Annotated in this window: 86 protein-coding genes, 2 tRNA genes and 1 other RNA gene (1 of these 89 running past the window's edge); 45 read left to right on the forward strand and 44 right to left on the reverse strand. The window is 69.6% G+C overall.

What is annotated here, in order from left to right; translation table 11 throughout:
- From J2X36_RS14105 to J2X36_RS14115, 3 genes are all read right to left on the reverse strand, one after another.
- Positions 1-1,805 carry the 5' portion of a TonB-dependent receptor family protein gene (locus J2X36_RS14105; RefSeq protein WP_405029791.1) on the reverse strand. The gene continues 256 nt to the left of window position 1, outside the view, so 1,805 of the gene's 2,061 nt are visible here — the first part of the coding sequence; it begins with the start codon at positions 1,803-1,805; the stop codon falls past the left edge of the window.
- Positions 1,806-2,023: 218 nt separating this feature from the next.
- Positions 2,024-3,004, reverse strand: a complete 981-nt coding sequence (locus J2X36_RS14110) for a DUF1775 domain-containing protein (RefSeq protein ID WP_310350678.1) — start codon at positions 3,002-3,004, stop codon at positions 2,024-2,026.
- Between the two features lie 42 nt (positions 3,005-3,046).
- Entirely contained in the window at positions 3,047-3,370 is a 324-nt protein-coding gene (locus J2X36_RS14115; RefSeq protein WP_310350682.1) for a hypothetical protein, read from the reverse strand.
- A gap of 294 nt (positions 3,371-3,664) precedes the next feature.
- Between J2X36_RS14115 and J2X36_RS14120 the strand changes: the two genes are divergently transcribed.
- Positions 3,665-4,966, forward strand: coding sequence for a murein L,D-transpeptidase (locus tag J2X36_RS14120; protein WP_132249419.1), 1,302 nt, complete (start codon positions 3,665-3,667; stop codon positions 4,964-4,966).
- A gap of 119 nt (positions 4,967-5,085) precedes the next feature.
- Here J2X36_RS14120 and J2X36_RS14125 read toward each other — a convergent pair whose 3' ends face one another.
- Both J2X36_RS14125 and J2X36_RS14130 read right to left on the reverse strand, forming a co-directional pair.
- Positions 5,086-5,535, reverse strand: a complete 450-nt coding sequence (locus J2X36_RS14125; RefSeq protein WP_310350685.1) for a hypothetical protein — start codon at positions 5,533-5,535, stop codon at positions 5,086-5,088.
- Positions 5,536-5,564: 29 nt separating this feature from the next.
- Entirely contained in the window at positions 5,565-6,218 is a 654-nt protein-coding gene (locus tag J2X36_RS14130) for a hypothetical protein (RefSeq protein WP_310350688.1), read from the reverse strand.
- A 250-nt stretch (positions 6,219-6,468) separates the two neighbouring features.
- Here J2X36_RS14130 and glyA point away from each other — a divergent pair, with 250 nt between their 5' ends.
- From glyA to thiL, 7 genes are all read left to right on the forward strand, one after another.
- Positions 6,469-7,773 (forward strand): serine hydroxymethyltransferase, encoded by a 1,305-nt coding sequence (glyA, locus tag J2X36_RS14135; protein WP_132249425.1) that lies wholly within the window; start codon positions 6,469-6,471, stop codon positions 7,771-7,773.
- A 116-nt stretch (positions 7,774-7,889) separates the two neighbouring features.
- Positions 7,890-8,402, forward strand: a complete 513-nt coding sequence (nrdR, locus tag J2X36_RS14140; protein WP_132249427.1) for a transcriptional regulator NrdR — start codon at positions 7,890-7,892, stop codon at positions 8,400-8,402.
- The gene (ribD, locus tag J2X36_RS14145) at positions 8,399-9,553 is read left to right on the forward strand and encodes a bifunctional diaminohydroxyphosphoribosylaminopyrimidine deaminase/5-amino-6-(5-phosphoribosylamino)uracil reductase RibD (protein WP_310350696.1); all 1,155 of its coding nucleotides are present in this window, start codon (positions 8,399-8,401) and stop codon (positions 9,551-9,553) included. Before nrdR ends, ribD begins: the two co-directional genes overlap by 4 nt.
- Positions 9,514-10,155 (forward strand): riboflavin synthase, encoded by a 642-nt coding sequence (locus tag J2X36_RS14150; protein WP_310350698.1) that lies wholly within the window; start codon positions 9,514-9,516, stop codon positions 10,153-10,155. The genes ribD and J2X36_RS14150 overlap by 40 nt, the downstream gene beginning before the upstream one ends.
- A 135-nt stretch (positions 10,156-10,290) precedes the next feature.
- Positions 10,291-10,812 carry a 6,7-dimethyl-8-ribityllumazine synthase gene (ribH, locus tag J2X36_RS14155; protein ID WP_132249431.1) on the forward strand — a complete coding sequence of 174 codons (522 nt, stop codon included), beginning with the start codon at positions 10,291-10,293 and terminating at the stop codon, positions 10,810-10,812.
- Positions 10,809-11,294 carry a transcription antitermination factor NusB gene (gene nusB, locus J2X36_RS14160; RefSeq protein ID WP_132249433.1) on the forward strand — a complete coding sequence of 162 codons (486 nt, stop codon included), beginning with the start codon at positions 10,809-10,811 and terminating at the stop codon, positions 11,292-11,294. The genes ribH and nusB overlap by 4 nt, the downstream gene beginning before the upstream one ends.
- On the forward strand, positions 11,291-12,292 hold the full coding sequence (gene thiL / locus J2X36_RS14165; RefSeq protein WP_310350704.1) for a thiamine-phosphate kinase: 1,002 nt from the start codon (positions 11,291-11,293) through the stop codon (positions 12,290-12,292). The genes nusB and thiL overlap by 4 nt, the downstream gene beginning before the upstream one ends.
- Before the next feature lie 28 nt (positions 12,293-12,320).
- Here thiL and J2X36_RS14170 read toward each other — a convergent pair whose 3' ends face one another.
- Entirely contained in the window at positions 12,321-12,623 is a 303-nt protein-coding gene (locus J2X36_RS14170) for a hypothetical protein (RefSeq protein ID WP_310350707.1), read from the reverse strand.
- Between the two features lie 350 nt (positions 12,624-12,973).
- On the opposite strand from J2X36_RS14170, the gene J2X36_RS14175 reads away from it, so the two are divergent.
- The 5 genes from J2X36_RS14175 (at position 12,974) to J2X36_RS14195 (ending at position 20,664) form a co-directional block, all read left to right on the forward strand.
- Positions 12,974-15,121: a sodium-translocating pyrophosphatase gene (locus J2X36_RS14175; RefSeq protein ID WP_132249439.1), complete on the forward strand. Its 2,148-nt coding sequence runs from the start codon at positions 12,974-12,976 to the stop codon at positions 15,119-15,121.
- 312 nt (positions 15,122-15,433) lie between these two features.
- Positions 15,434-16,492 (forward strand): PAS domain-containing protein, encoded by a 1,059-nt coding sequence (locus J2X36_RS14180; protein ID WP_310350710.1) that lies wholly within the window; start codon positions 15,434-15,436, stop codon positions 16,490-16,492.
- 185 nt (positions 16,493-16,677) lie between these two features.
- Positions 16,678-17,769, forward strand: a complete 1,092-nt coding sequence (locus J2X36_RS14185) for an alkene reductase (protein WP_310350713.1) — start codon at positions 16,678-16,680, stop codon at positions 17,767-17,769.
- 289 nt (positions 17,770-18,058) lie between these two features.
- A complete protein-coding gene (locus tag J2X36_RS14190) occupies positions 18,059-19,957 on the forward strand; it encodes a PAS domain S-box protein (protein WP_310350714.1) in 1,899 nt (632 codons plus the stop codon).
- Between the two features lie 41 nt (positions 19,958-19,998).
- On the forward strand, positions 19,999-20,664 hold the full coding sequence (locus J2X36_RS14195) for an HAD hydrolase-like protein (protein WP_310350864.1): 666 nt from the start codon (positions 19,999-20,001) through the stop codon (positions 20,662-20,664).
- A gap of 39 nt (positions 20,665-20,703) precedes the next feature.
- Here J2X36_RS14195 and J2X36_RS14200 read toward each other — a convergent pair whose 3' ends face one another.
- On the reverse strand, positions 20,704-21,195 hold the full coding sequence (locus J2X36_RS14200) for an outer membrane protein assembly factor BamE (RefSeq protein ID WP_310350716.1): 492 nt from the start codon (positions 21,193-21,195) through the stop codon (positions 20,704-20,706).
- Between the two features lie 169 nt (positions 21,196-21,364).
- Here J2X36_RS14200 and J2X36_RS14205 point away from each other — a divergent pair, with 169 nt between their 5' ends.
- The 6 genes from J2X36_RS14205 to J2X36_RS14230 all read left to right on the forward strand — a co-directional run bounded on the left by J2X36_RS14205 (position 21,365) and on the right by J2X36_RS14230 (position 25,652).
- On the forward strand, positions 21,365-21,910 hold the full coding sequence (locus tag J2X36_RS14205) for a ubiquinol-cytochrome C chaperone family protein (RefSeq protein ID WP_310350718.1): 546 nt from the start codon (positions 21,365-21,367) through the stop codon (positions 21,908-21,910).
- Positions 21,907-22,437 carry a DUF177 domain-containing protein gene (locus tag J2X36_RS14210; protein ID WP_245516380.1) on the forward strand — a complete coding sequence of 177 codons (531 nt, stop codon included), beginning with the start codon at positions 21,907-21,909 and terminating at the stop codon, positions 22,435-22,437. The genes J2X36_RS14205 and J2X36_RS14210 overlap by 4 nt, the downstream gene beginning before the upstream one ends.
- 141 nt (positions 22,438-22,578) lie before the next feature.
- On the forward strand, positions 22,579-23,613 hold the full coding sequence (gene plsX / locus J2X36_RS14215; RefSeq protein ID WP_132249453.1) for a phosphate acyltransferase PlsX: 1,035 nt from the start codon (positions 22,579-22,581) through the stop codon (positions 23,611-23,613).
- Between the two features lie 22 nt (positions 23,614-23,635).
- Positions 23,636-24,613 (forward strand): beta-ketoacyl-ACP synthase III, encoded by a 978-nt coding sequence (locus J2X36_RS14220; RefSeq protein WP_132249455.1) that lies wholly within the window; start codon positions 23,636-23,638, stop codon positions 24,611-24,613.
- Positions 24,614-24,760: 147 nt separating this feature from the next.
- On the forward strand, positions 24,761-25,084 hold the full coding sequence (locus J2X36_RS14225; RefSeq protein ID WP_132249457.1) for an integration host factor subunit alpha: 324 nt from the start codon (positions 24,761-24,763) through the stop codon (positions 25,082-25,084).
- 73 nt (positions 25,085-25,157) lie between these two features.
- On the forward strand, positions 25,158-25,652 hold the full coding sequence (locus J2X36_RS14230) for a MerR family transcriptional regulator (protein ID WP_132249459.1): 495 nt from the start codon (positions 25,158-25,160) through the stop codon (positions 25,650-25,652).
- Between the two features lie 214 nt (positions 25,653-25,866).
- On the opposite strand, the gene J2X36_RS14235 is transcribed toward J2X36_RS14230, so the two are convergent.
- The 6 genes from J2X36_RS14235 to J2X36_RS14260 all read right to left on the reverse strand — a co-directional run bounded on the left by J2X36_RS14235 (position 25,867) and on the right by J2X36_RS14260 (position 34,338).
- Positions 25,867-26,733, reverse strand: a complete 867-nt coding sequence (locus tag J2X36_RS14235; protein ID WP_310350734.1) for an MBL fold metallo-hydrolase — start codon at positions 26,731-26,733, stop codon at positions 25,867-25,869.
- Between the two features lie 67 nt (positions 26,734-26,800).
- Entirely contained in the window at positions 26,801-27,811 is a 1,011-nt protein-coding gene (locus J2X36_RS14240; protein WP_310350737.1) for an SDR family oxidoreductase, read from the reverse strand.
- 128 nt (positions 27,812-27,939) lie between these two features.
- Positions 27,940-31,152: a multidrug efflux RND transporter permease subunit gene (locus J2X36_RS14245; protein WP_310350741.1), complete on the reverse strand. Its 3,213-nt coding sequence runs from the start codon at positions 31,150-31,152 to the stop codon at positions 27,940-27,942.
- Positions 31,153-31,282: 130 nt separating this feature from the next.
- Positions 31,283-32,437, reverse strand: coding sequence for an efflux RND transporter periplasmic adaptor subunit (locus tag J2X36_RS14250; protein ID WP_132249467.1), 1,155 nt, complete (start codon positions 32,435-32,437; stop codon positions 31,283-31,285).
- 117 nt (positions 32,438-32,554) lie between these two features.
- The gene (locus tag J2X36_RS14255) at positions 32,555-32,875 is read right to left on the reverse strand and encodes a rhodanese-like domain-containing protein (RefSeq protein WP_132249469.1); all 321 of its coding nucleotides are present in this window, start codon (positions 32,873-32,875) and stop codon (positions 32,555-32,557) included.
- A gap of 173 nt (positions 32,876-33,048) precedes the next feature.
- The gene (locus tag J2X36_RS14260) at positions 33,049-34,338 is read right to left on the reverse strand and encodes a glycosyltransferase family 1 protein (RefSeq protein ID WP_310350748.1); all 1,290 of its coding nucleotides are present in this window, start codon (positions 34,336-34,338) and stop codon (positions 33,049-33,051) included.
- A gap of 144 nt (positions 34,339-34,482) precedes the next feature.
- Between J2X36_RS14260 and J2X36_RS14265 the strand changes: the two genes are divergently transcribed.
- Both J2X36_RS14265 and J2X36_RS14270 read left to right on the forward strand, forming a co-directional pair.
- Positions 34,483-34,560 (forward strand) — tRNA-Pro (locus J2X36_RS14265).
- Between the two features lie 152 nt (positions 34,561-34,712).
- Positions 34,713-35,399, forward strand: a complete 687-nt coding sequence (locus J2X36_RS14270; RefSeq protein WP_310350750.1) for a TIGR02391 family protein — start codon at positions 34,713-34,715, stop codon at positions 35,397-35,399.
- Here J2X36_RS14270 and J2X36_RS14275 read toward each other — a convergent pair.
- The 4 genes from J2X36_RS14275 to J2X36_RS14290 all read right to left on the reverse strand — a co-directional run bounded on the left by J2X36_RS14275 (position 35,390) and on the right by J2X36_RS14290 (position 37,748).
- The gene (locus J2X36_RS14275) at positions 35,390-35,863 is read right to left on the reverse strand and encodes a MerR family transcriptional regulator (RefSeq protein ID WP_310350866.1); all 474 of its coding nucleotides are present in this window, start codon (positions 35,861-35,863) and stop codon (positions 35,390-35,392) included. The two genes, J2X36_RS14270 and J2X36_RS14275, sit on opposite strands and share 10 nt — an antisense overlap.
- Positions 35,864-36,128: 265 nt before the next feature.
- The gene (locus J2X36_RS14280) at positions 36,129-36,563 is read right to left on the reverse strand and encodes a VOC family protein (RefSeq protein WP_310350753.1); all 435 of its coding nucleotides are present in this window, start codon (positions 36,561-36,563) and stop codon (positions 36,129-36,131) included.
- A gap of 233 nt (positions 36,564-36,796) precedes the next feature.
- Positions 36,797-37,423 (reverse strand): outer membrane beta-barrel protein, encoded by a 627-nt coding sequence (locus tag J2X36_RS14285; protein WP_310350759.1) that lies wholly within the window; start codon positions 37,421-37,423, stop codon positions 36,797-36,799.
- A 142-nt stretch (positions 37,424-37,565) separates the two neighbouring features.
- Complete coding sequence (locus tag J2X36_RS14290; protein ID WP_245516381.1) at positions 37,566-37,748, reverse strand: hypothetical protein; 183 nt, start codon at positions 37,746-37,748, stop codon at positions 37,566-37,568.
- 239 nt (positions 37,749-37,987) lie between these two features.
- On the opposite strand from J2X36_RS14290, the gene J2X36_RS14295 reads away from it, so the two are divergent.
- Complete coding sequence (locus J2X36_RS14295; RefSeq protein ID WP_310350761.1) at positions 37,988-38,353, forward strand: hypothetical protein; 366 nt, start codon at positions 37,988-37,990, stop codon at positions 38,351-38,353.
- 10 nt (positions 38,354-38,363) lie between these two features.
- Here J2X36_RS14295 and J2X36_RS14300 read toward each other — a convergent pair whose 3' ends face one another.
- The 6 genes from J2X36_RS14300 to J2X36_RS14325 all read right to left on the reverse strand — a co-directional run bounded on the left by J2X36_RS14300 (position 38,364) and on the right by J2X36_RS14325 (position 45,458).
- Positions 38,364-39,938, reverse strand: coding sequence for a SpoVR family protein (locus J2X36_RS14300; RefSeq protein WP_132249479.1), 1,575 nt, complete (start codon positions 39,936-39,938; stop codon positions 38,364-38,366).
- Positions 39,939-39,981: 43 nt separating this feature from the next.
- Positions 39,982-41,286, reverse strand: a complete 1,305-nt coding sequence (locus J2X36_RS14305) for a YeaH/YhbH family protein (protein ID WP_310350763.1) — start codon at positions 41,284-41,286, stop codon at positions 39,982-39,984.
- Between the two features lie 113 nt (positions 41,287-41,399).
- A complete protein-coding gene (locus J2X36_RS14310) occupies positions 41,400-43,352 on the reverse strand; it encodes a PrkA family serine protein kinase (RefSeq protein WP_310350766.1) in 1,953 nt (650 codons plus the stop codon).
- Between the two features lie 231 nt (positions 43,353-43,583).
- Positions 43,584-44,039: a 4-aminobutyrate aminotransferase gene (locus J2X36_RS14315; RefSeq protein ID WP_310350768.1), complete on the reverse strand. Its 456-nt coding sequence runs from the start codon at positions 44,037-44,039 to the stop codon at positions 43,584-43,586.
- A gap of 127 nt (positions 44,040-44,166) precedes the next feature.
- Positions 44,167-44,586, reverse strand: coding sequence for a hypothetical protein (locus J2X36_RS14320; protein ID WP_132249487.1), 420 nt, complete (start codon positions 44,584-44,586; stop codon positions 44,167-44,169).
- Positions 44,587-44,750: 164 nt separating this feature from the next.
- Complete coding sequence (locus J2X36_RS14325; RefSeq protein WP_310350773.1) at positions 44,751-45,458, reverse strand: glutathione binding-like protein; 708 nt, start codon at positions 45,456-45,458, stop codon at positions 44,751-44,753.
- Between the two features lie 151 nt (positions 45,459-45,609).
- Between J2X36_RS14325 and J2X36_RS14330 the strand changes: the two genes are divergently transcribed.
- From J2X36_RS14330 to J2X36_RS14340, 3 genes are all read left to right on the forward strand, one after another.
- The gene (locus tag J2X36_RS14330) at positions 45,610-46,557 is read left to right on the forward strand and encodes an alpha/beta hydrolase (RefSeq protein WP_310350775.1); all 948 of its coding nucleotides are present in this window, start codon (positions 45,610-45,612) and stop codon (positions 46,555-46,557) included.
- Positions 46,548-46,624 (forward strand) — tRNA-Pro (locus J2X36_RS14335). The genes J2X36_RS14330 and J2X36_RS14335 overlap by 10 nt, the downstream gene beginning before the upstream one ends.
- Before the next feature lie 25 nt (positions 46,625-46,649).
- Positions 46,650-46,961: an ETC complex I subunit gene (locus tag J2X36_RS14340; RefSeq protein WP_132249493.1), complete on the forward strand. Its 312-nt coding sequence runs from the start codon at positions 46,650-46,652 to the stop codon at positions 46,959-46,961.
- A gap of 7 nt (positions 46,962-46,968) precedes the next feature.
- Here the strand turns inward: J2X36_RS14340 and J2X36_RS14345 are convergent, their stop codons facing one another.
- Genes J2X36_RS14345 through J2X36_RS14355 form a run of 3 tightly spaced genes read right to left on the reverse strand, consistent with a single transcriptional unit; the run spans position 46,969 to position 49,324 of the window.
- Positions 46,969-47,430 carry a nucleoside deaminase gene (locus J2X36_RS14345; protein ID WP_310350779.1) on the reverse strand — a complete coding sequence of 154 codons (462 nt, stop codon included), beginning with the start codon at positions 47,428-47,430 and terminating at the stop codon, positions 46,969-46,971.
- Positions 47,431-47,482: 52 nt separating this feature from the next.
- Entirely contained in the window at positions 47,483-48,550 is a 1,068-nt protein-coding gene (locus J2X36_RS14350) for a spore photoproduct lyase family protein (protein ID WP_310350781.1), read from the reverse strand.
- Between the two features lie 54 nt (positions 48,551-48,604).
- Positions 48,605-49,324, reverse strand: a complete 720-nt coding sequence (locus tag J2X36_RS14355; RefSeq protein WP_310350784.1) for an SHOCT domain-containing protein — start codon at positions 49,322-49,324, stop codon at positions 48,605-48,607.
- Between the two features lie 409 nt (positions 49,325-49,733).
- Here J2X36_RS14355 and glgX point away from each other — a divergent pair, with 409 nt between their 5' ends.
- The 3 genes from glgX to J2X36_RS14370 all read left to right on the forward strand — a co-directional run bounded on the left by glgX (position 49,734) and on the right by J2X36_RS14370 (position 54,555).
- The gene (gene glgX / locus J2X36_RS14360) at positions 49,734-52,013 is read left to right on the forward strand and encodes a glycogen debranching protein GlgX (RefSeq protein WP_132249501.1); all 2,280 of its coding nucleotides are present in this window, start codon (positions 49,734-49,736) and stop codon (positions 52,011-52,013) included.
- Positions 52,014-52,125: 112 nt separating this feature from the next.
- The gene (locus J2X36_RS14365; protein ID WP_132249503.1) at positions 52,126-52,509 is read left to right on the forward strand and encodes a response regulator; all 384 of its coding nucleotides are present in this window, start codon (positions 52,126-52,128) and stop codon (positions 52,507-52,509) included.
- Between the two features lie 72 nt (positions 52,510-52,581).
- Entirely contained in the window at positions 52,582-54,555 is a 1,974-nt protein-coding gene (locus J2X36_RS14370; RefSeq protein ID WP_310350786.1) for an AI-2E family transporter, read from the forward strand.
- A 12-nt stretch (positions 54,556-54,567) separates the two neighbouring features.
- On the opposite strand, the gene J2X36_RS14375 is transcribed toward J2X36_RS14370, so the two are convergent.
- Positions 54,568-54,801, reverse strand: coding sequence for a hypothetical protein (locus J2X36_RS14375; protein WP_132249507.1), 234 nt, complete (start codon positions 54,799-54,801; stop codon positions 54,568-54,570).
- Positions 54,802-55,136: 335 nt separating this feature from the next.
- Here J2X36_RS14375 and J2X36_RS14380 point away from each other — a divergent pair, with 335 nt between their 5' ends.
- Both J2X36_RS14380 and J2X36_RS14385 read left to right on the forward strand, forming a co-directional pair.
- On the forward strand, positions 55,137-56,759 hold the full coding sequence (locus tag J2X36_RS14380; protein ID WP_310350789.1) for a hybrid sensor histidine kinase/response regulator: 1,623 nt from the start codon (positions 55,137-55,139) through the stop codon (positions 56,757-56,759).
- Between the two features lie 34 nt (positions 56,760-56,793).
- Complete coding sequence (locus J2X36_RS14385) at positions 56,794-57,111, forward strand: plasmid stabilization protein (protein WP_310350791.1); 318 nt, start codon at positions 56,794-56,796, stop codon at positions 57,109-57,111.
- A 99-nt stretch (positions 57,112-57,210) separates the two neighbouring features.
- Here J2X36_RS14385 and J2X36_RS14390 read toward each other — a convergent pair whose 3' ends face one another.
- The 6 genes from J2X36_RS14390 to gap form a co-directional block, all read right to left on the reverse strand.
- Entirely contained in the window at positions 57,211-58,251 is a 1,041-nt protein-coding gene (locus J2X36_RS14390) for a tetratricopeptide repeat protein (protein WP_310350796.1), read from the reverse strand.
- Positions 58,248-58,907: a thiamine phosphate synthase gene (locus J2X36_RS14395; protein ID WP_310350798.1), complete on the reverse strand. Its 660-nt coding sequence runs from the start codon at positions 58,905-58,907 to the stop codon at positions 58,248-58,250. The genes J2X36_RS14390 and J2X36_RS14395 overlap by 4 nt, the downstream gene beginning before the upstream one ends.
- A gap of 20 nt (positions 58,908-58,927) precedes the next feature.
- Entirely contained in the window at positions 58,928-60,001 is a 1,074-nt protein-coding gene (fba, locus tag J2X36_RS14400) for a class II fructose-bisphosphate aldolase (protein WP_132249517.1), read from the reverse strand.
- Positions 60,002-60,115: 114 nt separating this feature from the next.
- Positions 60,116-61,315 carry a phosphoglycerate kinase gene (locus tag J2X36_RS14405; RefSeq protein WP_310350804.1) on the reverse strand — a complete coding sequence of 400 codons (1,200 nt, stop codon included), beginning with the start codon at positions 61,313-61,315 and terminating at the stop codon, positions 60,116-60,118.
- 25 nt (positions 61,316-61,340) lie between these two features.
- Positions 61,341-61,835, reverse strand: coding sequence for a hypothetical protein (locus tag J2X36_RS14410; RefSeq protein ID WP_132249521.1), 495 nt, complete (start codon positions 61,833-61,835; stop codon positions 61,341-61,343).
- 165 nt (positions 61,836-62,000) lie between these two features.
- Entirely contained in the window at positions 62,001-63,008 is a 1,008-nt protein-coding gene (gap, locus tag J2X36_RS14415; RefSeq protein WP_132249523.1) for a type I glyceraldehyde-3-phosphate dehydrogenase, read from the reverse strand.
- Positions 63,009-63,404: 396 nt separating this feature from the next.
- Here gap and J2X36_RS14420 point away from each other — a divergent pair, with 396 nt between their 5' ends.
- From J2X36_RS14420 to J2X36_RS14455, 8 genes are all read left to right on the forward strand, one after another.
- Positions 63,405-63,698 carry a DUF4164 family protein gene (locus J2X36_RS14420; protein WP_310350808.1) on the forward strand — a complete coding sequence of 98 codons (294 nt, stop codon included), beginning with the start codon at positions 63,405-63,407 and terminating at the stop codon, positions 63,696-63,698.
- Between the two features lie 149 nt (positions 63,699-63,847).
- A complete protein-coding gene (locus J2X36_RS14425) occupies positions 63,848-64,210 on the forward strand; it encodes a cell division protein ZapA (protein ID WP_310350810.1) in 363 nt (120 codons plus the stop codon).
- Positions 64,211-64,264: 54 nt separating this feature from the next.
- Positions 64,265-64,422: non-coding RNA, 6S RNA (gene ssrS, locus J2X36_RS14430), on the forward strand.
- Positions 64,412-65,032 (forward strand): 5-formyltetrahydrofolate cyclo-ligase, encoded by a 621-nt coding sequence (locus tag J2X36_RS14435; RefSeq protein WP_132249529.1) that lies wholly within the window; start codon positions 64,412-64,414, stop codon positions 65,030-65,032. Before ssrS ends, J2X36_RS14435 begins: the two co-directional genes overlap by 11 nt.
- Complete coding sequence (locus tag J2X36_RS14440; protein WP_132249531.1) at positions 65,010-65,828, forward strand: TIGR00282 family metallophosphoesterase; 819 nt, start codon at positions 65,010-65,012, stop codon at positions 65,826-65,828. Before J2X36_RS14435 ends, J2X36_RS14440 begins: the two co-directional genes overlap by 23 nt.
- A gap of 137 nt (positions 65,829-65,965) precedes the next feature.
- On the forward strand, positions 65,966-66,940 hold the full coding sequence (locus J2X36_RS14445) for a MotA/TolQ/ExbB proton channel family protein (protein ID WP_310350817.1): 975 nt from the start codon (positions 65,966-65,968) through the stop codon (positions 66,938-66,940).
- A 3-nt stretch (positions 66,941-66,943) separates the two neighbouring features.
- Positions 66,944-67,957 (forward strand): peptidoglycan -binding protein, encoded by a 1,014-nt coding sequence (locus tag J2X36_RS14450; RefSeq protein WP_310350819.1) that lies wholly within the window; start codon positions 66,944-66,946, stop codon positions 67,955-67,957.
- A 206-nt stretch (positions 67,958-68,163) separates the two neighbouring features.
- Positions 68,164-68,517, forward strand: coding sequence for a DUF559 domain-containing protein (locus tag J2X36_RS14455; RefSeq protein ID WP_310350822.1), 354 nt, complete (start codon positions 68,164-68,166; stop codon positions 68,515-68,517).
- A gap of 37 nt (positions 68,518-68,554) precedes the next feature.
- Here the strand turns inward: J2X36_RS14455 and J2X36_RS14460 are convergent, their stop codons facing one another.
- Both J2X36_RS14460 and J2X36_RS14465 read right to left on the reverse strand, forming a co-directional pair.
- Positions 68,555-69,574 (reverse strand): D-cysteine desulfhydrase family protein, encoded by a 1,020-nt coding sequence (locus J2X36_RS14460; RefSeq protein WP_310350824.1) that lies wholly within the window; start codon positions 69,572-69,574, stop codon positions 68,555-68,557.
- A 7-nt stretch (positions 69,575-69,581) separates the two neighbouring features.
- Positions 69,582-71,426, reverse strand: a complete 1,845-nt coding sequence (locus tag J2X36_RS14465) for an ABC transporter transmembrane domain-containing protein (protein WP_132255985.1) — start codon at positions 71,424-71,426, stop codon at positions 69,582-69,584.
- Between the two features lie 165 nt (positions 71,427-71,591).
- On the opposite strand from J2X36_RS14465, the gene rpmE reads away from it, so the two are divergent.
- The gene (rpmE, locus tag J2X36_RS14470; protein WP_132255986.1) at positions 71,592-71,846 is read left to right on the forward strand and encodes a 50S ribosomal protein L31; all 255 of its coding nucleotides are present in this window, start codon (positions 71,592-71,594) and stop codon (positions 71,844-71,846) included.
- Positions 71,847-71,924: 78 nt separating this feature from the next.
- Here the strand turns inward: rpmE and J2X36_RS14475 are convergent, their stop codons facing one another.
- The 6 genes from J2X36_RS14475 to J2X36_RS14500 form a co-directional block, all read right to left on the reverse strand.
- Positions 71,925-72,452, reverse strand: coding sequence for a DUF1465 family protein (locus J2X36_RS14475; RefSeq protein ID WP_132255987.1), 528 nt, complete (start codon positions 72,450-72,452; stop codon positions 71,925-71,927).
- Positions 72,453-72,786: 334 nt separating this feature from the next.
- A complete protein-coding gene (gene purQ, locus J2X36_RS14480; RefSeq protein ID WP_310350829.1) occupies positions 72,787-73,467 on the reverse strand; it encodes a phosphoribosylformylglycinamidine synthase subunit PurQ in 681 nt (226 codons plus the stop codon).
- Positions 73,467-73,706, reverse strand: a complete 240-nt coding sequence (gene purS, locus J2X36_RS14485; RefSeq protein WP_132255989.1) for a phosphoribosylformylglycinamidine synthase subunit PurS — start codon at positions 73,704-73,706, stop codon at positions 73,467-73,469. Before purS ends, purQ begins: the two co-directional genes overlap by 1 nt.
- A gap of 164 nt (positions 73,707-73,870) precedes the next feature.
- Positions 73,871-74,104: a hypothetical protein gene (locus J2X36_RS14490; protein WP_132255990.1), complete on the reverse strand. Its 234-nt coding sequence runs from the start codon at positions 74,102-74,104 to the stop codon at positions 73,871-73,873.
- Between the two features lie 140 nt (positions 74,105-74,244).
- Complete coding sequence (locus J2X36_RS14495) at positions 74,245-74,847, reverse strand: ActR/PrrA/RegA family redox response regulator transcription factor (protein WP_132255991.1); 603 nt, start codon at positions 74,845-74,847, stop codon at positions 74,245-74,247.
- 36 nt (positions 74,848-74,883) lie between these two features.
- Positions 74,884-76,266: an ActS/PrrB/RegB family redox-sensitive histidine kinase gene (locus tag J2X36_RS14500; RefSeq protein ID WP_132255992.1), complete on the reverse strand. Its 1,383-nt coding sequence runs from the start codon at positions 76,264-76,266 to the stop codon at positions 74,884-74,886.
- Positions 76,267-76,460: 194 nt separating this feature from the next.
- Here J2X36_RS14500 and J2X36_RS14505 point away from each other — a divergent pair, with 194 nt between their 5' ends.
- Positions 76,461-77,735: a polyhydroxyalkanoate depolymerase gene (locus J2X36_RS14505; RefSeq protein ID WP_310350834.1), complete on the forward strand. Its 1,275-nt coding sequence runs from the start codon at positions 76,461-76,463 to the stop codon at positions 77,733-77,735.
- Positions 77,736-77,866: 131 nt separating this feature from the next.
- Positions 77,867-78,601, forward strand: a complete 735-nt coding sequence (locus J2X36_RS14510) for a SprT family zinc-dependent metalloprotease (RefSeq protein ID WP_310350836.1) — start codon at positions 77,867-77,869, stop codon at positions 78,599-78,601.
- A 19-nt stretch (positions 78,602-78,620) separates the two neighbouring features.
- Here J2X36_RS14510 and J2X36_RS14515 read toward each other — a convergent pair whose 3' ends face one another.
- A complete protein-coding gene (locus J2X36_RS14515) occupies positions 78,621-78,998 on the reverse strand; it encodes a hypothetical protein (protein ID WP_207919271.1) in 378 nt (125 codons plus the stop codon).
- 181 nt (positions 78,999-79,179) lie between these two features.
- On the opposite strand from J2X36_RS14515, the gene J2X36_RS14520 reads away from it, so the two are divergent.
- Genes J2X36_RS14520 through J2X36_RS14530 form a run of 3 tightly spaced genes read left to right on the forward strand, consistent with a single transcriptional unit; the run spans position 79,180 to position 82,445 of the window.
- Positions 79,180-79,719, forward strand: coding sequence for an invasion associated locus B family protein (locus J2X36_RS14520; protein ID WP_310350840.1), 540 nt, complete (start codon positions 79,180-79,182; stop codon positions 79,717-79,719).
- A 48-nt stretch (positions 79,720-79,767) separates the two neighbouring features.
- Positions 79,768-80,397 carry a hypothetical protein gene (locus J2X36_RS14525; protein ID WP_310350845.1) on the forward strand — a complete coding sequence of 210 codons (630 nt, stop codon included), beginning with the start codon at positions 79,768-79,770 and terminating at the stop codon, positions 80,395-80,397.
- A gap of 35 nt (positions 80,398-80,432) precedes the next feature.
- Positions 80,433-82,445: a glycosyltransferase gene (locus J2X36_RS14530; protein ID WP_310350848.1), complete on the forward strand. Its 2,013-nt coding sequence runs from the start codon at positions 80,433-80,435 to the stop codon at positions 82,443-82,445.
- A 78-nt stretch (positions 82,446-82,523) separates the two neighbouring features.
- Here J2X36_RS14530 and purC read toward each other — a convergent pair whose 3' ends face one another.
- Positions 82,524-83,318: a phosphoribosylaminoimidazolesuccinocarboxamide synthase gene (gene purC / locus J2X36_RS14535; protein ID WP_109891388.1), complete on the reverse strand. Its 795-nt coding sequence runs from the start codon at positions 83,316-83,318 to the stop codon at positions 82,524-82,526.
- A 214-nt stretch (positions 83,319-83,532) separates the two neighbouring features.
- On the reverse strand, positions 83,533-84,261 hold the full coding sequence (gene nth, locus J2X36_RS14540) for an endonuclease III (protein WP_310350856.1): 729 nt from the start codon (positions 84,259-84,261) through the stop codon (positions 83,533-83,535).
- A 20-nt stretch (positions 84,262-84,281) separates the two neighbouring features.
- Here nth and J2X36_RS14545 point away from each other — a divergent pair, with 20 nt between their 5' ends.
- Positions 84,282-84,803: a DUF2244 domain-containing protein gene (locus tag J2X36_RS14545; protein WP_310350858.1), complete on the forward strand. Its 522-nt coding sequence runs from the start codon at positions 84,282-84,284 to the stop codon at positions 84,801-84,803.
- Positions 84,804-84,928 lie beyond the last annotated feature (125 nt).

Here is an 84,928-nt window from a genome sequence, read left to right on the forward strand (position 1 = left end):
TCGAGGGAGGGGGAGACGTAGAACCCACTCGGATGGGCATAGGTCGCCACCGTCCGCAGCACGTCCCGTGGCACCCCGGCGATCTGGTTGTTGCCGTAGATCCGGTTGCCCACGAAGCGGAAATCGTTGTGCGTCCAGATCTGCCCGAGGGTGAGCCGGTCGCCGGCGGCGCCGAGATCCCGAGCCACGTCGAGGAAGGCGGCGGCCTCGACGCCCTGGTGGCGCGTCCGGGGCGCGTTGAAGGTCGCGGCCGGCACCCCGATCGCCGCTCCGCCCGCCGTGTTGAAGTTGATCAATTCATCCCGGATCTCCGAGCGGTAGACGGTGACGTCCCACCCGAGCGGGCCGATCCGGCCCCGGCTGCCCGCCTCGTAGGTCCAGGCGCGCTGAGCCTCCAGCGGCACGAAGACGGTGCGCAGGGTGTTCTGCTGCACGAGGTCCGAGAAGTCGGGCACGTCCCGCGAGCGGGTGACGTCGCCGAAGACCTGGATGTCCGGCAGCGGCTGCCAGAGGAGCCCGATCTTCGGGTTCACCCCCTCGTAGGTGCGGCTCGCGAATTGCGGCACCGGGCTCGCCGCCAAGCCCCCGAAATTCCGGTAGGTGCGGTCGGAGGAGAACACTTTCGCGCCGATCATCAGCGCCACGTCGGGCAGGAACCAGAACCGGTTCTCGCCATAGGCCTCGACATTCGAGGCGCGCTGCTCCGAGTTCAGGGTCTGCGCGCCGCGCTGGCCATTGATGTTCACGAATTGCAGGGCGGAGTTCACGCCGGCATAGGCGCGCAAGCCCAGGATCGTGTCGTTGCGGAAGCCCGCGACGTCGTAGGTGCCGGCCCAGCGCGGCGCGAGGCCGTAGGTCCAGCCATCCTGGTCGATGACCTGGAAGATCGGGTGGAACAGCGCCTTGTGGATCGCCCAGGTGTCGATATCGAGCTTGCCCACGTCGAGCAGGAACGAGGTCCGGTTGGCGATCCGCTCGGTCTCGACCTTGCGCGACTGGTTGCCGGCGATCGCCGCGGGGTTCGCGATGCGCGGATTCTCGAGCGCGTTGAACAGGCTCAGCGTTCCGGGCAGCTTCTGGTCGGTGAGGTAGGCGCCGACATAGAAGCGGGTCTCGGCGCCTGGGGCGAGCTGGTAGCCGATATTCGCGTTGACGTTCTGCGTCCGCTGCACCTCGTGAAACCGGTAGCTGTCCGAATTCGTGAAGGTGGCGTTGATGAGGGCATCGACGGGACCGGAGATGCGGGAGACCTGGACGTTCTCGCGGATCGTGTTGAAGGCGCCCCCGTCGATGCGCAGGATGTTCGGCGCGAAGGCCGTGTAGGCGGTCGGCGTCACGAAATTGACCGCGCCGCCGAGGGTCGTCGCGCCGAAGGCCAGGGCATTGCCGCCCTTGAAGACCTCGACCGAGCGGAGGGCGAGCGGGTCGATCTGGTAGAAATCGCCGCTGCCATCCGCGAGGTTGAAGGGGATGCCGTCCTGCAGCACCTCGATGCCGCGCAGGTGGAAGCCGCGGCTGAGGCCGGAGCCGCGTATCGACAGGCGCAGTTCCTGCCCGTAGCGCTCCTGCACGTAGATGCCGGGGACGTCCTTGAGCACGTCCCGCAGGGTGTTGGCGTAGCGGTTCTGGAAGTCCTGCGCGTCGACGAAGGCGACGGAGCCCACGGTGCCGTTCAGGGCGCGCCGCTGATCCGCGACGCTTGGCACGGTGAGCGAGCCGGCGGTTCCGGCGCCGCTCACCGAGAGCTCGGGCAGCGCCGCGCTGGCGCTGTCCTGAGCCCGGCTCGCGAGCGGCGAGGCCGCCATCACCGCGAGGGCGAGGACGCCTGTTCGGGTGGGGGAGGGCATGGAGGGATCTCCGGACGCGTCCCGGCTCGTGCGGCGGGCACGCGCGTCTGACAGAGGGAGAGGGCGCGCGGAGCTCGCGCGCGAGATGGTTCGGGACCGGCCGCCCCCTTCGGTCTGTCCGAGAGGGGCGCGGGTCGGGCACGCATCACGTCCGGCGGATCGCCGGGCGGGGCGCCTCAGTGGTGCTGATGCCCGCCGCCGGCAGCGGCCGGCGCCTGCGCGCCGATCGGGGCCACGGCGAAGGTCACGGGGACGGCGCCGGCCTTCTCGAAGGTCAGGCTGCCCTTCACGGGCTCGCCGACCTTCGGCGCCCCCGTGAGGTCGAGGAACATCAGGTGCAGGCCGCCGGGCTTCAGCTCCACGGTCTCGCCGGGCTTGATGGAGAGGCCGCCCTCGACCGGCGCCATCTTCATGACGCCGCCATCCATCGACATCGAGTGGATCTCGCCGCGCCCGGCGAGGGCCATGCTGGCCCCGGTCAGGCGATCGGGCTGCGAGCCGGTGTTGGTGATGCGGACATAGCCGCCCGCCACCTTCGCGCCGCCGGGCGTCGCCCGGAGCCAGGGCGTTTCGATGGCGAGGTCGCCCGCACGCGCCGCCGGGGCGGGGGAGGGCGACCGCTCGGCGGCCGCGGCCGCGGCGACGACGCGCACCGCCGGCGCCGGCGTTCTGAGGTCGGCCGCCTTCCCGCCCTCCGCGGGGATCTCGCTCCAGCGGTAGCCGCCCTTGGCGCAATCCTGCTCGACGGGGAAGTAGATCGCGGCGCCGGGGCTGAACGCGTCCGAGATGCGGGCGAAGAAGGTGAACTCGTCGACCTGATCGTCGGGCAGCTCGCCCCCGCTCCAGGTGATCGTCTTCACCCCCTCGCTGACGGTGCCGTGGAAGGAGGGATAGGGCTTGTCGTAGGCGCCGCGCGCGGTGGCGATCTGCCAGCCGGCCTTCGGCATCGGCTTCGCGCCGGTCACGCCCTCGGGGATCGTGACGCTGACCCGGGTCGTCGGCTGGCCGTCGCAGCCGTGCATGATCTGGACGACGCCGCGATAGGCGGCGTTCGGGCTCGCCTCCTTCCGTTCGAGCACGGCGTGGGCGAGGGCGGCGGAGGTCGAGGCGGTGAGGAGAAGGGCGGCGCAGAGCTCGACCCGGGGAATGCGGTTCATGATCGTGGTCCGTCGTCTGAAGGAATCGGGATGCGAGAGCCTTCAGGCGGCGGGGGGACCTCTCGGATGGGGAATCTGCCCGGGGGGCGCGCGCGGCAGCGTCTCGGTCGCGGGGACCCAGGAAATCCGGCTCGCGGCGCCGGGCATCCAGGCCGCCGTGCTGAGCGTGGCGCGGGGGGGCTCGGCCGTCCCGAGGAGCGGGGCCGCCGTGCAGCAATCGGCGTGGTGATGGACGGGCGCCGGCTTGCCTTGCGCCGAGGCAATGTCGGATTCGTGAAGGCAGAGGATGCCGTCGGGACCGGAGGCCGCGATCGGGATGATCCCTGCGATCATGATCTGGAGCACGAAGGCGTAGAGCGCGATCACGGCCGTCGCCGCACGCCATCCGCCCCGTCTCGTGCTCCCGGCCCTCATCGCGGCACCCCTTAAGCGATCGCGCCACAGCGCGCCATTCCTGCCACAGTCCGGGCGACGGCGCTGTTGCCGCAGGGCCGCACCGCGAAGGCGTGTGCGCTTGAGCACCGCCGTGCCACATTCTGGCCCGGAGAGCATGGGTTCTTAACCGTACCTCGACACCCTGAGGGCACGCAGTTTCCGGCGCGTCGGCGTCCCTCGGCCCGAAACCGCCGTGCTCCATTCATGGACCAGAGCTTCCGACCGATGCTGACCCAGGCACACACCACCCGCACGCTCGGCTTCGCGCTCCTCGCCGCCGTGGCGATCGCGCAGCCGGCCGCCGCCCGCGACGCCGGCGGCTTCGCCCAGGCCGAGTGGGCGCAGGACTACGCCTCGCCCGCCGCCATGCAGGTGCAGCGCTCGCTCACCCCGATCCTGTCGCCCCAGACGGTGACGGCGACCGAGCAGATGGTCGAGCGCTATCGGGACATCGTCGCCCGCGGCGGCTGGCGTCCGGTCTCGGGCGCGGACCGCCTGCGCATCGGCGGCCGCGGCCCCGCCGTCGCCGCCATCCGCCAGCGCCTGATCGTCACCGGCGACCTCGACCCGGTGGCCGGCACCTCGGGCGTCTACGATTCCTACGTCGCCGCCGCCGTGAAGCGCTTCCAGGCCCGCCACGGCCTCAGCCAGACCGGCCAGATGAGCACGGCGACGCAGCAGGCGATGAACGTCCCCGCCGACGTGCGCCTGCGCCAGCTCGAGATCAACGTGGTGCGCCTGCGCTCCTACGCGGGCAATCTCGGCAACCGCTTCGTGATCACGAACATCCCGGCGGCCCTCGTCCAGACGGTCGAGAACGGGCAGGTCGTGACCCTGCACGCCGCGGGCGTCGGCAAGATCGACCGGCAGTCGCCGATCATGAACACCAAGGCGACCGAGATCAATTTCAACCCGACCTGGACGGTCCCCGCTTCCATCGTGAAGAAGGACCTGATCCCGAAGATGCAGAAGGATCCGAACTACCTGACGGACAACAAGATCCGCATCCTGTCGGGCGCTGGCGAGGTCTCGCCGAAATCCGTGAACTGGTTCTCCGACGAGGGCACCCGCTACACCTACCGCCAGGATTCGGGCGCCGACTTCAACTCGATGGGCATCGTGCGCATCAACATCCCGAACCCGCACGGCGTGTTCATGCACGACACCAACACGAAGGGCGTGTTCGGCGACGATTTCCGCTTCATCTCCTCGGGCTGCGTGCGCGTGCAGAACGTGCGCGAGTACATCACGTGGCTCCTCAAGGACACGCCCGGCTGGGGCCGCAACGAGGTCGAGCAGGCGATCGAGAGCGGCAAGCGCGTCGATGCCCGCCTGACCCAGCCCGTGCCGGTCTACTGGACCTACATCACGGCCTGGTCGACCCCGGACGGCCTCGTCCAGTTCCGGGACGACATCTACAAGCGCGACGGCGTGAACGTGCCCTCGACGATCTCGGCACCGACGCCGGTGGCGAGCGCCGAGCAAACCGTGCCCGAGACCTTCGAGCCGGGCGACGAGGAGAACTGAGCCTCATCCCGAGCGGTGCGGCCGAGACCGCACCGCTCGAAGCGCCTACGCGCGGACGCCTTGATCCGCCACAGGATCGCGGGCGGCGCTTAGCCGCGTCGTCCCTTCCGTGTCGTCGTTCAGCGCCGCCGCTGCGCTGCGAGCATCGCCTCGATGGACGGCAGCGAATCGATCGCCGACTGCGCGTGGCGAACCGCCGCGTCGGGCGACAGGAGGACGCTCTCCTGAGGATCGAAGGCGAAGCCGCCCACGGCTTTCGCGTAAGCGGCCGCGCACACCCAGGCTCCCACGAAACCCGGCAGCGTGTTCCAGTAAAGGGCAAAGGCATGCTGCCACGGCCCTCCGAGATCCAAGTCGTCGTACGTTCTGAGCACGTCTTCGCAGTCGATCGGCCCGAATTCGAAGCCGACCTCGCGATCTTGCCAGATGGCTGGAAGATGTCCCTTCGATGTGCGGAGGTCCCGATCGGAATCGATGCGGACTTCGAAGCCTAAGTCATCGATGTGGCGCTGCCAGTCGGTTATCGATCTGATCACGCGATCGCAGAATATGTATGCTTCGTATGACATGTCTTGCGTCTCATTTTAAGTGCGTAAATTCATGGATTGTTTAGGAGTGCGCGTCTTCTGTTTTGATAAAGAGTTGAGATGATTTGCTTCACATTGATGCCGCGAAGGATGTGAATTTCGATGATTGGCACATCTTTGCCGACCCCCGTGGCTGCTCGAATCTCGGCAGCACGAGCTTCTGTGAGGCGCGCATTACCTGTTTTGAAGTCCCAGATTGCTAGAACACGCCCGTTGGTTCCTTCTGCATCACGCAAAATAACATCTGTTCGAATGCTTCCATTGAGCCCGTACCTGACGAGGTCTCCAGCACCGAAACTCTGCTCAACACCGTCTTTACCAATTCCAGGCAGGTTGAGATCGCGGATTCGTTGCGCTGAATTCGTATGTATATATACACCGTACAAAGGACCGCTTCCGGCACCCACTTCTTCGACGACTTCTTTTACAATATCGATCAGCAAATCAGTTTTAGCATCGATTTTTGGGTCGCCAGTTCGATCTTTTCTGATGACCTCTACATGACTTGGTCCCTGAATGCACCAACGTCCGCACGCGTCGCGCGGCTGATCAGGATTGAAGTTCGCCTTCTTGTTAAGTAAAATTTCGATTTTTAAGATGTTGAGCTGAATTTCGAGGAATGCGAACTCCGATCTAATCTCTAGATCCGTCGGATGAATAGGCATTCTTGGCGACCTCCTCAAGGAAAGCAGGTCGATTGTTGCAAATTTTCCTAAAAATGTCAATTATTCCTGACGGCCTGTTGAGGCTCGAATGGCGGGCCCCAATGCTCAATTTTTTTTGAAGGGGGCGGCAAATTCGCCTGTGCTTGGCCTGGCATTCCAGCCCGTGTAGAACTCCCTGCTTGAACGCCCGCCCGTGCACGCCGACGGGTCAACCGGGTCGTCACCCGAGCATAAGACAAGAGGCCATCTCATGAGCGCCGGTACCGCTGCCGACAAGCATTTCACGAACACGTTCTTCGCCGCCTCTCTCGCCGAGGCCGATCCGGAGATCGCCAAGGCCGTCGAGCAGGAACTCGGCCGTCAGCAGGACGAGATCGAGCTGATCGCCTCGGAGAACATCGTCTCCCGCGCGGTGCTCGAAGCGCAGGGCTCGGTGCTCACGAACAAGTACGCGGAGGGCTATCCGGGCCGCCGCTACTATGGCGGCTGCCAGTTCGTCGACATCGCCGAGGAGCTCGCGATCGAGCGCGCCAAGCGCCTGTTCAATTGCGGCTTCGCCAACGTGCAGCCGAATTCGGGCTCGCAGGCGAACCAGGGCGTGTTCATGGCCCTGATGCAGCCCGGCGACACCTTCATGGGGCTCGACCTCGCGGCCGGCGGCCACCTGACGCACGGCGCGCCCCCGAACGTCTCGGGCAAGTGGTTCAAGCCCGTCTCCTACACCGTGCGCCGCGACGACCAGCGCATCGACATGGAGCAGGTCGAGCGCCTCGCCCACGAGCACAAGCCCAAGGTCATCATCGCGGGCGGCTCGGGCTATCCGCGCCACTGGGACTTCGCGAAGTTCCGTGAAATCGCCGACGCGGTCGGCGCCTACTTCTTCGTCGACATGGCGCATTTCGCGGGCCTCGTCGCGGCCGGCGTCCACCCGTCGCCGTTCCCGCACGCCCACGTTGCCACCACGACGACCCACAAGACGCTCCGCGGCCCGCGCGGCGGCATGATCCTCACGAACGACGAGGCGCTCGCCAAGAAGTTCAACTCGGCCATCTTCCCCGGCCTGCAGGGCGGCCCGCTCATGCACGTCATCGCCGGCAAGGCGGTCGCCTTCGGCGAGGCCCTGAAGCCCGAGTTCAAGATCTACGCCAAGCAGGTCATCGAGAACGCCAAGGCGCTCGCCGACACCATCATCTCGGGCGGCTACGCCATCACCTCCGGCGGCACCGACAACCACCTGATGCTGGTCGACCTGCAGCCGAAGGGCCTCACCGGCAAGGCGGCCGAGGCCGCGCTGTCCCGCGCCCACATCACCTGCAACAAGAACGGCGTGCCGTTCGACCCGCAGAAGCCGACCATCACCTCGGGCATCCGCCTGGGCACCCCGGCCGGCACCTCGCGCGGCTTCGGCGTGGCGGAGTTCAAGCAGATCGGCGGCCTGATCGTCGAGGTGCTCGACGGCGTGGCGGCCAAGGGCGAGGCCGGCGACCCCGAGGTCGAGGCCCGCGTCAAGGGGAAGGTGCACGAGCTGACCCGCCGCTTCCCGATCTACGGCTGAGGCGATCGGACCGGCCGGAAGACGCTTCCGGCCGTGCCTGCACCACGGTAAGGAACGGCCGCGGGCTCTGCGCTCCGCGGCCGTTTCCGTTCGATCACGCGAGGTTTGAGCGCCCGATGCGCTGTCCCTATTGCGGCGGCTCCGACACGCAGGTGAAGGATTCGCGCCCGAGCGAGGACGGCGCCGCGATCCGCCGCCGCCGCGTCTGCCCCGATTGCGCCGGCCGCTTCACCACCTTCGAGCGTGTGCAGCTGCGCGAGCTCGTGGTGCTCAAGCGCTCGGGCAAGCGCGTGCCCTTCGACCGCGACAAGCTCCAGCGCTCGATCGACGTGGCTCTGCGCAAGCGGCCCGTCGATCCGGAGCGGATCGAGCGACTGGTGAGCGGCATCACCCGCCAGCTCGAGAGCGGCGGCGAGGCGGAGATCGCCAGCGAGGCCATCGGCGAATTGGTGATGGAGGGGCTGAAGGGCCTCGACGACGTGGCCTATGTGCGCTTCGCCTCCGTCTACAAGAACTTCCGCGAGGCCAAGGATTTCGAGGCGCTGCTCGACACGCTCGGCGAGGCCTCGGAGGCGCCGGCCGGCGCCGCGCCTGCGCGTCCTCGACGAGGGGCGCGGGCGCGCCCGTGAGCGAGACCGACCGCCGCTTCATGCGCCTTGCCCTCGCCCTCGGGCAGCGCAACCTCGGGCGCACCTGGCCGAACCCCTCGGTCGGCGCCGTCGTCGTGGCCGGGCCGCCCGGCGCGGAGCGAATCGTCGGTGAGGGCGTGACGGCGCCGGGCGGGCGCCCGCATGCCGAGCCGCTCGCGCTCGCCATGGCCGGCGATGCGGCGCGCGGCGCGACGCTCTATGTCACCCTCGAACCCTGCTCCCATCACGGCCGGACGCCGCCCTGCACCGAGGCGATCGTGGCCTCCGGGATTACCCGGGTCGTCACCGCGATCGAGGATCCTGATCCGCGCGTGGCGGGACGCGGCCACGCGCTCCTCGAAGCGGCCGGGATCGCGCTGACCACGGGAATCCTGCGGGACCGGGCCTTCGGCGATCACATCGGGCATGTCACGCGGGTGACCGAGGGGCGGCCCGCCGTCAGTCTCAAGCTCGCCCGCACCCGGGACGGTTTCGCGGCCGCCTCGGGAAACGAGCGCCTGCGCATCACCGGCGCGGTCGCCGACGGGGCCGTGCACCTGTGGCGCGCCCACGCGGACGCAATCATGATCGGCATCGGCACGGCACGGGCCGACGATCCCTCCCTGACGGTACGCCTGCCCGGCCTCGCCGGGCGTTCCCCGCTGCGGGTGATCCTCGATTCGCATCTGCGCCTGCAGCCGTCGAGCGGGCTGGTTCGCAGCGCCCGGGACGTGCCGACCCTCGTCGTCACGACGCGCAGCGCCCCCGCCCATGCCAAGCGCACCCTCCAGACCTTCGGCGTCGAGGTCGTCTGCGTCCGCGCCGAGGCGGGGGGGCGCGTCGATCTGCGCGCGGCCCTGGAGGCCCTGGCGCAGCGGGGCATCACCCGCATCTGCAGCGAGGGCGGCCCGCTCCTTGCGGACACGCTCGCGGGGCACGACCTCATCGACGTCTGCACCCTGATCACCGGGCCGGTCGAGCTCGGCCCCCGCGGCGGCCTGCGGGCCGTCGGCCCCCGTCTCGGCGCGCTCCTCGCGAGCGGCCGCCTCCCAAGGGTCGAGGAGCGGCAATTCGGCCTCGACCGCGCCGTCATCTACGAGCGGAGCCCGCCATGTTCACCGGCCTCGTCACCGACATCGGCACGGTCCTGAAGGTCTCGGGCGACGAGCGCCTGCGCCGGCTGGAGATCCGCTCGGCCTACGATCCCGCCGGCATCGCGATCGGCGCGTCGATCGCCTGCTCGGGTCCCTGCCTGACGGCCGTGACGGTCGAGGCCGTGGACGGGGGGGCCGTCTTCGCCGTCGACGCGGCGGCCGAGACCCTGGCCCGCACCACCGTCGGTCTCTGGCGGGAGGGCACCCGGATCAACCTGGAGCGCTCCCTGAAGATCGGCGACGAGCTCGGCGGCCACCTCGTCACCGGCCACGTCGACGGGCTCGCCGAGATCGTCGCCCGCGACCCCGTCACGGGCGGGGAGGGGGATTGGGGCGCGAGCGAGCGCTTCACCCTGCGGGCACCCCATCACCTCGCCCGCTTCATCGCGCAGAAGGGATCGGTCTGCCTCGACGGGACCTCGCTCACCGTGAACGCCGTCGAGGGCGACCTCTTCTCGGTCCTCCTCATCCCGCACACGCTGGCCGTCACCACCTGGGGCGAGCGGCGCGAGGGCGACCGGCTCAACCTCGAGGTCGACCTCATCGCCCGCTACGCGGCGCGGCTCGCCGAGAGCCGGGCCGAGGCCGCGGCCCGCTGAGCCCCGCATTCCGCGCACGGCCGCCGCCGCTTGTGGAGGGGCGGCCTTCGGTCTATCGCTCGCCACCCGCCGCCGACCCGTCCCTCCCGACCGGGAGCCGGGCGTGGGGTCACTGCCTCATCGACGAAGGCTGAGATGGTTTCGACGACGAACACACCGCGTCCCGAGGTCGGACCCGCGCCGTCGCTGCGCGACGCGCGCATCCTCGTGGTCGAGGCCCGGTTCTACGATCACCTCGCCGACGAGCTTCTCGCGGGAGCCCTCGCCGCGATCGAGGCGGCGGGCGCCCGCGCGGTCACGGTGACGGTGCCGGGAGCCCTGGAGATCCCGGGAACGGTCGCGATCCTCGTCGAGGCCGCCGAGCGCTCGGGCGAGCCCTATGACGGGGTCGTCGCCCTCGGCTGCGTGATCCGCGGCGAGACGGGCCATTACGACATCGTGGCGGGCGAGAGCGCGCGCGCGCTCATGGACCTCTCGGTCGCGCTGCGGCTGCCCCTCGGGAACGGCATCCTGACGGTGGAGAACGAGGCGCAGGCGCTGGCGCGGGCCCGCGTCGGAGAGATGAACAAGGGTGGCGGCGCGGCCGAGGCGGCGCTCGCCGTCCTCGCCCTGAAGCGTGCGGCCGAGGCCGGCTCTGTGGGAGGGGCCGAGCGATGACGAACGAACGAGACATCAAGCTCGCTGAGCGCAGCGGGGCGCGGCTCGCCGTGGTGCAGGCCCTCTACGACATGGAGATCTCCGGCAAGGGCGTCCTGGAGGCGCTCGCCGAATTCGAGGTGTTCTGGATCGGCCAGGAGGTGGACGGCGTCGCCCATCCGCCCGCCGAGCCCGCCTTCTTCCGCGACCTGCTGCGCGGCGTCGTCGAGGAGCAGCGGGCGATCGACCCGCAGATCGACCGCGCGCTCACGCAGGGCTGGCCGCTGAAGCGGATCGAGGCGGTGCTGCGCGCGATCCTGCGCGCCGGGACCTACGAGCTGATGTTCCGGCGCGACGTGCCGGCCCGCGCCGCGATCTCGGAATATGTGGACGTCGCGCACAGCTTCTACGCCGGCGACGAGCCGGGCCTCGTGAACGCCGTGCTCGACAAGGTGGCGCGCGGCACGCGGGGCGACGAGCTCGCCGACGCGAAGCGCGGGTGAGCGGGGAGCGGCCCGGCGAGGACGCGCTCATCGCGCGCTACTTCGCGCCGCTCGCGGGCGAGGGCGCCGACGGGCTGCGCGACGACGCCGCGAGCCTGACGCCGCGCCCGGGCCACGACCTCGTCCTCACCGCCGACGCCCTCGTGGCCGGCATCCACTACTTCCCCGAGGATCCGCCGGCCTCGATCGCCCGCAAGGCGCTCGGCGTGAACCTGTCGGATCTCGCCGCCAAGGGCGCGGAGCCCCGGGCCTATCTCCTCCAGCTCGGCCTGCCGGACGACTGGACCGAGGCCTGGCTCGCGGGCTTCAGCGCGGGCCTCGCGGAAGCCGCGGCCGCATTCGGCTGCGCACTGCTCGGCGGCGACACGGTCCGCTCCCCGGGGGCGGCCTTCATCGGGGTCACCGCGCTCGGCGAGGTGCCGGCCGGCCGCATGGTGCGCCGGCAGGCGGCCCGCATCGGAGACCGGGTCTGCGTCAGCGGGACGATCGGCGACGCGGCGCTCGGCCTCGCGCTGCGCCTGCGGCCGGAGGCAGCCTGGGCGGCCGGGCTCGATGCGGATGAGCGCGGGCACCTCCTCGACCGCTACCTGCATCCGCGCCCGCGCCTGCCCCTCGCGCCCCTGCTGCGCCGCTACGCCAGCGCCGCGATGGACGTCTCGGACGGGCTCGCGGGCGATCTCGCCAAGATGATGGGCGGGGGGGAGGGCAGGCGGGCCGAGATCGCCGTCCCGTCCGTCCCGCTCTCCGCCGCCGCGCGCGCGGCCATCGCGGGCGACGCCGCGCTCCTCGACACGGCGCTGACCGGCGGGGACGATTACGAGATCCTCTGCACGGTGCCCCCGGAGGCGACCGAGGCCTTCCGCGCCGAAGCCGTGGCCGCTGGCGTGGCCGTCGCCGTGATCGGCGAGGTCGTGGCGGGGGAGGGATCGCCGCGCTTCACGACCGCCGAGGGTGCCTCGCGCAGCTTCGCCGCCGGCTCGTTCAGCCACTTCCGCTGAGGGCGGGCCGCGCGAGGCCTGCCCGATCTCACCTGTCCCGAACGGGCGCCTTCGGCAGGCCCTGGGGCGCGAGGCCGAGCTGCGCCCGGACATCGTCCATCAGCTCGGCGGCCACCGCCGGCATCCAGAGGGCGAGGTCGCCCTGCGAGACCCGGCTGGCCGGCGAGGCCGAGCGCGGTGCGGGCGCCGAGAACGAGCGTTGCAGGAGCGTGATCAGGTGCTCTCGGACATCCTCGGGCTGGTCGCTGACCCGTTCCGCGAGCAGGAACTGGACGGCCTTCGTCAACGTCTCGATCGTGGCGGCGAGCCGCGCGACCTGATCGGCACTCATCCCGTGTCCCCTGCCTCTGTGCCCTGACGCCTTTGCAACCTCTGATTAACATCGCCGAGTTGCCCGGCAATCGGAATTCGTGAGGTCGGGCGCGGCGGCTCCGGAGCGCCGCGAGGGGGCGGGGCGCACGGCTATAATGCAGGTGGCACGGATACTGAATAATTTTGCAGCGCAACAATATCGGCTGTTCGAAACGGTACGCGCTGTTTGCGCTCCGCCGCGAAGTTTGGCAATCAGAGCACGCACTTCCGGGGAGGAAGGGCACGACCCGAGCGCCACGTCCCATGGCCGTCCCGGCCGAGCTCGGCGAAACAAGCCAACGCCTGGCATCATAATTCAAGGACGGATGAATGACCGCATTGCTGCTGATCATCCTGGGCGGGCTCTGCGCCGTCGCCTACGGAATCGTCACGATCAACGACGTGATGAAACGAGACGCCGGGACGCAGCGCATGCAGGAGATCGCGGGGGCGATCGCCGAGGGCGCGCAGGCCTATCTCCGCCGCCAGTACATGACCATCGGCATCGTCGGCGTCATCCTGTTCGTGGCGCTCGCCTTCTTCCTGGGGATCAAGGTGGCGATCGGCTTCCTCATCGGGGCCGTGCTGTCGGGCGTCGCGGGCTTCATCGGCATGAACGTGTCGGTACGCGCCAATGTCCGCACCGCGCAGGCCGCCTCGACCTCGCTCGGCGGCGGGCTAGAGGTCGCCTTCAAGTCCGGTGCGGTCACGGGCATGCTGGTGGCCGGCCTCGCGCTCCTCGGGGTCGCGCTCTACTACACCTACCTGACGCGCTTCGCCGGCCTCGCGCCCGCGAGCCGCGAGGTGATCGACGCGCTGGTCGCGCTCGGCTTCGGCGCCTCCTTGATCTCCATCTTCGCCCGCCTCGGCGGCGGCATCTTCACGAAGGGCGCGGATGTCGGCGGCGATCTCGTCGGCAAGGTCGAGGCCGGTATTCCGGAGGATGACCCGCGCAACCCCGCCACGATCGCGGACAATGTCGGCGACAATGTCGGCGATTGTGCCGGTATGGCGGCCGACCTGTTCGAGACCTACGCCGTCACCGTGGTCGCCACGATGGTGCTCGCGGCGATCTTCTTCGCGGGCCAGACCGATGTGGGCGGGCGCAACGTCCTCGAGGCGATGATGCTCTACCCACTGGCCATCGGCTCGGCCTGCATCCTCACCTCGATCGCCGGCACCTACGCGGTGCGCCTCGGCGCGAACCAGTCGATCATGGGGGCGCTGTACAAGGGGCTGATCGCCGCCGGCGTGCTCTCGATCGGGGCCATCGCCGCGGTCAACGTCTCCCTGTTCGGCGGCCTCGGCGCCGAGTTCAAGACGAGCACCGGACAGACCTTCACCTCCGGCGGCCTGCTCGGCTGCGCGGTGATCGGCCTCGTCATCACGGCACTCATCGTCGTGATCACCGAATACTACACCGGCACGAACTTCCGGCCCGTCAAATCCATCGCCGATTCGTCGGTGACCGGGCACGGAACCAACGTGATCCAGGGCCTCGCCATCTCCCTCGAATCGACGGCCCTGCCGGCCCTCGTCATCGTCGCCGGCATCATCGCCACCTACGCGCTGGCGGGGCTGTTCGGCATCGCCATCGCGGTCACCGCGATGCTGGCGCTCGCCGGCTTCATCGTCGCCCTCGACGCGTTCGGCCCGGTCACCGACAACGCGGGCGGCATCGCCGAGATGGCGGGGCTGCCGGCCGAGGTCCGCAAGTCGACGGACGCCCTCGACGCCGTCGGCAACACCACCAAGGCGGTCACCAAGGGCTACGCGATCGGCTCGGCCGGTCTCGGCGCCCTGGTGCTGTTCGCCGCCTACACGTCGGACCTCAACTACTTCATCGCCAATGCGAGCCCCACCCAGTACCGCTTCTTCCAGGGTCTCACGGTCGATTTCTCGCTCTCGAACCCCTACGTCGTCGTCGGCCTGCTGCTCGGCGGCCTCATCCCCTACCTGTTCGGCGGCATCGCCATGACCGCGGTGGGCCGCGCGGCGGGCGCGGTCGTCGAGGAGGTGCGCCGCCAGTTCCGCGAGAAGCCCGGCATCATGGAGGGGCGCGACAGGCCCGATTACGGCCGCGCCGTCGACATGCTGACGCGGGCGGCCATCAAGGAGATGATCGTCCCCTCGCTCCTGCCCGTGCTCTCGCCGATCGTCCTGTTCTTCGTCATCCAGGCCATCGCGGGCAAGGCGCAGGCCTTCGCCACGGTCGGCGCGATGCTCCTCGGCGTCATCATCACGGGCCTCTACGTCGCCATCTCGATGACCTCGGGCGGCGGCGCCTGGGACAATGCCAAGAAGTACATCGAGGATGGCCACCACGGCGGCAAGGGCTCCGAGGCCCACAAGGCGGCGGTGACGGGCGACACGGTCGGCGACCCCTACAAGGACACGGCCGGTCCCGCCGTGAACCCGGCGATCAAGATCACCAACATCATCGCCCTGCTCCTGCTCGCCGTCCTCGCGCACAGCTGAGCACGGGCGAGCCCGGTCGACGCCGGAGATCCGCCCTGACGATCCGCGTCCGCTCCGGGAGCGGGCGCGGATTTTTTACGTCAACTCATCGTGACCAGAGCGCAACCCGTTCGCCGGGTTGCGTTTTCGCGCATTTGCGGACTCGTTTTAACATAGATTACGTGTAGGGGGCCGCTCGGGCGGCGCGCTGCGCCTGCGTGAAAGCCGCAGCCGCGGTCCCGGCGTCAGGCATGTCGCGTCGTCTTCGAGCCGCCGAACCGCGCGACGACGCTCGCGGCAGCGTCGGAATTCGTTCGCGGAACTGATGGCCCCATGAAGGATCGGGACGATGACTGGAACGGCGGGCTTCTTCTCTCGGCCGCCCGCCTCGCCCATTCCTCGCGGGAGATGCTGCGCCGGGTCGAGAGCTTCGGGCTGACGGGGAACTGGGGCTGGACCTTCGCGACCGGCGAGCAGGTCTGGTCCCTCGGCCTGTACGGGCTCCTCGGCCTGGAGCCCGGGATCGTGCGTCCCGGGATCGAGACCTTCCTCGCCTGCGTCCATCCGGCGGACCGGGCCTCCGTCGCGCTCGCCTGGAACGAGATGCGCTACGGCGTCCTCGGCGACCGCCGCTTCCGCATCATCCGCCCCAACGGCGCGCAGCGCACGATGCTCGGGCACAGCGAGATCCATCACGCCGCGGACGGCCGCCCGATCGGCGCGGCCGGGCTCCTCGTCGACGTGACGGAGCGCGAGCGGCTCGACCAAGCCCGCGCGGTCGACGCGGGGCGCCGCCGGAGCCTGTTCCGGGAGACCGGATCCTACTTCTCGCACATCCCGATGAGCCCGTTCGATCCCTATCCGCCCGAGCTTCTCGCCCTCACCGGCAAGCGTCGGGAGGATTTCAACGAGAACTGGCTCTGCGCGATCCCGCGCGAGGAGCACGGCTTCTGGCGGGGAGAGCTGATGCAATCCTGGGCGGGGACGAAGCCCTTCACCTACCTCTACACGCAGATCCGCGCCGACGGCGAGCGCGTCCGCTATCGCGGCACCTTCGCGCCGATCCTCGACGCAAGCGGGGGGACCGAGGCGTGGTCGGCCTTCACCGGCCCGGAGCGCATGGCGGTGGGGCCGGCGACCGGCGGCCTCGCCAGGGCGCTCGAATTGTCCGTCGCCGGCTGGCACCTGCGCGCGGCCCGCGCCCTGCTCGACTGGTCCATGACGGATCTCGCGAAAGCGAGCGGCCTGTCCTTCTCCAGCATCCGGCGGCTGGAGGAGAACGCGGACACGTCCTCCGCCCGCACCCGGCACGTCGCGATCGCGGCGCTGCGCCGGGCCGGCATCCGCTTCGCGCTCACGCAGGGCAACACGATCGCGGTCGCGAGGCTTTGACCCGGCGGGCGCCGCACCGCGCCCTCGCTCGTAGCCCCATGTGCGCGAGCGCACCGTCGGTGCCGGCACAACTCTGGTGCAGTGCAGCGAAGTGCCCACGTATCCCGCACCCGGTGACCTGTGCGGTCCCGGTTGACCGAGCCGCGGCGTATGTGCGCGGCCGAACAGCTTCCTTGAGAGACGCTATGCCTTCCTTGTTCGATCCGATCCGACTCGGCGCCATCGATGCGCCGAACCGCATCCTGATGGCCCCGCTCACCCGCGGCCGCGCCACGCGCACCCACGTGCCGACGCCGATCATGGCCGAGTATTACGCCCAGCGCGCCGGCGCCGGCCTCATCATCTCGGAGGCGACCGGCATCAGCCAGGAGGGGCTCGGCTGGCCCTACGCGCCCGGCCTCTGGTCGGACGAGCAGGTCGAGGCCTGGAAGCCGGTGGTCGCGGCGGTGCACGGGGCAGGCGGTCGCATCGTCGCCCAGCTCTGGCATATGGGCCGCATCGTCCATCCCGATTTCCTCGGCGGCGAGAAGCCGGTCTCGGCCTCGGCGACGACGGCGCCGGACGCGGCGCACACCTATTCCGGCAAGAAGCCCTATGCGGAGGCCCGGCCGCTCGACCTCGACGAGATCCCGCGGCTTCTCGCCGACTACGAGCGCGCGACCCGCAACGCGCTCGCCGCCGGGTTCGACGGCGTGCAGATCCACGCCGCGAACGGCTACCTGCTCGACCAGTTCCTGCGCGACGGCTCGAACTTCCGGGACGATGCGTATGGCGGCCCGGTCGAGAACCGGATCCGGCTGCTCACCGAGGTGACGCGGGCAGTCGTCGGCGTCGCCGGCAAGGAGCGCACGGGCGTGCGCCTCTCCCCGAACGGCGACAGCCAGGGCGTCGACGATTCGAACCCGGAGGCCCTGTTCGGCGCCGCCGCCGAGGCCCTGGGGCGCATCGGTATCGCCTTCCTGGAACTGCGCGAGCCCGGCCCCAACGGTACCTTCGGCAAGGCCAATCGTCCCCCCGTCGCGCCGACGATCAAGCGCGCCTTCGGCGGTCCCCTGATCCTCAACTCGGATTACGACGGCCGGTCCGCTCAGGCCGCCCTCGACGAGGGCGTCGCCGACGCGGTCGCCTTCGGGCGAACCTTCATCGCCAACCCCGACCTGCCGCGCCGGATCGCCGAGGACGCTCCCCTGAACAAGGACGTCGCGAAGACGTGGTACTCGCAGGGGCCGGAAGGCTACATCGACTATCCGACGCTCGCGGATTCGAAGGCCGCCTGAGGATCGGCAGGCACCAGCCTGCGCCGAGGACGCGTAACCCTGCCCCGGCGCCGGCTCCCATGCCGGCGCCGATTCGGCTCGGGCGCCCTGACTCAACTGTGTATTTTTAGACAGAACCTGATCTGGCCGCGGAATGTCGCGGCCTTGACTTGCAAGGTTGCTGCGATCCGGGATCTCCCGCCGCGGCAGCCGTACTTTTTTGCGGCTTTCGACCGGATCGGTGGTTTTTGTCCTGTTCCCGGGCGGGCACGCTGACTATCTCTCGGCGTGTGGAGAAGGATCAGCTCAATTGACGTCCGAATTGCCGGGCGAGGTGGCCCAGCCGGCCTGGTCCGAGGCCGAGCGGCTCGCGGACCTGCGCGCCCTGCACGTCCTCGACACCCCGCAGGACGCCGCCTACGACGACCTGATCCGGATCGCGGCCCTCGTCTGCGAGGCGCCCTCGGCCCTCGTGAGCTTCGTGGACGAGGAGCGGCAATGGTTCAAGGCCGAGATCGGGTTCGGCTGCGCCGAGACCCCCCTCGACCGGTCGATCTGCGCGCACGCGATCCGCGAGGAGGCCCTCCTCGTCGTGCCGGATCTCACCGCGGACCGGCGGACCCGCGAGAACCCGCTCGTGACGGGCGAGCCCTTCCTGCGGTTCTACGCGGGTGCCGTCATCCGCGGGCCCTCCGGCCTGCCGCTTGGCAGCCTGTGCGTCCTCGACCATGAGCCGCGGCCTCAGGGCCTCTCGCCTGCGCAGAGCGAGACCATGTGCGCGCTCGCTCGGCAGATCACGGCGCTCCTCGCTCACCGGCAGAATCTCGCGACGATCACCGCCCGCGAGGCGGAGCTCGAAGCGAGCGAGCGGCGGTTCCGCGTGATGACCGCGGCGATGCCGCAGATGGTCTGGACCACGCTGCCCGACGGGTTCCACGATTATTACAACGACCGCTGGTACGAGTTCACCGGGGTGCCCTCCGGCTCGACAGATGGCGAGGGCTGGAACGGCATGTTCCACCCGGACGATCAGGACCGGGCCTGGTCGCGCTGGCGTCACTCGCTTGCCACCGGCGAGCCCTACGAGATCGAGTACCGGCTGCGCCACCATACGGGCGCATATCGCTGGACGCTCGGCCGGGCGATGCCCATCCGCGACGCGAGCGGCCGGATCGAGCGCTGGTTCGGCACCTGCACCGATATCGAGGACCTGAAGCGCGCGGAGACCGAGGCGCGCAAGCTCGCCGCCGTCGTCGAGACGTCCAAGGATTTCATCGGCGTCGCCGATGCGGAGGGGCGGATCGTTCACCTCAACGAGGCGGCGCTCCGCCTCGTCGGGCTCGGCGACCTCGCCGCCGCCCGGGAGACCCGGATCGCGGATTATTTCATGCCGGCGTGCCAGCGCATCCTCGACGAGGTGGTGCTGCCGACCGTGCGCCGCGACGGCTGGTGGGAGGGGGAACTCGCCTTCCGCCATTTCGGCACGGGCGAGGGGATCGCCGTGCTCTACAACATCTTCCCCGTGCGCGACGCGGCCGGCCGGGAGGTCGGCTACGCGACGGTGACCCGCGACCTCCGGGAGCGCAAGCGCGCCGAGGAGGCCCGCGACCTCCTGATCCGGGAATTGTCGCACCGCATCAAGAACATCTTCGCGGTGGTGGGGGGCATCGCGGCCCTGACCGCGCGCAGCGACCCCGAGGCGCGCCCCTTCGTCGAGGCCTTCCGCGAGCGGCTGACGGCCCTCGCGCAGGCCCATGAATACGTGCGGCCCCACTCGCCGGAGAGCGCCCCCACCGTCGAGGGCGAGACGCTGCTCGGCCTGATGCGGCTCATCATGGCGGCCTACATGCAGGCCGGCCGCGCGCGCGTGGCGATCGGCGGGGACGACGCGCCGGTGGGCGAGCGGGCGGCCACCGCGCTCGCGCTGATCATGCACGAGCAGGCGACGAACGCGGTGAAGTACGGCGGCCTCTCGACGGAGAACGGCACCGTCTCGCTGACCGGCCGCATCGAGGGCGACAGCTATCATCTGACCTGGGCGGAGGCGGGCGGCCCCGTGATCGCCCACGCGCCGTCCCGCCGCGGCTTCGGCACGGTGCTTGCCGAGCGGAGCGTCGCGGGCCAGCTCGACGGCAGCCTGGAGCACGAATGGGCGCCGGGCGGGCTGGTGATGCGCCTGCGTGTCCCGGTGGCGAATCTGCGCTATTGAGGCGGCCTCTCCGCTCGCCCCTCTGCCTTGCCCGCCCCGCCATGACCCGTGAGCGCCCGCCCGCGCCCTGCCGCCTCGTCGTCCTCGATTTCGACGGGACGCTCGCCGACAGCTTTCCCTGGTTCTGCTCCGTCATCAACGGCGTGGCGGACCGCTACCGCTTTCGCCGCATCGCCGAGGACGAGGTCGAGGCCCTGCGGGCGCTCGGCGCCCGCGAGATCGTGGCGCATCTCGGCGTGCCGCTCTGGAAGCTGCCGGCCATCGCGCGCCACATGCACGGGCTCGCGGCCCGCGACATCGACGGGCTGCGCCTGTTCCCGGGCGTGCCGGACGCGCTGACGGCGCTGGCGGGACGCGGGCTGCGCCTCGCCATCCTCAGTTCGAACACGGAGGCGAACGTGCGCCGCGTGCTCGGGTCGGACCTCGCCGGCCTCGTCGAAGCCTATGCCTGCGGCGCCTCGCTCTTCGGCAAGGCGCGGCGCCTCTCCGCGCTGATCCGCCGCTGCGGCGTCGCGCCTAAGGAGGTTCTCAGCGTGGGCGACGAGATCCGCGATGCGGAGGCCGCCCGCGCGGCCGGATGCGCCTTCGGTGCCGTGGCCTGGGGTTACACAAGGGCCGACGCGCTCGCCGCCACCGGTCCCGACCATCTCTTCGAGGAGCCGGGCCAGATCGCCCGGCTGCTCGCCGGGACGCCCGTTCTCGCCTGAGGAGCCCGCGCGGCGCGGCGGGCTCCAGCCGACCCGCGATCAGAGGCCGCGGTTGGCGCCGGGCACGGGGCTGCTGCCGCTGCCGAAGGGCTCGTAGCGCGTCAGGCCGCGGAAGAGCTGGCTGAGGAAGGCGCGGTCCGCGCCGCTCGTCGGCGTCGTGCGCTCGATGAAGTCGAACACGCGCCCGTCCTGCAGCCCGTAGAGGGCCACGCGCTCCACCTTGAAGCCGGGGCTGAAATACACCGCGACCACCTTCTGATCCTGCACCGACTCGCCGAGGAACATCACCGTGCGGCGGGTGTTCTGGGAGATGTAGTACCAGGACTTGTTGCCGACCGTGGAGACCGTCGAGGGCGACCCGAGGATCTGCAGGACCTGCTCCGGGCTCGCGCCGGGCTTGATCGACGCGACGGCCGCCTGATCGATCTGGTAGCCGTGCCGAAGATCCTCGCCGATGCAGCCGGAGACGCCGGTGGCGAGGAGCCCGACCACGGCGAGACGAGCGAGCGACGAGACGAGACGGCGCGACATCGGCCCCCCTTGAGACTGTTGGCAACCCGGACACGGATGCGGGCTCCGGGCCTGTGCCCGATGAACGCTTGCGCCTTGGCCGTGGGTTGCCGTACCGCGGGGTTATGGTTTTGACAAGGCAAGCTCGGCCACACCCCAAAGCCTTCGCGCAGAGGCATGGGGGCGCCCGATGATCGCCCGCTTCTTCCGCCGCGGGGATGATCGCCGCGCGACGATCCGGCAGCTGCACGCCCGCATCAACGAGGCGTCGCGGCAGGTGGGGCTCTACGCGCGGCTCGGCGTGCCCGATACGGTGGAGGGCCGCTTCGAGTGCCTGAGCCTGCACGTCATCCTCGTCCTGCGCAGGCTCAACGCGCTGCCGCCCCCGGCCGCGGACGTGGCGCAGGACCTCGTGAACTCGGTCTTCCTGCAGCTCGATGCGTCGCTGCGGGAACTCGGCGTCGGGGATTTCGGGGTGCCCAAGCGCATGAAGAAGCTCGGTGCGGCCTTCTACGGGCGCGCCGCCGGCTACGATGCCGCCCTCGACGCGGACGATCAGGCCGCCCTGGCGGCGGCGCTCGCCCGCAACGTCCTGGGCCGCGAGGAGCCCGGGGCCGCGGCCGGGCTCGCGGCCTATGTCAGGGCCGCCAATGCGGGGCTGGCGCGGGCCGATCTCGACGCCATCCTCGCCGCCCCGCCCTTTCCCGATCCGGACGCGTTCGGAGATGCAGCATGACCCGTAGCGAGATGTACCGGCACGAGGGCGGCCCGCTCACCCGCTCCGTCAACGTCGAGCGCCTGCCGCAGGGGCGCGGCACGGTCACCGTCGAGGCCACGCAGGCCGAGTGCGACGCGCTCGCCCGGGATTTCGGCATCCCCGCGATCCGCGATCTCGTCGGCCGGTTCGATCTCGACGGCTCCTTGAGTCAGCTCCGCGTCACCGGGACCGTCGAGGCCTGCGTGACGCAGGTCTGCACGGTGAGCCTCGACCCGTTCGAGGCGAAGGTCAGCGAACCGGTCGAGGTCGACTTCACCAACGCCGATCAGCTCGTCGGCACCGACGCCGAGGATGCCGAATTGCCGGATCCGATCGTGAACGGCCGCATCGATTTCGGCGCGCTCACCGCCGAGTTCCTGGCTCTCGGCCTCGACCCGTATCCGCGCAAGCCCGGCATCGCCTTCGAGGAATTGCGGGAGGGCGAGGAGGAGAAGCCCTTCGCCGCTCTCGCCCGGCTGCGGGACGGCCAGCCCGGCGGGGAATAGGGCGCCGAATCCGCCCGGACTCAGATTTCGTTTGCCCGCCCCGCCCGGATCGCTATTTTCCGCGGCGCCGGGCGGTCCCCTCGAACAGAGCGAGCCCCCGCGACCCGGCAGCCCTCCGCACGAGGCCGCGACACAACACCCATGTCACAACGCGTGTGCATCTCGCTCGACGCCATGGGCGGCGATCACGGGCCGTCGACCGTCGTGCCGGGTGCGGCCATCGCCCGGGAGCGCCATCCCGAGACGACCTTCCTCATGTTCGGCGACGAGGCCGTCCTGCGGCCCCTCGTCGAGGCCGAGCCGCGCCTGAAGGGCGCCGTCGAGATCCGCCACACCTCGGTCGCGGTGGCGATGGACGACAAGCCCTCCCAGGCCGTGCGCCAGGGGCGCGGCAAATCCTCGATGTGGCAGGCGATCCAGGCGGTGCGCGACGGGCAGGCCGATGCCTGCGTCTCGGCGGGCAACACGGGCGCGCTGATGGCGATGTCGAAGATCTGCCTCAAGACGATGTCCGGCATCGAGCGCCCGGCCATCGCCTGCCTGTGGCCGACGATCCGCGGCGAGAGCGTGGTGCTCGACGTGGGCGCGACGATCGGGACGGACGCCGAGCACCTCGTCGAGATGGCGGTGATGGGCGCGGCCATGGCCCGCATCGTGTTCGACCTCGACCGGCCGACGGTGGGCCTCCTCAATGTCGGCACCGAGGAGATGAAGGGCAACGAGGCGGTGAAGGAAGCGGCCCGCCTCCTGCGCGAGATGGACTTGCCGAACTTCGCCTATCACGGCTTCGTCGAGGGCACGGATCTCGGCCGCGGCACCGTCGACGTGGTGGTGACGGAGGGCTTCACGGGCAACATCGCCCTGAAGACGGCGGAGGGCACCGCCAAGCAGATCGGCTCCTACCTGCGCTCGGCCATGAGCCGCACCCTGTCGGCCAAGATCGGATACCTCTTCGCCCGCCGCGCGTTCCAGGCCCTTCGCGAGAAGATGAACCCGAGCCGCGCCAATGGCGGCGTGTTCCTCGGGCTCGAGGGCATCGTCATCAAGAGCCACGGCTCGGAGAACGCGCAGGGCTTCGCAGCGGCCATCGACCTTGCCCACGACATGGCCCGCCACGATCTCATGCGCACGATCCGCGACATGCTCGACCAGACGCCCGCCGTGGTCTCCGCATGAGGCCGGCGGGAGAAGGATCCTCATGGTAGCCCTGCGTTCCGTCATCGTCGGCTGCGGCTCGGCCCTCCCGGCACGCGCCGTCACGAACGACGAGCTCGCGCAGCGCGTCGAGACATCCGACGAGTGGATCGTCCAGCGCACCGGGATCCGGCAGCGCCACCTCGCGGACGAGAGCGAGAGCACCTCGGTCCTCGGCATCCGGGCGGCGCAGGCCGCTCTCGCCGAGGCCGGATTGGGGCCCGAGGACATCGACCTCGTCATCTGCGCGACCTCGACGCCCGACCACACCTTTCCCTCCACCGCCACGCAGATCCAGGCGGGCCTCGGCATCCATCAGGGCGCGGCCTTCGACCTGCAGGCGGTCTGCGCCGGCTTCGTCTACGCCGTCACGACCGCCGACAAGTTCCTGACGACGGGGGCCGCCCGGCGCGCCCTCGTGGTCGGCGCCGAGACCTTCTCGCGCATCCTCGACTGGGAGGACCGGACCACCTGCGTCCTGTTCGGGGACGGCGCCGGCGCCATCGTGCTGGAGGCGCGCGAGGGCGCCGGCTCCAACGCGGACCGGGGCGTGCTGAGCACGAGCCTGCGCTCGGACGGCCGCCACCGCTCGAAGCTCTACGTCGATGGCGGGCCGGGCACGACGGGCACGACCGGCCGCCTGCGCATGGAGGGCCGGGAGGTGTTCCGCTTCGCGGTGGGGTCGGTCACCGACGTGATCGAGGACGCGTTCCGGCGTGCCGGCATCACCGTCGACGACCTCGACTGGTTCGTGCCCCATCAGGCCAACCGCCGCATCATCGAGGCCTCGGCCGACAAGATCGGGATCGCGCGCGAGAAGGTGGTGCTGACGGTCGACCGGCACGGCAACACCTCGGCGGCCTCGATCCCGCTCGCCCTCGACGTCGCCCGCAAGGACGGGCGCATCCGCGAGGGGGACCTCGTCATGATCGAGGCGATCGGCGGCGGCTTCACCTGGGGCGCCGCGCTCATCCGCTGGTGAGCGCCCCTGTCCGCGCAACCCGAACGGATCGGATTCGTTTTCGCCGCCCGATCCCGAGAGCCGCGGTTGACCCGGGGTACGGCGCCGATTAGCGTGCGGGATCATAGAGATACGCCGCAAGCGTCGAATCGCCGGGGGGGTCGAAGCATGACAGGAAAGACGGTCACACGCGCCGATCTGAGCGAGGCCGTCTACCAGCAGGTTGGTCTCTCGCGCACGGAATCCTCCGCTCTCGTCGAGACCGTCCTGTCGGAGATCTGCACCTGCCTCGCGCAGGGGGAGACGGTGAAGCTGTCCTCGTTCGGCTCCTTCGTCGTGCGGAGCAAGGGCAAACGGGTCGGGCGCAACCCGAAGACCGGCGTCGAGGTGGCGATCGAGCCGCGGCAGGTCATGGTCTTCAAGCCGTCGAACGTCTTGAAGGCGCGGATCAACGGGGCCAATGGCGCCGATCACACCGACGGCGACGATTGAGGCCGGCCCGCACCGGCGGCGACGGGCGGCGCAACGCCCGCGCAGGGCCGGTCGGTAGGGAAGGGGAGCGACCATGACGCTCGCAGCCGTAACCGAGGATGCCGAGATCGGCCCCCGGGCCGAGAAGGCGCCCGACGCTTTCCGCACCATCAAGGAGGTCTCAGAGGATCTCGACGTGCCGCAGCACGTCCTGCGCTTCTGGGAGACCCGCTTCGCGCAGATCCGCCCGGTGAAGCGGGCAGGGGGCCGGCGCTATTACCGTCCCACGGATGTCGACCTCCTGCGCGGCGTGCGACAGCTCCTGCACGGCCAGGGCTACACGATCCGGGGCGCCCAGCGGGTGCTGCGCGAGAACGGGGTCCGCTTCGTCCAGGCGGTCGGCCGCGGCGAGGCTGCGGCCGACGCTCCCTCGCCGCAGGAGACCGAGCCGGCCGGCGAGGCGAGCACCGCCGAGCCGCCGCGGGAGGCCGGCGCGGACAGGGCGCGCGCCGCACTGGAAGAGGCGCTCGCCGAGCTGAAGGCCTGCCGCGACGCGCTGGCGGCCCTGCGGCTCCCGCCGGAGCAATAGGCCGGGGAACGCGGCCCTGCCGTCGTACCCCGCGGTCGGGGCGGATCCGCCTCTTCCGTCCGGGAGACTTCGGTTGCTCGGCACACGGACCGGATGAGGGATGCGACCTCCTCGGACAGACCTGCACCCCTCACCCCAACCCTCTCCCGAATTGGAGAGGGGGCGCGTCGCGGCTGCCGATTGCGACAGGCGTCTCGCCGTCGAGCGGCCTGTCCTACCCCCTCAGGCTGTCGAGCGGTACAGGCGCCGCGTGCGGGCGGGTGCCGAGCATCCGATCGATCAACGCCAGCACCTCGGAGCGGCCGCAATTCGCCGCCGGCTCGAACGGCGTCCAGGTCTGCCGGAAGTCGAGTTGGGCGAACACGTCCCGGTAGCGGCGAAGCTCGTTGATCGTCAGCGGCACGCCCCGCACGAAGGCCTTGTGCGCCGAGATCGTCAGCGCCTTCCGGAAGTCGCGGGGATCGAGCTCGAACTTCAGGGCGTCGCCGCAGAAGAGGATCTGCCGCGCCCGGTCGTACAGCACGGCGTGCCCGTCGAAATGCCCGGCCGTGCGGTGAAGCTCCAGCCCCGGCAGCGGCTCCAGGAAATCGTCGTAGGGCCAGGAGACCTGCAGGGCCGCGCTCCAGGTGAAATCCGCCGCGGGCAGGCAGAGTTCGGGGTCGAACCGGTCCTGCAGCTGGACCAGCGCGCCGTAGGAATGGGGATGCGAGGCCGAGAGAACCTGCATGCCGCCGAGGCTCGCGATGTGATCGAGCGCCGCCTCGCTGAAGACGGGGCACGCCTCGAAGCCCATGTTGCCGGCGTCGGTCCGGATCAGGTAGGCGCTCGGCCCGATGCCGGAGACGGGCTCGTTCCAGAACCGCCAAACGCCGGGCTCCAGTTCCTGCCAGTGGCAGGGGAAGCGCTCCTGCGCCTGCCCCTCGGTCCAGAAGCGCCAGCCGTCCTGCGGAACGACGTGGCGGGCGTCGAGGCACATCGGGCAATGCGGCGGAGCCTCGAAATGGCGCTGCCAGAACCCGCAATTGTCGCAGGTATAGGCGGGCAGCTTGAGGGCGCCCGCGAAGGGCAGATATCCGGGCACGAAGCGTCTCGCGGCAGGTGACGGTGGGCTGACCTAGCAGGCCGGGGAGGCGAATGCACGGGGGCGGTCAGCGCCGCCCGAGGAGGCGGCGTGGCGCCCGGGCGGCCGTCAGCAGGCCCGCAACCCCCAGCGCCGCGACGCCCGCGAGGCCCAGCACCACGAGGTCGCGCTCCCGGCTCGTCCAGAACTCGGTGCGGGTGTGCTTCATGCGCTCGCCGAAGCGGCCCTCCGCGCCGACCTGACCCGGCACCGGATCGAACAGGTTGCCGGCCCGGTCGGGGACCGGGTGATCCTCGAGCTGGCTCTCCCAGGCGTCGGCGGCCTTGCGGTCGGCCAATCCCGGCGCGACCGCCTGTGCCACGGCCATCATGAGCGAGGAGCGCCCGACCCAGATCTCCCGGCGGGGATGCTCGACCGCGTAATGGATCGCCTCGGCGCAGAGGCGCGGGTCGAAGACGGGATCGGGCGCGTTCTGCCCGTGCCCGGTCCGGGTGCGCGCCCAGTTGAATTGCGGGGTGTTGACGGCGGGCAGGTAGACGACCGTCAGCGACACGTCGACGGCGTCGTGGATCAGCTCGGCCCGCAGCGCGTCCGTGAATCCCGAGACCGCGAACTTCGCCGCGCAATAGGGTGCCTGGAGGGGCGCCGCCCGGATGCCGAGGCCGGAGGAGACCTGCACGATGGCGCCGCGGTTGCGCGCCTTCATGTGGCGGAGCGCGGCGAGCGTCCCGAAGACCTGGCTCAGGTAGGTCGTCTCGGTCACCCGGCGGTACTCGTCCGGCGTGATCCGATCGGCCGGGCTCACCACGGTCGACATCGCGTTGTTCACCCAGGCCCGGATGGGGCCGAGCTCGCGCTCGACCCGCTCGGCGGCCGCATCGACCGCCTGCGCGTCGGAGACGTCGGCCGAGATCGCGAGGGCGGGGTGCCCGTGGGCCGCGAGCGCAGCCTGCGCGGCGTCGAGACGCTCCTGATCGCGCGCGATCACCGCGACCGACCAGCCGCGGGCGGCGAAGAGAAGGGCCGTCGCGAGGCCGATTCCCGAGGTCCCACCCGTCACGACCACCACGCGCGCCATTCCGCAACCCTCACGCTCGACCGCCCCGGCCCTTCAATGCGGGGCGCCCCGAACGGTTGCGGCCCCGCCCGGGTGCCGAATCGACACGGGGAGCGGGGCCGCGGGGAGTGGCGGCGTGCGGGCCGGCTCTAGGGGTGAGCCGGCGTCGCGTGCGGGTCGTGCTTGTCGGGCGTCGTGTTCTGCGGGTCCTTGCCCCGCTTCTTCGCGAGCCAGATCAGGATGTTGCGGATCACGACGTAGAAGACAGGCGTGAGGAACAGGCCGAACACGGTGGCGCCGATCATGCCGAAGAACACCGCCGTGCCGAGTGCCTGTCGCATCTCGGCGCCGGGGCCCGTCGCGATGACGAGGGGCAGCACGCCGAGGATGAAGGCGAAGGCCGTCATCAGGATCGGGCGCAGGCGCAGGCGGCACGCCTCGACGGCGGCGGCCACCGGGCCCTTGTGCTCGGTCTCCTCGATCTGGTGGGCGAACTCGACGATCAGGATCGCGTTCTTCGCCGCCAGACCGATCAGCACGATCAGCCCGATCTGCGTCAGGATGTTGTTGTCCTGTCCCCGCAATTGCACCCCGAAGAGCGCGGCGAGCACGCCCGTCGGCACGACGAGGATGATCGCGAGCGGCAGCGCCCAGGATTCGTACTGGGCGGCCAGCACCAGGAAGACGAGGAGCACGCCGAGGGCGAACACGTAGATCGCCGTCCCGCCCGCCGCCTTCTGCTGGAAGGCGATCTCGGTCCAGTCGTAGGCGTAGCCGCCGGGCAGCGCCTTCTGGGCCATCTGCTCCATGGCGTCGAGCGCCTGGCCCGTCGAGATGCCGGGCTTGGCCGTGCCCTGGATCGGCACCGAGTAGAACAGGTTGAACCGCTGCACGATCTGCGGGCCGGTGATCTCCCGGATCTGGGCGAGCGTGCCCATCGGCACGAGCGCCCCGGTCGAGGAGCGGACCTTGAGCTGCGTGATGTCCTCCTGGCTGACGCGGAAGGGCGCGTCCGCCTGCACGCGGACCTGGTAGATGCGGCCGAGCGTGTTGAAGTCGTTCACGTAGGCGCCGCCGAGATTCGCCTGCAGCGTCGAGAAGACGTTGGCGAGCGGCACGTCCAGCATCCGGGCGACCGTGCGGTCGATGTCGATGAAGAGCTGCGGCGTGTCGTTGCCGAAGGTCGTGAAGACCCGCTGCACGTCGTTGCTCTGGTTCGCTTGGCCGATCAGCTCGCCCGCGGCCGCGAGGAGCGGGCCGATATCCGACGATTGCCGGCTCTCGACCTGCATCTTGAAGCCGCCGCCCGTGCCGAGGCCGCGGACCGGCGGCGGCGGGATCACGATGATGCGCGCCTCCTGGATGCCGGCCGTGGCCTTGAGCACGTCGCCGGTCACGACGGCGGCGCTGCGGCCCTGGGCCGCCCGCTCCTTGGCGTTCTTGAGCGTGAGGAACATCACCGCCGCGTTGGTGGTGTTCGTGAAGGTGGCGCCGTCGAAGCCCGCGATGATGACGGTGTTCGTCACCCCGTCGACGCCGCGGGCGATCTCGGCCGCCCGCGTCACGACCTCCGTCGTGCGGTCGAGCGAGGCGCCCGAGGGCAATTGCACGACGCCGATCAGGTAGCCCTGGTCCTGGTCCGGGATGAAGCCCGTGGGCGTGGTCTGCGCGAGGTGGACCGTCCCGGCGATCGAGGCCGCGTAGACGAGGAGCATGGCGATCAGGCCGATCGCGTTCGCCGTCAGGAAGCGGATCGTCGCGGCGTAGCCGTGCGAGAGCTTGTCGAAGCCCTTGTTGAAGCCGTTGGCGAGCCAGTTCACGAAGCGGGTCAGGAAGAACTTCGGCTGGGCGTGCGCGTGGTGCGGCTTCAGGAGCAGCTTGCAGAGCGCGGGCGAGAGGGTGAGCGAATTGAAGGCCGAGATGATGGTCGAGGCCGCGATGGTGAGCGCGAACTGCTTGTAGAACTGGCCCGAGATGCCGGGGATGAAGGCGGTCGGGATGAACACGGCCGCGAGCACCAGCGCGATCGCAACGACGGCGCCGCCCACCTCGTCCATGGTCTTGTGCGCGGCCTCGCCGGGGGAGAGCCCCTCGGCCATGTTGCGCTCGACGTTCTCCACCACGACGATCGCGTCGTCGACGACGATGCCGATGGCGAGCACCAGCCCGAACAGGGTCAGGTTGTTGAGCGAGAAGCCGAGCGCCGCCATCACCGCGAAGGTGCCGACGAGCGAGACGGGAATCGCGATGACGGGGATGAGCGCCGTGCGCCAGCTCTGGAGGAAGACGAGCACCACGATGACGACGAGCGCCACCGCCTCGAACAGCGTCTTGTAGACCTCGTGGATCGATTCCTCGATGAACTCGGTCGGGTTGTAGGCGATCCGGTACTCGACGTCGGGCGGGAAGTTGCCCTTCAGCCGCTCCATCGTCGCCTTCACCGTGGCGGCCGCCGCGAGCGCGTTCGTGCCCGGGCGCTGGAAGGCGCCGATGCCGACCGCGGGCGTGGCGTTGAGGAAGGAGTTCGTCGTGTAGTCCTTCTGCCCCATCTCGACGCGGGCGATGTCCTTCAGGCGCACGAGGCGCCCGTCCCGCGCCTTCACGATGACGCTGGCGAACTCGTCGGGCGTCTGGAAGCGCCCCTGAGACTGCACCACGAGCTGGAACGCGCTCGAGGAGGGCGCCGGCGGCGCGCCGAGGGCGCCCGCGGCCACCTGCACGTTCTGCTCCTGCAGCGCGCCGGTGACGTCCGTTGTGGTGAGGCCGTAGGCCGCGAGCTTGTCGGGATCGAGCCAGATGCGCTCGGCATACTCGTTGCCGCCGAAGATCGTGATGTCGCCGACGCCGTCGAGGCGGAGCATCTCGTCGCGGATGTTCAGGTAGATGTAGTTGGCGAGGTAGTTCTGGTCGTAGGTCTTGTTCGGCGAGAGCAGGTGCACGACCAGCATCAGGTCGGGCGAGGCCTTGCGGACGGTGACGCCGAGGTTGCGCACGTCCGGCGGCAGGCGCGGCTGGGCCACCGAGAGCCGGTTCTGCACCAGCACGTTCGCGATATCGAGGTTGGTGCCGACCTTGAACGTGACGGTCAGCTGCATGTTGCCGTCGTTCGTGGAGAGCGACGTCATGTAGAGCATGTTGTCGACGCCGTTGATCTCCTGCTCGATCGGCGTCGCGATGGTGGCCGCCACCGTCTCGGCGTTCGCGCCGGGGAAGGAGGCGCGCACCGTCACGGTCGGGGGCACGATCTCGGGATATTGCGAGACCGGCAGCGACGCGTAGGCGACGTAGCCGAGGATCAGGAAGACGATCGACGTGACCGAGGCGAAGATCGGGCGATCGACGAAGAAATGGGCAAAACGCATCGGTCAAACCTCTCGCCGCCCGGCGCCTCGCGGCGGCCGGCAGCCTGCGTCGTCTGCGGCGCGACGCCCGGGGCGCGCGGGCCACGGGCGGCGGTCAATCGTGTCTCCCGCTCGGGTGCCGTGCGGCGCCTCAGGAGCGGGTCGGCGGCAGCGTCTTCGTCTCCGGCGTCACCTTGGCGCCGGGGCGCACGCGGGTGAGCCCGTTGATGACGACGGTCTCGTCGCCCTTCAGCCCGTCGCGGATCACCCGGTAGCCGTCGACCTTCGGGCCGAGCTTGACCTCCCGGGCGGAGGCGGTGCCGTCCTCGGCGATCACGTAGACGATGCGCTTGTCCTGGTTCGCCGAGACCGCCTCGTCGGGCAGCATGATGCCCTGGAAGGGCTTCGTCGCCGGCAGGGAGACGATGCCGAACAGGCCCGGCTTGATGAAGTTGTCCGGGTTCTCGACGGTGGCGCGCAGCAGCACCGTGCCCGTCTGGTTGTCGACGCGGTTGTCGACGAAGTCGAGGGTGCCCTTGCGGGTGGGCTTGTCCTCGCCCGTCAGCGCGATGAGGATCGGCACGCCCTTGCCCTGCTGCGAGGCGCCCATGCCGATGCCGAGGCTGCCCTGGTACTTCAGGAACGAGCGCTCATCGACGGTGAAGCCGAAATAGATCGGGTCGAGCGAGACGATCGTCGTCAGCAGCGTCTGGTCGGTGATGACGATGTTGCCCTCGGTGACGAGGCGCCGGCTGATCCGCCCGCTGATGGGGGAGCGGACCTCGGTGAAATCGTAGTTGAGCTGGGCCTGGCGCAGCGCGGCCTCGGCGTTGTCGACATCCGCCTGCGCCGTCTGCGAGGCTTGCCGGCGCTGGTCCGTGACCTGCTCGGAGATGTTGCCCGAGCGGCTGAGCGTCTGGGCGCGCTCCAGGTCGGTCTGGGTGAAGTTGAGGCGCGCCTTGGCGGAGGTGAGCGTCGCCTGCGCCTGGTCGAGCGCCGCCTTGTAGGGGCGCCGGTCGATGATGAAGAGCAGGTCGCCCTTCTTCACGTTGGCGCCGTCCTGGAAGGCGATCTTGTCGAGGTAGCCGGTGACGCGCGCACGCACCTCGACGAATTCCACCGGGTCGAAGCGGCCGGTGTAGGAATCGCGCTCCACGATCTCGCGGACGACGGGCTTGGCCACCGTCACGGTGGGCGGCGGGCCGCCCGGGGCCTGCGCCTGGGCCGGCGCGGCGAACCCGGCGAGGAGGAGCGGGGCTCCCAGCCCGACAGCGAGGAGGAGGTTCGAGAACCGGCGCTTGTGCATGATGGGTATCCCTACGCTTCGCGCCCTACTCGGCCGGGCCGGGGCGCGTGGTGCGCCACCGCACACGGCCGATCCCGATGCGGGATGACGGCGCCCGAGCGCCGCGTCTTCGCCCGATCACTCGACCGGCTCTCCGGAGGCCGCCCAATCCTTGAAGCCGCCCCGGTAATGCGCCTCGATCGGCAGACCCGCGGCCTGGGCCGCCGCGAGGGCGTGCACCGACCGGACCCCCGACGCGCAGGAGAAGACGGGCCGGCGCGGGTCGTCGGCGATCAGCGCGGCGAGGGCGTCCGTGTCGAAGCTCGAGAGCGGATGGGGCACCGCGCCCGGAATGTGGCCGCCCTCGTATTCGTGCGGCTCGCGCACGTCGATGACGAGGAGCGCGTTGTCGGCGAGCCCCTGCTTGATCGCGTCCCGGTCCAGATCGACGACCTTCATGCGCACCATCCTCGTCAAAGTCCGCGCGGCGGAGGCCGCGCCCCGGAGCATCCATAGCCAGGGACCGGGCCCGAGGCGACGGTGACGCCGCGCAAGACTTCGGCATCCGACACGATCGGGGGTGGGGCTGACGTCTTTCCATATTCGTCAGCCGTCACAGGTGCAACTGCAGGCTATGAGGGAAGCGTGGAGAGCGCCGCCTCCACCCGCTCGAAATGCGCGGCCCAGCTCGGCGGCGCGTAGGTCGCGAGGCGGCGCACGCGCTCCGCCCGCAGGGAGGAGGCCGGCACCGCGAGATCCTCGATCGTCCGCCCCCAGCCGGGGCCGTCGAGGGGGTCGAGGAACAGGGCCGCCTCGCCGCCGACCTCGCGATGCACCGGGATGTCGGAGGCCACGACCGGCAGGCCGCTCGCCGCCGCCTCGACCACCGGGAGGCCGTAGCCCTCCGTGAACGACGGCATCAGCAGGGCGGTCGCGGAGCGCATCAGCGCGGCGAGGCCGTGCGTCGAGAGCCCCGATACCTCGACGACGCTGTCGCGGATCGCCTCGCAGCGGTCGAGGAGATCCACGATGTTCTCCGCCTCCCAGCCGCGCCGGCCGACGAGGACGAGGTAGGGCGTGGCAGGCCCTATCCGCTCGGCCAGGGACCGCCAGAGATGGAGGAGCAGGAGGTGGTTCTTGCGCGGCTCGATCGTGCCGCAGACGAGGAAGACCGGGCGGTCCGGGGCGAGGCGCGGTCCTTCCCGCCCGAAGGCTGCCTCGATGCCGAGGTGGCCCACGGTGATGCCGGGCGCCGTCGCCCCGGTCCGGGCGATGTGGCGGGCGACCCGTGCGCCGACATCGGCCGAATTGACGACGATGTGGGCCGCGTGGCGCGCCACCGTGCGCAGCCGCGCCGCGTGCCGCTCGGCCTCACCGGGGCGACCGTATTCCGGATGCGTGATCGGGATCAGGTCGTGCAGGAAGAAGACCGGCTGCAGGTCGCGCCGGTCGTACAGCCAGTCGAAGCGCTCGGGGCGGTCGAGGCGCAGATGCGAGGTGTGGACGTAGACGGTCCCCGCCGGCAGCGCGTCCGGGCCGCCTGCGCGCAGGGTGCGCAGCGAGGTCTCGGCCTGGATCCGGCGCCGGCGCCACGCATCCCGCTGTGCGCGAGGCGGGCTTGCGGGGGCAGGCCCGCGCGTCTCCGCGCCGAGGCGGGCGGCGAGGCGCCGGTAGACGGGATCGGCCTCCGCCGCGACATCCTCGACCCAGCCCGCGGCGACCGCCTCGACGATCGCCGCGGCGCCGGCCCGGTCGATGACCCGCGGCCCGAGCGGCGTGGTGACGAGCCCGAAGCGCGGGCCGGGGCCTTCGAGCGCCCAGCGGGCATAGGCGAGATCGACGCGGTCGATTCCCGTCGGGCTCGCGTGGCGCAGGCGCGTGATCAGGCGGGTGAGGTCGAAGGCGACCGGTCTGTCTGTCATGGATGTCCGAACGGTGCGGCGGGCGTGTCGAGGCTTCGGGTTAACCGTCCCGCGCGGCCTCGACCAGCCGCCGTGCGCGCCCCGCGGATGGGGGTTGCGCAGGCGATACCGGAAAGCTAAGACGCGCAAGCCCTCTCGGGGCGTCGGAGCGTAGCGCAGCCCGGTTAGCGCACTAGTCTGGGGGACTAGGGGTCGGAGGTTCGAATCCTCTCGCTCCGACCATTTTTATCTTTCTGTTTTAGAGCGTTGTTAAGGGCGGCCTAGAGCCGCTTTTTTCGTTTCTTGGGGCTTGGGTCCGATTTGGGCCTTTTCGCAACAAGGCAGGGTAAATGGCTCACGGTCGAATTGGGCGGATCACCGAGCCGCGGACACGGATGCTGGCTGCGTACGCTCGTGCGCTGGGCCTTCGGTCCGCCCTGCCATCCAGCGGGCCCATCACAGGTGTCTTAGCAGAAGATTTCAATAATATTCTCGATACGGTCGTCGATCAAATTCCAGATATAGATTTAGAGATCCGAATTAGTCTTGATCATTGTTGGGGAGATGCTGGTGGCCGTCTGCCGAAAATGTATTGTGAGGCTGCAGTTTTGCGAGCGAGAGTTTCGCAACTCATATCTTATCTTGAGCATATTCATCATCTAAATAGCAATATCGTTGAAATTGGCAGCCTATTTAATTCAATCAAAGATGATGATCTAAAATCCAGGTGCTCTGATTTACTGTCGGCGCCCGGGAATTTCGACCGCGCAATCAATCAGGCCACTCAGGTACTTGAGGACAAGCTGCGGAAAATTTCTAAGATAGACAAAGATCTCACCGGACCTAATCTTGTTAACTCAGTTATCAACTCGACGCCTTCAAAGGGGTTGCTTCGTGTAGCGGAGAATGACGATGAACATGAGGGAATTGCGCACATTTGTCGTGGTATAATGCTCGCCTTTCGAAATCCGACGCATCATTCATTGAGCGATGATTACACTCGCGAAGACGCTTTAAAACTGTGCGCTTTTATTGATAATTTGATTTCTGCTATCGAACGAGCCGAGCCGATTCAGAAATAACGGCTTAAATGACAAAAGGCGCGTCTGTGAGGACGCGCCTTTTCCATTGCTTTGGCAGATTGGGATCGTTGCAAGTTGATTCGTTGGAACACCTCACGCACGATCCCACGCATCCTCATCACGACGTATTGCCTCTCCGGATGCACGGTGTCGAAATTCGGCTGGGTTAGCCAATCGTCGCCGTCGGGCGTCAGCGCTACCGGAGCGAAATTATCAAGGTGGCCATGCTCGCGAAGGTGCATACACGCGTACATGTGGAGACCGGTCGATAGCGTCTCGCCGGACCCGGTGATGCTCAGCCCCATTTTTGCGAGCCCGGCGATGATGGCGAGGTGAATGGCGTCCGAGAGCGAGTAAGAGCGCACCTTGCCGCTGCCGAGCTGCCCGACCTTCATGGCGCCGCGGTGCTGCCATCGTTGAATTGTCGTCACTTCGACCCCGGCTATTTCCGAGCGTCGGTTCAGGCCGAATCTTTACCGCGAAGCCCTGCTCCGATGCATGAGGCACGTGCCATCGGTTCTGAGGGGGAGAGCGATCACCGCGGCGGACATGGTGTCACCCTCTCAAACGTGGGGTGACTGCGTGGTGGAGCGAGCCACGGCCCTTGGCGGCCCTCTCAGCAAGCGCCTTCTCCACAATCTCAATAATCATGCTCCTATCAGGGCGAAGCTTCCGACCCTTTCTCGCGGGGACGGTCGAGCGCGCGGGCACCTCTCCGCTTCAGCCGGCCTAATGCCACTCGGCCAGTTCGACGGTGACGCCCTCCGGCCCGTCGATGAAGACGAGCTTGCGCGCGTGGAAATCCATCATCGCGTTGCGCGGCTCGAAGCCGTGCGCCCTCAGCCTCGCGACTTCCTCCTCTACATCGTCCACCGCAAAGCAGATGTGGTTCATGCCGAGCTTGTTCAGGTCGCGGATGTGGGGATCGGGCAGCGGATCCGGATGACGGTACCGCAGAAGCTGGATCTCGGTCCGGGGCGTCACGTCCGCCAGGACGAGGGTTACGTGGTCCGCCTCGATCTCGGGAACGCCCATGTAGCCCGAGAAGGGCTCTCCGGCGATCACGACGGACATGGCCTCCCGGAAGCCGAGGACGGCGAAGAACTCCTTGGCGCGGTCGAGATCCCGCACCACGATGGTCAGATGGTCGAAGCGCCTGAGCATGCTCCCGGCCTCCTCCTGCGACGGCCCCGCCGAGACGGGAGCGCGGCACGGGCCGGGCCCCGCGCGCCGGACGTCGCCTGCCCGTCACGGGGCGCGCCCGCTCCTCCGCATCCTGCATCAATGCGACGAGTCGGCAATCGCCGCCGCGCGGCCGGTACGGGTGGTGGCGCCCGGCCTCATCCGGACGGTGCCGGAGGCCGCGCATTTCGCTGTCGGCGCGCTGGCCCGGGGCCTCAGCGGAGATTGCCGCCGACCACGCCCGCCTCGACCGCGACGGAGAGCCGGTCGGTCACGGCCCATTCGACGCCGACATGCGCATCCGGCACGACGGCGATGTCCTCGCGCGCGAAGGAGCGCGAGACCGGCCGTGCCCGGTCCTGCAGCGTCCCGTGGACGGCCAGCACGCCCCCTCTGGCATAGAGCAGCACGTCGGGCGTCAGGAGCGTTCCGACCTTGACCTGCAGCGCGCCCGCGAAATCGCGCGTGTAGGCGAGGCCGCTCAGGCCGGGCCTGACCCCGCCGAGCGCCGACAGGTAGTCGAACCCGCCGGCGACGCCGAAGACGAAGCGGCCCTCCTGCCACATCCGGCCGCCCTCGAACCCGATCGTCGGCCCTGCCGAGCGGCCGAACCGCTTCGACGAGGACACCTCGAACCCGGTCGACAGGCGGGCGTAGGAACCGGCCCAGCGGTTCTCCTCGCTCCCCGCCGCTGGCGGCCAGGCGAAGGCGGGCAGGGCCCCGAAGCCGGTGACGAACGGGACGCCCTGCGCAGCGGCGGGATCCGCCCGCAGGAGGCAGCCGGCAAGCAGCAGGCCGGACGCGAACAGGCGCAACGCGCGGGGCTGCCATGGTCTCATCATGGGGTCAGGGTAGCCGAAAGCGGGCGGTCGAGACAGGCCGACCGGGCGTTTCGTACGAGGCCTCACCGGGATGATCGCGATCAACGCGGGACCCCGCCGAAACGTGATCGCGCGATGATCGCGATCGAGCGCCCCGTCGCCCTCACGGCGCCTTGCTGCCGACGGCGATGCAGGCCCTCACCATCTCCTCCATGCGCAGGTCCTTGGTGTCGCCGATATTGGCTGTCTCCTCCAGGCAGCGCATGAAGAAGCGGCTGTCGAGGTCCGGCGAGAGGGCGACGAAGGCCTTGCCCATCCGGTTCGTGAAGTCGATCTTCTCCTGCATGCTCGCTCTTGGCCAGAGCGATGCCTTGTCGTCCATCGCAAGTCGGGCAGCATCGGCAAATGTTACCGCCCAGATCATCCCTAATAATGATATCATAAATGCTCTGATCACGTGTTTCTCCCCGCATCCCGTCTCTTTGACTGGATGACGTCTGGACGGGGGAAGTCAATCCTGGCTCTTATCCTTGTCGCGGCGTGCGCGACGGCCGCGCAGAACGATGCGCCGCGCGAGGAGACGAGATGAGAGCTGCCCTCTACATCGCGACGCTGATGTGCCTTGCCGCCGCCCGGACGCCCGCATCGGCCGAGGCGCCGGCGGCATCCGGCATCCCGCCCTCGAGGAGCGAGACCGCCGCCAAGCTCGCCGGTCTGGCCGGCTTCGTGAACCTGTTCTGCCCCGCTCTGCGCAGCGACCCGGACCGCCTCAAGGCGGTCGTCGGCTCCCTCGGATACGAGATGCCGGACCTGGAGACGGGAGACCTCCGGCTCGCCGCCCACGGCTACATCGAGGCCTACCGGAAGAACGTCCCGGACAGCTGCGCCCGCGCATCGGCGCTGTTCGGCACGGCGGGGACCGTCGTGCCCGGCTTGGTCCTGCCGCGCTGAGGCCGGCGCGTCAGAAGAAGATCGGCCGCGCGCTCGCCGTATGCTCGGCCAGGACCGAGCCGGTGGCCGGATCGACCTCCTTCAGCACCGCATCGTAGCCCCAGAGGTCCGCGAGGTGCTGCAGGACGCGCCGCGCGTCGTCCTTCTGCAGGGTGATGCGGTTCAGCGCCTTGTGGTGGAGGATCAGGCGGCGGTCGCCCTCGAGATCCACGTCGACGACTTCGATATCCGGGTCGAGCCAAGCCACGTCGTACTGGCGCGCGAAGGACCGGCGCAGGCGCCGGTAGCCGCGCTCGTCGTGGATCGCCTCCACGCGCAGTTCCGGCTCGTCCGGATCGTCGACGACGTGGAACAGGCGCAAGTCCCGGATCAGCTTGGGCGAGAGGAACTGCGCGATGAAGCTCTCGTCGCGATAATTCGCCCAGATGTCGCGCAGCACGCCCATGCCGTCGCCGACTCCCGCGATTTCCGGGAACCACGCCCGGTCCTCGTCGGTCGGATTCTCGGCGATGCGGGCGATGTCCTGCATCATGGCGAAGCCGATCGCGTAGGGGTTGTGGCCGCCATAGGATCGGTCGTCGTAGTTGGGCTGCCGGATCACGTTGGTGTGCGATTGCAGGAACTCGAGATAGGCCGCCTCGCCGATCTGCCCCTTCTCGGAGAGCGCGTTCATGATCCGATAGTGGACGTAGGTGGCGCAGCCCTCGTTCATCACCTTGGTCTGACGCTGCGGGTAGAAATACTGGGCCACGAGCCGGACGATGCGCAGGATCTCGCGCTGCCAGGGGCGCAGGCGGGGCGCCACCTTCTCCAGGAAGTAGAGGATGTTCTCCTGCGGCAGTTCGAGCAGGGCGCGGCGGCGCTCGGCCGCCGCGTCCGAGCGCACGGCGCCGGGCTTCGAGGGGAGGGTGCGCCAGAGATCGTTGTAGATCTGCTCGCCGTGCTCGATCCGCTCGCGCTCGCGCCGCTGCTCGGAGGCGAGGTCGGGCCGCTTCTTGCGGGGATAGCGATGCACCCCCTGGCTCATCAGGGCGTGCGCGGCGTCGAGCACCTGCTCGACCGCCTGATGCCCGTGCCGCTCCTCGCAGCGGCTGATGAAGCCCTTGGCGAAATCGAGATAGTCGAGAATCCCTTCCGCGTCCGTCCATTGCCGGAACAGGTAGTTGTTCTTGAAGAAGTGGTTGTGGCCGAACGCGGCGTGGGCGATCACGAGCGTCTGCATCGTGGCCGTGTTCTCCTCCATCACGTAGGAGATGCACGGATCGGAATTGATGACGATCTCGTAGGCGAGCCCCATCAGGCCGCGGCGGTACCCCGCCTCGTGCTGCGCGAAATGCTTGCCGAAGGACCAGTGCTTGTAGAACAGCGGCATCCCGATCGACGCGTAGGCGTCGAGCATCTGCTCGGCCGTGATGATCTCGATCTGATTCGGATACCAGGACAGCCCGAGTTCGGGCCCGGCCACCGCCTCGCAGGCGTCGTGGATCCGCCGGATCGTGTCGAAATCCCAGTCGTTGCCCGTGAACAGGGGCTCGGCCGATCCGGAGACCGACCGGGACGTCGCGCGGCTCAGGCTGCCGACCATGAACGGGCCTCTCTCGCTGTTGTCCCTTCGGGTGAGGAACGGCTCAAGCCTCGGCCTCCGCCCGGGCGTCCTTGCGCCCGAACAATTCGCGGAAGACTGGGTAGATCTCGCGGCGGTGGTTGACCTTGCGCATGGCGATGGCGCCGCCGGACTTGGCGATGCCCTCGTAGGTCCGCCACAGGGTGGTGCGGTGCTCGACGAAGCCCGCCCGCGGCCCGTTCTCGTCGCCGACCTCCAGATAGGCGAAGTGCTGGCAAGCCGGCAGGATGTGGCTGCGCAGCAATTCCGTCGCGGTCGGGCCGTCCGAGGAGACGTTGTCGCCGTCCGACGCCTGGGCGGCGTAGATGTTCCAGTCGTTCGGGTCGTAGCGCTCGGTGATGACGCGCTTCATCTCGACGAGTGCGGAGGAGACCAGCGTGCCGCCCGTCTCCCGCGAGGAGAAGAAGGTCTCCTCGTCGACCTCCGTCGCCCGGTCGGTGTGGCGGATGAAGACGATCTCCACGTGCCGATAGCGGCGCGTCAGGAAGATGTGGAGCAGGATGTAGAACCGCTTCGCGAGGTCCTTCATGTGCTCGGTCATCGAGCCCGAGACGTCCATCAGGCAGAACATCACCGCCTGTGCCACCGGCCGCGGATAGGGCTCGAAGCGGCGGTAGCGCAGGTCGATCGGATCGACGTAGGGGATGCGCTTCGAGCGCTCGCGCAGCAGCTCCAGGCTCAGCTCGAGATCGGGCAGGACGGGGTCGCCCTCACGCAGCTCGGCGATCCGGGCCTCGAGAGCCGCGAGTTCGTCCGGCTTCGGGCGCTTCAGCGCGATGCGGCGCGACATCGAGTTGCGCAGCGTCCGGGTCAGGGCGAGGTTCGCAGGCGAGCCCGTGACAGTGTAGCCGGCGCGGCGCAGCCCTTCCGACTCGACGACGGCGAGGCGGCGCTTGGCGAGGTCCGGCAGTTCCAGATCCTCCAGGAAGAGCTCGAGAAACTCCTCGCGGGTGAGCACGAACTGGAAGGCGTCCTCGCTGTTCTCGCTGCCGTCGCCCCCCTCTCCGGCGCCGCCTCCGCCGCCCCCGCCGCCCGGCGGGCGCTCGATCCGGTCGCCCTCGACGTAGGTCTTGTTCCCGGGCAGGATGTGGTCCTGCAGGCCGCTGCCGGGCTGGCGGGAGAAGCGGGGCTCGCGCACGCCGTCGGCGGGGACGCTGACGCGCCCGTCCTTGCCGAGGTCCTTGATGTCCTTCTCGCGGGCAGATTCGCGCACGGCGCGCTGGGCCACATCCTTGACCCGGCGCAGGAAGCGCTGCCGATTGGCGAGGCTCTTGCCGCCTGGATTGAGCCGACGGTCGACGATGTGCATCCGGTGCCTAAGCCTTCGCCCTCATGTCCCGACCGGTCCCTTCGTCCCGGCCGGTCGCCCGCAATGCTGGCGGCGGAGGGTTCTCCGGAACCGTGCCCCCGACGGGGGCGACCTCACCCCGCCTGCTTGACGCGCATGTACCACTCGACGAGACGCCGAACCTGACGCTCGGTGTAGCCGCGATCGACCATGCGCTCGACGAATTCGCCGTGCTTCTTCTCCGTCTCGCCGTCTTTCTTCGAACCAAAGGAGATCACGGGGAGCAGTTCCTCGACCTGGCTGAACATGCGCCGCTCGATCACCTCGCGCAGCTTCTCGTAGCTCGTCCAGTTCGGGTTGCGGCCGCCATGCTGCGCCCGCGAGCGCAGGGCGAACTTCACGACCTCGTTGCGGAAGTCCTTCGGATTCGCGATGCCGGCCGGCTTCTCGATCTTGGTCAGCTCCTGGTTCAGGAGCTCGCGGTTGAGGAGCTGGCCCGTCTCGGCGTCCTTAAAGTCCTGGTCCTCGATCCAGGCGTCCGCATAGTCGATGTAGCGGTCGAAGAGGTTCTGCCCGTAATCGTGGTAGGACTCGAGATAGGCCTTCTGGATCTCGTGGCCGATGAACTCCGCGTAGCGCGGGGCGAGCTCGGACTTGATGAATTCCAGGTAGCGCTTCTCGATTTCCGGCGGGAGCTGCTCGCGGCGCAGCGACTGCTCCAGCACGTACATCAGGTGCACGGGATCGGCCGAGACCTCGGTCGTGTCGTGATTGAAGGTCGCAGCGAGCACCTTGAACGCGAAGCGCGTCGAGATGCCGTCCATGCCCTCGTCGACGCCGGCCGTGTCCTTGTACTCCTGCATCGAGCGGGCGCGCGGATCGACCTCGCGCAGGCTCTCGCCGTCATAGACCCGCATCTTCGAGAAGAGGTTCGAGTTGGCGTGCTCCCGCAGGCGGGAGAGGACCGAGAAGCGCGCCAGCATCTCGAGCGTGCCCGGCGCGCAGGCCGCATCCGAGAGTTCCGATCCCTTGATCAGCTTCTCGTAGATGTGCTGCTCCTCGTTCACGCGGAGGCAGTAGGGCACCTTGATGACGTAGATGCGGTCGATGAAGGCCTCGTTGTTCTTGTTGGTCTTGAAGCTCTGCCATTCGGCCTCGTTCGAGTGGGCGAGGATGACGCCCGTGAACGGGATGGCACCGATGTTCTCGGTCCCGACGTAATTGCCCTCCTGCGTCGCCGTGAGCAGCGGATGCAGCATCTTGATCGGCGCCTTGAACATCTCGACGAACTCGAGGATGCCTTGGTTGGCCCGGTTCAGGCCGCCCGAATAGGAATACGCGTCAGGGTCGGCCTGGCTGAGGGTTTCGAGCCGCCGAATGTCGACCTTGCCGACGAGGGACGAGATGTCCTGGTTGTTCTCGTCGCCGGGCTCGGTCTTCGCCACGGCGATCTGGCGGAGGCGCGAGGGCCGCACCTTGATGACGGTGAACCGCGAAATGTCGCCGTTGAACTCGTCGAGGCGCTTCAAGGCCCAGGGGCTCATCAGGCCCGTGAGGCGCCGGCGCGGAATGCCGTAGCGGTTCTGGATCTCCTCGGCCATCGTGTCGGGATCGAACAGGCCGAGCGGGCTCTCGAAGACCGGCGACACCTCGTTGCCGGCCTTCAGCACGTAGATGGGGTGCACCTCCATCTGCGACTTCAGGCGCTCGGCGAGGGACGACTTGCCGCCGCCGACCGGCCCGAGGAGGTAGAGAATCTGCTTGCGTTCCTCCAGACCCTGCGCTGCGTGGCGGAAGAAGGAGACGATCCGCTCGATCGTCTCCTCCATGCCGTAGAACTCGGCGAAGGCCGGGTAGGTGCGGATGGTGCGGTTCATGAAGATGCGGCCGAGGCGGGAATCCTTGGCCGTGTCGATGAACTCCGGCTTGCCGATCGCCGCGAGGATGCGCTCGGCGGCGCTCGCGTACATCAGGGGCTCGTCGCGGCAGGCCTCCAGATACTCGGAGAGGCTCATCTCTGTGTCGCGCCGGGCCTCGTACCCGCGGGTGAAGCTCTGAAACAGGTCGTTCGTCGACTGCATCGGCATTCGAAAACCCCTTTCACGACGAGGACAGCTTCATCCTGTCTCGCCTCGGATGCAACTGACAGGCCCGCTTTTGTCGCAGTGCGGTCAACACGCCGTGCATGCGTGTGATGCTTGCAACACCGGACCTGCCGCATCTCCGCTCAGACACAATGTCCGCCTCGGCGGGAATCAGGCGCTCTCAGTCCCGCTTGCCGAAAAACAGTGCTCTACCAAGTCGAGCCTGCTCAGCAATCAGAGGTCAGTGCTCTCCTTCTTGGCAGCATCATCCTTCTTCGCGCCGGCCGCCTGGACGGTGATCCTGATGTTCTGCGTCTGGACCTGCCCGTCGGAATTCTTGATCTCGAACGTGACCTCGTCCGAGCCCGTAAAATTCGATTTGGCTTGGTAGAACAGGGCCTGAACGGACACATCCTTGTTCGGGCAGCGGAAACTCGCGGGCGTCTTCTGCTTGCCCGTCTTGGAGATGGTCGCGCCGTTCTTCGGAGCGACGGTGATCTTGAACTCCGGCATCGGCCCCTCAGAGCAATCCTTCTTCAGGTTCGGGGCGATGGCGAGGCGCACGGACTTCCCGCTCACAACCGTCTCGCTCTTCGTGATCGTGGTCTGCGCGCTCGCCGTGGAGGCATGCGACGCAGCGAGGAGGAGGCTCGCGGTCATCAGGGCAACGAGCGGGCGCACGGCTGTCATATGGCGGATCTCCCTCGCTCAGCTAACGTCCGGTCGCTCGCCGAGCGGCCGGATCGATGCTGGCCCCATCGATGTGGGGATGGCTCGCGCAGCCGTCGAGGTGAGGGGCCCGGAATTCCGGGCCGCGTCACTCCTGCAGCACGGCGGCGACGGCCCCCGTGACGCGCGCGATCTGCGCGGCGTTGAACTCGCCGGCGAGGGCAAGAGCGAGCCCCCGCTCGATCCGCTCGCGCTCCCCGATATCGGCGAGCGGCGTGGGGGGAATCTCGCTCTCCTTGAGACGGCACGCCTTGCGGATCGTCTCGGCGGCCCTCAGCAGCGTCTCGCGCTCGCCGGGATTGAGGTCCCACAGAGGGTGCCGGAGGCGGCTGATGACGCGCCGCGCGTCCCGATAGTCCCGGTCGACGGTGGTGAGGGCCTCGATCTGGCTGACCAGAAACATCAGCTCGAGCACCTCGGCCGCCGCCTCCGGGCAGATGCGGACGATCCGCATCACGCGGCTGATCAACTCCTGGGTCGGCGACATCTGGCGTCGGGGCGCGGTCATGGGCCGGTAACGCCGAGGCCACCGCAAAGTTCGATCGCTGGAACCGAAAAAACCGCGCCGGGGAAAGGGGATACGCCCGGCGCGCGGGGGATCTCCCGCGCGCCGTCGAGGCTGGTGCTACACGCCGTTCGCGGGAGACGAACGGTGCGATTCCGCAATCCCGCTCAGCGCTGGGTGTTCACGGCATTCTGCCCGAACATCACGTTCTTCGCTTCGGCGCTCATCGGCTGGCCATGGTTTGGGTTGACCTCGGACGCACGCGCATACGCCGCCTTCGTCGCCGGGCGCTCGCCGATCGCCGTGAACCAACGCTTGAGATGGGGGTGCTCGTCGAGATCCTGGCCCTGTTTCTCCCAAGGGACGATCCACGGATAGGCCGCCATGTCGGCGATCGAATAATCCGGGCCAGCGACGAAGGTCCGGTCGGCGAGGCGGCGATCGAGAACGCCGTAGAGGCGGTTCGTCTCGTTGACGTAGCGATCGACGGCGTAGGGCACCTTCTCGGGCGCATATTGCGAGAAGTGGTGATTCTGGCCGAGCATCGGGCCGAGCCCTCCCATCTGCCAGAACAGCCATTGGAGGACCTCCACCCGGCCGCGCAGATCCTGGGGCAGGAAGCGGCCCGTCTTCTCGGCGAGGTAGAGCAGGATCGCCCCCGACTCGAAGATCGAGACGGGATCGCCCCCGCCCGCCGGCTCGTGATCGACGATCGCGGGCATCCGGTTGTTCGGGGCGATCTTGAGGAAGTCCGGCTTGAACTGGTCTCCCTTGCCGATGTTTACCGGTTGAATTCTGTAGGGCAGGGCGGTCTCCTCCAGGAAGAGCGTCACCTTGTGGCCGTTCGGGGTCGGCCAGTAGTAGAGGTCGATCATCGGGTCTCCGGGACTCGTGCCATGTCGCTCGTCGCGCCCTCGCGGCGCAGGTGGGACGCATCCGTACGGAGGTCAAGCGCGGCGCGGCCGGCCCTTTGCGGCCGAACGGACGCGTGCGAGCGTCGGTCGCCGTCCGCGTCGGGGGCCTGCCATGTCATCATCGGAGATCGACAGCGTCCGCGCCCTGCTTGCCTCGCGCCCGCGGCCGACCGGTCTGGCCGAGCGGCGGGAGCGGCTCGACTGGATCGGCAGCCTCTCGACGCTTCCGCCGGATGTGAGGATCGAGCCCGCCGAACCCGGCGGCGTCCCGGCCGAATGGTCCGCGACACCCTCCGCCGACGGGAGCCGCGTGCTACTGTTCCTGCACGGAGGCGGGTACGTTTCGGGATCGCTCGCGAGCCACAGGGTCATGGTCGCGATGGCCGGGCGCGAGGCCGGATGCCGGACGCTCGCCCTATCCTACCGCCTCGCGCCCGAACATCCGTTCCCGGCAGCCCTCGACGATGCCCTGGCAGCCTACCGCTTCCTGCTGACCTCCGGCATCGCACCCGAGCGGATCTGCCTCGGCGGCGAGAGTGCCGGGGGTGGGCTCGCGCTCGCGACGTTGGTCAGCCTGCGCGAGGCGGGCGATCCGCTGCCCGCCTGCCTGTGGTGCGCCTCGCCCTGGGTCGATCTCGAGATGACGGGCGCCAGCATCGAGACGAAGGACGCCGTCGATCCGATCATCCATCGGGCCTATCTCGGCGAACTCGCGGCCGCCTACCTCGACGGGTCGGATCCGCGCGGTCCGCTCGTCTCCCCACTGCAGGCCGATCTGACAGGGCTTCCGCCGACGCTGATCCAGGTCGGCTCGGCCGAAACACTCCTCGACGACGCCGTGCGGCTGGCGGGCAAACTCGCCGCGGCAGACGTTCCGGTGACGCTCGCCGTCTGGCCTCACATGATCCACGCATGGCATCTGTTCCATCAACGGCTGAATGAGGGAGCCCAATCGCTTGCCCAGGTCGGCCGCTTCGTCCGCGAACACACGGGCAGCGACGTGAACGCGACTTGCCGGCCCGCCGGCTTGTCCCTAGAAACCTCCCATGTCGGGGTGTAGCGCAGTCTGGTAGCGCACCTGGTTTGGGACCAGGGGGTCGTAGGTTCGAATCCTATCGCCCCGACCATCACCTTCGGAGACCGTCAGGACCCATGTCGAGCGCCCGCATCTTCCAGCCCTCGAAGGATGCCTCGCAGTCGGGCCTCGCCCGGACCAAGACCTGGCTCCTCGAATTCGACCAGACCAGCCCGCGCGAGACCGACCCGCTCATGGGTTGGACCGGCTCGTCCGACATGCTGCAGCAGGTCAAGCTGGAATTCGACACCCAGGAGGAGGCCGTCGCCTACGCCAAGCGCGCCGGCATCGCCTACCGGGTCGAGGAGCCGCACAGGCCGGTCATGCGCAAGGGCCTGTCCTATTCGGACAATTTCAAGTTCAACCGGACCGCGCCCTGGACGCACTGAAGGGGCCTCATTCCGGCCTCCGGTCGCGCCGGACCGCGTAGGGCGGCGTCTCGTCTGTCGGCCGGATCTGTTCGAGCCGCATGGGTTGCTCGGAGAGCGGCCGGCACAATTCGGCGTAGAGGCCGGCCGTCTGCAAGCCGTAGGTGTCGGCCTCCTCTGCCGTGTAGGCGAAATAGCCTTCCCGAATGCCGGACAGGCGCATCGCGGCGTGGCACATCGGGCAGGGCTGGCCACTGGCGTAGACGATGCAGCCGGCGAGGTCCCGGCTGCCGAGGCGGCGACTGGCCTCCCGCAGCCCGACCATCTCCGCATGATCGGTCGGGTCGTTGGTCCGATGCACCGTATTCACCGAGCGGGCGAGCACCGTCCCATCCCGCACGATCACGGCTCCGTAGGGTGAGCCGCCCTCTTCCGCATTGCTGCGGGCGAGGGCGACGGCGTCGCGGATATGGGTCTCGTGGTCGCTCATCCGGGATCCTTCGAGGAGGTGTTCCGAAACGCGCAGGCCCGACCCCGGTTCGTCAGAAGGCGTAGCGCACCGAGCAATACGGCATGCGCGCGGAGAGCAGCGCTTTGAAGCGGGAGAGCCAACGTCCCTTCCAGCCGCTGCGATACCGCAGGTTCTCGCCGCCGCCCTCCGAGCGCTTCGATTCCTGAATATCGGGCCGCCACAGCAAGGCTTCGGCCTTCGGGTGCCAGCCGAGGTTGACCTCGTGCAAGGCGGCATTGTGCGTGAGAAGGATGATCTCACATTTGAGCTGCGCCTTCGCGCGGGGCGACAGCGTGTCGTCGAGGGTCTCGAACAGGGCCTGCCAGTCCGCCTCCCAACCCTCGTAGAGGATCACCGGCGAGAAATTGACGTGGACTTCGTAGCCCGCGGCCACGAAGTCGTCGATGGCAGCGATCCGCTCCGGGATCGGCGAGGTGCGCACGTCGACGATGCGGGCGATGCGCTCCGGCATCAGCGAGAATCGGATTCGGGTCCGCCCCTGCGGATCGTAGCCGAGCAGATCGCGGTTGACGGCCTTGGTGGCGAACGACGCCTTGGCGTTCGGGATGTCGCGGAAGAGTTCGACGAAGTCGCGCACGCCGCTGCCGATCACGGCGTCGACCGAGAGATCGCCATTCTCACCGATATCGTAGACCCAGGCCCGATCGTCGATCTGGTCGGGCGCCGGCAGGCATCCCTGGCGCTCGGCATGACGCCGGATCGAGGCCGCGATCGCCTCGGTGTTGACGAACTGCGTGATCGGATTCGCGTAGCCCTTGCGGCGCGGCACGTAGCAATAGGCGCAGGCCATCGCGCAGCCGTTCGAGGTCGAGGGCGCGATGAAGTGGGCGCTGCGGCCGTTCGGGCGCATCGCGAGCCCCTTCTTCACGCCGAGCACCAGAACGGAGCGCTTGATGCGCGTCCAATCCTCGACCGAGCCGGCATTGCCGTGCAGGGTCGGGATGTTCCAGTGCGACGGAACGATGATCCGCTCCGCCAGAGGATACCGGTCGAGGATCTCGCGCCCGAGCGGGTAATCGGCGGCGGCGGCCTCGTGGTAGATCGTGCGGATATCGATGAGGTCGCGGATGTCGGCCATGCGGAGCCCGGCGCGGCGGGCTCGGGCCGCTGATGGATATATGGGGCCGCGCCCTCAGAGACGAGAGAGGAGCTCCGCCTTCTTGCCCGTGAATTCGGCCTCCGTGAGCACGCCCTTTCTCTGCAGTTCGGCCAGCGCCTCGATCGTCCGGATGATCTCGGCGCCCGAATCCGGTCGCTCGGCGGGCGGCGCCTGGGTGGGTCCGGAAGGACCCTGAACGTTCGAGGCTTCATCCTCCGCCGCATCGACCCGCCTCAGGGTCGCGAGATCGACATCCCCGAAGGCGCTCGTGAAGCGCACGGCGCCGTTCGCCTGGGAGGCCCCGGAAATCGCGTGCTCGCCTGTATCGTAGATGGCGACACCCTTCGAGGATGCGACCGCGAGGCGGCGCGTCAGAGGAAAGTAGGCGTAGCGCAATCCGTCCTGCGCCCCCGTCGTCGAGGGCGTGCCGAGATCGGTGGGCCACCACTGGGATGAGCCCGGCCCTCCGGTCGCTGCCGTGCTCCAGCCTGCCGGTGGCAGCGAGGCCGCGAGCTCGCCGCACAGAGCCGAGACGCGCGCCTTCAGCTCTGCATCGAACATGCGCCCGACCATCACCATGCCACCCGCGAACCATTGGCCCAAGCCGCCGAGTTCCGGATGGTCGAATTGCGCCATGGTGCCGTGGCCCGCCTCCAACGCGCGCAGGAGGTGCCGCACCGCGTCGAGGCTCACACTGTGCCGGTCCGCGATGGTCTGCAGGCCGAAGCGCTTCTCGGCTCCCTCGTCGATCATGACCGTACTCCGTCGGTAGATCCCGAGCATTGGCGACCCGGACCGGGCTTTCGCCCCGACTCTAGCACGGAGAGCGGCAGCGCAGCACGGGGAGCGAGAGACATAGCCCATTCCCGGATCCGCGCTGTTCCGCCCCGACCACCGTGCGTGATGAAGAAAGCCGAGGTCGAACGACCTGTATCCGCGCAATCGCCCCGACCCGACCCGGCGGAGACCCCTCCGAAACCGGGCTCGCAGGCCTCGGCCGGGCTCCTGCGCAAGGCTCTCCCCGACGGTCGTTGTGCACCGCGAAATTTTTCTGCGCCCAAGGACCTTCGCCGCCACCGGCACGTTCTGTTCCGGTTCGGGCGCCCCGCCTGCGACGCGAGAGCGGGCTCGCGCGGGGCAGCCCCGTTCTTCCGGAGTGAACATGGTCGAGCATACGAGAAACGGGTCGTCGCCAGCAGCGGGTGCGCGCGCGGCGCGGTCCCGCATCCGCGAAGGGCTGCCCTATCCGCGCGGGGCGACCTGGGACGGGCTCGGCGTGAATTTCGCCCTGTTCTCGGCACATGCCACCAAGGTCGAGCTCTGCCTCTTCGACGATGCGGGCGAGAAGGAGATCGAGCGGATCGAGCTGCCGGAATACACGGACGAAGTCTGGCACGGTTACCTGCCCGACGCCCGCCCGGGCACGATCTACGGCTATCGCGTCCATGGCCCCTACGAGCCCGAGGCCGGGCATCGCTTCAACCCCAACAAGCTGCTGATCGACCCCTACGCGAAGGGTCTCGTCGGCTCGATCGTCTGGAACCCGGCCCTCTTCGGCTACAAGATGGAGACGGGCGACGACCTGACCTTCGATGACCGCGACAGCGCTCCCTACACGCGCCGCTCCCGCGTGATCGACCCGGCCTTCACCTGGGGACGCGACCGGAAGCCGGACGTGCCGTGGGAGAAGACGATCATCTACGAGGCCCATGTGAAGGGTCTGACGAAGCTTCACCCGCAGGTTCCCGAGCGCCTGCGCGGCACCTATGCCGGCCTCGGCAATCCTGCGGTGCTCGACTACATCAAGAGTCTCGGCGTGACGTCTGTCGAGCTTCTGCCCGTGCACTCCTTCGTGCAGGACGATTACCTGCAGCAGAAGGACCTCGTGAATTACTGGGGCTACAACACGATCTCGTTCTTCACCCCGGCCCGCCGCTACGCCGCGGTGCCCGATTTCGCCTTCTCCGAGTTCAAGGAGATGGTGGCGCGCTTGCACGGCGCCGGGCTCGAAGTGATCCTCGACGTCGTCTACAACCACACCGCCGAGGGCAACGAGAAGGGGCCGACGCTCTCGTTCAAGGGCATCGACAACGCGTCCTACTATCGGCTGCTGCCGGGCCAGCAGCGCTACTACATCAACGACACGGGCACGGGTAACACCTTCAACCTGTCGCATCCGCGCGTGCTGCAACTCGTCACCGACAGCCTGCGCTACTGGGCGACCGAGATGCGCGTCGACGGCTTCCGCTTCGACCTCGCGACGATCCTCGGCCGCGAGCCCTACGGTTTCGACGAGGGTGGCGGCTTTCTCGATACCTGCCGCCAGGATCCTGTCCTGAACTCGGTCAAGCTCATCGCCGAACCCTGGGATTGCGGCCCCGGCGGCTATCAGGTCGGCGGGTTCCCGCCGGGCTGGGCGGAGTGGAACGACCGCTTCCGCGACGATGTGCGCGGCTTCTGGAAGGGGGACGAGGGACTTCTGCCGTCGCTCGCCTCGCGGATCACGGGTTCGGCCGACAAGTTCAACAAGCGCGGTCGCCGCTCCTGGGCCTCCGTGAACTTCCTCACCGCGCACGACGGCTTCACGCTGAACGACACCGTTTCGTACAACGAGAAGCACAATGAGGCGAACGGAGAGGACAACCGAGACGGTCACTCCCACAATCTCTCCTACAATTACGGCGTCGAGGGCCCGACCGACGATCCCGAGATCCGTGCTGTCCGCCTCCGCCAGATGCGCAACATGCTGGCGACGCTGTTCCTGTCGCGCGGCACGCCGATGCTTCTGGCCGGCGACGAGTTCGCCCGGACCCAGAACGGCAACAACAACGCCTACTGCCAGGACAACGAGGTCTCCTGGATCGACTGGGCCGCGATCGGTGAAGAGGAGCGCGACCTCGCGGAGTTCGCGCAGCGCCTCATGCTCCTGCGCAATGCTCTGCCGATCCTGACCCGTGGCCGGTACCTGACCGGAGCCTTCGACGAGGATCTCGGCGTCAAGGACGTCACGTGGCTTCGGCCCGACGGCGAGGAGATGTCGACCGAGGGCTGGAACGACGCCGCTGCCCGGTCCCTCGCCGTCCTGCTCGACGGCCGCGCGCAGGCGACCGGCATCCATCGCCGCGGCGGCGACGCCACCCTGCTGGTGCTCTACAACGCCTATCACGACGTCGTCTCGTTCACGCTGCCGGAATCGGTCGGCGGGAGTGCCTGGACCCGGCTCATCGACACGAACCTGCCCGACAATCAGGAGGCGGAGAGCTTCCCGGTGGGCAACCGCTACGATGTGACCGGGCGCTCGATGCTGATGTTCGTGCTGAAGCCGGAGGACACACCCGGCGACGCTCCGACCGAGATGGAGCGCTCCTACCAGCACGTGTTGCAGGCCTTCGAGCGCGCCAATATCGAGACCGTACGATTCCATCTCGACGCGGAGGATTGACGGTTCGACCGGCTTGCACGGGATGGATTCGTCACCGGATATGCGACGTTTGCGCGTCGCCGCGCGTTGGGAAACGCCGTGCGGCGGCTCGTGCCGAAGGGGTTAGCGCGTGATGGCGAAGATATTGCTGGTCGAGGATCACGAGGAGATCTGGGACTTCCTGTCCCGCCGCCTGAAACGGCGCGGCCACGAGGTCGTCCTGGCCCATGATGGCGAGGCCGGCGTGCAGCAGGCGCGTGCCTCACGTCCGGACGTGATCCTCCTCGACATGAACCTGCCGGTTCTCGATGGCTGGTCGGCGGCGCGTGCCCTGAAGTCGGGAAGCGACACGCAGCGGATTCCCATCATCGCGCTCACCGCCCACGCCATGTCCGGGGATCGCGACAAGGCGATCCAGGCCGGCTGCGACGATTACCACCCGAAGCCGGTCGACTTCTCGAAGCTTCTCAGCCAGATCAGCGCCGCGCTGGGCGAGACGGCGCCCGCCGCCGGCTGAGACGGCTCGGGATGGTGGGGGCCGAGGCTCCGCACCGGCGTGTTGGAAGCGTAAAGAGGTGAGGCGTCATTCATGAGCGACGATCCCGTCACGGCCCAGCGCCTCCGGCGGGCTCTGCCGCTCATCACCGCGCTGGCCTCGTTCCTCCTCGTCGTGGCGGTGATGGCCGCCCTCTATTTCGGGCGCGAGATCCTCGTCCCCGTCACGCTCGCGATTCTCCTCAGCTTCGTGCTGGTGCCGGCCGTGCGCGCCCTGCGTCGGACCGGGCTGCCGCGGGTGCCTGCCGTCATGCTCGTCGTCACGGTCGCCTTCGGGGCGCTGGTCGGCGTCGGATTGCTGATCGCCAACGAGGGTGCGCAACTCGCTTCCGACCTGCCGCGCTATCAGCTCACGATGCGCGAGAAGATTTCGTCGCTGCGCGGCGCCACCGAGAGCCAGGGCACGCTCTCGCGCTTCATCGACATGGTTCAGGATCTGGGCGCCGAGCTGCAGCCGCCGAAAGCCGAGGAGACGGGCAAGGGGACCGGCGGCGAGAAGCCGCTCACCGTCGAGATCAGGCCGCCGAAGGCAGGACTCATCGAGACACTCGGGACGTTCGCCGCGCCCGTCCTGCACCCCCTCGCGACGACCGGCCTGATCCTCATCTTCACGATCTTCATCCTCCTGCAGCGCGAGGACCTGCGAAATCGCATGATCCGCCTCGCGGGCTCGGGGGATCTGCGGCGGACCACGGCGGCCATCGACGACGCGGTCAGCCGCCTGAGCCGGTTCTTCCTCGCGCAGCTCGCGCTCAACGTCGCCTTCGGCATCGTGATCGGCGCCGGGCTCTGGCTGATCGGCGTGCCGAGCCCGACCCTGTTCGGCGTGCTCGCTGCGATCCTGCGCTTCGTGCCCTATATCGGCGCCGCGATCAGTGCGCTCCTGCCCATCGTGCTCGCGGCGGCGGTCGATCCCGGTTGGGGCATGGTGATCGCCACGGCCGCGCTCTTCCTCGTGGTGGAGCCGATCTGCGGTCACGTCGTCGAGCCGCTGCTCTACGGGCATTCGACCGGCCTTTCGCCGGTCGCCGTGATCCTTTCCGCCACGATCTGGACCTTCCTGTGGGGACCGATCGGCCTCGTGCTGGCCACCCCGCTGACGGTCTGCCTGGTGGTCCTCGGGCGCCATGTCGAGCGCCTCTGGTATCTCGACGTTCTCCTCGGCGACCAGCCGGCGCTCAGCCCGCCCGCGATCTTCTACCAGCGCATGCTCGCCAACGACCCGGCCGAGGCGATCGATCAGGGACGCGAATTCCTCAAGGAGCGCGCGCTCGTGACCTATTACGACGAGGTCGCCCTGGCGGGCCTTCTGCTCGCGCAGGAAGACCTCTCCCGCGGTACCCTCGACCGGGCGCGCCAGGACGAGGTCGGCCTCGCGCTCCGCATGGTCGTCGACCGGCTCGGCACCACGCGTGTCACCCGCCGTGCAGGCCGCGGCTCTCCCCGCATCGGCAGTTCCGAGACCGCGGCCGCGGTCGCGGCAGCCGGGCCGGACCGTCAGGCGGCCAATATCGTCTTGAAGACGGAGGAACTGGGTCCGCGCTGGCGGACGCCGACGCCGGTTCTCTGCGTGTCGAGCCGCGGGCCTTTCGACGAGGCGGCGACCCTGATGCTCAGCCAGATCCTGAAGCGGCACGGGCTCGCCTCGGAGGTCATCTCGATGCGCGCCCTACGTGAGGGCGAGCGGCCGAGCAGCACCGACTTCGCACTGATCTGCTTCTCCTACCTCGAGCCGGTGAGCCTGTCGCAGATCCGCTTCACGGTTCGACAGGCGCGGGCTGCCGTTCCCGGCGTGCGCATCCTCGTGGGGTTCTGGCGCGAGCGCGACCCCGCCACGCTGGACCGCCTCCGGCGGGCGACCTCCGCCGACATTCTGGTCACCTCCCTGAACGACGCGCTTGCCGCGTCGATCGAGGAGGCCCGCCGAGCTGCCGTCGCGCCTCCGACGAGACGCGCTCCGGACGCCGCCGCCTACGGGGCGACGACGATCGAGGCGGCGCCGGCCTGACGCGTCCGCGGCTCAGTCGACGGGCGCGATCAGCTTGACGGCGACCCCATGCGAATCATTCTCGAAGACATGGGCGACATCCTGGACCTGCCAGCGTCGGGCATCGGCTCCGAAGGCCAAAATCACGCATTCGCCGATGCGCGGGATGGGCTGCCCGGGAACGAAGACGATGGTGCGCCGAGAGGTTGTTCCCACAGCCTCCAAGTTACTGCCGCTGGCGATGAAGACGACGTCGATGCCGGACATGGTGTAGCCTTCGCACGTCACAACTTGTACGTTCAAAGATATGCCTGCTCAATCAGGCATGACCGTTCGAAGCGCACGACACGCGATCTCTTTGACTAGGGCGAGCTTTGTCCAAAATAAACCCACTCTTGCCTCCGCGAAGCGCTTTCGGCTTTGTCGCCTCGAAATATCGGGCATTTCGGCCGCGGCCTCCTGCTCGTCCCAGGAAATGCGGGATCTGCGCGGACGCCGTCGGTCCCGACTTGGTCGACACTGCACCGAGGGCGTCCTAAGACTCGGTTCCGTCGCCTGCGCATCCCGGGCAGCCTTTCCTCGATCAGGTGCGTCGCGCGAGCATGTCAGAGACGCCCGGAACTCCTCCCCATGACGCCGCGATCCGCGTGGAAGCGGACGGCACTGCCGATCTCGTTGACCGGCGCAACGACATCTTCTTCGCGGCGGTCGAGACCACGCGGATGCCGATGATCGTGACGGACCCGCGCCGGCCCGACAATCCGATCGTCTTCGCCAATCGCGCCTTCACGGCCATGACGGGCTACGGCCGGCACGAACTGCTCGGCCGCAATTGCCGATTCCTGCAGGGGCCGGAGACGGACCCGGACACGATCGACGAGATCCGTGCGGCGGTCGCGGAGAGGCGCGAGTTCGCGACCGAGATCCTGAACTACCGCAAGGACGGGTCCACCTTCTGGAACGCCCTGTTCGTCTCGCCGATCTACGATGCCGGAGGGGAGCTGACCTACTTCTTCAGCTCGCAGCTCGATGTCTCGCGCCGCCGCGACGCCGAGGACGCCCTCGGGCAGGCGCAGAAGATGGAGGCGCTTGGCCAGCTCACGGGCGGGATCGCCCACGACTTCAACAACCTGCTCCAGGTCATCGTCGGCTATGTCGACATTCTCGCCGCCGGCCTCGAGAATCCGAATGCCGATCGCGGGCGTCTCGGCCGGGCCACGGAGAACATCCGGCAGGCGGCGGAGCGGGCGACGACCCTGACCCAGCAACTTCTCGCCTTCGCGCGCAAGCAGCGGCTCGAGGGCCGCCCGGTGAACCTGAACGCGCTGATCCACGGGATGAGCGACATGGTGGCCCGCTCCCTCGGAGAGGCGATCGTCGTGGAGAAGCGGCTCGCCGACGACGTCTGGAACTGCAGGGTCGATCCCACGCAAGCCGAGGTCGCGATCCTCAACGTTCTCATCAACGCCCGGGACGCGATGCCCGAGGGCGGCAAGGTCATCATCGCGACCGAGAATCGGGAGGTCGACCCGAGCGCGACCGCCAGGGTCGGATCGCTCCAGGCTGGCCGCTACGTCACGCTCAGCATCACGGATACGGGAACCGGCATCTCGCCCGACGTGCTGGCCCGGGTCATGGACCCCTTCTTCACGACGAAGGACGAGGGCAAGGGCACCGGTCTCGGCCTCTCGATGGTCTACGGCTTCGCCAAGCAATCGGGCGGCGCGGCGCAGATCGAATCCAAGCTCGGCGAAGGGACGACCCTGCGCCTGTCGTTCCCCGCGATCTCGGGGCATGAGCGGGCACCGAAGCGCGCCACCAGCCGCGCCGTCGAGCGGCCCGGCACGGAGAAAGTCCTCATCGTCGACGACCGCGAGGACGTGGCCGAGCTCGCGCGGACGATCCTGCGCGATTACGGCTACACGACCCTGATGGCCCGCAACGGCCGGGAGGCTCTCGATGTGATCGAGGGCGACGAGTCGATCGACCTTCTCTTCACCGACCTCATCATGCCGGGTGGCATGAACGGCGTCGTGCTGGCGCGCGAAGCCCGCAAGCTTCGGCCGCGCCTGAAGATCCTTCTGACCACCGGCTACGCCGAGGCCAGCCTTGAGCGAACCGACGTCGGTGGTTCGGAGTTCGAACTTCTGAAGAAGCCCTATCGGCGCGTGGAGCTGATCCGGCGCATCCGTGCGGTGCTCGACGGGCCGACCGGGGTCGACTGAGTGCAGGCCGTGTCCGCATGTGAGGAGGTGGACGATGCCCCAGGGTGACAAGTCGAAATACACGGACAAGCAGGTCCGCAAGGCCGAGCACATCACCGAATCCTATCTCGACCGCGGCGTGCCGGAGAAGGAGGCGGAGGCTCGCGCCTGGGCGACGGTCAACAAGGATGACGGCGGCGGCAAGAAGCCTGGCGGCTCGGGCCGCGGGCGGTCGACGGGCCGACCAGCCGCCCGGAAGGGCGGCGCCGCAGGGGGGAAGGCGTCGGCCTCGCGCACGGCGGCCGAACGTTCGGCTTCGGCGAAGAAGGCGGCCGAGACGCGCAAGCGGAATGCCGCGCACGCGGCTCACTGATCGCTGCGGTTCGCCCTGCTCATTGGGGATGGGCCGCCGCGATTGCGCAAAGGCTGGCACCGGCGATGAGCCCGCGACGGTCCACCTCGATCGGGCGCCTCACTTCACGTTGGCACGGTCATTCGCGAGGCGCTCGGCGCGGGCGCGCTCATCCGCGCTGAGGCCGGTCAGCGTCTGATCGAGCCACGCGTCAGAGAGGCCCTGCGCCGCCGCGGCGAGGTTCCAGGCGGCCGCTTCCACGACGTTCTTCGGAACGCCGCGCCCGACTGCGTAGAGCCGCGAAATCCGGTTCTGAGCGATGGCGTTCCCGCGCGCCGCGGCGTGCAGGAAGTAGCGTGCCGCGCGCCCCTCGTCCTTCGGCACGCCTGTCCCGTTGAAGAGGAGGATCGCGAACTCGACCTCGCCCGCGAGGTCCCCGTTGTCCGCCGACCGGCGAAACCACTCGGCCGCCTTCGAGGCATCCTTCGGCACGCCACGACCCTGCAGGTAGAGGACGCCGAGATCGTGTTGGGCGGGTCCGAGCTCCGCATCCGCGGCCTTCCGGAAGAGCGTCGCGGCCCGGGCCTGATCCGGCTCCGTCCCCGAGCCGAGGAGGATCAGGGCGAGATTGTAGGCGGCCTGCGGCTGACCGCGCTCGGCCGCCTGCTCCAGCCAGCGACGGCCGAGCTTCGGGTCCTTCGGCATGCCGCGCCCGTCCATCGCCATCAGGCCGAGGGAGGCCATCGCGGCGATATCGCCCTGAGCGGCGGCGAGCTTGTACCATTCCGCCGCCTTGAGCGGATCCTGCTTGGTCCCGAGGCCCTGATTGTAGAGCTCACCGAGCAGCGTCATCGCGGCACCGTCCTTGCGGTCGGCCTCGATGCGCTTCGTCGCCTCCCGGAAAGCGGTGATGTACTGGCCGCGCTGATAGGCGCCGTAGGCGAAATCCGGTGGCTGGCTCGTGGCGGGCGGCCGGGCGCCTCCGACGTAGTTCGGGGTGTAGGGCGTCGGCAGATCGCGCGCGGGCGCCTTCAGCACCTCCGGCGCAGCCGGCGGCCGCGGCGTCTGCTGCGGCGCGGCCTGGTTCTGCGCCGCGAAGGCCGGGACCGGCAGAGCGGTCCAGGCCGTCAGCAGCAATCCGAGCCCGACCCTACGCCTCAAGACGCAGCCTCGGGTCGGGAGAGCTGGGACATGGCGCGCGCGACCGCATCGGGTCCCCCGGTCCAGAGACCGCTTTCCAGACCGACGAATTCCGTTCCCGTCGCCGCAAGTCCGGCGACCTCCTCTTCGGCAGCCGCCACCGCAATGCAGGGCGTCTCGAAGATTTCGGCCCACCACGCCGCGCGCTCGCGCACGCTCTCGGGATCGGGAGCCGCGCCGTCGGCGTAGAGACCACCGACCATCAGATAGTCGATCCCCGCCTCGCCGGCCTCCATGGCACCGTGACGGGTCTCGATGCCGCCAGCCCCGAGAATGCGTCCGTCCCGAAGCCGCTCCCGAAGGTCCCGAAGCGCGGCATCGTTCGGCTTGTCGATGTGAACGCCGTCGGCGCCGCCGCGGGCCGCGACGCTGACGATGTCGCCGGTGCGGTCCGGGCAGGCGATCACCAGCGCCGCGCCGTGCTTCTGCGTCACCGCAGCGACGCGCTTCACGAGGGCGACGAGGCTGCGCTCGTCGGCCGCCGCCAGCCGAAGGACGAACGCCGCGACGTCACCCGCGACGAAGGCGCCATCGAGCGCGGGGAGAAGCGCGTCGAGGCCCGGGGCCTCGACGCGGTGCGGGGAGAGGAGGGCGAGCCGGGTCTTGATGTCCGTCATGATGCCGGTGCCGCCCGTTCTCAGCGGGCCGTGTCGATCTTCTGGGCGAGAGAGCCGTCGGCGTAGCGCTTGGCCATGGCCGCGGTCGAGATCGGGCGGATCTTCGATCCCTGACCGGCCGTATTGAACTCCTCGAAGCGCTGCTTGCAGAGCTTCGTCATCGCGTCCATGGCGGGCTTCAGGTACTTGCGCGGATCGAACTCGGCCTTGTTCTCGGTGAGTACCTTCCGGATCTGGCCCGTCATCGCCATCCGGTTGTCGGTGTCGATGTTGATCTTGCGCACGCCGTGCTTGATGCCGCGCTGGATCTCCTCGACGGGCACGCCCCAGGTCGGCTTCATCTCACCGCCGTACTGGTTGATGATGTCCTGAAGATCCTGAGGCACCGAGGAGGAGCCGTGCATGACGAGGTGGGTCGTCGGCAGGCGGCGATGGATCTCCTCGATCACGTTCATCGCGAGGACGGCGCCGTCCGGCTTGCGGGTGAACTTGTAGGCACCGTGGCTCGTGCCCATCGCCACCGCGAGTGCGTCGACCTGGGTGGCGGAGACGAATTTCACGGCCTCCTCCGGATCGGTCAGGAGCTGATCGTGGGACAGCTCGCCCTCGGCGCCGTGCCCGTCCTCGGCCTCGCCCGTGCCGCTCTCCAGAGAGCCGAGAACGCCGAGCTCGCCCTCGACGGAAACGCCCGCCCAATGGGCCATCTCGGAGACCTTGCGGGTGATCTCGACGTTGTAGGCGTAATCGGCGGGTGTCTTGCCATCGGCCTTCAGCGAGCCGTCCATCATCACCGAGGTGAAGCCGTACTGGATCGCGGTGGCGCAGGTGGCTTCGTTGTTGCCGTGGTCGAGATGCATGCAGACCGGGATGTGCGGATAGATCTCGACGAGGCCGTCGATCATCTTGGCGAGGAGCACGTCGTTGGCGTAGGCGCGCGCGCCGCGGCTCGCCTGCAGGATGACGGGGCTGTCGGTCGCGTCCGCCGCCGCCATGATGGCGAGCCCCTGCTCCATGTTGTTCATGTTGAAGGCCGGCACGCCGTACTCGTACTCGGCGGCATGATCGAGAAGCTGTCTCAACGTGATCCGCGCCATCTCACAACTCCTCGTCGACTAGGGCCTGCCATCGGGCCGTATATAGGCGCGGCACCGCTCGGGACGGAGCGGGCCGCCGGAATTTTGTGCTGGAACCGGGGCCGCCCGGCAGCCCTATTTCGCGCGCAAGGCCTCGACGCCAGGGAGCGCCTTCCCCTCAAGCCATTCGAGGAAGGCGCCGCCCGCCGTCGAGATGTAGGAGAAGTCCTCGCCGACACCGGCGTGGTTGAGCGCTGCGACCGTGTCGCCGCCGCCAGCCACCGAGACGAGCTTGCCGGACTTGGTGCGCCCGGCAGCGTAACGCGCCGCGGCGACCGTCGCCGCGTCGAAGGGGGTGAGCTCGAAGGCGCCGAGCGGGCCGTTCCAGACGAGGGTCGCCGCCGTGTCGATCGCCGCCTCGATCTCGTGGACCGAGCTGGGACCGGCATCGAGGATCATGCCGCCTTCCGGCACCTCCTCGACGCCGACCGTCTCGTGGGGTGCATTCGCCTTGAACTCGGAGGCGACGACGGCATCGACCGGCAGGATGATCCGGCACTGGGCAGCCTTCGCCGCCGCGAGGATCCGCGTCGCGGTCTCGGCGAGGTCGCGCTCGCAGAGCGACTTGCCGACAGCCTTTCCTTGCGCGTGCAGGAAGGTGTTGGCCATGCCGCCACCGATAACGAGCATGTCGACCTTCGAGACGAGGTTCTGAAGGAGGTCGATCTTCGAGGAGACCTTGGCGCCGCCGACGAGCGCGATGACGGGACGCTGGGGTGCTTCCAGGCCCTTCGTCAGGGCGTCGAGCTCGGCCTGCATCAGACGGCCCGCATAAGCGGGCAGCCGGTGGGCGAGGCCCTCGGTCGAGGCGTGGGCGCGGTGTGCGGCCGAGAAGGCCTCGTTCACGTAGATATCCCCGTTCCGGGCGAGGGCGTCCGTGAAGGCCGGGTCGTTCTTCTCCTCGCCCGCGTGGTAGCGGGTGTTCTCGAGGAGCAGCACGTCGCCGTCCTTCAGGCCGGCGACGGCCGTTTCGGCGGCTCCGCCGATGCAATCCTCCGCGAAGGCGACCGGGCGGCCGAGATGGCGGCTCAGCGTCTCCACAACGGGCTTCAGCGAATCCTTCGGATCGGGCTTGCCCTTCGGTCGTCCGAAATGGGCGAGCAGCACGACCTTTCCGCCGCCCTCCGCGATCTCGCGGATCGTCGGCACGACGCGCTCGATGCGCGTCGCGTCCGTCACGCGGCCCCCCTCCATCGGCACGTTCAGATCCACCCGCAGCAGCACGCGCTTGCCCGCGAGCGAGCCGGCATCGTCGAGGGTTCGGAAAGCGGTCATGAGATCCTTCGTCGGTCTGCGGCGCTCAGCGCTGCGGGATCAGGGCATCGAGGTGGAGGCGCTGCACCGCGATCATCAGCACGACGGTGACGACGGCCGTGATGATCGCCGTGAGCACGAGGGCGCCGGCGCCCGGCAGGCGCTTCGTCCGGTCGGAGACGGCGCGGACCTCGGTCCGGAGGGCGGCGAGGTCGGCCTGGCGGGCGGCCTCGTTCATGCGGGACGAGGCGTTCTCGACCTTGTCCTCGACGCGCGAGAGGAGCGCCTCGGACCGCGCGTACTTGTCCTCGATCCGCGAGCACTTGTCCTCGATCCGCGCGAGCTGATCGATCAGCTGGGACGCGGAGAGGGGGCCTCCGGAGACCGGGCGCGCGGCCGGGGCCGCCCCCTGTGCCGGCTTGAGCTCGGCCGTCGGGGGAGCCGCCGGCGCCTTCGCCTCGGGGCCGGCCGGAGGCGGGGTCGGCGGCGTCTGCGGGATGAAGTTCTGTCCGGTCGCGGGATTGGGCGAGGCTTCAGTCATCGCAGGCGCACCTTCCTGTGGCGTGATAACGCCGGGCTACGTCTCAAGCCGCGCCCGGTCCGGCTGGCCGAGTGTCGCCCGAACGATACGGCGGGTCGAGGGCGGGACCCTGCGCGGAGGCCGCCGGGAGGACCCGGCGTGCGACCGCGCACGGTCGGCGGCCGATCAGATCAGCTTGGCCATCGCCACGGCCGTGTCGGCCATGCGGTTCGAGAAGCCCCACTCGTTGTCGTACCAGGACAGGATGCGCACGAAGGTGCCGTCCATGACCTTGGTCTGGTCGAGGTGGAAGGTCGACGAATGCGGATCGTGGTTGAAGTCGATCGACACGTTCGGACGGTCGGTCACGCCCAGCACGCCCTTGAGGGGGCCGTTCGCGGCGGCCTTGATCGCCTCGTTGATCTCCTCGACGGAGGTCGCGCGCTTGGCCGTGAAGACGAGGTCCACCGCCGAGACGTTCGGGGTCGGAACGCGGATCGCGGTCCCGTCGAGCTTGCCCTTCAGCTCCGGCAGGACGAGGCCCACCGCCTTGGCGGCGCCCGTCGAGGTCGGGATCATCGAGAGCGCCGCGGCGCGGGCCCGGTAGAGATCCTTGTGCATCTGGTCGAGCGAGGGCTGGTCGTTCGTGTAGGAGTGGATCGTCGTCATGAAGCCGCGCTCGATGCCGACGGTCTCGTTCAGCACCTTGGCCACCGGCGCGAGGCAGTTCGTGGTGCAGGAGGCGTTCGAGACGACGAGGTGCTCGCCCGTCAGCTTGTCGTGGTTCACGCCGTAGACGACGGTGAGGTCGGCGCCGTCGCCCGGGGCCGAGATGAGGACGCGCTTGGCGCCCGCCTCGAGATGGGCCTTCGCCTTGTCCTTGGCGGTGAAGATGCCCGTGCATTCGAGGGCGATGTCGACGCCGAGGTCGCGGTGGGGCAGTTCGGCCGGGTTGCGCACGGCCGTGACCTTGATCCGCTTGCCGTCGATGACGAGGCTGTCGCCCTCGACGCCGACCTCGCCCGGGTAGCGGCCGTGGACGGAATCGTAGCGCAGCAGGTGCGCGTTCGTCTCGACCGGGCCGAGATCGTTGATCGCGACGACCTCGATGTCGCTGCGGCCGGCTTCGTGGATGGCGCGCAGAACGTTGCGGCCGATGCGCCCGAACCCGTTGATGGCAACCTTCACCGTCACGGCGTGACTCCTTCCTGTAGGGGGGCGCCGGTCAGCGGCGCGCTCCGGTCTTGCGAGCGTGTCTTGCGAGCGTGGCGGCCCGGCCGCCCGGCCGTGCCTGCTCTGTGCGAAACGGGGGTGAACCTGCGATGAACCGGGGCCGTGCCGGGCTCCGCGCCAGCGCGGAAGCGCATCCGGTCGACGGATGACGCGCGCGGGGGCCTCGGGTCTGTCACGGGATGAAGTTCCGGCTCTGCGCCGCCTCGCGGCTTCGCTGTCAGCGGCGGCTGTCTAGCATGCGACCCCACCTAGTCAAAGGTTGCGGTGTGACAATCCCTCGGCGATGAACAGGAGGCATGCACGGCACGGGCGCATCGCAGGGTTCAGGCGTCCGAAGCGTTCCGGAGAGTCCCGCTGATGACCGCCTCGATCGACGACGCCCTCCTGCGCCTCGACGCCGCCCTGAACCGCCTGGAGACGACGGTGGCGCGGCGGCTCGAGGCGGCGCGCGACCCGGACGAGCGCGAGGTCGAGCTCGCCATCATGGGGGAGGACCGGGCCCGGCTTGCCGCGGCCCTCGACGCCGCCCAGGCGCGGCTGGCCGAGGTGACGGCGACGGCCGACGCGATCGGCGGCCGGCTCGACCGGGCGATCGACACCGTGGAGGGCGTGCTGGCCGAGCGCGACGGGGAGGGGAGGCCACCCGCATGATCGCGCACTCCGAACCGGCCGATGCGATCACGAATCGACGGGTCCGGACGTTGATCGCGATCATCGCCCGGGAGCGCCGCATCCTGGCTTGACCCGCCGCCTCCCGCCCCGCAAGCCGATGAACCCCGCAACGGACCGCCCCGACGCCGATGCCCCAGATCAACGTCACCATCGACGGCAAGAACTACCGGATGGCCTGCGCGGAGGGCGAGCAGGACCACCTGGCCGAGCTCGCCGCCGCCTTCGACGCCCGCGTCGGCGAGATGCGCCGGGCCTTCGGCGAGATCGGCGACATGCGCCTCCACGTCATGGCGGCCCTGACGGTGACGGACGAGCTCGCCGAGCTGAAGCGGCGCATCGGCGCGCTGGAGGCGGAGACGGCCGCCCTCCGGGCTCTCACGGAGGGCGCCGAGGCCGAGCGCTCGGAGCGGGAGGCGCGCCTCGCGGACGGCGTCGGCCGGGCGGCCGAGCGGATCGAGCGCCTGTCGCAGGCTCTCGCGACCGCGCCGTGAAATCCTGCGGCCGCGCCCCTGGCGCCGCCCCCCGGGCGACGCTACATGGGGTGGGCGGGGCTGCAGGGTTCGTCAGGAGAACTTTTCCCCGGGGCCTTATCGACTCCCTCGGGAGCTGTCCCTGGCCTCGTCCCTGGACTTGGCCAACACGGCGCCCACCTACGCTGTAGGTTTCCCGGGATCGACACTCCAACGGCTCACGTGGCTCCGCACTCGACCTCTCCCATCTCCGCCCTCAAGGCCGACCTCCGCCGCGAGGCGCTCGCCCGCCGCGACGCCCTCGACCCCGACCTGCGCCGCGAGGGCTCGCTGCGGATCGCCGAGGCCGTCCTCGACGTGCCGGGGCTCGCCGAGGCGCCGATCGTCGGCGCCTTCTGGCCGATCCGGAGCGAGGTCGATCCGCGCCCGATCATCGAACGCCTCTTCGCCCGCGGCCAGCGCGTGGCGCTGCCCAAGGTCACGCCGGAGGGCCTCGTCTTCCGCGAGTGGAAGGCCGGCGAGGCGCTGGTGCGGGGCGGCTTCGGCCTGAGCGAGCCGCGCGACGAGCTGCCCCCCCTCGACCCGACCGCCCTGATCGTGCCGCTCGCCGCCTTCGACCGGCGCGGCCAGCGCATCGGCTACGGCCGGGGCTACTTCGACCACGCCATCTCCCGCCTCGGCGCGAACGGCCCGGTCCTCACGATCGGCATCGCCTTCTCCGTGCAGGAGATCGAGGAGGTGCCCGCCGAACCGCACGACCGGCCCCTCGACCACCTGATGACCGAGGCCGGTCCCGTCTCCCTCGTCAAGACAGCGACCGATGCGCCTGCTCTTCCTCGGTGACGTCGTCGGGCGGCCCGGCCGCCACGCCGTCGCGGACCGCCTGCCCGCCCTGCGCGAGCGCTGGCGCCTCGATTGCGTCGTCGTCAACGGCGAGAACGCGGCCGGCGGCTTCGGCATCACCGAGGCGATCTGCGACGAGATCCTGCAGGCCGGCGCCGATGCCGTCACCCTCGGCAACCACAGCTTCGACCAGCGCGAGGCCCTCGTCTTCATCGCGCGCCAGCCGCGGCTGATCCGCCCCGCCAATTACCCGTCCGGCACGCCGGGGCGGGGCGCCACCATCGTCGAGACCCGCGACGGTGCCCGCGTCCTCGTCGTGAACGTGATGGGCCGGATCTACATGGACGCGATGGACGATCCCTTCGCCGCGGCGGAGCGGGAACTCTCCGCCTGCCCCCTCGGCGAGGCGGCCGACGCCGTCATCGTCGACGTCCATGCGGAGGCGACGAGCGAGAAGCAGGCCTTCGCCCACTTCCTCGACGGGCGCGCGAGCCTCGTCGTCGGCACCCACACCCACGTGCCCACCGCCGACCACCGCATCCTGCCCGGCGGCACCGCCTACCTGTCCGATGCGGGCATGTGCGGCGACTACGATTCGGTCCTCGGCATGCACAAGGACGAGCCCCTGCGGCGCTTCCTCCAGAAGACGCCGGGCTCCCGCCTCGAGGCGGCGGCCGGGGAGGGGACGCTCTCCGGCCTCGCCGTCGAGACCGACGCGCGCGGCCTCGCGACCCTCGTCGCGCCTGTGCGTTTCGGGCCGCACCTCGAGGAAACTTGGCCGCGCGCCTGGGATTGAGGGCGGCCACCGCCGCCGCCCCGCGCGCCGCCGACTTGATCGGGTCAGCCCCTGCCGCCAGAGTGACGGCAGCATCTGTCCGGCGCGCCGTTTCCTGTGCGAGCGGTCCTGAGCCAACCATCAGAGAGTTGTGACCGATGGCGGCCCGTCCCGCGTCCCCTCCGTTGGCCAAGCCCGGCATCTACCTCGTGCGGATGCTGGTCTTCCTGATCCTGATCGGCTTCCTCGCCTTCGTCCTGTTCAAGCAGATCACGCCGGCCTTCCTCGCCAATCCGGGCCTGAACGGGCTCATCCTCGGCGTGCTGCTGATCGCGGTGCTCCTCGCCTTCGGGCAGGTGTTCCGGCTGTTCCGGGAGGTCGCCTTCGTCAACGCGGTCGCGGCCGGCGAGACGCCGCGCAAGGCGCCGAACCTCCTCGCGCCGCTCGTCCCGGCCATCGAGGCGAGGCGCGAGGGTGCGTCGCTGCCCGGCACGCGCTCCTTCCTCGACACGGTCGACGCACGCCTCGACGAGGGCCGCGACATCCTGCGCTACGTCGCGGGCCTTCTCATCCTGCTCGGCCTCCTCGGCACCTTCTGGGGTTTGATCGACACGCTCTCGGCGGTTGGGTCCGTCATCAAGTCGATGCGCGGCGGCGGCGAGGCCAGCGTGATGTTCGACGAGCTGAAGAACGGCCTCGCCGTGCCGCTCGGCGGCATCGGCCTCGCCTTCTCGGCCTCGCTGTTCGGCCTCGCCAGCTCCCTCGTCATCGGCTTCCTCGATCTCCAGGCCGGGCAGGCCCATGCCCGCTTCCACAACGAGCTCGAGGATTGGCTGACCTCCGGCGCCGTCGAGGAGACGGTGGCCGGCCCGCGCCCGCTCGCCATCGCGCAGGACCCCGCCGTCGCCCGGGAGCTGAAGGAGGCGGTCGACCGGCTCACCGGCATCATCTCGGAGGGGGCGAACAGTCGCGCCGCGACCCAGGCCATGACCAACCTCGCGGAGGGCATCCAGGGGCTCGTTCAGCACATGCGGGCCGAGCAGCAGATGATCCGCGACTGGGTCGAGGCGCAGGCGAGCCGGGAGCGCGAGCTGAAGCAGGTGCTCGACCGCCTCGGCCGCGAGCGGGTCTGAGCCGTGGCGTCCCGTGCCGCCCGGCGCGAGCGCGCGCTCAATGTCTGGCCGGGCTACGTCGACGCGCTCGCGACGCTGCTCCTGTCGGTGGTGTTCCTGCTGACGATCTTCGTGGTCGGGCAGTTCTTTCTCTCGCAGGAGATCTCGGGCCGGGACACGGTCCTGAACAAGCTCAACCGCCAGATCGCGGATCTGACGGACCTCCTCGCGCTGGAGCGCTCGAACCGCCGCGCCCAGGAGGAGACCGCGCAGAACCTGCGCACGACCCTCCTCACCGCCGAATCCGACCGCGACCGCCTGCAGGCGCAGGTCGAGGCGGGCGCGGCGGCGAAGGGGCAGACGGGCGAGCTCGACAAGCAGCTCCAGGCCGAGCGCGGCGCCACCTCGCGGGCGCTGACCCAGATCGACCTCCTCAACCAGCAGATCAGCGCGATGCGGCGCCAGCTCGCGGCGCTGGAGGACGCGCTCGCGGCCTCCGAATCGCGCGACCGCGAGAGCCAGGCCCGCATCGCCGATCTCGGCAGCCGCCTGAACGTGGCGCTCGCGCAGAAGGTGCAGGAACTCGCCCGCTACCGCTCCGACTTCTTCGGGCGCCTGCGCCAGATTCTGGGCAACCGCAGCGACATTCGCGTGGTGGGCGACCGCTTCGTGCTGCAATCCGAGGTGCTGTTCCCGGCCGGCTCCGCCTCGCTCAAGGCCGAGGCCGGGCCCGAGCTCGACCGGATCGCGGGCGCGATCCTCGACCTCGCGAAGCAGATCCCGGCGGATCTGCCCTGGGTGCTTCGGGTCGACGGCCACACCGACGCGCGGCCCATCGCCAGCGCGCAATTCCCCTCGAACTGGTCGCTCTCGGCCGCCCGCGCCATCGCGGTGGTGCAGTATCTCGTCGGCAAGGGCCTCCCGCCCCAGCGCCTGCTCGCCGGCGCCTTCGGCGAGTTCCAGCCCCTCGACACGGGCACCTCCGACGACGCCTATGCCCGCAACCGCCGGATCGAGATGAAGCTGACCGAGCGTTAGCGCGGATCCACCTCTCCCGTTCGGGAGAGGTCGAGTCGGCGGCAGCCGACCGGGTGAGGGGCGCGACCTTTCCGGAAAGACCTGTATCCCTCACCCTGTCCCTCTCCCGAACGGGAGAGGGGACCCGCGCTCGCTCCTTCGTGAGGCGCGCCGTGCGTCCGGCCGTGCTGCAATGCGGGTCTCCGACTCAGCCGGCTGTCCGCATCATGGGTGAATCGACCGAACGGGCGCGGGCGCTCCGGAGAGCACAGACTGCCGCGGAGGCCCGGCTCTGGCGCGTGCTGCGGCGGCGTCAGCTCAACGGGTACAAGTTTCGCCGGCAATGGCCGATCGACGGGTTCGTCGCGGATCTCGCCTGCATCGAGGCGGGGCTCGTCGTGGAGGTCGACGGCGCCACGCACGGGCGGCCGCCCGAGCAGCGGCGTGACGCCGAACGCAGCAGCGCTCTCGGGCGCTGCGGCTTCGAGGTGCTGCGGGTGTCGAATGCGGACGTGATGGAAAATCTCGAGGGCGTGCGCGAGACGATCCTCGCGGCCGTCGAGCGCCGGGTCAGCCTCTAGACACCCACCTCTCCCGAACGGGAGAGGGGACCTGCGCCTATCCGTCGGTGAAGGCGCTCCGGTAGGCGAAGAGGCCGGGCACGCCGCCCGTCATCACGAAGAGCACGGTCGAGCCCGCCGGATAGCGGCCGGACCGGACGTCGTGCAGGAGGCCGGCGAAGGCCTTGCCGCTGTAGACCGGATCGAGGAGCAGCCCCTCGCTGCGCGCCATCAGGCGCAGGGCCTCGCGCATGGACTCGGTCGGGATCCCGTAATCCGCGCCGCGATGGGCGCCGTCCACGTCGATGTCCCGAGGCTCGAGGGGCGGGCCGGCGCCGAGCAGATCGAGGGTCGCGTTCGCCTTGGCCAGCGTCGTGGCCGCCGCCTCGTCGGCCGGGGCGAGCACCGTGTGGGAGCGGGCGAGGCGCGGGTCGGCGCCCGCTGCCCGCAATCCGGCGGCGAGCCCGGCATGGGTGCCGCTGCTGCCGTTCGGGACGACGATGTTGGCGAGCGACAGGCCCATCGCCGCCGCCTGCTCCAGGATCTCGGCGGCGCAGGCGGCGTAGCCGAGGCAGCCGACCGGGCTCGATCCGCCGGAGGGGAAGACGTAGACTCGGCGGCCAGCCCTGCGCAGGGCGTCGGCCCGTTCCTCGGCCGCGGCGAGGGAATCCGCGCCGCCCGGCAATTCGTGGACATGGGCCCCGAACAATTCGTCGAGGAAGCGGTTGCCGTTGCCCGTGTATTCGGGATCGTGCCGCTCGACGGTCCGGGTGAGGAACAGCTCGCAGGCGAAGCCCGACCGCGCCGCCGCCGCTGCGGTCAGGCGGGCATGGTTCGATTGCAGGGCGCCGACCGTGATCACGGTGTCGGCGCCCTCGGCGCGGGCGGCGCCGAGCAGGTATTCGAGCTTGCGCAGCTTGTTGCCGCCGAGGCCGAACCCCGCGAGGTCGTCCCGCTTCACGAGGAGGCGCACGCCGCGCACCGCCTCGCCGAGATCGCGGGCGAGGCCCGGCAGCGGCTCGATCGGGCTCGGCAGGCCGACGAGCCCGAGGCGCGGAAAGCGGTCCGGACCCGGCACGGACGCGCTACTCGGCCGCCGGCAGGGTGGCCGCGCGCAGCCGGGGTTCCTTGCCGCGGGCGGTCTCGTCGAGGGCGTCGGTGAATTGCAGGGCGGCGAGCTGCGCGTAGAGCGCGCCCTGCGCGAGCAGGCTCTCGTGCGTTCCCTCCTCGACGATCCGGCCCTCGTCGAGGACGAGGATGCGGTCGGCGGCGCGGATCGTCGCGAGGCGGTGGGCGATGACGAGGGTGGTGCGCCCCTGCATCAGCGTGTCGAGGGCGGCCTGCACCGCGCGCTCGCTCTCGGCATCGAGCGCCGAGGTGGCCTCGTCGAGGAGCAGGATCGGCGCGTCCTTCAGGATGGCGCGGGCGATGGCGATGCGCTGGCGCTGGCCGCCGGACAGGGTGACCCCGCGCTCGCCGACCAGCGTGCCGTAGCCCTCCGGCAGCGCCGCGATGAAGCCGGCCGCGTTGGCGAGGGAGGCGGCGTGCCGGACCTCGTCCTCGCTGGCGCCCGGCCGGCCGTAGCGGATGTTCTCGAGCACCGAGCCCGAGAAGACGGTCGGCTCCTGGGGCACGAGGGAGAGCCGCTCGCGCACCGCGTCCGGATCGGCCTTGGCGATGTCGACGCCGTCGATCCGCACGGAGCCCGATTGCGGGTCGTAGAAGCGCAGGAGCAGCTGGAAGATCGTGGTCTTGCCCGCGCCCGACGGGCCGACGATGGCGATGCGCTCGCCGGGTGCGGCCGTGAAGCTGACGCCGCCGAGCGAGGCGTGCTCGGGCCGCGTCGGGTAGGCGAAGCGCACGGCGTCGAACCCCACCTCGCCGCGGGCGGGCTCGGGCAGGGGACGCGGGTCCGCGGGGGCGCGGATCGCGGGCTCGGCGGCCAGGATCTCGCCGAGGCGCTCGGCGGCGCCCGCGGCCTGCGCGAGCTCGCCGTAGACCTCCGAGAGCTGGCCGAGGGCGCTCGCGCCGAACACGGCGTAGAGCACGAATTGCGAGAGCTGGCCCGCCGTCATCGTGTGGGCGAGCACCCCTTGCGCGCCGTACCACATCACGCCGACGACGCTCGACGAGATGAGGAAGATGGCGACGCCCGTGAGGAGCGCACGGGCCGTGATGGAGGCGCGGGCGGCGCCGTAGGCGTTCTCAGAGGCCCGGGCGAAGCGGTCGGCGGTCGCCCGGCCCATGCCGAAGGCCTGCATCGTGCGCACCGCCCCGACGGCTTCGGCCGCGTAGGCGGAGGCGTCCGCGAGCCGGTCCTGCGCGGCCCGCGAGCGGCGCCGCACGCCGCGTCCCGACAGGATCAGGGGGAAGACGATCAGCGGGATCGCGGCCAGCACCAGCACGGAGAGCTGCGGGCTCGTGATCACCATCATCGCCACGGCGCCGACGAACAGGAAGGCGTTGCGCAGGAGGATCGAGATCGAGACTCCGAAGACCGATTTCACCTGCGTGGCGTCGGCGGTGAGCCGCGAGACGATCTCGCCGGATTGCGCTTTGTCGAAGAAGGCGGGGTCGAGCACCGTGAGCCGGCGGAACACGGCCGAGCGCAGATCGGCGACGACGCGCTCGCCGAGGGTGACCACGGTGTAGTAGCGCGCCGCGCTCGACAGGGCGAGGACCGCCACGACTCCGAGGAGCGCGAGGAAATAGGCGTCGATGACGCTGTGGCCCTCGGGGGAGAAGCCGTGGTCGATCACCCGGCGCATCGCGATCGGCACGACGAGGGTGGCGCCCGAGGCGAATAGCAGCGAGACGAAGGCGGCGAGGATGCGACCGCGATAGGCCGAGGCGAAGGGGATCAGCGGGCGCAGCGCGCTCAACGACGCCTTGCCGCGTCCTTTGCCGGGCGTCGTGTCAGGGGCGGCCATCGTGCCTCGCCGTCATCGTTTCACACTCACAGAAGATCAGGTTTCGTCCGCGCTTGTTCGCTCGGCAAGGCTGCGGTATACGCGCGCCTTCATCCGATTGCGCGTGTTCAATGGCCGCGGGCCGCCGAAACGAGCCGGTCGGCGTGGCTATTCAAGGACTTCGTCATGGCAAAGAACGCGGCCGACAAGGCCAAGGGGACCGAGCATCCCGACTACCACTTCATCAAGGTCGTGATGACCGACGGGTCCGAGTACACGACCCGCTCGACCTACGGCAAGGAAGGCGACACGCTCAACCTCGACATCGACCCGCTCACGCACCCGGCCTGGACCGGCGGCGAGCAGAAGATGCTCGATCGCGGCGGCCGCGTCTCGCGCTTCAACTCGCGCTTCGGCAGCCTCAGCTTCGGCAAGAAGTAACCGGCGCGAGATCAACGCAGCCGATTCGGCGGGCGGCTCCTCACGGGGCCGCCCGTTTCGTTTGGGGGCGCCCGTCGCTCAGTGCGACGGCGCGAAGGCGGAGCGCAGCAGGCCCTGCTGGGCGGCGACCGGGCTCTCCTGCGGCTCCGGCGTCGGCCGGTCCTCCGAGATCAGCGTGTCGAGGTGCAGGATCCGGTCGTGCAGGCGGCGGGCGCGGCGGGTCAGGTCCTGCAGGCGCAGCGGCAGCAGGCTCAGCGTGTCCGCGCGGCTCGGATCGAGGGCGCTGAGCTTGACCCGCGTCTTCTCCTCGACCGCCTGGCCCGCCGTGATCTCGCCCTCGGCCACCGCGCGCTGCACGAGGAGCCAGGAGGCGATCTGCATCAGGAGGGTCGTCAGCCGCATGCTCTCGGCGGCGTAGCTCAGGGTCGCGTCGCGCGAGATCAGGCGCGATTCGGCGCGGCCCTCGCCGTCCAGATAGGCGGCGGTCTCCTCGACCAGCGCCATGCCGTCCCGGAACAGGGTCCGGAAGGCCTCCGAGTTGACGTAGGTCTCCCCGAAGCTGACCCAGTCCCGCTCGTCCCGGAACGTGACGTCGAACCCGTTCATCGTGCCTCCTGTGCCGCGGCCGGCTCGTTTCGTCCCGAAATGGGGCAGGGCCGGCGCTCTCGACAGCGTTCGGCGCAAATGTAGCGCCGCAGGTCGATCTCCGCTGGGTTAACCCGGCATCAAGGTTAACGCGCGAGACCGGCGCCCGGCCTTCAAGATCGCGCGATGCCGCCCAGCGGCGTGAGCAAAAGAAAAAAGCCGCCCGAAGGCGGCTTGAAAGGAGTCTACAGGGAGGCATCAAACAGAGTGGACGGAGGTCCCACTCGACATCCAGAAGTCTGGATGCCCCTTTTATGGATGAGAAAGGTTAACGACCGGTTAAGCCGGGGCCGCGTCAGGCGGCGAGGCTCTCGAACAGGCCCCGCCCGTCGATGCCGCCGACGAGCCCTTCGACGAAGTTCTCCGGATGCGGCATCATCCCGAGCACGTTGCGCGCCTCGGAATAGATGCCCGCGATGGAGTTCAGGGACCCGTTGCGGTTGGCGTCGATCGTCAGGGCGCCGGCCGCGTCGCAATAGCGGAAGGCGACCCGGCCCTCGCCCTCGATCCGGGCGATCGTGTCGGGATCGGCGAAGTAATTGCCCTCGCCATGCGCCACGCAGACGTCGATGACCTGGCCCTCGCGGTAGGCCGAGGTGAAGCGCGTGTCGGCCCGCTCCACGCGCAGCGTTTGCCGGTGGCAGATGAAGCGGCGGTTGATGTTGCGCATGAGCACGCCCGGCAACAGGCCGGATTCGCACAGGATCTGGAAGCCGTTGCAGATGCCGAGGACGAGGCCGCCCCGCGCCGCGTGGGCCCGCACCGCATCCATCGCGGCGGCGCGCCCCGCGATCGCGCCGCAGCGGAGATAGTCGCCGTAGGAGAAGCCGCCGGGCAGCACGGCGAGGTCGGTGCCGGGCGGCAGCTCGGTCTCGGCGTGCCAGACCTTGGTGACGTCGGCACCGGCGAGCCGGAGGGCGCGCGCGACGTCCCCGTCGCGGTTCGAGCCCGGGAAGACGACGATCGCCGCGCGCATCAGGCGATCTCGATCGCGTAGTTCTCGACCACCGTGTTCGCGAGCAGCTTCTCGCAGGCGGTCTTCAGCGTGGCCTCGGCGGCCGCGCGGTCGGAGCCCTCGACCTCGATGTCGAAGACCTTGCCCTGGCGGACGCCGCCGACATCCTGGATGCCGAACGACTTCAGCGCGGACTCGATCGCCTTGCCCTGGGGATCCAGCACTCCGGTCTTCAGGGTGACGATGATTCGCGCTTTCATGATCGGGGACTCGCGTGTGATCGGGGCCGTCTGCCGATAGGGTGTATTCGCTGCGCTGGCAACGGAGTGCGGCGCCCACGCCCCTTGCACGGGCGGCACCCGGCCGAGGCCGCTCGTTTCCGCACGGTGGCGTGAGGCGATAACTCTCCGCCCGGTCGCGCGGCTCAGCGGCGGGGCGGGGCGGCCCGGATCGGCTCGATGCTGACGGCGCGCCGCCAGAGCTGCAGCATGATCCAGGCGGCCAGCAGGCTGAACAGAGCCATCAGGACGTGGCCGACGCGGTCGCCGAGCTCGAACAGGCCGGCCAGCGCCCAACCCGCAGCGATCGCGGCGGCGAAGACCTCGGTCCCGACCAGCACCATCATGCTCAGGATGGTGATGAGGTTGCGCGTGTTCACTGTCGAAACTTCCCGTCGAACCGGCTGATGAGCCGCTCAGCGCAGGGCCAGTAGCGCGATTGGTCCCTCCCGCGCAACCGAGGGCGCGGGCGACGGGGCGGGAGCGCCCGTGTGGCGGGCCGCGGGCCCGCCCCCGGGCCTCAGCGCGGGGCGCGCTTGGCGAGGATGCGCTGGAGCGTGCGTCGGTGCATGTTCAGCCGCCGGGCCGTCTCGGAGACGTTGCGGCCGCACAGCTCGTAGACCCGCTGGATGTGCTCCCAGCGCACGCGGTCGGCCGACATCGGGTTCTCGGGCGGGTCCGCACGCTCGCCCGGCTGGGCCATCAGCGTCCCGTGGATCTCGTCCGCGTCGGCCGGCTTGGCGAGGTAGTCGAACGCGCCGAGCTTCACCGCCGTCACGGCGGTGGCGATGTTGCCGTAGCCCGTCAGGATGACGCCGCGCGCATCCGGGCGGCGCTCCTTCAGGCGCGCGATCACGTCGAGGCCGTTGCCGTCGCCGAGGCGCATGTCGATGACCGCGAAGGCGGGTGCGCGGGTCTCGACGGCGGTGACGCCCTCGGCGACGCTCTCCGCGACCTGGACCGCGTAGCCCCGGCTCTCCATGGCCCGGGCGAGACGCGTCGAGAAGGGCTTGTCGTCGTCTACGATCAGGAGGCTGCGGTCGGAGAAGGCCGCCAGAGGATCGTTCTCCGAGAGGGTCACGGCCTCGGCGGCGGGCGCCGAGGTCCCCGATTGCGTCAGCATACGACGCTCCTTGTTTCGTCGTGGTTGATCAGAGGTTTATATAGGTGCCGCGCTGCGTTCCGTTAGGGGTTGGCCCACAACTTCCGGAGCGTGGCGCGGGACGGCTCCGCGCTCGAAGACGGGGCGCGGCCACGCGATCTGGACGACGGCGCCGGTGCTGCCCGGCGACGACATGTTGGACAGGGTGAGCAGCGCCCCGGAGCGCTCGATCAGGGTCTTGGCGATGAACAGGCCGAGCCCGAGCCCCGCCCCCACGGTATCGCCCTGCACCGTCCGGTCGGGGCTCCGTGTGGTGACGTAGGGCTCGCCCGCGCGCAGCAGCACCTCGCTGGAGAAGCCCGGCCCGTCGTCCCGGATCTCCAGGAAGACGCGCTCCAGATCCCAGTGCGCCTCGATCACCACGCGCGAATCGGCGAAATCGACGGCGTTGTCGACGATGTTGGCGAGCCCGAACATGACGCCGGGATTGCGCCGGCAGATCGGCTCCGGGCCCTCGCCGCGGCTCGAGACCGCGAGCTGGATGCCGAGCGCCCGCTGAGGCGCCGCCAGCTCCTCGACGAGGTGGCTGAAGGTGACGGTGGCGAGGAAGCCCGTCTCGTCGCTGTCGAGGGAGGTGAGCTTCTGGAGGATGCCGCGGCAGCGGTCGACCTGCTCGCGCAGGAGTTCCAGATCCTCGGCCACGCCGGGCGAGGCGGTCGGGCCGAGTTGCCGGACGAGCTCCTTCGTCACGACCATGATGGTTCCGAGCGGCGTGCCCAGTTCGTGCGCCGCCGCCGCGGCGAGGCCGTCGAGCTGCGACAGGTGCTGCTCGCGGGCAAGGACCAGCTCGGTCGCAGCCAGCGCCTGGGCGAGCTGCCGGGTCTCCTCCGCCACCCGCCACGCGTAGACGCCGGTGAAGGCGGTGCCGAGGAGGATCGCCGTCCACACCCCCGAGATGTAGAGGAAGGGCAGCTCGATCCGCCCGTCGGCGAACCAGGGCAGGGGCCGGTGGACGAGGGCGAGCAGGGTCGCGAGCCCGATCGCGAGGAGCCCGAGCGCGAGGGTCCGCTCCGGCGGCAGGGCGGTGGCCGAGATGAGGACGGGGGCGAGGAACAGGAGCGAGAACGGATTCTGCAGGCCGCCCGTCAGGAAGAGCAGGGCCGCGAGCTGGATGATGTCGAAGGCGAGGAGCAGGGCGGCCGAATCATCGCTCAGGCGGTAGCTCGCCGGGAAGCGGATGCGCAGGGCGAGGTTCAGCCAGGACGAGGCCGCGATGACGAGGAAGCACCAGCCGAAGGGCAGGGCGAGGCCGAGCCCGAACTGCGCGCCGACCACGGCCGCGCTCTGACCGGTGATCGCGAGCCAGCGCAGGCGCACGAACGTGTCGAGCCGAAGGTGGCGGGCATCTCGGACGAAGCCGTTCGGACTCGGATCAGACATGGCGACAGAACGATAGGGCCGGACCAGGCGCCGTCCAGGGTGAGCGCCAGGGTGATCGCCAAGGTGATCGCCAAGTCGTTCGCTCAGTCGTTCGCCACGTCGTTGTGCGACGATTCATCCAGGAACGTGTAGACTGGCACTCCGTTGCCAGTCGCGTGCCCGGGGGGTGCGCGTGGCGTGACGAGGACGACGCCATGGATCTCGCCTATTTCTGGTACGAAGGCGCCCGGCTGATGCTGTCGCCGGCACGCGTGGCCGCCGACGTGACGCGCCACAGCCTTCGGCACCCGGGCAATCCGGCCGCCTACTCGCCCTATGCCCGCTCGATCGCCGCGGGCTGCGAGATGTTCGAGCGCGTGACGCGCCGCTACGGCAAGCCGTCCTTCGACCTGGATGAGACGGTGGTCGGCGGCGAGCGCGTGCCCGTCACCGAGCGGGTCGTCTGGGAGCGCCCGTTCTGCCGCGTGATCAGCTTCGACCGCGGCTTCCTGCGCCGGCCCGCCGAGCCCCAATCGAAGCTCCTGATCGTCGCGCCGATGTCGGGCCACTACGCCACGCTGCTGCGCGGCACCGTGGAGGCCATGCTGCCGAACCACGACGTCTACATCACCGACTGGGCCGATGCGCGGATGGTGCCGATCACCGCCGGCAACTTCGATCTCGACACCTACATCGATTATCTCAAGGACATCTTCCGGGACCTCGGACCGGACCTGCACGTCATGGCCGTCTGCCAGCCCGCCGTGCCGGTGATCGCGGCGGTGGCCGTGATGGAGGCGCAGGAGGCCGCCGGCGTCCCCCTCTCAATGACGCTGATGGGCGGGCCCATCGACACGCGCCGCTCGCCGACCGCCGTCAACTGCCTCGCGCAGGAGCGCGGCTCGGACTGGTTCGAGCGCCATTGCATCACCCTGGTGCCGCCGATCTATCCGGGGGGGTGGCGGCGCGTCTATCCGGGCTTCCTGCAGCTCTCGGGGTTCATGGCGATGAACCTCGACCGGCACGTCACCGCCCATGCCGAGATGTTCGACCATCTCGTGAAGGGCGACGGCGACTCGGCCGAGAAGCACCGCGACTTCTACGACGAGTACCTCGCCGTGATGGACCTCACCGCCGAGTTCTACCTGCAGACGGTGCGCACGGTGTTCGTCGAGCACGCCCTGCCGAACGGCACGATGCTGCATCATGGCGCCCCGGTCGACCTCACCGCCATCCGGCGCTGCGCGATCCTCGCCGTCGAGGGCGAGAACGACGACATCTCCGGCGTCGGGCAGACCCGGGCGGCCCTCGACCTCACCCCGAACCTGCCCGACGCGCGCAAGGTCTATCACCTGCAGACGGGGGTGGGGCATTACGGCGTGTTCAACGGCTCGCGCTTCCGCAGCGTGATCGCGCCGCGGATCACGCGCTTCACTCGCGAGATGGAGGCGCGTCCGGCGACGGTCCCGCATCTGCGTCGGGTCGTCTGAGGCGGCGCGCAGGGAGCCGATCCCGAACGAACGGACCGGCTCGGAGCGGGATGCCCCATCGACGCGAGGAATTCGCGACGCTGTGGCGCCGAGCGGCTGGAGCAATCGCGGCCGCCGGCTTAAGCTTGAGCATGCCTCTCGCCCTCCTGCGTCGGCCCGATCCCGAGCACCTCGACATCCTCCACGGGGGTGAGCCCCTGCGCGTATCCCTACGGCGCTGGCCTGCGGCGCGCCGTCTGACCCTGCGCGTCTCGCAGGCGACCGGCGAGGTGATCCTGACGCTGCCGACGCGAACCTCGATCGCGACCGCGCAGCGTTTCGTGGCAAGCCATGGCGGCTGGATCGCGGCGCGCCTCGCCCGCGTCCCGGCCCGCGTCCTCTTCGAGCCCGGGGCGAGCCTGCCCGTGCGCGGCGTCCCGCACAGGATCGAGCATCGCGGCGCCCGCAGCGGCGCGACGCGCCTGGAGCAGATCGGCGGCGAGGCGGTGATCTCGGTCTCCTGCGACCCCGCCTTCGTCGGCCGGCGCGTGCGCGACTGGCTGCAGCGCGAGGTCCGCGCGGATCTCGCCGAGGCGGTCGCGCGCTACACGGCCGCGCTCGGGCAGGCGCCGACCCGGATCACGATCCGCGACACGCGCAGCCGCTGGGGATCCTGCACCGCGCGGGGCGAGCTGAATTTCTCCTGGCGCCTGATCCTGGCGCCGCCCCTCGTGCTCGACTACCTCGTCGCGCACGAGATGGCGCATCTGCGCGAGATGAACCACTCGCAGCGCTTCTGGAGCCTTCTCGGCGACCTCTGCCCGCACGTCGACGAGGCGGAAGCCTGGCTCAAGCGCAACGGTGCGAGCCTGCACCGCTACGGTTGAGCCACGCTCCCGATCGCGCTCAGCCCTTCACGCGCAGGACGCGCTCCCGCGAGACGCGCTCGACGGGCCAGGTGGGGCGCGGGTCGACCTCGCCGGGGTTCAGGGTGCGCGGCGCCACGCTGTCACAGAGCTCCCGCTGCCGGACGATCGTGGCATGCCCGTCGGCGTCCCGGCGGCGGATGAAGCCGCCTTCGTGGCAGAAGCCCGCGATCGCCGCCGAGGAGCCGGCGCGCCGCCCGTAGGGATTGCGCGAGACGGGCGGGTGCTCAACCGTCAGTGTCGCGTCGCGGTTGAGCGACCGCTCGACATACGTCGTCTCGCCGATGGGCAGGCCCTGCGCGGCGGCCTGGGAGAGACCGGCTCCAAGAAGAAGGGCCGGGAGGAGGATGTGACGCATGGGGGACTCGATCCGGATCAGGAGCACTGGTCCGTCCAATCTAGAGCTTGGCCGCGCCGAGGGGTAGCACAATGTGGCGAAAATGAGCCGCGGCCGGTCGCTTGACAGGGTACGGCCCAGCATGGTCGGAACACCGGGCTCCCGGCCCCGTGCCCCTTCGGGCCGGGGCGTTCCAGCAAGGATGTGTCGCGTGGGTCTGCGGAAGAGGCTCGATCGAATCCGGTGCGCCGCCGCCTCCCTCGCCGTCGCATTGCCCCTGGTCGCGGGGCTCGGCGTCGCGGGCGCCGCGGCCCAGGGCACCGTCCGGAAGACCTTCGACGACTGGCAATTGCGCTGCGAGACGCCCGCGGGCGCGAAGGCGGAGCAATGCGCGCTGGTCCAGTACCTCGCGGCGGAGGACCGGCCGAACCTGTCCCTCGTCGTCATCGTTCTGAAGACCGCCGACAACCGCGGCTACCTGCTGCGGGTCGTTGCCCCGCTCGGCATCCTGCTGCCCTCCGGGCTCGGCCTGAAGATCGACCAGACCGATATCGGGCGCGCGGGCTTCGTACGCTGCCTGACCACCGGCTGCGTCGCCGAGGTGGTGATGGACGACAACCTGATCCGTCAGTTCAAGGCCGGCTCGCAGGCGACGTTCATCGTGTTCCAGACCCCGGAGGAGGGCGTCGGCATCCCTCTCTCGATGAAGGGGTTCGGCGGCGGCTTCGACAATCTGAAATAGCCGCGCCGCGGGGAGGGGCGGCGACGCCGCCGCCGGGAGGACGACGTGATGCGTGTTCGTGTGAGAGCGGGGGTCCCGGCACTGGTTCTGGCGCTCGCCGCCACGGCCGCCGGCGCCGAGGAGGGCAACTTCCTCTCCAATATGTTCAAGTATGGCGGCCCCACCGTGCCGCCCTCGCAGGGCAAGGACCTGGAGCCGCCCTATTGCCCGCCGGTCGGCGTTTCGGAGGGCGGGGCGGCCCTGCAGACGCTGGGCGGGCGCGCGGGCGACAAGGCCAGCATCCGCACGCAGATCACGCTCGGACGGCTCGCCCGCGAATGCACCCGCCGCGAGGACGGCTCGATCACGGTCAAGGTCGGCGTCGAGGGGCGCGTCCTGCTGGGTCCGGCCGGCGCGCCGGGCCGCTTCGACGTGCCGCTCACCATCGCCGTCAAGTCCGACGAGAAGGTCGTGGTGTCCCGCTTCCGCAGGCTCTCCGCCTCGGTCGGCGCGGGCGAGGCGCAGGGCTTCTTCTCGGTGGTCGAGGAGGACATCGCCGTCCCGGCCGCGATGACCCGCGACTACGAGATCGAGGTCGGGCTCGGCGGCGGAGCGAAGGCCGCGAAGGCGCCCGCCCGCCGCAAGCCACCGGTGGCGGCCGCGCCCGCTTCGCCCGAGCAGACCGGCGCGAGCCAGTGAGGGCGGCCTCGCGGCCCGCCGCCTGACGGGGCCGCATGCCGATCCCGACGAGTGCCCGCCCCTGGCTCGGCCGCGCGATGCCGTTCTCGCTGGAGCTGACCGACGATCCGGTCTTCACCCATCGCCTCCGCATTCCCGCGGCAGGGGAGGGGGACTGGATCACGCTCACCGTTCTCGGCGACCCGTCGAAGGCGCCGCTCCGGCCGATGCTGCGGCTGCTCCGGGCCGGGCGGCCCGACGACGAGTTCCTCCTGCCGGGCGTCACCGAGGGCGCGGCGCACTGGCTCGGCTACCTGCCGGCCGGGCTGCGCGAGATCCGCCTCGCCGCCGGCCCCGGCCTCCGGCTCGACCGCGTCGGGCTGCGCACCCAGGCCAGCGTGTTCACCGAGTGCCTGTTCAAGCGGCCGCGGCGGTTCCCGGCCGCGCTCTACACCTTCCTGCGCCGCGACGAGCGCCGCTTCCGCGACATCCTCCGCGGGTCCTGCGCCGTCACGGCGCTCGCCCGCTACGCGGCCTGGGCCGCCGCCCGCGCCGGGCCGCCCGCGGAGACGCCCGATCTGACCGCAGGCCCGCTGCGCATCCTGATTCCCGCCGGGGGAGGGGAGGGCGCCGGCCTCGCCCGGACGCTCGCCTCGCTGCGCGCCCAGACGCATCCGGGCTGGGAGGCCCTCGTGCTCCACGCGGCGGGCGGCCGCCACGTCCCGAACGATGATCCGCGCGTCGCGCAGCGCCCGTTCGCGCCGGACGAGACCCTCGCCGATCTCGTCGAGGCGAGCGACGCGATCCTCCCGCTCAGTCCGGGCGATGCGCTGCGACCCGAGGCTCTCGCCCGCCTCGGAGCGCGCCTCCATGCCCGGTCCGATCTCGACCTCGTCTACGCCGACGCCCTCGACCCGGACGGGCGGCCCCGGCTGAAGCCCGACTGGAGCCCCGACCTCGCGCTGGCGACCGCTTATGTCGGCCGCCCCGCCCTCTATTCCGCCCGTCTTCTCCTGCGCGCCGGCGGCTCGGCCGCGGATGCGCCGGCGCTCGTCGGCGCGCTCGCGATCGCTACGGCGTCGGCCCGGGCGGTCGAGCACGTGCCGCAGGTTCTCTGCGATCTCGGCGCGCCGGCCGCCGCGCCCTCCGCCGAGGAGGTCGGACGGGTCCTCGCCGCCATCGCCTCGCCTGCCATCGCCGAGGCCCGCGAGGGCGGCGTCTTGCTCCGCTGGCCGCTGCCCGACCCCGCGCCGCTCGTCAGCGTCGTCATCCCCTCCCGCGACCGCATCGACCTCATCGCCCGCGTCTGCCGGGGCGTCCTGCAGGAGACGGGCTATGCGGCCCTCGAACTCATCATCGTCGACAACGGATCGACCGATCCGGCCGTGCTCGCCCATTACGAGGCCTTGCGCCGCGACGACCGGGTCCGGATCGTGCCCCATCCCGAGCCCTTCAACTTCTCCGCCATGGTGAATGCGGGCGTCGCCGCCGCGGCGGGCGAGGTGGTGGTGCTCCTCAACAACGACGTCGCGGTGCTCGCCGCGGGCTGGCTCGAGGCGATGGTCCGGCAGGCCTGCCGGCCGGAGGTCGGAGCGGTCGGCGCCAAGCTCCTCTACGGGGACGGGCGCCTCCAGCACGCGGGCGTCGTGGTCGGCCTGGGCGGCCGGGCCGGGCACAGCCTGCGCCGCCGCCCCGCCGGGTCGCCGGGGCGCCTCGGCCAATTGCGCGTCGCGCACGAGGTCTCGGCGGTGACGGCCGCCTGCCTCGCCGTCCGGCGCGACCGCTACCAGGCGGTCGGCGGCTTCGACGCGGAGGCTTTCCCGGTCGATTTCAACGACGTCGATTTCTGCCTGCGCCTCGGCGCGGCGGGCTGGAAGACGGTCTGGACGCCGGAGGCCGAGCTCGCGCATCTCGAATCCGTGAGCCGCGGCCCGGCCGTCGGCGCGGCGCGCAGGCGCTTCGAGGCCGAGGCTGCGCGCTTCTCCGAGCGCTGGCGGGCCATCATCCGCCACGACCCGTTCTACCACCCGGCGCTCTCGGTCACGACCTTCGGCGAGGATCTCGAATAGGCGGGCAGACGAAAGGGGCCGCCGCTTCCGCGGGGCCCCTTGGCCGAGGTTCCGACGATCCGGCCGGAGCCGGGCCGATTACTGGACGAGGCGCGGGCCGCCCGTCTGGACCTTCTCGTTCTCGGACATGATCCCGAGGCGCTTGGCGACCTCGGTATAGGCCTCGATCAGGCCGCCGAGATCCTTGCGGAAGCGGTCCTTGTCGAGCTTGTCCGACGACTTGATGTCCCACAGGCGGCAGGAATCCGGGGAGATCTCGTCGGCCACCACGATCCGCATCAGGTCGCCCTCCCAGAGGCGGCCCGTCTCCATCTTGAAGTCCACGAGCCGGATGCCGACCCCGAGGAAGAGGCCCGACAGGAAGTCGTTCACCCGGATGGCGAGCGCCATGATGTCGTCGATCTCCTGCGGCGTCGCCCAGCCGAAGGCGGTGATGTGCTCCTCCGAGACCATCGGGTCGTTGAGCTGATCGTTCTTGTAGTAGAACTCGATGATCGAGCGCGGCAGCTGCGTGCCTTCCTCGAGGCCGAGCCGCGTCGCGAGCGAGCCCGCGGCCACGTTGCGCACCACCACCTCGAGCGGGATGATCTCGACTTCGCGGATCAGCTGCTCGCGCATGTTCAGGCGGCGGATGAAGTGGGTCGGCACGCCGATATCGTTGAGGTGCTGGAAGACGAATTCCGAGATCCGGTTGTTCAGCACGCCCTTGCCGTCGATGACCTCGTGCTTCTTCGCGTTGAAGGCGGTCGCGTCGTCCTTGAAGTGCTGGATGAGCGTTCCGGGCTCCGGACCCTCGTAGAGGACCTTCGCCTTGCCCTCGTAGATGCGACGGCGGCGGTTCATAGGCGTGTACCGTGGTTTGAGGAAGTCCATGGGCCGTGACTCCTTGGCGACCAAACGATGTGCGGAATCCGCGGCGTGGCGGCCTGATCGAAGGCCGGGCCGCGCGTGCTTATCGTTGCCGATCGCCACCGGCGGCCGGCTGCCAAAGTACCCGAAGCGGGTTGGCAGCACAACGCGTTAGCCTTGCGCGCGATCCCGTCGCGCGTCCTGCGGGAGGCCCGGACCCTCGCGGAGAGGGCGCGCGTCAGAGGGTCTTCGAGGGGTAGCGGCAGAGATCGTTGATGGGGCAGCGCGGGCATTCCGGCCGGCGCGCCTTGCAGATGTAGCGCCCGAACAGGATCAGCCAGTGATGCGCGTTCAGGCGGTAGGGCGCGGGCACGATCGCCTCGAGCCCCGCCTGCACCTTGTCGGTGGTCGGCGCCACCACGAGGGGGATCCGGTTCGAGACCCGGAAGATGTGGGTATCGACCGCGATCGTCTCGACGCCGAAGGCCACGTTCAGCACCACGCTCGCGGTCTTCGTGCCGACGCCCGGCAGCACCTCCAGCGCGTCGCGCGCGCGCGGCACCGCCCCCCCATGCCGCTCCACCAGGATCTGCGAGAGGGCGATGACGTTCTTCGCCTTGGTGTTGAAGAGGCCGATCGTCCGGATGAAGTCGCGCACCCGCTCCTCGCCGAGGCCGAGCATCTTCTCCGGCGTGTCGGCGACCGCGAAAAGGGGCGCCGTCGCGAGGTTGACGCTGCGGTCGGTCGCCTGGGCCGAGAGCACGACGGCGACGAGGAGCGTGTAGGCGTTGACGTAGGCGAGCTCGGCGCGCGGCTCCGGATTCAGGGCACTCAGCCGCCGGAAGATCTCCGCGACGGTCTCGGGCCCGACGGGCGCCGGCGCCGTCTCCACACGGGCGACGAGGGGAGCTTCGAGGTCCGCTGCGACGCGGCTTTTCCCGGTGCGGATCGACTGACGGCGGGCCATGGCCGCCTTATATGGTGTGCATGGCGAGCGGCAACCTTTCGGCCCATCCCGACGGCCTCGATCCTGACAGCATGGACCGGCCCGTCTTCTCGGCGACGATCCGGCCGCACCAATCCTTAGGTCGCCGGGGCTTCCGCGTCGTGATGGCGGGCTGCTGCCTCGTCTCGGTCGCCACCTCGATCTGGTGCATCCGCATGGGCTTCTGGCCTGTGGCGGGGTTCTTCGGCATCGACATGCTGGCGCTCTACGCCGCCCTGAAGGTGAGCGCGCGCCGCGGCCGTTCCTTCGAGGAGGTGATGATCTCCCAGATCGAGGTGCTGCTCGCGCGGGTCAGCCACCGGGGGGAGCGGCGTGAATGGCGGTTCAACCCGCTCTGGACGAAGATCGCGAAGGTGGAGGACGAGGAATACGGCCTGCAGCGCCTGACCCTGGTGTCGCGGCGGCAGGCAGTGCTCGTCGCCCGCGACGCCTCGCCCGACGAGCGCGCGCGCATCGCGCAAGGGCTCGATCGGGCGCTGGCCTCCGTGAAGAAGGGCTACTGAGCGGCGCCGGGGCGGGTCCTGTCACGGTCGTGTCGCGGGATTTTCATGGGTCTGTGATTTTTCGGGTTGACGTTTTTGGGGGTGGTCCGTATACCGCTGCTCATCGGCGCCGGCCGCGGAAGTGG

It is taken from the genome of Methylobacterium sp. BE186 (assembly GCF_031457035.1).
GTDB classification, from domain to species: Bacteria; Pseudomonadota; Alphaproteobacteria; order Rhizobiales; family Beijerinckiaceae; genus Methylobacterium; species Methylobacterium segetis.

Coding starts and splice junctions, on each gene's coding strand:
- J2X36_RS14110 (WP_310350678.1), bottom strand. CDS start 3,004: ATGAACCGCATTCCCCGGGTCGAGCTCTGCGCCGCCCTTCTCCTCACC.
- J2X36_RS14120 (WP_132249419.1), top strand. CDS start 3,665: ATGCTGACCCAGGCACACACCACCCGCACGCTCGGCTTCGCGCTCCTC.
- J2X36_RS14125 (WP_310350685.1), bottom strand. CDS start 5,535: ATGTCATACGAAGCATACATATTCTGCGATCGCGTGATCAGATCGATA.
- J2X36_RS14130 (WP_310350688.1), bottom strand. CDS start 6,218: ATGCCTATTCATCCGACGGATCTAGAGATTAGATCGGAGTTCGCATTC.
- glyA (WP_132249425.1), top strand. CDS start 6,469: ATGAGCGCCGGTACCGCTGCCGACAAGCATTTCACGAACACGTTCTTC.
- nrdR (WP_132249427.1), top strand. CDS start 7,890: ATGCGCTGTCCCTATTGCGGCGGCTCCGACACGCAGGTGAAGGATTCG.
- J2X36_RS14150 (WP_310350698.1), top strand. CDS start 9,514: ATGTTCACCGGCCTCGTCACCGACATCGGCACGGTCCTGAAGGTCTCG.
- ribH (WP_132249431.1), top strand. CDS start 10,291: ATGGTTTCGACGACGAACACACCGCGTCCCGAGGTCGGACCCGCGCCG.
- nusB (WP_132249433.1), top strand. CDS start 10,809: ATGACGAACGAACGAGACATCAAGCTCGCTGAGCGCAGCGGGGCGCGG.
- J2X36_RS14170 (WP_310350707.1), bottom strand. CDS start 12,623: ATGAGTGCCGATCAGGTCGCGCGGCTCGCCGCCACGATCGAGACGTTG.
- J2X36_RS14175 (WP_132249439.1), top strand. CDS start 12,974: ATGACCGCATTGCTGCTGATCATCCTGGGCGGGCTCTGCGCCGTCGCC.
- J2X36_RS14180 (WP_310350710.1), top strand. CDS start 15,434: ATGAAGGATCGGGACGATGACTGGAACGGCGGGCTTCTTCTCTCGGCC.
- J2X36_RS14185 (WP_310350713.1), top strand. CDS start 16,678: ATGCCTTCCTTGTTCGATCCGATCCGACTCGGCGCCATCGATGCGCCG.
- J2X36_RS14195 (WP_310350864.1), top strand. CDS start 19,999: ATGACCCGTGAGCGCCCGCCCGCGCCCTGCCGCCTCGTCGTCCTCGAT.
- J2X36_RS14200 (WP_310350716.1), bottom strand. CDS start 21,195: ATGTCGCGCCGTCTCGTCTCGTCGCTCGCTCGTCTCGCCGTGGTCGGG.
- J2X36_RS14205 (WP_310350718.1), top strand. CDS start 21,365: ATGATCGCCCGCTTCTTCCGCCGCGGGGATGATCGCCGCGCGACGATC.
- J2X36_RS14210 (WP_245516380.1), top strand. CDS start 21,907: ATGACCCGTAGCGAGATGTACCGGCACGAGGGCGGCCCGCTCACCCGC.
- plsX (WP_132249453.1), top strand. CDS start 22,579: ATGTCACAACGCGTGTGCATCTCGCTCGACGCCATGGGCGGCGATCAC.
- J2X36_RS14220 (WP_132249455.1), top strand. CDS start 23,636: ATGGTAGCCCTGCGTTCCGTCATCGTCGGCTGCGGCTCGGCCCTCCCG.
- J2X36_RS14225 (WP_132249457.1), top strand. CDS start 24,761: ATGACAGGAAAGACGGTCACACGCGCCGATCTGAGCGAGGCCGTCTAC.
- J2X36_RS14230 (WP_132249459.1), top strand. CDS start 25,158: ATGACGCTCGCAGCCGTAACCGAGGATGCCGAGATCGGCCCCCGGGCC.
- J2X36_RS14240 (WP_310350737.1), bottom strand. CDS start 27,811: ATGGCGCGCGTGGTGGTCGTGACGGGTGGGACCTCGGGAATCGGCCTC.
- J2X36_RS14245 (WP_310350741.1), bottom strand. CDS start 31,152: ATGCGTTTTGCCCATTTCTTCGTCGATCGCCCGATCTTCGCCTCGGTC.
- J2X36_RS14250 (WP_132249467.1), bottom strand. CDS start 32,437: ATGCACAAGCGCCGGTTCTCGAACCTCCTCCTCGCTGTCGGGCTGGGA.
- J2X36_RS14255 (WP_132249469.1), bottom strand. CDS start 32,875: ATGAAGGTCGTCGATCTGGACCGGGACGCGATCAAGCAGGGGCTCGCC.
- J2X36_RS14260 (WP_310350748.1), bottom strand. CDS start 34,338: ATGACAGACAGACCGGTCGCCTTCGACCTCACCCGCCTGATCACGCGC.
- J2X36_RS14270 (WP_310350750.1), top strand. CDS start 34,713: ATGCTGGCTGCGTACGCTCGTGCGCTGGGCCTTCGGTCCGCCCTGCCA.
- J2X36_RS14280 (WP_310350753.1), bottom strand. CDS start 36,563: ATGCTCAGGCGCTTCGACCATCTGACCATCGTGGTGCGGGATCTCGAC.
- J2X36_RS14285 (WP_310350759.1), bottom strand. CDS start 37,423: ATGATGAGACCATGGCAGCCCCGCGCGTTGCGCCTGTTCGCGTCCGGC.
- J2X36_RS14290 (WP_245516381.1), bottom strand. CDS start 37,748: ATGCAGGAGAAGATCGACTTCACGAACCGGATGGGCAAGGCCTTCGTC.
- J2X36_RS14295 (WP_310350761.1), top strand. CDS start 37,988: ATGAGAGCTGCCCTCTACATCGCGACGCTGATGTGCCTTGCCGCCGCC.
- J2X36_RS14300 (WP_132249479.1), bottom strand. CDS start 39,938: ATGGTCGGCAGCCTGAGCCGCGCGACGTCCCGGTCGGTCTCCGGATCG.
- J2X36_RS14305 (WP_310350763.1), bottom strand. CDS start 41,286: ATGCACATCGTCGACCGTCGGCTCAATCCAGGCGGCAAGAGCCTCGCC.
- J2X36_RS14310 (WP_310350766.1), bottom strand. CDS start 43,352: ATGCCGATGCAGTCGACGAACGACCTGTTTCAGAGCTTCACCCGCGGG.
- J2X36_RS14315 (WP_310350768.1), bottom strand. CDS start 44,039: ATGACAGCCGTGCGCCCGCTCGTTGCCCTGATGACCGCGAGCCTCCTC.
- J2X36_RS14320 (WP_132249487.1), bottom strand. CDS start 44,586: ATGACCGCGCCCCGACGCCAGATGTCGCCGACCCAGGAGTTGATCAGC.
- J2X36_RS14325 (WP_310350773.1), bottom strand. CDS start 45,458: ATGATCGACCTCTACTACTGGCCGACCCCGAACGGCCACAAGGTGACG.
- J2X36_RS14330 (WP_310350775.1), top strand. CDS start 45,610: ATGTCATCATCGGAGATCGACAGCGTCCGCGCCCTGCTTGCCTCGCGC.
- J2X36_RS14340 (WP_132249493.1), top strand. CDS start 46,650: ATGTCGAGCGCCCGCATCTTCCAGCCCTCGAAGGATGCCTCGCAGTCG.
- J2X36_RS14345 (WP_310350779.1), bottom strand. CDS start 47,430: ATGAGCGACCACGAGACCCATATCCGCGACGCCGTCGCCCTCGCCCGC.
- J2X36_RS14350 (WP_310350781.1), bottom strand. CDS start 48,550: ATGGCCGACATCCGCGACCTCATCGATATCCGCACGATCTACCACGAG.
- J2X36_RS14355 (WP_310350784.1), bottom strand. CDS start 49,324: ATGATCGACGAGGGAGCCGAGAAGCGCTTCGGCCTGCAGACCATCGCG.
- glgX (WP_132249501.1), top strand. CDS start 49,734: ATGGTCGAGCATACGAGAAACGGGTCGTCGCCAGCAGCGGGTGCGCGC.
- J2X36_RS14365 (WP_132249503.1), top strand. CDS start 52,126: ATGGCGAAGATATTGCTGGTCGAGGATCACGAGGAGATCTGGGACTTC.
- J2X36_RS14370 (WP_310350786.1), top strand. CDS start 52,582: ATGAGCGACGATCCCGTCACGGCCCAGCGCCTCCGGCGGGCTCTGCCG.
- J2X36_RS14375 (WP_132249507.1), bottom strand. CDS start 54,801: ATGTCCGGCATCGACGTCGTCTTCATCGCCAGCGGCAGTAACTTGGAG.
- J2X36_RS14380 (WP_310350789.1), top strand. CDS start 55,137: ATGTCAGAGACGCCCGGAACTCCTCCCCATGACGCCGCGATCCGCGTG.
- J2X36_RS14385 (WP_310350791.1), top strand. CDS start 56,794: ATGCCCCAGGGTGACAAGTCGAAATACACGGACAAGCAGGTCCGCAAG.
- J2X36_RS14395 (WP_310350798.1), bottom strand. CDS start 58,907: ATGACGGACATCAAGACCCGGCTCGCCCTCCTCTCCCCGCACCGCGTC.
- fba (WP_132249517.1), bottom strand. CDS start 60,001: ATGGCGCGGATCACGTTGAGACAGCTTCTCGATCATGCCGCCGAGTAC.
- J2X36_RS14405 (WP_310350804.1), bottom strand. CDS start 61,315: ATGACCGCTTTCCGAACCCTCGACGATGCCGGCTCGCTCGCGGGCAAG.
- J2X36_RS14410 (WP_132249521.1), bottom strand. CDS start 61,835: ATGACTGAAGCCTCGCCCAATCCCGCGACCGGACAGAACTTCATCCCG.
- J2X36_RS14420 (WP_310350808.1), top strand. CDS start 63,405: ATGACCGCCTCGATCGACGACGCCCTCCTGCGCCTCGACGCCGCCCTG.
- J2X36_RS14425 (WP_310350810.1), top strand. CDS start 63,848: ATGCCCCAGATCAACGTCACCATCGACGGCAAGAACTACCGGATGGCC.
- J2X36_RS14440 (WP_132249531.1), top strand. CDS start 65,010: ATGCGCCTGCTCTTCCTCGGTGACGTCGTCGGGCGGCCCGGCCGCCAC.
- J2X36_RS14445 (WP_310350817.1), top strand. CDS start 65,966: ATGGCGGCCCGTCCCGCGTCCCCTCCGTTGGCCAAGCCCGGCATCTAC.
- J2X36_RS14455 (WP_310350822.1), top strand. CDS start 68,164: ATGGGTGAATCGACCGAACGGGCGCGGGCGCTCCGGAGAGCACAGACT.
- J2X36_RS14465 (WP_132255985.1), bottom strand. CDS start 71,426: ATGGCCGCCCCTGACACGACGCCCGGCAAAGGACGCGGCAAGGCGTCG.
- rpmE (WP_132255986.1), top strand. CDS start 71,592: ATGGCAAAGAACGCGGCCGACAAGGCCAAGGGGACCGAGCATCCCGAC.
- J2X36_RS14475 (WP_132255987.1), bottom strand. CDS start 72,452: ATGAACGGGTTCGACGTCACGTTCCGGGACGAGCGGGACTGGGTCAGC.
- purQ (WP_310350829.1), bottom strand. CDS start 73,467: ATGCGCGCGGCGATCGTCGTCTTCCCGGGCTCGAACCGCGACGGGGAC.
- purS (WP_132255989.1), bottom strand. CDS start 73,706: ATGAAAGCGCGAATCATCGTCACCCTGAAGACCGGAGTGCTGGATCCC.
- J2X36_RS14495 (WP_132255991.1), bottom strand. CDS start 74,847: ATGCTGACGCAATCGGGGACCTCGGCGCCCGCCGCCGAGGCCGTGACC.
- J2X36_RS14500 (WP_132255992.1), bottom strand. CDS start 76,266: ATGTCTGATCCGAGTCCGAACGGCTTCGTCCGAGATGCCCGCCACCTT.
- J2X36_RS14505 (WP_310350834.1), top strand. CDS start 76,461: ATGGATCTCGCCTATTTCTGGTACGAAGGCGCCCGGCTGATGCTGTCG.
- J2X36_RS14510 (WP_310350836.1), top strand. CDS start 77,867: ATGCCTCTCGCCCTCCTGCGTCGGCCCGATCCCGAGCACCTCGACATC.
- J2X36_RS14515 (WP_207919271.1), bottom strand. CDS start 78,998: ATGCGTCACATCCTCCTCCCGGCCCTTCTTCTTGGAGCCGGTCTCTCC.
- J2X36_RS14520 (WP_310350840.1), top strand. CDS start 79,180: ATGTGTCGCGTGGGTCTGCGGAAGAGGCTCGATCGAATCCGGTGCGCC.
- J2X36_RS14525 (WP_310350845.1), top strand. CDS start 79,768: ATGCGTGTTCGTGTGAGAGCGGGGGTCCCGGCACTGGTTCTGGCGCTC.
- J2X36_RS14530 (WP_310350848.1), top strand. CDS start 80,433: ATGCCGATCCCGACGAGTGCCCGCCCCTGGCTCGGCCGCGCGATGCCG.
- purC (WP_109891388.1), bottom strand. CDS start 83,318: ATGGACTTCCTCAAACCACGGTACACGCCTATGAACCGCCGCCGTCGC.
- nth (WP_310350856.1), bottom strand. CDS start 84,261: ATGGCCCGCCGTCAGTCGATCCGCACCGGGAAAAGCCGCGTCGCAGCG.
- J2X36_RS14545 (WP_310350858.1), top strand. CDS start 84,282: ATGGCGAGCGGCAACCTTTCGGCCCATCCCGACGGCCTCGATCCTGAC.